General features: G+C 72.3%; 102 protein-coding genes and 1 riboswitch (2 of these 103 cut by a window edge). Of the genes, 49 read left to right on the top strand and 53 right to left on the bottom strand.

Annotated elements, in window-relative coordinates; genetic code table 11:
* Positions 1–1,199, bottom strand: the 5' portion of a protein-coding gene (locus ACIBHY_RS01815) for a PucR family transcriptional regulator (RefSeq protein ID WP_397305638.1). It extends 4 nt beyond the left edge of the window; the window shows 1,199 of its 1,203 coding nt (coding positions 1–1,199); the start codon lies at positions 1,197–1,199; its stop codon lies off the left edge, out of view.
* An 89-nt stretch (positions 1,200–1,288) separates the two neighbouring features.
* Between ACIBHY_RS01815 and ureA the strand changes: the two genes are divergently transcribed.
* From ureA to ACIBHY_RS01795, 4 genes are read left to right on the top strand one after another with little or no spacing between them, the layout of a single operon-like run.
* Complete coding sequence (gene ureA, locus ACIBHY_RS01810) at positions 1,289–1,852, top strand: urease subunit gamma (protein ID WP_397245897.1); 564 nt, start codon at positions 1,289–1,291, stop codon at positions 1,850–1,852.
* Positions 1,849–3,531 (top strand): urease subunit alpha, encoded by a 1,683-nt coding sequence (locus ACIBHY_RS01805; protein ID WP_397305637.1) that lies wholly within the window; start codon positions 1,849–1,851, stop codon positions 3,529–3,531. The genes ureA and ACIBHY_RS01805 overlap by 4 nt, the downstream gene beginning before the upstream one ends.
* 11 nt (positions 3,532–3,542) lie before the next feature.
* The gene (locus ACIBHY_RS01800) at positions 3,543–4,814 is read left to right on the top strand and encodes an MFS transporter (RefSeq protein ID WP_397305636.1); all 1,272 of its coding nucleotides are present in this window, start codon (positions 3,543–3,545) and stop codon (positions 4,812–4,814) included.
* Positions 4,814–6,421: an amidohydrolase gene (locus tag ACIBHY_RS01795; RefSeq protein WP_397305635.1), complete on the top strand. Its 1,608-nt coding sequence runs from the start codon at positions 4,814–4,816 to the stop codon at positions 6,419–6,421. Before ACIBHY_RS01800 ends, ACIBHY_RS01795 begins: the two co-directional genes overlap by 1 nt.
* A 73-nt stretch (positions 6,422–6,494) precedes the next feature.
* Here the strand turns inward: ACIBHY_RS01795 and ACIBHY_RS01790 are convergent, their stop codons facing one another.
* On the bottom strand, positions 6,495–7,826 hold the full coding sequence (locus ACIBHY_RS01790) for an aminotransferase class I/II-fold pyridoxal phosphate-dependent enzyme (RefSeq protein WP_397305634.1): 1,332 nt from the start codon (positions 7,824–7,826) through the stop codon (positions 6,495–6,497).
* Between the two features lie 37 nt (positions 7,827–7,863).
* Between ACIBHY_RS01790 and ACIBHY_RS01785 the strand changes: the two genes are divergently transcribed.
* On the top strand, positions 7,864–8,490 hold the full coding sequence (locus ACIBHY_RS01785; protein ID WP_397245887.1) for an FMN-binding negative transcriptional regulator: 627 nt from the start codon (positions 7,864–7,866) through the stop codon (positions 8,488–8,490).
* A gap of 8 nt (positions 8,491–8,498) precedes the next feature.
* Here the strand turns inward: ACIBHY_RS01785 and ACIBHY_RS01780 are convergent, their stop codons facing one another.
* Positions 8,499–9,014 (bottom strand): hypothetical protein, encoded by a 516-nt coding sequence (locus ACIBHY_RS01780; RefSeq protein WP_397305633.1) that lies wholly within the window; start codon positions 9,012–9,014, stop codon positions 8,499–8,501.
* Positions 9,015–9,150: 136 nt separating this feature from the next.
* Here ACIBHY_RS01780 and ACIBHY_RS01775 point away from each other — a divergent pair, with 136 nt between their 5' ends.
* Positions 9,151–9,816: a sensor domain-containing protein gene (locus ACIBHY_RS01775; RefSeq protein ID WP_397305632.1), complete on the top strand. Its 666-nt coding sequence runs from the start codon at positions 9,151–9,153 to the stop codon at positions 9,814–9,816.
* Positions 9,817–9,949: 133 nt separating this feature from the next.
* Here the strand turns inward: ACIBHY_RS01775 and ACIBHY_RS01770 are convergent, their stop codons facing one another.
* The gene (locus tag ACIBHY_RS01770) at positions 9,950–10,816 is read right to left on the bottom strand and encodes a helix-turn-helix domain-containing protein (RefSeq protein ID WP_397305631.1); all 867 of its coding nucleotides are present in this window, start codon (positions 10,814–10,816) and stop codon (positions 9,950–9,952) included.
* An 84-nt stretch (positions 10,817–10,900) separates the two neighbouring features.
* On the opposite strand from ACIBHY_RS01770, the gene ACIBHY_RS01765 reads away from it, so the two are divergent.
* Positions 10,901–11,791, top strand: coding sequence for a phytanoyl-CoA dioxygenase family protein (locus tag ACIBHY_RS01765; RefSeq protein ID WP_397305630.1), 891 nt, complete (start codon positions 10,901–10,903; stop codon positions 11,789–11,791).
* Positions 11,792–11,960: 169 nt separating this feature from the next.
* Here the strand turns inward: ACIBHY_RS01765 and ACIBHY_RS01760 are convergent, their stop codons facing one another.
* The 3 genes from ACIBHY_RS01760 to ACIBHY_RS01750 all read right to left on the bottom strand — a co-directional run bounded on the left by ACIBHY_RS01760 (position 11,961) and on the right by ACIBHY_RS01750 (position 14,452).
* A complete protein-coding gene (locus tag ACIBHY_RS01760) occupies positions 11,961–12,617 on the bottom strand; it encodes a response regulator (RefSeq protein ID WP_397245877.1) in 657 nt (218 codons plus the stop codon).
* Positions 12,614–13,774, bottom strand: a complete 1,161-nt coding sequence (locus ACIBHY_RS01755) for a sensor histidine kinase (protein ID WP_397305629.1) — start codon at positions 13,772–13,774, stop codon at positions 12,614–12,616. The genes ACIBHY_RS01760 and ACIBHY_RS01755 overlap by 4 nt, the downstream gene beginning before the upstream one ends.
* 114 nt (positions 13,775–13,888) lie before the next feature.
* A complete protein-coding gene (locus tag ACIBHY_RS01750) occupies positions 13,889–14,452 on the bottom strand; it encodes a TetR/AcrR family transcriptional regulator (protein WP_397245873.1) in 564 nt (187 codons plus the stop codon).
* 89 nt (positions 14,453–14,541) lie between these two features.
* Between ACIBHY_RS01750 and ACIBHY_RS01745 the strand changes: the two genes are divergently transcribed.
* Positions 14,542–15,393 (top strand): NAD(P)-dependent oxidoreductase, encoded by an 852-nt coding sequence (locus ACIBHY_RS01745; RefSeq protein ID WP_397305628.1) that lies wholly within the window; start codon positions 14,542–14,544, stop codon positions 15,391–15,393.
* Positions 15,394–15,710: 317 nt separating this feature from the next.
* Here ACIBHY_RS01745 and ACIBHY_RS01740 read toward each other — a convergent pair whose 3' ends face one another.
* The 5 genes from ACIBHY_RS01740 to ACIBHY_RS01720 form a co-directional block, all read right to left on the bottom strand.
* Positions 15,711–17,174: a cation acetate symporter gene (locus tag ACIBHY_RS01740; protein WP_397305627.1), complete on the bottom strand. Its 1,464-nt coding sequence runs from the start codon at positions 17,172–17,174 to the stop codon at positions 15,711–15,713.
* Entirely contained in the window at positions 17,171–17,473 is a 303-nt protein-coding gene (locus ACIBHY_RS01735) for a hypothetical protein (RefSeq protein WP_397245867.1), read from the bottom strand. Before ACIBHY_RS01735 ends, ACIBHY_RS01740 begins: the two co-directional genes overlap by 4 nt.
* A complete protein-coding gene (locus tag ACIBHY_RS01730) occupies positions 17,470–18,207 on the bottom strand; it encodes a LytR/AlgR family response regulator transcription factor (protein ID WP_397245865.1) in 738 nt (245 codons plus the stop codon). The genes ACIBHY_RS01735 and ACIBHY_RS01730 overlap by 4 nt, the downstream gene beginning before the upstream one ends.
* 66 nt (positions 18,208–18,273) lie before the next feature.
* Positions 18,274–19,413, bottom strand: coding sequence for a sensor histidine kinase (locus ACIBHY_RS01725; protein WP_397245863.1), 1,140 nt, complete (start codon positions 19,411–19,413; stop codon positions 18,274–18,276).
* A 44-nt stretch (positions 19,414–19,457) separates the two neighbouring features.
* The gene (locus tag ACIBHY_RS01720; protein ID WP_397245860.1) at positions 19,458–20,060 is read right to left on the bottom strand and encodes a sulfite oxidase-like oxidoreductase; all 603 of its coding nucleotides are present in this window, start codon (positions 20,058–20,060) and stop codon (positions 19,458–19,460) included.
* Positions 20,061–20,271: 211 nt separating this feature from the next.
* Between ACIBHY_RS01720 and aroF the strand changes: the two genes are divergently transcribed.
* Positions 20,272–21,315: a 3-deoxy-7-phosphoheptulonate synthase gene (aroF, locus tag ACIBHY_RS01715; protein WP_397245857.1), complete on the top strand. Its 1,044-nt coding sequence runs from the start codon at positions 20,272–20,274 to the stop codon at positions 21,313–21,315.
* Between the two features lie 280 nt (positions 21,316–21,595).
* Here aroF and thiI read toward each other — a convergent pair whose 3' ends face one another.
* Genes thiI through macS form a run of 4 tightly spaced genes read right to left on the bottom strand, consistent with a single transcriptional unit; the run spans position 21,596 to position 25,248 of the window.
* Positions 21,596–22,813, bottom strand: coding sequence for a tRNA uracil 4-sulfurtransferase ThiI (gene thiI, locus ACIBHY_RS01710; RefSeq protein ID WP_397245854.1), 1,218 nt, complete (start codon positions 22,811–22,813; stop codon positions 21,596–21,598).
* A gap of 41 nt (positions 22,814–22,854) precedes the next feature.
* Positions 22,855–23,499, bottom strand: coding sequence for a response regulator transcription factor (locus ACIBHY_RS01705; protein WP_184975872.1), 645 nt, complete (start codon positions 23,497–23,499; stop codon positions 22,855–22,857).
* Positions 23,500–23,521: 22 nt separating this feature from the next.
* Positions 23,522–24,106, bottom strand: coding sequence for a Uma2 family endonuclease (locus ACIBHY_RS01700; protein WP_397305626.1), 585 nt, complete (start codon positions 24,104–24,106; stop codon positions 23,522–23,524).
* 38 nt (positions 24,107–24,144) lie between these two features.
* Positions 24,145–25,248, bottom strand: coding sequence for a MacS family sensor histidine kinase (gene macS, locus ACIBHY_RS01695; RefSeq protein ID WP_397305625.1), 1,104 nt, complete (start codon positions 25,246–25,248; stop codon positions 24,145–24,147).
* A 115-nt stretch (positions 25,249–25,363) separates the two neighbouring features.
* On the opposite strand from macS, the gene ACIBHY_RS01690 reads away from it, so the two are divergent.
* Both ACIBHY_RS01690 and ACIBHY_RS01685 read left to right on the top strand, forming a co-directional pair.
* Positions 25,364–26,212: an MHYT domain-containing protein gene (locus ACIBHY_RS01690; protein WP_397305623.1), complete on the top strand. Its 849-nt coding sequence runs from the start codon at positions 25,364–25,366 to the stop codon at positions 26,210–26,212.
* 63 nt (positions 26,213–26,275) lie between these two features.
* A complete protein-coding gene (locus ACIBHY_RS01685; protein WP_397245846.1) occupies positions 26,276–27,094 on the top strand; it encodes an MHYT domain-containing protein in 819 nt (272 codons plus the stop codon).
* A gap of 164 nt (positions 27,095–27,258) precedes the next feature.
* Here ACIBHY_RS01685 and ACIBHY_RS01680 read toward each other — a convergent pair whose 3' ends face one another.
* Positions 27,259–28,284 carry a 6-phosphofructokinase gene (locus ACIBHY_RS01680; protein ID WP_379611692.1) on the bottom strand — a complete coding sequence of 342 codons (1,026 nt, stop codon included), beginning with the start codon at positions 28,282–28,284 and terminating at the stop codon, positions 27,259–27,261.
* A gap of 112 nt (positions 28,285–28,396) precedes the next feature.
* On the opposite strand from ACIBHY_RS01680, the gene ACIBHY_RS01675 reads away from it, so the two are divergent.
* Entirely contained in the window at positions 28,397–29,848 is a 1,452-nt protein-coding gene (locus ACIBHY_RS01675) for an FGGY family carbohydrate kinase (RefSeq protein WP_397305622.1), read from the top strand.
* Positions 29,849–29,900: 52 nt separating this feature from the next.
* The gene (locus ACIBHY_RS01670) at positions 29,901–30,626 is read left to right on the top strand and encodes a Clp protease N-terminal domain-containing protein (RefSeq protein ID WP_397305621.1); all 726 of its coding nucleotides are present in this window, start codon (positions 29,901–29,903) and stop codon (positions 30,624–30,626) included.
* Here the strand turns inward: ACIBHY_RS01670 and ACIBHY_RS01665 are convergent.
* Both ACIBHY_RS01665 and ACIBHY_RS01660 read right to left on the bottom strand, forming a co-directional pair.
* On the bottom strand, positions 30,610–31,980 hold the full coding sequence (locus tag ACIBHY_RS01665) for a N,N-dimethylformamidase beta subunit family domain-containing protein (RefSeq protein ID WP_397305620.1): 1,371 nt from the start codon (positions 31,978–31,980) through the stop codon (positions 30,610–30,612). The two genes, ACIBHY_RS01670 and ACIBHY_RS01665, sit on opposite strands and share 17 nt — an antisense overlap.
* Before the next feature lie 47 nt (positions 31,981–32,027).
* The gene (locus tag ACIBHY_RS01660) at positions 32,028–32,939 is read right to left on the bottom strand and encodes a lactonase family protein (protein ID WP_397305618.1); all 912 of its coding nucleotides are present in this window, start codon (positions 32,937–32,939) and stop codon (positions 32,028–32,030) included.
* Positions 32,940–33,033: 94 nt separating this feature from the next.
* Here ACIBHY_RS01660 and ACIBHY_RS01655 point away from each other — a divergent pair, with 94 nt between their 5' ends.
* Entirely contained in the window at positions 33,034–33,891 is an 858-nt protein-coding gene (locus ACIBHY_RS01655; RefSeq protein ID WP_397305617.1) for a GNAT family N-acetyltransferase, read from the top strand.
* 97 nt (positions 33,892–33,988) lie between these two features.
* Here ACIBHY_RS01655 and ACIBHY_RS01650 read toward each other — a convergent pair whose 3' ends face one another.
* Complete coding sequence (locus ACIBHY_RS01650) at positions 33,989–34,696, bottom strand: IclR family transcriptional regulator (RefSeq protein WP_397305616.1); 708 nt, start codon at positions 34,694–34,696, stop codon at positions 33,989–33,991.
* Between the two features lie 83 nt (positions 34,697–34,779).
* On the opposite strand from ACIBHY_RS01650, the gene ACIBHY_RS01645 reads away from it, so the two are divergent.
* The 4 genes from ACIBHY_RS01645 to ACIBHY_RS01630 all read left to right on the top strand — a co-directional run bounded on the left by ACIBHY_RS01645 (position 34,780) and on the right by ACIBHY_RS01630 (position 40,696).
* The gene (locus ACIBHY_RS01645; RefSeq protein ID WP_397305615.1) at positions 34,780–35,913 is read left to right on the top strand and encodes a pyridoxal-phosphate-dependent aminotransferase family protein; all 1,134 of its coding nucleotides are present in this window, start codon (positions 34,780–34,782) and stop codon (positions 35,911–35,913) included.
* Positions 35,910–38,660 (top strand): FAD-binding and (Fe-S)-binding domain-containing protein, encoded by a 2,751-nt coding sequence (locus ACIBHY_RS01640; protein ID WP_397305614.1) that lies wholly within the window; start codon positions 35,910–35,912, stop codon positions 38,658–38,660. Before ACIBHY_RS01645 ends, ACIBHY_RS01640 begins: the two co-directional genes overlap by 4 nt.
* Positions 38,661–38,684: 24 nt before the next feature.
* Positions 38,685–40,037: an SLC13 family permease gene (locus ACIBHY_RS01635; protein ID WP_397305613.1), complete on the top strand. Its 1,353-nt coding sequence runs from the start codon at positions 38,685–38,687 to the stop codon at positions 40,035–40,037.
* A 62-nt stretch (positions 40,038–40,099) separates the two neighbouring features.
* Entirely contained in the window at positions 40,100–40,696 is a 597-nt protein-coding gene (locus ACIBHY_RS01630; RefSeq protein ID WP_397305612.1) for a TIGR03086 family metal-binding protein, read from the top strand.
* A gap of 255 nt (positions 40,697–40,951) precedes the next feature.
* Here the strand turns inward: ACIBHY_RS01630 and ACIBHY_RS01625 are convergent, their stop codons facing one another.
* On the bottom strand, positions 40,952–42,535 hold the full coding sequence (locus ACIBHY_RS01625) for a DUF4082 domain-containing protein (RefSeq protein ID WP_397305611.1): 1,584 nt from the start codon (positions 42,533–42,535) through the stop codon (positions 40,952–40,954).
* An 868-nt stretch (positions 42,536–43,403) separates the two neighbouring features.
* Between ACIBHY_RS01625 and ACIBHY_RS01620 the strand changes: the two genes are divergently transcribed.
* A complete protein-coding gene (locus ACIBHY_RS01620) occupies positions 43,404–44,288 on the top strand; it encodes a helix-turn-helix domain-containing protein (RefSeq protein ID WP_397245823.1) in 885 nt (294 codons plus the stop codon).
* Positions 44,289–44,898: 610 nt separating this feature from the next.
* Here ACIBHY_RS01620 and ACIBHY_RS01615 read toward each other — a convergent pair.
* Complete coding sequence (locus ACIBHY_RS01615; RefSeq protein ID WP_397245821.1) at positions 44,899–45,117, bottom strand: DUF397 domain-containing protein; 219 nt, start codon at positions 45,115–45,117, stop codon at positions 44,899–44,901.
* 165 nt (positions 45,118–45,282) lie between these two features.
* On the opposite strand from ACIBHY_RS01615, the gene ACIBHY_RS01610 reads away from it, so the two are divergent.
* From ACIBHY_RS01610 to ACIBHY_RS01580, 7 genes are all read left to right on the top strand, one after another.
* On the top strand, positions 45,283–46,257 hold the full coding sequence (locus ACIBHY_RS01610) for a BTAD domain-containing putative transcriptional regulator (RefSeq protein ID WP_397305610.1): 975 nt from the start codon (positions 45,283–45,285) through the stop codon (positions 46,255–46,257).
* Entirely contained in the window at positions 46,254–48,491 is a 2,238-nt protein-coding gene (locus tag ACIBHY_RS01605; protein WP_397305609.1) for a hypothetical protein, read from the top strand. The genes ACIBHY_RS01610 and ACIBHY_RS01605 overlap by 4 nt, the downstream gene beginning before the upstream one ends.
* Positions 48,492–48,507: 16 nt before the next feature.
* On the top strand, positions 48,508–49,614 hold the full coding sequence (locus ACIBHY_RS01600; protein ID WP_397305608.1) for a hypothetical protein: 1,107 nt from the start codon (positions 48,508–48,510) through the stop codon (positions 49,612–49,614).
* A gap of 4 nt (positions 49,615–49,618) precedes the next feature.
* Positions 49,619–50,425 (top strand): hypothetical protein, encoded by an 807-nt coding sequence (locus ACIBHY_RS01595; protein WP_397245814.1) that lies wholly within the window; start codon positions 49,619–49,621, stop codon positions 50,423–50,425.
* A gap of 21 nt (positions 50,426–50,446) precedes the next feature.
* On the top strand, positions 50,447–51,820 hold the full coding sequence (locus tag ACIBHY_RS01590; protein ID WP_397305607.1) for a hypothetical protein: 1,374 nt from the start codon (positions 50,447–50,449) through the stop codon (positions 51,818–51,820).
* A complete protein-coding gene (locus tag ACIBHY_RS01585; protein WP_397305606.1) occupies positions 51,817–52,167 on the top strand; it encodes a hypothetical protein in 351 nt (116 codons plus the stop codon). Before ACIBHY_RS01590 ends, ACIBHY_RS01585 begins: the two co-directional genes overlap by 4 nt.
* A gap of 110 nt (positions 52,168–52,277) precedes the next feature.
* On the top strand, positions 52,278–53,204 hold the full coding sequence (locus ACIBHY_RS01580) for a D-alanyl-D-alanine carboxypeptidase family protein (protein WP_397245807.1): 927 nt from the start codon (positions 52,278–52,280) through the stop codon (positions 53,202–53,204).
* On the opposite strand, the gene ACIBHY_RS01575 is transcribed toward ACIBHY_RS01580, so the two are convergent.
* Complete coding sequence (locus ACIBHY_RS01575; RefSeq protein ID WP_397305605.1) at positions 53,128–53,376, bottom strand: hypothetical protein; 249 nt, start codon at positions 53,374–53,376, stop codon at positions 53,128–53,130. The two genes, ACIBHY_RS01580 and ACIBHY_RS01575, sit on opposite strands and share 77 nt — an antisense overlap.
* Before the next feature lie 71 nt (positions 53,377–53,447).
* On the opposite strand from ACIBHY_RS01575, the gene ACIBHY_RS01570 reads away from it, so the two are divergent.
* The 3 genes from ACIBHY_RS01570 (at position 53,448) to ACIBHY_RS01560 (ending at position 55,225) form a co-directional block, all read left to right on the top strand.
* Positions 53,448–54,140: an NAD(P)-dependent oxidoreductase gene (locus tag ACIBHY_RS01570; RefSeq protein ID WP_397305604.1), complete on the top strand. Its 693-nt coding sequence runs from the start codon at positions 53,448–53,450 to the stop codon at positions 54,138–54,140.
* A gap of 44 nt (positions 54,141–54,184) precedes the next feature.
* Positions 54,185–54,664 (top strand): GbsR/MarR family transcriptional regulator, encoded by a 480-nt coding sequence (locus ACIBHY_RS01565; protein WP_397245802.1) that lies wholly within the window; start codon positions 54,185–54,187, stop codon positions 54,662–54,664.
* A gap of 249 nt (positions 54,665–54,913) precedes the next feature.
* A complete protein-coding gene (locus ACIBHY_RS01560) occupies positions 54,914–55,225 on the top strand; it encodes a hypothetical protein (protein WP_397246809.1) in 312 nt (103 codons plus the stop codon).
* A gap of 54 nt (positions 55,226–55,279) precedes the next feature.
* Here the strand turns inward: ACIBHY_RS01560 and ACIBHY_RS01555 are convergent, their stop codons facing one another.
* Positions 55,280–55,591, bottom strand: coding sequence for a hypothetical protein (locus tag ACIBHY_RS01555; protein WP_397245800.1), 312 nt, complete (start codon positions 55,589–55,591; stop codon positions 55,280–55,282).
* A gap of 71 nt (positions 55,592–55,662) precedes the next feature.
* On the opposite strand from ACIBHY_RS01555, the gene ACIBHY_RS01550 reads away from it, so the two are divergent.
* On the top strand, positions 55,663–56,583 hold the full coding sequence (locus ACIBHY_RS01550) for a helix-turn-helix domain-containing protein (protein WP_397305603.1): 921 nt from the start codon (positions 55,663–55,665) through the stop codon (positions 56,581–56,583).
* A gap of 138 nt (positions 56,584–56,721) precedes the next feature.
* On the top strand, positions 56,722–59,790 hold the full coding sequence (locus ACIBHY_RS01545) for a BTAD domain-containing putative transcriptional regulator (RefSeq protein WP_397305602.1): 3,069 nt from the start codon (positions 56,722–56,724) through the stop codon (positions 59,788–59,790).
* Positions 59,791–59,796: 6 nt separating this feature from the next.
* Here the strand turns inward: ACIBHY_RS01545 and ACIBHY_RS01540 are convergent, their stop codons facing one another.
* The 6 genes from ACIBHY_RS01540 to ACIBHY_RS01515 all read right to left on the bottom strand — a co-directional run bounded on the left by ACIBHY_RS01540 (position 59,797) and on the right by ACIBHY_RS01515 (position 70,306).
* Positions 59,797–62,055, bottom strand: a complete 2,259-nt coding sequence (locus ACIBHY_RS01540) for a DPP IV N-terminal domain-containing protein (RefSeq protein WP_397305601.1) — start codon at positions 62,053–62,055, stop codon at positions 59,797–59,799.
* Complete coding sequence (locus tag ACIBHY_RS01535; protein WP_397305600.1) at positions 62,042–63,544, bottom strand: MFS transporter; 1,503 nt, start codon at positions 63,542–63,544, stop codon at positions 62,042–62,044. The genes ACIBHY_RS01540 and ACIBHY_RS01535 overlap by 14 nt, the downstream gene beginning before the upstream one ends.
* A gap of 100 nt (positions 63,545–63,644) precedes the next feature.
* The gene (mmuM, locus tag ACIBHY_RS01530; protein WP_397245791.1) at positions 63,645–64,508 is read right to left on the bottom strand and encodes a homocysteine S-methyltransferase; all 864 of its coding nucleotides are present in this window, start codon (positions 64,506–64,508) and stop codon (positions 63,645–63,647) included.
* An 18-nt stretch (positions 64,509–64,526) separates the two neighbouring features.
* Positions 64,527–66,767 (bottom strand): sulfatase-like hydrolase/transferase, encoded by a 2,241-nt coding sequence (locus tag ACIBHY_RS01525; protein WP_397305599.1) that lies wholly within the window; start codon positions 66,765–66,767, stop codon positions 64,527–64,529.
* Positions 66,768–66,998: 231 nt separating this feature from the next.
* Positions 66,999–69,338: a VIT domain-containing protein gene (locus ACIBHY_RS01520; protein WP_397305597.1), complete on the bottom strand. Its 2,340-nt coding sequence runs from the start codon at positions 69,336–69,338 to the stop codon at positions 66,999–67,001.
* The gene (locus ACIBHY_RS01515) at positions 69,335–70,306 is read right to left on the bottom strand and encodes a helix-turn-helix domain-containing protein (RefSeq protein ID WP_397305596.1); all 972 of its coding nucleotides are present in this window, start codon (positions 70,304–70,306) and stop codon (positions 69,335–69,337) included. The genes ACIBHY_RS01520 and ACIBHY_RS01515 overlap by 4 nt, the downstream gene beginning before the upstream one ends.
* Positions 70,307–70,408: 102 nt before the next feature.
* Here ACIBHY_RS01515 and ACIBHY_RS01510 point away from each other — a divergent pair, with 102 nt between their 5' ends.
* Positions 70,409–70,876, top strand: a complete 468-nt coding sequence (locus tag ACIBHY_RS01510) for a Dps family protein (RefSeq protein ID WP_397245783.1) — start codon at positions 70,409–70,411, stop codon at positions 70,874–70,876.
* Between the two features lie 64 nt (positions 70,877–70,940).
* Here ACIBHY_RS01510 and ACIBHY_RS01505 read toward each other — a convergent pair whose 3' ends face one another.
* A complete protein-coding gene (locus ACIBHY_RS01505) occupies positions 70,941–73,334 on the bottom strand; it encodes a P-loop NTPase fold protein (protein WP_397245781.1) in 2,394 nt (797 codons plus the stop codon).
* A 101-nt stretch (positions 73,335–73,435) separates the two neighbouring features.
* Between ACIBHY_RS01505 and ACIBHY_RS01500 the strand changes: the two genes are divergently transcribed.
* The gene (locus ACIBHY_RS01500; RefSeq protein WP_397305595.1) at positions 73,436–74,470 is read left to right on the top strand and encodes an alkaline phosphatase PhoX; all 1,035 of its coding nucleotides are present in this window, start codon (positions 73,436–73,438) and stop codon (positions 74,468–74,470) included.
* A 44-nt stretch (positions 74,471–74,514) separates the two neighbouring features.
* Positions 74,515–74,970, top strand: coding sequence for a MarR family winged helix-turn-helix transcriptional regulator (locus ACIBHY_RS01495; RefSeq protein ID WP_397105292.1), 456 nt, complete (start codon positions 74,515–74,517; stop codon positions 74,968–74,970).
* Here ACIBHY_RS01495 and ACIBHY_RS01490 read toward each other — a convergent pair.
* Positions 74,967–75,674, bottom strand: a complete 708-nt coding sequence (locus ACIBHY_RS01490) for a lysophospholipid acyltransferase family protein (protein WP_397105290.1) — start codon at positions 75,672–75,674, stop codon at positions 74,967–74,969. The two genes, ACIBHY_RS01495 and ACIBHY_RS01490, sit on opposite strands and share 4 nt — an antisense overlap.
* Before the next feature lie 157 nt (positions 75,675–75,831).
* Between ACIBHY_RS01490 and ACIBHY_RS01485 the strand changes: the two genes are divergently transcribed.
* On the top strand, positions 75,832–76,590 hold the full coding sequence (locus ACIBHY_RS01485; RefSeq protein WP_397246769.1) for an alpha/beta hydrolase: 759 nt from the start codon (positions 75,832–75,834) through the stop codon (positions 76,588–76,590).
* Between the two features lie 25 nt (positions 76,591–76,615).
* Positions 76,616–77,083: a hypothetical protein gene (locus ACIBHY_RS01480; protein WP_379631131.1), complete on the top strand. Its 468-nt coding sequence runs from the start codon at positions 76,616–76,618 to the stop codon at positions 77,081–77,083.
* Positions 77,084–77,092: 9 nt separating this feature from the next.
* On the opposite strand, the gene ACIBHY_RS01475 is transcribed toward ACIBHY_RS01480, so the two are convergent.
* The 7 genes from ACIBHY_RS01475 to ACIBHY_RS01445 all read right to left on the bottom strand — a co-directional run bounded on the left by ACIBHY_RS01475 (position 77,093) and on the right by ACIBHY_RS01445 (position 82,924).
* Positions 77,093–78,208 (bottom strand): hypothetical protein, encoded by a 1,116-nt coding sequence (locus tag ACIBHY_RS01475; protein WP_397305594.1) that lies wholly within the window; start codon positions 78,206–78,208, stop codon positions 77,093–77,095.
* A 155-nt stretch (positions 78,209–78,363) separates the two neighbouring features.
* Complete coding sequence (locus ACIBHY_RS01470; RefSeq protein ID WP_397305593.1) at positions 78,364–79,068, bottom strand: endonuclease/exonuclease/phosphatase family protein; 705 nt, start codon at positions 79,066–79,068, stop codon at positions 78,364–78,366.
* Positions 79,069–79,100: 32 nt separating this feature from the next.
* Positions 79,101–80,033 (bottom strand): ROK family glucokinase, encoded by a 933-nt coding sequence (locus tag ACIBHY_RS01465; protein WP_397246767.1) that lies wholly within the window; start codon positions 80,031–80,033, stop codon positions 79,101–79,103.
* Between the two features lie 2 nt (positions 80,034–80,035).
* Complete coding sequence (locus tag ACIBHY_RS01460) at positions 80,036–80,458, bottom strand: DUF5304 family protein (protein WP_397245775.1); 423 nt, start codon at positions 80,456–80,458, stop codon at positions 80,036–80,038.
* Between the two features lie 34 nt (positions 80,459–80,492).
* On the bottom strand, positions 80,493–81,698 hold the full coding sequence (locus tag ACIBHY_RS01455) for an ArsA family ATPase (protein WP_397245773.1): 1,206 nt from the start codon (positions 81,696–81,698) through the stop codon (positions 80,493–80,495).
* Positions 81,695–82,135 (bottom strand): SRPBCC family protein, encoded by a 441-nt coding sequence (locus tag ACIBHY_RS01450; protein WP_397245771.1) that lies wholly within the window; start codon positions 82,133–82,135, stop codon positions 81,695–81,697. The genes ACIBHY_RS01455 and ACIBHY_RS01450 overlap by 4 nt, the downstream gene beginning before the upstream one ends.
* A gap of 21 nt (positions 82,136–82,156) precedes the next feature.
* The gene (locus ACIBHY_RS01445) at positions 82,157–82,924 is read right to left on the bottom strand and encodes a metallophosphoesterase (protein ID WP_397305592.1); all 768 of its coding nucleotides are present in this window, start codon (positions 82,922–82,924) and stop codon (positions 82,157–82,159) included.
* Between the two features lie 127 nt (positions 82,925–83,051).
* Between ACIBHY_RS01445 and ACIBHY_RS01440 the strand changes: the two genes are divergently transcribed.
* The 8 genes from ACIBHY_RS01440 (at position 83,052) to ACIBHY_RS01405 (ending at position 93,016) form a co-directional block, all read left to right on the top strand.
* Positions 83,052–84,815, top strand: a complete 1,764-nt coding sequence (locus tag ACIBHY_RS01440; RefSeq protein ID WP_397305591.1) for an AMP-dependent synthetase/ligase — start codon at positions 83,052–83,054, stop codon at positions 84,813–84,815.
* A gap of 175 nt (positions 84,816–84,990) precedes the next feature.
* Complete coding sequence (locus ACIBHY_RS01435) at positions 84,991–86,277, top strand: ABC transporter substrate-binding protein (protein ID WP_397305590.1); 1,287 nt, start codon at positions 84,991–84,993, stop codon at positions 86,275–86,277.
* The gene (locus ACIBHY_RS01430; protein ID WP_397305589.1) at positions 86,274–87,155 is read left to right on the top strand and encodes a carbohydrate ABC transporter permease; all 882 of its coding nucleotides are present in this window, start codon (positions 86,274–86,276) and stop codon (positions 87,153–87,155) included. Before ACIBHY_RS01435 ends, ACIBHY_RS01430 begins: the two co-directional genes overlap by 4 nt.
* Positions 87,152–87,964, top strand: coding sequence for a carbohydrate ABC transporter permease (locus tag ACIBHY_RS01425; protein WP_397305588.1), 813 nt, complete (start codon positions 87,152–87,154; stop codon positions 87,962–87,964). Before ACIBHY_RS01430 ends, ACIBHY_RS01425 begins: the two co-directional genes overlap by 4 nt.
* Before the next feature lie 63 nt (positions 87,965–88,027).
* The gene (locus tag ACIBHY_RS01420; RefSeq protein WP_397305587.1) at positions 88,028–89,071 is read left to right on the top strand and encodes a substrate-binding domain-containing protein; all 1,044 of its coding nucleotides are present in this window, start codon (positions 88,028–88,030) and stop codon (positions 89,069–89,071) included.
* Complete coding sequence (locus ACIBHY_RS01415) at positions 89,059–90,195, top strand: NPCBM/NEW2 domain-containing protein (RefSeq protein ID WP_397305586.1); 1,137 nt, start codon at positions 89,059–89,061, stop codon at positions 90,193–90,195. The genes ACIBHY_RS01420 and ACIBHY_RS01415 overlap by 13 nt, the downstream gene beginning before the upstream one ends.
* The gene (locus ACIBHY_RS01410) at positions 90,183–91,682 is read left to right on the top strand and encodes a sugar ABC transporter ATP-binding protein (protein WP_397305585.1); all 1,500 of its coding nucleotides are present in this window, start codon (positions 90,183–90,185) and stop codon (positions 91,680–91,682) included. Before ACIBHY_RS01415 ends, ACIBHY_RS01410 begins: the two co-directional genes overlap by 13 nt.
* 302 nt (positions 91,683–91,984) lie before the next feature.
* Positions 91,985–93,016, top strand: coding sequence for an ABC transporter permease (locus tag ACIBHY_RS01405; RefSeq protein WP_397245753.1), 1,032 nt, complete (start codon positions 91,985–91,987; stop codon positions 93,014–93,016).
* Between the two features lie 539 nt (positions 93,017–93,555).
* Here the strand turns inward: ACIBHY_RS01405 and ACIBHY_RS01400 are convergent.
* The 7 genes from ACIBHY_RS01400 to ACIBHY_RS01370 all read right to left on the bottom strand — a co-directional run bounded on the left by ACIBHY_RS01400 (position 93,556) and on the right by ACIBHY_RS01370 (position 100,209).
* Positions 93,556–94,350, bottom strand: coding sequence for a DUF4097 family beta strand repeat-containing protein (locus ACIBHY_RS01400; protein ID WP_397305584.1), 795 nt, complete (start codon positions 94,348–94,350; stop codon positions 93,556–93,558).
* A 309-nt stretch (positions 94,351–94,659) separates the two neighbouring features.
* Positions 94,660–95,433: a hypothetical protein gene (locus ACIBHY_RS01395; protein WP_397305583.1), complete on the bottom strand. Its 774-nt coding sequence runs from the start codon at positions 95,431–95,433 to the stop codon at positions 94,660–94,662.
* Positions 95,434–95,503: 70 nt separating this feature from the next.
* Positions 95,504–96,589 carry a glycosyltransferase family 4 protein gene (locus ACIBHY_RS01390; RefSeq protein WP_397305582.1) on the bottom strand — a complete coding sequence of 362 codons (1,086 nt, stop codon included), beginning with the start codon at positions 96,587–96,589 and terminating at the stop codon, positions 95,504–95,506.
* Entirely contained in the window at positions 96,586–97,860 is a 1,275-nt protein-coding gene (locus ACIBHY_RS01385) for a M48 family metallopeptidase (protein ID WP_397245744.1), read from the bottom strand. The genes ACIBHY_RS01390 and ACIBHY_RS01385 overlap by 4 nt, the downstream gene beginning before the upstream one ends.
* A complete protein-coding gene (locus tag ACIBHY_RS01380) occupies positions 97,857–98,549 on the bottom strand; it encodes a hypothetical protein (protein ID WP_397245742.1) in 693 nt (230 codons plus the stop codon). Before ACIBHY_RS01380 ends, ACIBHY_RS01385 begins: the two co-directional genes overlap by 4 nt.
* Before the next feature lie 69 nt (positions 98,550–98,618).
* Positions 98,619–99,095 (bottom strand): C40 family peptidase, encoded by a 477-nt coding sequence (locus ACIBHY_RS01375; RefSeq protein ID WP_397245740.1) that lies wholly within the window; start codon positions 99,093–99,095, stop codon positions 98,619–98,621.
* Positions 99,096–99,159: 64 nt separating this feature from the next.
* Positions 99,160–99,323: riboswitch (cyclic di-AMP (ydaO/yuaA leader) on the bottom strand.
* Positions 99,324–99,576: 253 nt separating this feature from the next.
* On the bottom strand, positions 99,577–100,209 hold the full coding sequence (locus ACIBHY_RS01370; protein ID WP_397305581.1) for a class I SAM-dependent methyltransferase: 633 nt from the start codon (positions 100,207–100,209) through the stop codon (positions 99,577–99,579).
* A 71-nt stretch (positions 100,210–100,280) separates the two neighbouring features.
* On the opposite strand from ACIBHY_RS01370, the gene ACIBHY_RS01365 reads away from it, so the two are divergent.
* Complete coding sequence (locus ACIBHY_RS01365) at positions 100,281–101,162, top strand: LysR family transcriptional regulator (RefSeq protein ID WP_397245736.1); 882 nt, start codon at positions 100,281–100,283, stop codon at positions 101,160–101,162.
* Positions 101,163–101,176: 14 nt separating this feature from the next.
* Here ACIBHY_RS01365 and ACIBHY_RS01360 read toward each other — a convergent pair whose 3' ends face one another.
* Complete coding sequence (locus ACIBHY_RS01360; protein WP_397245734.1) at positions 101,177–102,130, bottom strand: NlpC/P60 family protein; 954 nt, start codon at positions 102,128–102,130, stop codon at positions 101,177–101,179.
* Between the two features lie 411 nt (positions 102,131–102,541).
* A complete protein-coding gene (locus ACIBHY_RS01355) occupies positions 102,542–103,864 on the bottom strand; it encodes an NYN domain-containing protein (RefSeq protein WP_397305580.1) in 1,323 nt (440 codons plus the stop codon).
* A 134-nt stretch (positions 103,865–103,998) separates the two neighbouring features.
* Here ACIBHY_RS01355 and ACIBHY_RS01350 point away from each other — a divergent pair, with 134 nt between their 5' ends.
* On the top strand, positions 103,999–105,078 hold the full coding sequence (locus ACIBHY_RS01350; protein WP_397305579.1) for a phosphotransferase family protein: 1,080 nt from the start codon (positions 103,999–104,001) through the stop codon (positions 105,076–105,078).
* Here the strand turns inward: ACIBHY_RS01350 and ACIBHY_RS01345 are convergent.
* Positions 105,060–105,719, bottom strand: a complete 660-nt coding sequence (locus ACIBHY_RS01345; RefSeq protein WP_397245728.1) for a response regulator — start codon at positions 105,717–105,719, stop codon at positions 105,060–105,062. The two genes, ACIBHY_RS01350 and ACIBHY_RS01345, sit on opposite strands and share 19 nt — an antisense overlap.
* Complete coding sequence (locus ACIBHY_RS01340; protein ID WP_397245726.1) at positions 105,716–106,918, bottom strand: sensor histidine kinase; 1,203 nt, start codon at positions 106,916–106,918, stop codon at positions 105,716–105,718. The genes ACIBHY_RS01345 and ACIBHY_RS01340 overlap by 4 nt, the downstream gene beginning before the upstream one ends.
* Positions 106,919–107,029: 111 nt before the next feature.
* On the opposite strand from ACIBHY_RS01340, the gene ACIBHY_RS01335 reads away from it, so the two are divergent.
* From ACIBHY_RS01335 to ACIBHY_RS01325, 3 genes are read left to right on the top strand one after another with little or no spacing between them, the layout of a single operon-like run.
* The gene (locus tag ACIBHY_RS01335) at positions 107,030–107,251 is read left to right on the top strand and encodes a hypothetical protein (protein WP_397245724.1); all 222 of its coding nucleotides are present in this window, start codon (positions 107,030–107,032) and stop codon (positions 107,249–107,251) included.
* 1 nt (position 107,252) lies between these two features.
* Positions 107,253–107,744 carry a PH domain-containing protein gene (locus ACIBHY_RS01330; RefSeq protein WP_397305578.1) on the top strand — a complete coding sequence of 164 codons (492 nt, stop codon included), beginning with the start codon at positions 107,253–107,255 and terminating at the stop codon, positions 107,742–107,744.
* Positions 107,741–109,273: a PH domain-containing protein gene (locus ACIBHY_RS01325; RefSeq protein ID WP_397245720.1), complete on the top strand. Its 1,533-nt coding sequence runs from the start codon at positions 107,741–107,743 to the stop codon at positions 109,271–109,273. Before ACIBHY_RS01330 ends, ACIBHY_RS01325 begins: the two co-directional genes overlap by 4 nt.
* Before the next feature lie 95 nt (positions 109,274–109,368).
* On the opposite strand, the gene ACIBHY_RS01320 is transcribed toward ACIBHY_RS01325, so the two are convergent.
* The 3 genes from ACIBHY_RS01320 to ACIBHY_RS01310 form a co-directional block, all read right to left on the bottom strand.
* Positions 109,369–110,880 carry a hypothetical protein gene (locus tag ACIBHY_RS01320; protein WP_397305577.1) on the bottom strand — a complete coding sequence of 504 codons (1,512 nt, stop codon included), beginning with the start codon at positions 110,878–110,880 and terminating at the stop codon, positions 109,369–109,371.
* Positions 110,881–110,983: 103 nt separating this feature from the next.
* Entirely contained in the window at positions 110,984–112,426 is a 1,443-nt protein-coding gene (locus tag ACIBHY_RS01315; protein WP_397245716.1) for a serine/threonine-protein kinase, read from the bottom strand.
* Positions 112,416–113,087 carry the 3' end of a protein kinase gene (locus ACIBHY_RS01310; protein WP_397305576.1) on the bottom strand. Its footprint extends 828 nt past the window's final position, so only the last 672 of its 1,500 coding nucleotides appear in the window; its start codon lies off the right edge, out of view; its stop codon occupies positions 112,416–112,418. Before ACIBHY_RS01310 ends, ACIBHY_RS01315 begins: the two co-directional genes overlap by 11 nt.

The raw sequence follows: 113,087 nt of genomic DNA, 5'->3' as shown, positions 1-113,087 counted from the left end.
AACGTGGCCGCGCGCAGGGCCAGCGCGATCACCGCGGCGTCCTCGGGTGCGCGGACGTCGCGGCCCGTCAGGTCCTTGAAGCGGGCGAAGCGGTGCTGGACGGTGTTGCGGTGGCAATACAGGGCGGCGGCGGTGGCGGCGATCGCCCCGTCGCCGGCCAGGTGCACGCGGACCGTCTCCAGGAGCCGTTCCCGCTCGGCCGCGCCCACCGTGTAGAGGGGGCCGAGGACCCGGGCGGCCAGTTCGGCCGACAGCTCGGGATTGTGGGCGGTGAAGACCTCCAGCCAGCTGTCCTCCAGGCGGACCGGGCCGCCCTCCGGCGCCGAGGCGCGGGCGGTCGCGGCGGCCAGCCGTACGGCGTGGGGGATTCTCGCCAGGCCCGCCACCTCGGGCGAGACGCCACAGGGGACGCCCGCCAGCGCGTCGAGCACCACGCGTTCCGCCCCGCCCGCGCGGGCCGGGAGCTGGACGACGAGGATGTCGCCGGTCGGCGCGTCGTGGCGGTGCAGGCGCAGGCCGAGCGAGCTCAGCGTGGAGAGCGCCGCACGGAGCGAGGCGCCCGCGGCGGGGTCGGCCAGCGATGAGGACGGCGCGGAACCTGACCGGAGCGGGCCCGTGCTGCCGTCGGTGACGACGGCGACGAAGGCGGCGGCGGTGTCGAAGCCGAGGACCCGTCCGGCGTCGCGCACCACGTCGGGGTTGCGGCCGTCGTTGTCCAGCAGCCGGGCGAACCACGTGCGCCGCTGGTCCTCGCGCTGGCGGCCCATCTCCAGCACCGCCCGCTGGTAGCCGGTCATCAGGCCGGTGTTGTGCTGCTCGACCGCCTCCCACACCAGGTTCGCCGAGCGCAGCAGGCCGGGCAGGTCGTCCGGTCCGGCCTGGGCGATGAGGCCGTGCCACAGCACCTTGGCGTCCAGCCGCGCCGCGGCCAGCAGCGACTCCAGGGGCACGCCCTGCCCGGCCCGGCGTTCGCCCATGCCCTCCGAATGCGGGGCGAGCTCCTCCGGGGTACGCCCGTCGGCCAGCACGCGCAGGATCAGCGCGAACCCCACCCGCGCCCCCGCCCGCACCTCCTCCGGCGGCACGAGCCCGCGCGCGTAGGGCTCGATGGCCATCACCTCGGGCAGCCAGGCGTCGATGAGGTCGTCGTAGCCGCTCAGGCATCGCGTGGCCAGCCGCGAGACGACATCGTTGGTCATATGCACAATCTAACGCGTTGTTTACGCGCCGTATCACCGTTGGCCACCTCCGTGACCTGGGCTTACGGTGGCCGCAAGGGAGGTAGCACGTGCATCTGACGCCTCGTGAGCAGGAGCGGCTCACCATCTTCACGCTCGCGGAGCTCGCCCGCCGCCGCCGCGCCCGCGGCCGCCCGCTCAATGCGCCCGAGTCCATCGCCCTCATCTGTGACGAGATCCTGGAGCTCGCCTGGGACGGCCTGTCCCTGGAGGAGGTCATCGCGGGGGCGAAGGCCGTCCTGGACGAGGGCGAGGTCATGGACGGCGTCGCCGCGCTCGTCACGCACGTCCAGGTCGAGGCGCTCTTCCCGAACGGCACCGCGCTGGTCGCCGTCGACGCCCCCATCGGCCCGGCCCGCGAGGGCGGCCCCGGCGCGGTGCGGACCGCCGCCGAGCCGGTCGAGATCAACCCCGGCCGCCGGCGCGCCAGGCTGCGGGTGACCAACGAGGGCGCGCGCACGGTCTTCGTCTCCTCGCACTTCCCGCTCGGGGAGGTCAACGCGGCGCTGACCTTCGACCGCGACCCATCCGGCCTGCGCCTGGACATCCCAGCCGGTACGGCTACCGCGTTCCGCCCCGGCGAGAGCGTCGACGTGGAGGTGATCGAGTCATGACCACACCCGGAATCGACCGCGAGACCTACAACGCGATCTACGGCCCCACCACCGGCGACCGGATCCGCCTGGGCGACACGAGCCTGTGGGCCGAGGTCGAGCACGACGACGTCCCGCACGGCGACGAACTGCTGGGCGGGTGCGGCAAGACGCTGCGCGACGGCCTGCTGGCCCGCCCGCGCGGCGACCGGGAGTCGGCGCTGGACCTGGTCGTGGCCGGCGTCGTGCTGATCGACCCGGTGCTCGGGGTGCGCAAGACGCACATCGGGGTCAAGGACGGGCGGGTCGTGCCGTTCCAGGGCGCGATCGTCGACTCGCACACCGCGATCGTGCCGGGCGAGGGCCTGATCGCGACGCCGGGCATCGTGGACTCGCACGTGCACCTGTCCTCTCCCCAGATCGCCCCGGCGGCGCTGGCCTCCGGTGTCACGACCGTGGTCGGCATGGGGCTCGGCGGAGTGTGGGACGTCGGCGTGAACCCGGCGCGCAACCTGCACATGCTCATGTCCGCCTGGCGCGGGACCGCGCTGAACGTCGCCTTCCTGGCCCGCGGCTCCTCCAGCTCGCGGCGGCTTCTGGAGGAGGCGGTGCTGGCCGGCGCGGGAGGCTTCAAGATCCACGAGGACTTCGGGGCGACGCCGCGCATCATCGACACCTGTCTCGGGGTGGCCGAGGACGCCGACCTGCCGGTGGCGCTGCACTCCGACTCGATGAACGAGTCGGGCTACCTGGCCGACACGATCTCGGCGACGCGGGGGCGGACCGTGCACGCCTACCACGTGGAGGGGGGCGGCGGGCATCCCGACCTGCTGGAGATCCTCAGCGAGCCGCACGTGCTGCCGTCCTCGACGACGCCGACGATCCCGTACACGACGAACACGGTCGGCGAGCTGTTCCCGATGACGATGACCGTGCACCGGCAGAACCACCACATCGGCAGCGACGTCGAGGTGACCAGGAGCCGGGTGCGCGCGCACGGCATCGCGGCCGAGAACGTCCTGCACGACCTGGGCGCGATCAGCATCGTGAACTCCGACTCCATGGGCATGGGCCGCGTGGCCGAGACGGTGCGCCGTACCTGGCAGCTCGCCCACCTGCACGAACTCCGCGAGCTCGCGGTGACCGGCGCTGCCGGGCCCGGCGGGGGCGCGCGGAACGCCAATGAGCGGATTCTGCGGTATCTGGCCAAGCTCACGGTCAATCCGGCGGTGGCGCACGGGATGGCGCACGAGGTGGGCACGCTGCTACCGGGGCGGCTGGCCGACATCGTGCTGTGGCATCCGGCGTGGTTCGGGGCGAAGCCGGAGCTGGTCATCAAGTCCGGATTTGTCGCCCATGGGGTGTCCGGTAGCGGGTCCGGATCCACGCGGCTGACCCAGCCCCGCGTCTACCGCGACTACTTCGGCGGCCTCGGCGACGCGCCCGCGCAGCTGTCGCGGATCTTCGTCGCCCACGACGCCCTCGACGCCGCCGACAGCAGGGACGCGCTGCCCCGCGGGCTCCGGTACGCGGCGATCAAGAACGCGCGCGGCCTCACCCGCATCGACATGTACCGAAACATCGCGACGCCGTCGGTGGTGGTCCCCCGCGAACCCGGACCCGTCCTCGTGGACGGCGCCGAGGTGAGCATGGACCCCGCCACCCAGGTGCCGCTGGCCCAACTCCACCACTTCGCCTAGGAACCCCCCTCATGAGCAATCCCCGTGGCGCCGGAATCGCGTCCTTCGTCGGAACCTCCATCGAGTGGTACGACTTCTACATCTACGGCACGGCCGCCGCGCTGGTCTTCGGCAGGCTGTTCTTCCCCGAGGCCAGCCCGACCGCGGGGGTGATGGCGTCCTTCGCCACGTTCTGGGTGGGTTTCCTGGCCAGGCCGCTGGGCGGCGTGATCTTCGGCCACCTCGGCGACCGTATCGGCCGCAAGGGCACGCTCGTCGCGACGCTGCTGCTCATGGGCGGCGCCACCACCCTGGTCGGCGTCCTGCCCACCTACGCCTCCATCGGCATCCTGGCCCCGATCCTGCTGGCCACGCTCCGCTTCGTCCAGGGCATCGCCGTCGGCGGCGAGTGGGGCGGCGCCGTCCTCATCGCCGCCGAGCACGCCGGGCCGAAGCGCGTCTTCTACGCCGCCTTCGCCCAGCAGGGCTCCCCCGCCGGATCCATCCTGGCCACCGGCGTGTTCGCCCTGGTCAGCCTCATGCCGGAGGACGCCTTCCTGTCCTACGGCTGGCGCATCCCGTTCCTGATGTCGGCCGTCCTGGTCATCGTCGGCCTGGTCATCCGGCTGCGGGTGGAGGAGTCGCCGGAGTTCGTGCGGATGCGCGAGAAGCGCGAGGTCGTGAAGCTCCCCGTCGCCGAGGTCTTCCGCACGTCGTGGACGCTCGTCCTGCTCGGCATCGGCGCCAGCGGCGTCGGCATCGCCTCCGCCTACTTCACCAACACCTTCATCCTGTCCTGGGCCACCACCGACCTGGGCATCACCAAGAGCACCATGCTCAACGTGCTGCTGATCGTCTCGGTCACCCAGTTCGTCACCCAGCCGATCGGCGCGGTCCTCGGCCAGCGGATGGGCGCGGCCAAGTACATGCTGATCGCGTTCACCGCGCTGATCGTGTGCACGCCGGTCACGTTCCTGATGGTCGGCACCGGCTCGCCGGCGTGGGCCACGATCGGCCTGGCGCTCAGCGTCGTCTTCAGCGGCTCCTCCTACGCCGCGCTGGCCGGCTTCCTGGCCGAGGCCTTCCCCGCCCGGATCCGCTACACCGGCATCTCGCTGGCCTACCAGCTGTGCGGGGCGCTGATCGGCGGCACCACGCCCATGATCGCCCAGGCGCTGCTCAGCTCGACCGGGACGATCTGGGCCGTCGTCGGCCAGTACCTGGTCGTCATCCTGCTCACCATGGCCTGCGTGCTGGCCCTGAGCCGCCGCTCGGCCGCCCGCCCGACTCCTGTGGAGGTGTGATGCGCCTCGACGCGCTCTACGTCAACGGCCGGTTCACCACGCTGGACCCCGACCGGCCATCCGCCTCCCGGCTCGGCGTGTTCGGCGGCCGGATCGCGGGGCTGGACGAGGAGCTCGACGGGCTCACCGCCGAGCGGGTGATCGACCTGGGCGGGCGGCCCGCCGTACCCGGATTCAACGACGCCCACCACCACCTCAGCATGCGCGGCCAGCGGCTGCGCGAGCTGGACCTGCGGGTCGGCACGCTCGGCGAGCTCTACGCGCTCGTGGCCGCGCGCGCGGCCGAGCTGCCGCGAGATGCGTGGGTACGCGGCGCCGGCTACGACCAGAACAAGCTCGGCGCGCACCCGGAGCGCGAGGCGCTCGACCGCGCGGCCGGCGGGCGGCCCGTCTGGCTGCAGCACAACTCGGGCCACATGGGCGTGGCCAGCACCGCCGCGTTCGCGCTGATGGGATTTCCCGGCCTGGACGTGCCGGACGTGCCCGGCGGTTCGGTCGGCCGGGGCCGGGACGGCCGGCCCGACGGGCTGCTGACCGAGCAGGCGCAGGACCTGGCGCACCGGGTGCTGCGGCCGGTGGCGCAGGAGGAGTTCGTGGAGGGCATCGGCCTGGCCTCGCGGGTCGCGGCGGCGGAGGGGCTGACCAGCTTCGCCGAGCCCGGCGTCGGCCGGGGGCTGGCCGGGAACGGCCCGCAGGACGTGGCCGCGTTCCAGGAGGCGGTGCGCCGCGGGCTGCTGCTCCAGCGCGCCGTCCTGATGCCGGGCTCGCCCAACCTGCACGAGGTCGGCGACGGCTTCGGCCTCGATCTCGGCATCGGTCCCGGGCTGGGCGACGAGCGGCTGCGCCTGGGTCCGGTGAAGGTCTTCTCCGACGGCTCGCTGATCGGGCGTACCGCCGCCATGTGCTGCGACTACGCCGGCGAGCCGGGCAACCGGGGCTTCCTGCAGGAAGAGGCCGAGGCGCTGCACGCGTTCATCCTGCGCGCCCACCGGGCCGGCTGGCAGGTGGCCGCGCACGCCATCGGCGACCGCGCCGTCGACGTGGTCCTGGACGCCTACGCCGAGGCCCAGGCGCGCTGGCCGAGGACCGACGCCCGCCACCGCATCGAGCACTGCGCCGTCACCAGCCCCGCGCAGGTGGCCAGGATCGCCGCGCTCGGCGTCATCCCGGTGCCGCAGGGGCGGTTCATCTCGGAGATCGGCGACGGCATGCTCGCCGCCTTGGGACCCGAGCGGTCGGCCGGGTGCTACCGGCAGCGTTCGTTCCTGGAGGCCGGGATCGTGCTGCCGGGCAGCTCCGACTGCCCCGTGGTCGAGGGGGCGCCGCTGCTGGGCATCCACGACCTGGTCAACCAGCGGACCTCGGGCGGGCGGCCGTTCAATCCCGGCGAGGCGCTGACCGCGGAGCAGGCCCTGCGCGCCTACACCTCCGGGTCGGCGTACGCGGTCTTCGACGAGCACCTCAAGGGGACCCTGACGCGGGGCAGGCTGGCCGACTTCGCGGTCCTGTCCGACGACCTGCTGGCGGTCGCGCCGCGGAGCATCAGGGACATCGCCGTGCTGGCCACCGTGATCGGCGGCGAGCTGGTCTACGACCTGCTCGGCTGAGCAGGGGCATCCCTGCGTCGTCGGTTGAACGGCTGAGCCACGGCATCAGCCGTAACGGCCCCGCGCCGGGGCGTCAGCCGTAACGGCCCTGTGTCGCCGGGAGGACGGCGGCGGCGAGGGCGGTCGCCACGGCGGGGATTTCCCGCAGCGTCAGCGCCGCCACCGTGACGCGGATCGCGGGCGGGGTGGCGAGGCGGTTGCGGGCCCCGGGGGCGGCCGCCCAGCCGTGGGCGAGCAGGCCGGTAATGGCGGTGGTCTCGTCGGCGACGGGGATCCAGACGTTGAGTCCGCTGCGGCCGTGCGCGGGGATGCCGTGTCCGGCCAGGGCGTCCATGAGGGCCTGGCGGCGCGCGGTGTAGGAGGCGGCGACGTGCGCGGTGGACACCGCGCCGGTCTGCCAGAGGTGGGCGACGGTGCGCTGCAGGAGGTGGCTGACCCAGCCCGCGGCCAGCCGCTGGCGGCCGCGCAGGCGGTCGACGGTCTGGGCGTCGCCGGTGACGACGGCCAGGCGCAGGTCGGGCCCGTGGGACTTGGCGGTGGAGCGGGTCAGGATCCAGTGGGCCGTGGTGCCGGTCAGCGTGTGGATGGGCAGGTTGGCCAGGCCCGCGGCGTGGTCGTCCTCGATGAGCAGGACCTGCGGGTACGCCGCCAGCAGGGGGCGCAGGGCGGCGGCGCGGCCGGCCGATACGGCCGCTCCGGTGGGGTTCTGGGCGCGGGCGGTGACGATGACCGCCCGTGCGCCCGCGGCCAGGGCGCGCTCCAGCCCGGCGGCGCAGGGGCCGTCGTCGTCGACCGGCACCGGGACCGGGCGCAGCCCCAGGGCGGTGACGAGGTCGAGGGCGGCCGACCAGCCGGGGTCCTCCACGGCCACGCCGTCGCCCGGTCGCAGGCGCATGGTCAGCACGCGCTCCACCGCGTCCAGCGTGCCCGAGGTGACCGCCGGGCGGGCGCCGCCGAGGATGCCGTCGGCCTCGAAGGCCGCGGCGGCGTGGGCCACGAGGTCGGGGAGGTCCGCGGTGCCGTACAGGGCAGGGCCGGCGGCGTGGGCGCGGGCGGCGGCGGCCAGGGCGTCGGTGAGGTCGGGCAGCAGCGCGGGGTCGGGGTTGCCGCGCGACAGGTCGCGGGCGCCGGGCGGGACGTGGATGCGGATGTCCTCGCGGGCGGTGCTGGCCGGGCGGGGCCTGACGCGCGAGCCGCGGCGGCCGGCGGTCTCCACGACGCCGCGCTCGCGCAGCAGGCGGTAGGCGGAGGCGGCGGTGTTGGCGTTGACGCCGGTCCTGGCGGCGAGCTCGCGCACGGTCGGGAGGGCGGAGCCGGGCGCGAGCGCGCCTTCGGCCACGGCCGCCTCGATGCCGGCGGCGATCTCGCTGGCCGTCCCGCCAGCGAACGTGTAGCTTACTAGCACAAAGTCTATTTTGTATTAGTACAAAGGGATTTTCAAGATGCTGATTCATCCTTGGGACGCCGCCCGCAGCGAGGACGAGTGGCACGAATGGCTGCGCGGGCGCGACTTCGGCCTGCTGGCGGCCAACGGGGTGGACGGCGGGCCGCCGGTGGTCGTCCCCTCGCACTTCCTGTTCGACGGCGAGCGGGAGGTGTGCCTGCACCTGGCCAGGCCGAACCCGATCTGGGCGGCGCTGGAGGCCGACCCGCAGGTGACGCTGACCGTCGCCGACGACTACGCCTACATCCCCTCCACCTGGCGCGCCCCCGTGGACGGCGTGCCGACCAGCTACTACGCCGCCGTCCAGCTCATCTGCCGGGCCGAGATCCTGGACGAGCGGGAGGGCAAGGCCGAGATCCTGCGCCGCCAGCTCGCCCACCACCAGCCCGGCGGCGGCCACGGCGCGATGTCGGCCACCGAAGGGCCGTACCACAAGATGCTCTCGGCCATCCGCGGCCTGCGGCTGGAGGTCGTCGAGGCGCGGGCGAAGTTCAAGTACGACAGCCACAAGCCGGCCGAGCTCCGGGAGCGGGTGGCCGGCCGCCTCGCCGCCCGTGACCAGGTCCGCGACGCCGGGGCACGGGCCCAGGTGCTACGCCGCCTCGCCGCCGGGGCGGGCGGCTGAGCCGTACCTCATCCGGCGACGGGACGGCGGCGCGGAACGGGCAGGAGCGCGCGCTCGGCACCCCTGGTCGCCCAGAGGGCGACCGCGATGAACAGCACCTGCTCGGGCGTGCGGAACCACAGCGGCGTGGCCTCGCCGCCGGCGAACGAGACCCCCGCCAGCGCCGCGTGGACGTTGGCCGGGAACATCGCCACGAACAGCGCCGCGAGCGCGAACCCGGCCGCCCAGCGGGTACGGGCGAACACGAGCCCGGCGGCCCCGAGCAGTTCCAGCACCCCGGTCAGATAGACGACGGCACTCGGGAACGGGACGAACGGCGGCACCATCGCCACCATGTCGGCGTGTCCCGGCATCGGCAGCGGCGAGCCCGAGGGCACGAAGTGCGCGCTCGCGGTGACCACCAGCAGCACGGCCATCCCGTGCGCCGCGCTGACCGGCCACGACGCGAACCTGCCCACCCCGAGCGCCCCCAGCAGCCGGAATCCCAGCACGGCGACCACGAGCACGATGACAGTGAGAAACATGACCCCTCCACGTGGATAGCGTTCATTAGATAGTACAGCTATCTAATGAACTTTGCCAAGGGTAGGGACAGCCCTACCCCCACGACGCCGGTACGCAGGGTCGTCGCGCCCGCGCCCGCTCCGTAGCGTCTTCGCCATGAGAACCCTCCAGCACCGCATCACCACCGACACCCGCTATGTCCTGATCGGCTTCCCGGTCACCGTCATCGCCTTCGTGCTGGTCGTCGCGGGCGTGGCGGCAGGTCTGGGCGGCGCCGTGGCCTTCGTCGGCCTCCCGGTGCTCGCCGCGACCGCGGTCCTGGCCAGGAAGTTCGCCGACGCCGAGCGGGCCGCCCTGCCCGACGTCGTCGGCCGGCCGCTGGCCCGGCCCGAGTACCCGGCCGCCCCCGCGGGCGCGGGCTGGTTCCGCCGCACGATGACCCCGATCGCGAACGGCCAGGCCTTCCTCGACCTGCTGCACGCGATCGTGGCGCTGCCGTTCGCGATCGTCTCCTTCGTCCTGACGGCCGTGTGGTGGGCCGGCGCCATCGCCGGGCTGACCTTCCCGATCTACGGCTGGGCGCTGGCCAAGCTCCCCGGGCTCGACGGCGGCCTGCCGGCGCTGCTCGGTCTGGGTGACGGCGACGGCGTCTTCGTCGCCTTCAACACCGCGGCCGGTCTGCTGTTCGCCCTGACGCTCCCGGCGGTCGTGCGGATCGCCGCGACGCTCAAGGCGAACCTGGCCGAGGCCCTGCTCACCCGCCCGGCCCCGCGGCCGCAGGCGGTCCGCCACCCCTACGAGAAGAGCGTGCTCGCCGCGTGAGCGCCCTTCCGGGGCCGTCGCCGCATCCCGCGGCGGCGGCCCTTGCCGCGTGTGGCCGTCCGCGGCGACCAGCCGAGGCGGCCCTCCGAGGCGATCAGCCGAGGCGGTCCACCGCGGCGGTCCACCGCGGCGATCAGCCGGGGCGGTCCTCCGGCGGGGCCTGCTCACGGAAGGCCTGCTCGCGGAAGGCCGTCGGTGACATTCCCGCCCGCTGGGTGAACACGCGGGTGAAGTAGGCGTGGCCGGTGTACCCGACCCTGCGGGCGATGGCGCCCACGGGCAGGTCGGTGTCGGCGAGCATCACCTTCGCACGGTCCAGGCGGTGCCGGGTGAGGTAGTCGATCGGAGTGTCCCCGGTGACGGCGCGGACCGCCGCGATCAGCGTGTCGCGCGAAACGGACAGTTCCCGGGCCACCTCACCGATCCGCACCGGGCGCTCCAGATCGGCGGTGAGCAGCGCGATCGCCTGGTGGCCCAGCGGCGAGGCGGGCGCCCGGTCCGGCGGAAGCCGACGTCCCGGGCCCACGGCGGGGATCACCGCGTGGAGCGCCGCGCCGAGCGCGACGTGGTCGGGCAGGGACGTGGCCCGTCCGGTCAGCTCGACCAGCCGGGTCATCGCCGCCCCCACCCAGGCGGGATCGGCCACCTCCACGGCCGCCACTCCCCCACCGAGGTAGCCGAGGCTCTCGTAGCCGCCGGTGCTCGGTCCTTCGAACAGCACCCAGTGCTCGTCCCAGGTCCCGCCCGAGGGCCCGTACGTGTGCCGGACTCCGGGTGGGAGCCAGAAGAAGGTGCCGGGCCCGATCCTGTGCCGTCCCGGGCGGTCGTGCAGGACGAGATGCCCGGTGCCCGAGGTGACCATGACCCCGGCGTACCCCGTCAGCGCCCGCCTGGGCCGGGGCCGGCCCTGGCCCAGGATGGTGCCGGCTCCGGTGACGGCCAGGCCGAGGGCTCTGACGCCATCGGGCGGGGTCCGATAGTGGGCGATCTGCACCGGCACCCCCACCCAACTCCCGACAAAAGTGCAAACGGCTCCGGAAACACTGCATACCATGACGGCCGCCCATGCCCTGAACATGGGGTCATGTTCCGCACCGAGACCGCACCGGTATCGACAGATGTCCTGACCTCCAACGGCCACCGGCTCGATCCGAGCCCCCGGCGGCTCGGCCGGCTCGAGCCCGTCCGCGCCGCCGAGCGCCACGACCGGGCCGCGTTGCGGCGCCGGCTGGCCCGCGACGGCTACCTGTTCCTGCCCGGCTTCCTCGACCGGGCGGAGATCCTGGAGTTCCGCCGCCACTACTTCGCTGCCCTGGAGGGGACGGGCGTCACCGAGCCGGGCAGCGACCCCCGGCTCGGCAGGGCCGGCGGCGGCGACCTCGACCGGGCGACGATGCGCCGCGTGCTGTTTCGCGACATCGTCCCCGGCGCCGAGTACGAGGCGTTGTGCCGCCACCCCCGGATAGCCGGCTTCTACCGGTGGCTGCTGGACACCGAGGAGGTGCATCTGCACCGCAGGAAGCTGATCCGGCACGTCGGACCCGGCGAGACGGGCGTCGGCACCGCCACCCAGGCCCACTACGACCTGGTCTACCTGCGTGAGGGCACCGACAAGGTGCTGTCGTCGTGGATTCCGCTCGGAGACTGCCCCGTGGAGCGCGGGCCGCTCATCTATCTGGAAGGCAGTCACCGCCGTGTGCTGGCCGAGGAGGCCGCGGGCACGCTCCGGCGTCCCGCCGCCTCGATCACCGCGGACCTGCCCGCGCTGGCCGAGGAGCACGACGCCCGCTGGCTCGTCACCGGCTTCCGGGCCGGCGACATGATGGTGCACGGCGCGCACATCATCCACGCCTCCCTGGACAACGTCGACCCGGAGGGACTGGTCCGCCTGTCCACCGACATCCGCTACCAGTCGGCCACCGAGGTCATCGATCCGCGCTGGCAGAACCACTGGCACGCGGACGACGGGCTCTAGGCTCCGGTCTGCGCGACCGCCCCGAGCACGCAGCAGGTTGTCCCCGCCGCGGACGACCGTCTCGACCGGCGGCCGTCATCCCGCCGAGGGCAAGGTCACACGGGGAAAGCGCGGACGTGGCGAGCAACGACGCCGAACCTGGGCGGACATCACCCCAAGAGGTGTGATCTCAGCGCGGCAGATCGTCGCGGCCCACGAGCCCGTTCTCGTAGGCGTGGATCACCGCGTGCACGCGATCGCGCAGGTCCAGTTTCTGCAGGACGGCCCGGACGTGCGACTTCACGGTGTTCTCGCTCAGCACCAGTTCCGCGCAGATCTCGCCGTTGGACCTGCCGCGGGCCAGCAGGCCGAAGACCTCGACCTCGCGCGGGGTGAGGCCCTCCAGGGCCTTCGCCCTGCGCATCGGCACCTGCCGTACGAGATCAAGGACCGTCGCGGCCACCCCCGGGGCCAGCGCGGACGTCCCGGAGGCGACGTCGCACACGGCCTGGGCCAGGGCGGCGGGCCGGACGTCCTTGGTCAGGTAGCCGCTCGCGCCGGCCCGGATGGCGGCCACGACCAGCTCGTCGTCGTCGAACGTCGTCAGCATGAGCACCCGGGTCGCCGGTGCGATCCTCACGATCTCCGCGGTGGCGGCGACCCCGTCCATGCGGGGCATGCGGATGTCCATCAGCACCACGTCGAGGCGATGGCGCCGGACGACCTCGATCGCCTCGCCGCCGTTCCCGACGTCGTGGGTGACCTCGATGCGCTCGTCGGCCGACAGCACCGTACGGAGCGAGGCCCGCAGCAGTTCCTGGTCGTCGACGAGCATGACGCGGATCATGCGCCCTCCTTCGTGGGGAGCCGCGCCCGCAGCACCCAGCCGTCGTGCCCGTCGTCGATCGACAGGGTGCCGCCCGCGGTACGCACGCGTTCTTCGATTCCCAGGAGACCGGTTCCCGCGCTGCCGGCCTCTCGAGAAGCCTTGCCGCCGTCGTCGCGTACCTCCACCGTCACCTCGTTCGGGCTCCAGCGCAGGTGAACGGCCACCTTGACCGGTGGTTCGAGGTGGCGCAGCGCGTTGGTGATGCCCTCCTGCACGGTACGGACCGCCGCGACCTCGGCGCTCAGGCTCAGCGGCCGCCGCTCACCCGCCTCCGCGAACGTCACCGTGTGGAGCGGGCTCGCCGCCGAGGCCACGAGGTCGGGGAGGGCGTCGAGCGAGATCGGAACCTGTCCGCGCGGCGCCGCGGTGGCCGGGCCCAGCGTGGCCAGCATCGCCCGCAGGCCTTGGTGGGCGTCCCGGCCGGCCTCGGCGATGTCGCCGAGTTCGCGGCGGGTGGCCGGATCCGCCGTCGTCACCGCCGCGGCCTCGATCCGCACGACCATGACGGTGACCGTGTGGGCGATCACGTCGTGCAGGTCGCGGCGGATGCCGGCCCGTTCGTCCGCGATGGCCGCGGCCAGTCGTTCGCTCTCGGCTCGCCGGCGGGCCTCGTGCCTGCGGCGGAGCAGAAGGGCCGCGAGCCACACACCGCCGACCACGAGCATCAGCAGCCCGCCCTCACTCAGGCGGGTCCACCAGGGAACGCCAGGGGGCAGCCGGGCCCACGAGACCAGCTCGTTGAGGACGATCCCGAGCACGGCGACGGCCAGCGCGAGCGCCGAGGACCTGACCGGGACCTGGCCGGTCAGCCGCCACAACGTCAGGGGGAAGAACACGGCGGAGGGCAGCATGACCGGTGACCAGCCCGGGAAGGGCAGCGTCACCAGGACGAGCATGCCCAGCGCGCCGATCGCGTACCCCGCCCACGGCCGCCGGAGGGCCACCTCCGCTCCCGCGTGGAGCAGGGCGGCGGCGCCCGCGGCGGTGAGGACCTGCCACAGGTCCGCGCCGAGGTACCGGGCGGCCGCCAGGATGATCACCGTCAGGAGGGCCAGGACCACGTGCGCCGCCACCGTCGTCGCCGGCCATGGGCTGCGGCGCTGGACGGCTGTCACGGTGGTCGCCTCCCGGTGGGCTCGTGGTGGGGAGCCGTACCTGGCTCGACGTGCCACAGGATAGCCAGCGGCGGGCGGCCCGCCGCCACGAACCCGCCGTTGAGCCCCGTGCTCTCAGCGGTAGGACGCGATGAGCCGGGCGAGGTGGCGGCCCGCGATGCGCAGGGGTTCCTCGCTCTCGGCGACCTGGGCGGCCATCTCGGCCCCCTCCAGCGTGCTGATCACCGTGTGCGCGAGCTCGTGGGCGACGTCCTCGGGGAAGCCGCTACGGCGCAGCTTGCCGCCGACCAGCTCCCGCCAGCCGGCGAACTCCTCCTCCGCGGCCCGCTGGATGTCCGGCGCCGTGCCGGTGCTCTCCAGCGCGGTGATGACGATGGGGCACCCGTCCAGCCATTGGGAGGCGCGCAGCCCCTCCGCCAGCTCGTCGGCGCAGGCGGCGATCGCCGTGGCCGGGTCGTCCTCGCGCTCCAGCGCCTCGCGCAGCATGCCGGCGAACTCCTGGCCGCCGTGCCGCAGGGCCGCGATCGCCAGCTCCGTCTTGCCTCCGGGGAAGAAGTGGTAGACCGAGCCGAGCGTGGCCTCGGCCTCCTGGGAGATCTGCTTGAGGCCCGTGGCCGCGTACCCCTGCCGCTGCATCAGGCGGGCGGTCGAGCGGACGATGCGCTCCTTGGTCTTCATGACTCCACATCCTATTGGATAGAGCGTTCATTTTAGCGCCGTGCTACTGTCCGTCTCACTAGATAGAACGTTCATTTTAGGGAGAACGCATGTCCGTCACCGTCATCGGCCTCGGCCCCATGGGCCACGCCATGGCCGCCGCCTACCTGGACAAGGGCTACGACGTCACCGTCTGGAACCGCACCGCCGGCAAGGCCGACGCCCTGGTCGCCCGAGGGGCGCGCCTGGCCCCGGACGTGGAGGCGGCGCTCAGGGCCAACGAGCTCGTGGTGCTGAGCCTGACCGGCTACGACGCCGTCTACGCCGTCCTGGAGCGGGCGCCCCGGGCGCTGGCCGGCCGTACCGTGGTCAATCTGACCTCCGACACGCCCGCCGAGGCGCGGACGGCGGCGGAGTGGGTGGCCGGGCACGGCGGGACGCAGATCACCGGGGGCGTGCAGACGCCGCCGCCCGGCATCGGCACGCCCGGCACCTCGACGTACTACAGCGGCCCCGCCGAGGCCGTCGAGACCCACCGAGCCGCCCTCGAAGCGCTGACCGGGATCGACTACCTGGGCGAGGACCCAGGCCTGGCCGCCCTGTACTACCAGATCGGCATCGACATGTTCTGGACCGGGCTCGTGGGCTACCTGCACGGGCAGACGGTGGCGCGGGCGTACGGAGTGTCGGCGCGGCAGTTCCAGGAGCATGCGGTCAAGTCCATCGATCTCCGGTATTTCGTGGAGCTCTACGCACCGCGGATCGACGCGGGCGACCACTCCGGGGACATGGAGAACCTGGGGATGGCGGCGGCGAGCCTGGAGCACGTGGTGCGCACGGCCGAGGCGGCGGGGGTGGACGGTTCGATCCCGCGGGCCATGCTGGACACCTTCCGCCGCGGCATCGCCGCCGGTCACGGCCAGGACAGTCTCACCCGCCTCACCGACGTCCTGCGGGGGTGATGTGAGGGGGCGCCCGCTCGCGCGATCCGGCCGCCCCCGTCAGGCCGGATCGCGGTCCGGATTCCGCGGCCCAGCGGGCGCCCCTCCACATTCCGGCCGGCGGGCCCCACCCCCCGGTCGAGGGCCCGACCGCCGTGGTGACCGCGTGGTCACCGGTGAACCCGCCACATCAGGTCTGTGTGAGCCTTCCGGCTCGTCCCCCCCGATGCGGCGGTGCGGCTTCGATGCGGGCAACACTACGGTTGCGATCTTGTGGGCGAAACCCCGTTTACGGACAGCTCGTTGAACGGTCTGTAGTCATCGATATGCGGAGCGTGTCAGGAGGTCGAACGGTCGTCCTCGCGCGACGAACGGTCGGTCAAGAGGCCGACGGCCGGCTCGGGAAGGTGCATCCGCGCCATCATCGCCGCCACCCCGGCAGGGATCCGACCGGGCGTGAGCAGGGAAATCATGACCATCACGACGAAAGCCAGCGGCACGCCGGCGGCCGGCGGGACGAACGGCTTCACGCCCACCCATTCCAGCCCCACGAGCGCCGCGGTCAAGCCTCCACCCGTCGCGAACCCCGCGACGGCGCCCGGCGCGGTCAGGCGCCGCCACCAGATGCCCAGCACCAGCAGCGGGCAGAACGTGGCCGCCGACAGGCTGAAGGCGGCGAGCACCAGCTCCACCGACCCGACCGGGACGGTCGTCGCCGTCAGGACCAGGGCGGCCACGGTCACCCCGGCCAGCGAGGCACGGAACGAGCGCACCCCGGGCCGCGCCACACAGGCCGACACCGCCCCCGACACCGCCCCGAGCACCCCGCACGACGTCGCGAGGAACGCCGCGAAGGCGCCCGCCGACAACACCCCGGTCAGCACGTTCCCGGCGACGCCGGGCAGCATCCGGGACGGCAGCAGCAGGACGATCTCCTCTCCCCCCGTCCCGGGAAAGTGCACATTAGCCAGAATTCCATATAAAGGGGGCACCACGGCGAACACCCCGAGTAACACCTGCGCCGCCACGATCGACCGGCGCGCCCCGCGCCCGTCCGCGGCGGCGTAGACCCGGACCACGACGTGCGGCAGCCCCATGGTCCCGAGCGCGCAGGCCAGCAACACCGTCAGCACGCCGGGCAACGACTGGTCCCCAGAGCCGTACCCGCCGGAAAGCCCTTCCGCGGGCACCTGACCGCAGTGCCACGTGCACCACAGCGCCAGCCCCACGCCGAGGAAGGCGACCAGCTTCACCCAGAACTGCGAGGCCTGCACGCTCGTGACGCTGCCCATGCCACCGGCCAGCGCCACGCAGGCGGCGGTCCCGGCGACGGCCGCCCAACCGGCCCAGGGCGGCAGCCCGGTCAGCAGCCGCGTGACGATCCCGGCCGCCTGGAACTGCGCCACCAGGAACAACAGCCCGATCCCCAGCACCCAGCACGTGGTGAAGCGCCGAAGGCGCGCCGAGCCCAGCCGCCATTCGGCGAAGTCGGGCAGCGTGAACGTCCCGGACCTGCGCAGCGGCGCGACCACCAGCGCCAGCACCACCACGAACCCCGCCGCCGCCCCCACCGGGTACCACAGCATCGGCGCCCCGTGCGTGGCGATGAGCCCGGCCAGCCCCAGGCAGACGGCGGCCCCGGTGAACTCGGCGCCGATGGCCGCGCCGTTGCGCCACGGCCGCACCGCCCGCGCCGCCACGTAGAACTCCGACACGCTGAGGTAGCGGCGCGGCCGCACGGTGCCCACCGTCACGGCGAGGACGAGCACGACGACGATCCCGGCCAGCGCCGCGACGGTCACGGTCCCGCTCGTTCGGCCTGTTCCGCATGCCGCAGATGGCGTACGGCCAGCAGCACCCACACCGGCTGGACCCCCACCGACAGCACCACCCACCAGCGCACGTCGGCGAACCCGGCGGCCAGCACCGGCGCCCCGACCAGCACGGCCAGCCCGGCGCCCGCGGTGACGGCGCCCGCCGAGAGCTGACGGCGCATGGCCGCCCGCGTCTCGGTGTCGCGGGAGACGTCGGCGGGCGGCACGGGATCCAGGCGCCCGACCGCCGCGGGACGCCGCTCGACCGGCACGCGCCGCACGGTCACTGCGCGACCCGATGCTGGTTGACGAGCTGCTCGCGCACCTGCCTGGTGTGACGGCGGCTGACGGGCAGCGTCTCGGTGCCGACGGTGAGCGTCACCTTGCCGCCCTCGAAGCGCAGTTCGCTGACGTGGCGGGCGGAGACGAGCGTGCTGCGGTGCACGCGGATGAAGCCGACGCCGGCCCAGCGGCGTTCGAGCGCGGCCAGGGACATGCGCACGAGGTAGCTGCCGTCGACGGTGTGCAGCCGCACGTAGTCGCCCTTGGCCTCGGCGAACCAGACGGCCTGCTGCGGCACGAACCTGGTGCGCCCGCCCAGCTCCACCGGGATGACGTCGTCGAGACCGCAGTCGTCGGGCGGCGCGGAGACCGCCTCCAGCCTGCGCACGGCTTCGGCCAGCCGGTCGGCGCGCACCGGTTTGAGCAGGTAGTCGACGGCCTGCAGCTCGAAGGCCTGCACCGCGCAGTCGTCGTGCGCGGTGACGAACACCAGGCGCGGCGGGCTGGGGAACCCGCCGATGAGCCGGGCCAGGTCGAGCCCGTCGAGGCCGGGCATGCGGATGTCGAGGAAGACCCCGTCGAGGCGCTCGCCCGCGCCGATCATCTGCACCATGTCCTGCAGCGCCGAGACCCCGTCGGCCGCGGTGAGGACCTGCTCCACCCTGCTGTCGCGGCGCAGCAGGTAGGCCAGCTCTTCCAGGGCCGGCACCTCGTCGTCAACGGCCAGAACGCGTAGCATGCCGTCCACGCTGCCGCAAGAACGCCCTGCTCACAAGCGACACGCCTACGTTGAGTAAAGAATTGACTACAAAGAGCTAGGCCGGGTCTTGGGGACGCGCAGCCGTACGCGGGTGCCGGCGCCCGGCGCGGTCTCGACCGCGAGCCCGTAGTCCTCGCCGTAGATCTGGCGCAGCCGCACGTCGACGTTGGCCAGGCCGATGCCGCCACCCTCGCGGCACGGGCCGTCGTCGAGCACCTGCCTGGCGTGCTCGGGGTCCATTCCGGCGCCGTCGTCCTCGACGGTGATGTGCGCCTCGGGGCCGGCGTCGCGGACCACGACGCGTACCTCGCCCGCGCCGCCGGCGGCGCGCGTGCCGTGCTTGATCGCGTTCTCGACGAGGGGCTGCAGGCACAGGAACGGCACCGGCACCGGCAGCACCTCCGGCGAGACCTGGACGGTGAAGCGCAGCTGGTCGCCGAACCGGGCGCGCTCCAGCAGCAGGTAGCGGTCGACGCAGGTCAGCTCGTCGGCCAGGGTCGTGAAGTCCTGGGCGCGGCGCAGCGCGTACCTGGAGAAGTCGGCGAAGTCGAGCAGCAGCTCGCGCGCGCGGCCGGGATCGGTGCGCACGAAGGAGGCGATGGTGGTGAGGGCGTTGTAGACGAAGTGCGGCGAGATCTGCGCGCGCAGGGCGCGCATCTCGGCTTCGAGCGCGCGGCGGCGGGAGGTGTCGAGCTCGGCGAGCTCGAGCTGGCCCGAGACCCAGCGGGCGACCTCGGTGACGGTGCGCACGAGCGCCGCGCTCAGCTCCTCGTCGTAGGCGGCCAGCGCGCCGACCACCCGGCCGTCGACGGTGAGCGGCACGACGACCGCGCCGTGCGGCTGACCGGCGAAGACCTCCGCCCGGCCGGAGGTCAGCGCCGCGCGGGCGTGGTCGAGGACCTCGTCGGTGCAGGGCCCGTCCCACGCGAGGGCCGCGTCGGTGGAGGTGATCGCGAGCGCGTGGGTGCCGAGCAGTACGCGCAGATGCCTTACGGCCTTGCGTGCGGACTCCTTCGTGAGCCCGCCCCGCAGGGACGGCGCGGCCAGCGCGGCGATGTGCAGCGTCGTGAACGTCGCCTCGTCCTTCCAGCCGCCTTCGGGCAGCTCGGGGCGGCGGCGCGCGACGAGGTAGCCGAGCGCGAATGCCAGGAGGGAGGCGAGCGCCACGGAGGCGGCGATCGACATGCGGGAAACCGTAGCCCGTCACGCGGGGTGTCCGGGCGGAAACGCTACGGCGGCCCCTCCCCCGGTTCCTCTTGGTATGAGTAGCGCTGCTCTCGCCACGGATCCGCCACGTTGTGATAGCCGCGTTCCTCCCAGAAGCCGCGCCGGTCCTCCAGCAGATACTCGATGCTGCGCACCCATTTCACGCTCTTCCAGGCGTAGAGATGGGGGACCACGACACGCAGCGGGAAGCCCCGGTCGGGGCTGATGGGCTTGTCGTCGAGCTCGGTGGCGAACAGCGTCTCCGGGGCGGTGAAGTCGGAGAGACGGACGTTGGCGCTGTAGCCGTACTCCGCCCAGATCATCACGTGCGTCACTCCCTCGGCGGGCGGCGCGGCGGCCAGGATCTCCCGCGGGCTGACGCCGCGCCACTCGTTCCCCATGATCGAGAACTTGGTGACGCAGTGGAAGTCGGCGAGCACGCCGGTGCGCGGCAGCTTCTCGAACTCCGGCCAGCTGAAGCGGTGCATCTCCCCTGAGGCGGTGGCGCCGAAGACGCGGAAGTCCCAGCTGTCGGGCTTGAACTGCGGCACCCGGCCGTAATGGATGACGGGCCGGCCGCGCGGGACGTACTGGCCTGGGGGCAGGCGCGACTCCTCCTCGTTCATTCGGCCATCCTGTCATCGCCCGGCGTACGGCTCGTCGCCGGGTAGGAGTGCGCTACTATTGCGGCCTATGCGCACCGCATTCATCTTTTGGTATGGCGACGGACCCGTGAGGACCGATCGCCATGTGGCGCTGCGCTAGCAGACACAGACGATCGAAAGGCCCCGGGTCCGTAAGGATCCGGGGCCTTTCGCATGTTCAGAGGAGAAAACCATGGTCATCGTGATGGGCCCCGAGGCCACCCAGGACGACGTCGCCGCGATCGTCGCGGTCGTGCAGGCGGCCGGGGTGGAGGCGTTCGTGAGCCGGGGCGTACGGCGCACGATCGTCGGACTGGTCGGCGACGTGGCCCAGCTCGACCAGGGCAACCTGCGCGGCATGGCCGGGGTGCGGGACGTGATGCGCGTGTCCACGCCGTACAAGCTCGTCAGCCGGGAGAACCATCCCGAACGCTCCACCGTGCACGTGGGCGGGGTGCCGATCGGCCCGGACACCGTGACGCTGATCGCCGGGCCCTGTGCGGTGGAGACGCCGCAGCAGACGCTGGACGCGGCGCTGATGGCCAAGAAGGCCGGGGCGACGCTGCTGCGGGGCGGGGCGTACAAGCCGCGCACCTCCCCGTACGCCTTCCAGGGCCTCGGCGAGGCGGGCCTGCGCATCCTGGCCGACGTGCGCGAGGAGACCGGGCTGCCGGTCGTCACGGAGGTCGTGGACGCCCACGACGTCGAACTGGTCGCCTCCTACGCCGACATGCTGCAGGTCGGCACCCGCAACGCGCAGAACTTCGCCCTGCTGCAGGCGGTCGGCGCGGCGGGCAGGCCGGTGATGCTGAAGCGCGGCATGAACGCCACGATCGAGGAGTGGCTGATGGCGGCCGAGTACATCGCCCAGCGCGGCAACCTGGACATCGTGCTGTGCGAGCGCGGCATCCGCACGTTCGAGACGGCCACGCGCAACACGCTGGACGTGTCGGCGGTGCCGGTGGCGCAGCGCCTGTCGCACCTGCCGGTCATCGTCGACCCGTCCCACTCGGGCGGCCGCCGCGACCTGGTGCTCCCGCTGACCCGCGCGGCCATCGCCGTGGGCGCCGACGGCGTGATCATCGACGTCCACCCGGCGCCGGAGACCGCCCTCTGCGACGGCCCCCAGGCGCTGGTGGACTCCGACCTCGACGTTCTCGCCGACGTGCTCGCCACCTTCCCCCCGCTGCTGGGCCGCGCCGCCGCCGTTCCCGCTGCCCCGGCCCAAGGTCGCTGATCCTTTACGGCACAGCCACCCCCACCGCCACCCGCCGACGCGCGCCGGCGGGTCGGCGGGATCGCTTCTCACGCCGGACGAACGCGCCACCGTCACGGCCCTTCGTGAACCACCCGACGGGGCAGGCAAGAACCCGCGACGACCTCGTGGACCCCGCCAGGCGACACACCCGGGAACCGGGCCCGCGGAGACCCCGTGGACCGGCCGGGCGGGGAGCCCGTGGTTGCGAAGGTCTTGGGGGTGGGCCGGGGAAGGTCCCGGGGTTCTTCGTGGGTGGGGTTCAGGCGGTGGGGCTGACGCCTTCCAGGGTGTACTCCTGGATGGAGTCGGCCAGCTGGACGGCCAGTTCTTCGGCGTCGAGGCGCTTCTCGATCTGCTTCAGATCCTCGATCTTGGCCCGGGTCTCGGCCCGCTTCGGCGCCAGCAGGGAGCAGCAGTCCTCGTCCGGCAGCTCGGAGATGGCCAGTGTGTCGATCCGGCGCGCCTCCGCCATGATCTCGGTCTTGTCCCAGCCGACGAGCGGCCGCAGGATCGGCAGCTCGACCGCGTGGTCCTGGGCGGTGATGTTGGCGAGGGTCTGGGAGGAGACCTGGCCGAGCGCGTCGCCGGTGATGAGGGCGGCGGCGCGGATGCGGTGGGCCACCTCCTCGGCGGTCTTCAGCATGAGCCGCCGCTGCGCGATGACCGCCAGCCGGTCCTGGCCGGAGTTGCGGATGGACTGCTGCGCCTTGCCGAACGGCACCACCCACAGCCTCGACCCGCCCTGGAAGCGGTCGAGCTTGCGCACCAGCGCGTACGCCTTGTAGATCGACTCGCTCGTCGTGAACGGGATGCCGGAGAAGTGCAGGAAGTCCACGTGCAGGCCGCGGCGCATCATGCGGTAGGCGGCGACGGGCGAGTCGATGCCGCCGGACATGAGCACGAGCGCCCTGCCGCTGGAGCCGACGGGCAGGCCGCCCTGGCCGGGCAGGCCGTCGGTGAACACGAACACCTCGTCGCGGTCGACCTCGATGTGGAGGGTGAGCGCGGGGTTCTTGAGGTCGACGGGCAGGCCGTACTCGTCGTTGATGGCGCCGCCGACCATGCGGTCGAGCTCGTTGGAGCGCAGTGGGAAGCGCTTGTCGCGGCGGCGCGAGCGGACGGCGAAGGTGGCCTTGCGGGCCGCCTGCTCGGTGTCGCGGACCAGTTCGAGACCGGCCTTGACGACCGTGTCCGGGTCCTTGGCGACCCGCCAAGCGCGGTGGATCCACACCAGCCCCGGCACGTCGGCGACCCGGGCGGCCACCGCGTCGGCCCGCTCGACGGTGGTGCCGGTGGGCAGGAAGATGGCGATCACGCCGTGCCGCTTGCGCACGTCGACCTTGATGTCGAGCTCGCGCAGCGCGTTGCGGATGTTGCCGATCAGGCGGCGTTCGAACAGCTCGCGGTTCTTGCCCTTGAGGACGATCTCGCCCAGCTTGAGCAGTACGCACGGCTCACCCAGGGCGGTGATCGTCATGGGGGTCCTCCGATATGTCCAGTGCTTTCGACCTACCGAGTTTAGTCCTCGTCCAGACCACGCTCGATCGCATATCGGACGAGCTCCACCCGGTTGTGGAGCTGGAGCTTGTTGAGCGTGTTCTGGACATGGTTCTGCACGGTCCGGTGGGAGAGCACGAGCCGGTCGGCGATCTGCCGGTACGACAGCCCCTTGGCCACGAGCCTCAGCACCTCGGTCTCCCGTTCGGTCAGGCGCGGCCCGTCCTCCTCCTGCGCCGGTTGGGCCGCCAGCCTGCGGTACTCCCCCAGCACCAGCCCCGCCAGCCCCGGCGTGAACACCGCGTCGCCCTCGGCCGTCCGCCGTACCGCGTCGAGAAACTCCTCCCGGGAGGCCGACTTCACCAGATACCCCGAGGCCCCGGCTTTGACCGCCGCCAGCACGTCGTCCTGTTCGGCGCTGGCCGACAACACCAGCACCCGGGGCGGGCTCTCCAGCCCGCTGAGTCCCTGCGCCACCTCGGCGCCCGACAGGTCCGGCAACTGCAGATCGAGAACCACGACCTCGGGCCGCACCGCCCCGGCCACCCGGATCGCCTGCCGCCCCTCCCCCACGGCCGCCACGACCTCGTACCCGGCCTCCGCCAGATCCCTGGCCACCCCGTCACGCCACATCGGGTGGTCGTCCACCACCATGACCCGCACCATGCCCGCAGCGTACGGCAGCGCCCTACTCGAACTCGCCCAGCGCCCCGGGATCGAAGGAGAAGACGAACGGGAAGTCGCCGCTGAACATCTGACCCGCTTTCACCTCACGCGCCAGCAGGTAGGCGTCCCCGTCACGGTCAAGGACGGTGATCTTGGGCTCAGGTTCAAGGTCCACAATCCAGTACTGGGGGATCCCGGCCTCCGCGTACTCCCGGACCTTCCGCACCCGGTCCGTCTGCTCACTGCCGCTTCGAGGTGACACCACCTCGACGACGATCAGGATGTCTCCGGCGTAGAAGGTTCTCGCGTGGCTCTCGATCGTGGCACGGGCCGCGTCCTTGCTCATGACGAACACGTCCGGTTTGCGCACGCCCGCCGGAGTGGTCACGTCGTTGGAACCTCCAGCCACGTACATCTCCGCGCCCGCCGCCTTGGCGGCCTCCTTCAACACGTCCTTCAAACGGTCGGCCGTATGGTCGTGCAAAGCGCTGGGGGACGACTCGAACAACCACCCGTCGGCGAGCTCGTAACGCTTGCCTTCTTCCGGCATCGCGTCCAGGTCATAGATGGTGTAGCGACCATAGTCGTGGATGGGAGCGACGCTCACCCGACTCTCCTTCCCGTCTCCATGAGGCCTACCCAACATTACGTGTTCCCTCCTGCCGGGATCCTGATTTCGATCTCGGTGCCCTCGCCGGGGGCGGTGATGATGGTGACGGTGCCGCCGGCGTCGGCGATGCGGCCCTTGATCGACTGGGCCACGCCCATCCGGCCGTCCCGCTCGGCCTCCTCCAGGCGGCCCGGCGGGATGCCGTTCCCCTCGTCCCTGACGCTGACGATGACGCAGTCCTCCTCCTGCTCGGCGAAGACCCAGGCTCGGGCGTCCGGCCCGACGTGGGTGCGGACGTTGTCCAGTGCCGCGCCGACCGCCGCCGCGACCTCGGCGGCCGTGGCCGGGGGCAGGACGATCGGGGTGGCGGGGGTGGAGACGGTGACGGTGGCGGAGCCGTACCTGGTGAGGAGGGAGCGCAGGTCGCCGGAGGGGGCGGGGCGCAGGGAGATCAGCTCGCGCAGGGCGGCTTCCTGCTCGCCGGCCAGGCGTCCGAGTTCGGCCGCCTCGCCGCCGATCTCCTGGCCGCGCCGCTGCACCAGCGCGAGCACCTGGAGCACGGAGTCGTGGATGCCGCGCGAGAGGCGGTCGCGCTCGCGCTGGGCGGCCTCCATCTCGGCGGCCCGCTGCATGCGTTCCTCGGCCTGCTTGGCCAGGCGCGCGACGTGGCCGACCACGACGCCGGACAGGAACAGCAGGACGGCGCCGTTGATGAGGACGGGCGCCTCGGGGGTGCGGACGCGCAGCCACACGTCGGCCGCGGCGACGATGGCCGCGCCCAGCGCGCCCAGGCGGCGTCCGCCGTAGACGGCCCAGGCGAGCACGGGTCCGGCGATCCAGGTGGCGGGCAGCGGCATGACGCCTTCGGCGTATTGGTAGGGCCCTTCCACGTACGGCGAGGCCAGCAGGCAGGCCAGCGTCACCAGCATGTCGATGACCAGCAGCGGCCAGCCGCGCAGCGCCTCCACGGAGTAGGCGAAGATCGACGCCGCGGTCCACAGCGCCATGAGGCTGAGAACGAACCACCCCATGACGGGCCGGGCGTACCCGTCGTGCTGGACCAGGAGCACACCGGCGTAGACCAGCGACGCGACCCTGAAGACGGCGATCGCGCGCCAGAACGGTCCCTCGATACCCATGAATCTTTCTCACGTTTCCGACAGAGACGGTTGACAGATAGTCGAAGTATCCATGCGAATCGGGCCACACCACTGCCAGAATCCGGTGATCCCTAATGCAAGGAAATATCGATACATGTCTTCCGCTGTTAATCATTTCACCCACGGCCCGCTCACCCCGGCCCTCGCCTACGTGATGTCGTGCATCGGGTCAATGCTCGGACTGCGGCTGACCGCTCAGGCCCACGCCTCGCGCGGGGGTTCGCGGGTGCGCTGGTTGCTCGGCGCGGCCGTATCGATCGGCGGCACCGGCATCTGGGTCATGCACTTCATCGCCATGATGGGCTTCGACATCGAGGGCACCCCGATCCGCTACGACGTCCCGCTGACCGTGGCCTCCGCTGTCGTGGCGATCGTGGTCGTGGGCACCGGCCTGTTCCTCGTCTCCTACGGCGGCGGCCGGGTGCTGGCGCTGCTCGGCGGCGGACTGCTCACCGGCCTCGGCGTGGCGAGCATGCACTACCTCGGCATGTACGCCATGAACATGTCCGCCCACGTCTCCTACGACCGCCTGACGGTGGCCCTGTCGGTGGCGATCGCGGTCGTGGCCGCGACGGTGGCGCTCTGGTTCACGCTGCGGGTCAGGCGGCCCATCTGGATCGCCGCCGCCGCCCTGGTCATGGGCGTCGCCGTGGCCGGCATGCACTACACGGGGATGTTCGCGATGACCGTCACCCCGCACCACGCGCCGGCAGCGGTGCCGGGCGCCGACGCGCTCGACTTCCTCGTGCCGCTCATGACCGTGATCAGCCTGATCACGCTGACCATGCTGCTCATGGTCATCCTGTCGCCCTCGGAGGAGGAGCTCCACGAGGACGCCGAACTCCTCGCCAGGCTGGAGCTGCGCAGGCGGACGTCGCAGCAGCTCACCTACCCCGCGCCGGTCCCCAGGCCGCAGCCCGCGGGGAGGTCGCGCCGCCGGTAGTTGCACAGACAGCGACCTGGGCCTCATACTCCCCTTGCTTTTCTCATCAAGGGACGAATGCCCATGTCAGCTGTCGATCACTTCTCCTTCGGGTTCCTGACACCCGCTCTCGCCTACGTGATGTCAAGCGCGGGCTCCATGCTCGGCCTCCTGCTGACCTCCCGCGCCCGCCTCGTCGGCGGTCGCGAGGGCCGGTTCTGGCTGGCCGGCGCGGCGCTCGCGATCGGCGGCACGGGCATCTGGACGATGCACTTCATCGCCATGATGGGCTTCGCCGTCACCGGCACGCCCATCCGCTACGACGTCCCGCTCACGGTGGCCTCCGCGGTCCTCGCGGTGGCGGTCGTGGGCGCCGGGCTCTTCCTGGTCGGCCGGGGCGGGTCGCGCCCGCCGTACCTGCTGGGCGGCGGCGCCCTGACCGGGCTCGGCGTCGCCGGCATGCACTACCTCGGCATGGCCGCCATGAACATGTCCGGGCACGTGCACTACGACCCGCCGGTCGTCGTCCTGTCGATCCTCATCGCGATCGTCGCGGCGACGGTGGCGCTCTGGTTCACGCTGCGGGTGCGGGGCGCCTGGCGCATCGGCGGCGCCGCGCTCATGATGGGCGCGGCGGTGTCCGGGATGCACTACACCGGCATGTTCGCGATGTCCGTGGAGCTGGTGCCGCCCGCCGGTCCGATCCCGGGCTCGCGCGCCCTGGACTTCCTGCTGCCGCTCATCGTGGGCCTGTGCGTGGTCACCGTCGGGCTGCTGCTGCTGGTGATCCTCTCCCCCTCGGAGAAGGAACTGCGCGGCGAGATCGCCTTCCAGGCCAGAAAGGCCGCCAGAGACGACGAAGGCGCGCCGGAGGTGAATCTCTTCGGCACGCCTCGCGGTTGAGCTATGTCCTGGGTACGGCTCGCGCCCCGGTGGGCCGCCGATGCTTCCGCGGCGCGAGCCGTACCCTGAGAGGGGTTGCAGCGGTTCGTCTAACCCCGCTGCGTTGAACGGTACGGCCCGCCACTTGCAAGCCGCTTACGGATGATCACGGTCCGCTTGCACGCTCAGCCGAAGAAGACCTCGGCCTCCGCGTAGCGCTCGTCCGGGACGGTCTTGAGCTCGGCCGTCGCCTCGTCGAGACCGACCCTGACGATGTCGGTGCCCCGCAGCGCGACCATGGAGCCGTAGGCGCCGTCGTGCACGGCGTCGATGGCCTGCAGGCCGAACCTGGTGGCCAGGACCCGGTCGAACGCGGTCGGGGTGCCGCCGCGCTGGATGTGGCCGAGCACGGTGGTGCGGGCCTCCTTGCCGGTGCGCTTCTCGATCTCCTTGGCCAGCATCTCGCCGATGCCGCCGAGGCGGACGTGGCCGAAGGAGTCGAGCTCTCCGGTCTGCAGGGTCATCTGGCCCTCGATCGGGTGGGCGCCCTCGGCGACGACGATGATCGGCGAGTAGCGGGTGCGGAAGCGCGACTCCACGTACTCGCAGACCCGGTCGATGTCGAAGGGCTTCTCCGGGATGAGGATGACGTTGGCGCCGCCGGCCATGCCGGCGTGCAGCGCGATCCAGCCGGCGTGCCGGCCCATGACCTCGCAGATCAGCGCGCGGTGGTGCGATTCGGCCGTGGTGTGGAGGCGGTCGATGGCTTCAGTGGCGATGTTGACCGCGGTGTCGAATCCGAAGGTGTAGTCGGTGCCCGACAGGTCGTTGTCGATCGTCTTGGGCACGCCGACGACCTTGACCTCGCGATCCCACAGCTGCTTGGCCACGCCGAGCGTGTCCTCGCCGCCGATGGCGATCAGCGCGTCGACGCCGCCCGCCGCGAGGTTCTCCTTGATGCGGTCGACGCCGCCCTCGATCTTGATGGGGTTGGTCCTGGACGAGCCAAGTATGGTGCCGCCGCGCGGCAGGATGCCGCGTACGGCCTGGATGTCCAGCGGCATCGTGTCCCCCTCCAGGGGGCCACGCCAGCCGTCACGGAATCCGACGAACTCATGACCGTAAACACTCACGCCCTTGCGGACGACGGCCCTGATCACAGCATTGAGACCGGGGCAGTCGCCGCCGCCGGTGAGCACTCCAATACGCATGGCGGGTTCCTCCCAATGGGGTTCACGACCCAGAATCGCATTGTGCCCGTGGCCTCGGGCAGTGGTCTAGACCAAAATTCACGGCCCAGATTAGTAACAGGAAGGCGGTTCCGTGACTGTTTTGGCCATTGACGCGGGAACGACTGGAGTCACCGCCCTGATCGTGACCGAGGACGGCCGGATCGAGTCCCGGGGATATGAGGAGTTTCCGCAGCACTTCCCCGAACCGGGCTGGGTCGAGCACAACCCCGAGGACATCTGGCAGGCCACGCTCGCCGCGTGCGCGACGGCCCTGCGCGGCGCGGGGACGGCGCCGTCGTGCGCCGGGATCACCAACCAGCGCGAGACCGCCGTCCTGTGGGACCGGCGGACGCTGGCCGCGCCCCGCAGGGCCGTGGTCTGGCAGGACCGCCGCACGGCCGGGGTCTGCGAGCGCCTGCGCGCCACCGGGCACGAGCCGCGCGTGTCGGAGCTGACCGGCCTGCGCCTCGACCCGTACTTCACCGCCACCAAGCTCACCTGGCTGGCCGAGCGCGACCCCGCCGCGTGGGCGGGCGTCACCTCGGGCCGCACCGCGCTCGGCACCGTGGACAGCTACCTCGCCGCCCGCCTGACCGCGGGCGCGCGCCACGTCACCGACCCGTCCAACGCCTCGCGCACTCTCCTGTACGGCCTGGCCTCCGGAACCTGGGAGCCGGAGCTGTGCGAGCTGTTCGGCGTCCCGGAGTCCGCGCTGCCGGAGATCGTCCCGAACTACGGCCCGATCGGCCGCACGGACCCGGACGCCTTCCTCGGCCTCGACCTGCCGATCAGCGGCATGGCCGGGGACCAGCAGGCGGCCCTGTTCGGCCAGACGTGTTTCGCGCCCGGCGAGGTCAAGTGCACCTACGGCACCGGCTCGTTCCTCCTCACCAACACCGGCACGGAGATCGTCCGCTCGGATGCCGGGCTGCTGACGACGGTGGCGTGGCAGAAGCCGTCGGGCGAGCTGACGTACGCGCTGGAGGGCTCGATCTTCGTGACCGGCGCGGCCGTGCAGTGGCTGCGCGACGGCCTGGGCGTGATCGGGACGGCGCCCGAGTCGGAGGCGGTCGCCCGCACGGTCCCCGACAGCGGCGGCGTGGTCTTCGTGCCCGCGCTGACCGGTCTCGGCGCCCCGCACTGGAACCCGGAGGCGCGCGGCCTGATCACCGGCATCACCCGCGGCACCACGCGCGCCCACCTGGTGCGCGCGACGCTGGAGGCGATCGCGTTCGAGGTGCGCGACGTGGTGGAGGTGATGGGCGGTTCGGTCGCCGGGCTGAAGGCCGACGGCGGTGCCAGCGGCAACGACCTGCTGATGCAGGTGCAGGCAGACCAGCTGGGCGTAGCGGTGGAGCGCCCGGTCATTCAGGAGACCACCGCGCTGGGTGCCGCCTTCCTGGCCGGTCTCGGCTCCGGGGTCTGGGACTCGGCCGAGGAGTTGCGCGCGACCTGGCGCCTGGACCGCCGCTTCGAGCCCGGCGCCCGCGACGACGCCGCCTACGACCGCTGGCGCGCCGCCGTCGCCCTGACCAAGCACTGAAATCGTCAACCAAAGGTTGACGTTTCGAGCATCGTCAACCTATCGTTGACGCATGGATGGAACCGTTCGTCTCGACGACATCATCAGCGCGATCAAGCAGCGCCACCCCGACGGCGACCCTCTCGGCGAGTTGTCGGACGCCGTGTACATGGGTGAGCACCTGGGCGAGGTGGCCGATCATCTCATCGGCCACTTCGTCGACCGGGCCCGCCACTCCGGCGCTTCCTGGACCGAGATCGGCCGCAGTATGGGCGTGACCAAGCAGGCCGCCCAGAAGCGGTTCGTCACCAAGGAGGGCTCGCTGAGCGACGATCTCTCCGCCTACACCCGCTACACCGACCGCGCCCGCCGTTGCGTCGTCGGCGCGATGGAGGAGGCCAAGGGCACCGGCCACGACCACATCGAGCCCGCCCACGTCGTCCTGGGACTGCTGCACGAGCCGGAGGCGGTGGCCGGCAGGTGCATGGTCGCGCTCGGCGCCCCCCTGGACACGGTCAAGGAGGCGATGCGCAACTCGCTGCCGCCCGGCACCGGCGCCCCGGGCCCGCAGGTCCCGTTCTCCGCCCAGGGCAGGAAGATCATGGAGCTGACCCTGCGCGAGGCCCTGCGGCTCGGCCACAACTACGTGGGCACCGAGCACATCCTGCTCGGCACGCTGTCCCTGACCGAGTCGGCCGAGGTCCCCGCGCTGGTCGTGCTGGAGGGCCTCGGCGTCACCAAGGAGGGGGCCGAGCGGGAGATCCTGCGCATGCTCGGCGAGATCACCGGCGGGTCATAGCCGGCCGGCCGGCGGGGCCCTTGGCGAACCTGGCCAGGATGTTCGCGGTGGCGCGGCGGGTGAAGGCGGCGGCGTCCTTGGTGACGCCGTGGCCGCAGCGCCGCCCCCGCATTCCGCAGACCCAGCGCATGGTCCCGCTGGCGAACACCCCGGCGCCGCTGGGCGCGACGTAGTAGGTGCTGTGGGACACGGTCTCTCGGCCACCGCAGTCGACCGGAGACTCGGCCAGCACCTCCACCCCGCGCGGCGAACCGCGCGAGACCCGGTCCGTCTCCACTCCGGCCATCCCGGGGAAGCGCCGTCCGCGCGTGCCCTCGAAGATCCAGTGGCCCGGTTCGCGCACCACGTACGCCGCCTCCGCGGGGAAGCAGTCGTACATCTGCCCCACCAGCGAGCTCTCCGGCGCGACGCTGCGCCAGAGCGGGCAGCGCGTCTCCTTGTCGCACTCGACCACCCGCCCGGTCAGCCCGATCTTCCAGTAGACGGCGTTCGCGCCGAGGAAGGCCAGGTTGACGCCGCGGTCGCGGGCGCGGGTGACGGTCTCGCGCATGCCGGCCGTCCAGTACTCGTCGTGGCCGAGCGAGACCACGGCCCGCGCCCCGTCCAGGACGCCGGGGCGCAGGTCCGGCGAGGTCAGATAGGCGAGGCGGACGCCGCTGCGCTCGGCCACCTCGATGGCGTCCTTCTCCAGGTCGAGGAAGAGGCGGGCGCCGTTGGTGTCGTAGGGGCGGTCGAAGGTGACGGCCCGGGAGCGCGCGGCGAAGCCGCCGGGTCCCTCGTACAGGTTGCGGCCGCCCCAGCGGTTGTAGGCCTGCCAGGTCGTGACCGCGTTGACGATCACCACGCGGCCGGAGGTGGCGGCCGACCTGACGGTGATCGGCACGTACCGCTGGCCGCCGGTGGAGGCGTCCAGGCGCAGCAGGTAGGCGCCTTCCGGCCAGCCGGCCGTGTGCACGCGCAGCGACGGCTTCCAGTGGGCGGCGGTGACCATACCGCGCGCGCCGGTCCTGGGGGCGGCCTGCCGTACGCCGGAGACCTGGCCGGAGGCCCACACCTGCGTGACGGGCGCGCCCATGCGGAAGGCCCGCACGGTGAAGCGCGGAGCCGTCGTGGACACGCGCAGCCCGAACCGCTCGCCCGGCAGGACGCTGACGCGGTCGGCGTAGCCCTCGATCTCGTGTTCGGCGCCCTGCTCGGTGATCCGCCACGGAACCGCACGCGACGGCGCGGCGGCCTCCGGCGGCGCCGCGGGCGGGGCGACGGCGGCGGGGGTGACGGCGGTGCAGCCGGCGGCCAGGGTCAGGGCCAATGCCGAGGCCGCGGCCGGGGCGGCGGGCGGGAAGAGCGTGCGCACGAGCGCTCATGATCACCGTCGCCGCCCGGGGACGCGGGCGGCTTTGCCTACACCGGCAGCACGCAGGCGGGACTCTTGACCGCGATCGCCTCGCCCGTGGGGACGGGCAGGGCGCCGTCCAGGGTGAAGGCGTCGAGGGTGCCGGAGTTCTGGTTGGCGATCCAGAGGGTGTCGCCGGCGATGGCGAAGTGGCGCGGCCAGTCGCCGCCGGAGGGGAGTTCGGCGAGCTTGTCCCCGTCGGCGGTGAAGACGGAGAGGGTGTTGGGGCCGCGGTTGAGTACGTAGAGGCGGCCGTCGGCGGCGTCGACGTGGGAGGGGAAGTTGACGCCCGCGGCGGCGCTGGCCGGCGCCTGCCACAGTTCCCGCCAGCCGGCGGCGTCGTAGGCGCGCAGCGTGCCGTCGAGCTCGCCGGCCACGTAGACGCGCCCGTCCGGGGTGAAGACGAGGTGACGGGGGCCCATGCCGGGCGCCAGGCGCACCGGTTCGAGCGGGTCGCCGGTCAGCGTGTAGCGGCGGATCTCGTCGGTGCCGAGGTCGGAGACGTGGAGCACGTCCCCGTGGAAGACGCACTGGTGGGCGTGCGGGCCGCGCTGGCGGTCGGGGTGGGGGCCGGAGCCCTGGTGGGGAAGCAGGATCGGCTCGCCGGTGAAGCGGCCCTCGGCGTCGAGGTGGTGCAGGCTCGCGACGCCGTCGCCGTAGTTGGCCGCGGCCAGCAGCGCGCCGGACGGGTGCACGGCCAGGTGGCACGGGCTGTCGCCGCCGCTCGGCCGCCGTCCGGTCTCGCTCAGGCCGCCGCCGGTCGCGTACGACAGCAGCAGGCCCTCGCCGAGCTCGCCCGCGGCGTACAGGACGGGCAGCGCCGGGTGCGCGGCCAGGAAGGAGGGAGACGGGGCCGGGGTGATGCCTTCACCGGCGGTGAGAATGCCGTCGCCGTAGGAACCGACGTAGAGCTGCGTCACGGGAGAGTCCTCTTCATGGTTGACTAGGGCAATGAGTTCGTTGACGAAAGCAAGGGTTTCTGAGGTCAGGGCCTTCAACCGGTTCTATACGAAGGTGATCGGCGTCCTGCAGGCAGGGCTGCTCGACTCCCCCTACTCCCTGACCGAGGTGCGGGTGCTGTTCGAGATCGCGCACGCCGGTGAGCTGGAGACCGGCGGGTTGCGGGCCCTGCTCGACCTCGACGCGGGCTACCTGAGCCGCATGCTCACGCGCTTCGAGAACGACGGCGTCATCTCCCGCCGCCGCTCCCCCCACGACGCCCGCAAGCAGCTGGTACGGCTCAGCCCCCTCGGCGCCGCCACCTTCGACCGGCTCGACGACCAGGCGGCCGGCGAGGTCGCGAGGCTGCTGGCCGGGCTGACCGAGGAGGACCAGGGGCGGCTGGTGGGCGGTATGACCCTGATCCGCCGCCTGCTCGGCGATCCGGCGGCGGCGGCCGGGCGGGAGCCGTACCTCATCAGAGCGCCCCGCGCCGGAGACCTGGGCTGGGTCGTGCAGCGTCACGGCGCCCTCTACGCCGAGGAGTACGGCTGGGGGCTGGCCTTCGAGCAGACCGTGGCCGGGATCTGCGCCGCCTACTCCCCCGAGCGCGACGCCGGGTGGATCGTCGAGGTCGACGGGCAGCGGGTGGGCTGCGTGTTCTGCGTGCGCAGGGACGAGGAGACGGCGCAGCTGCGGATGCTGCTGGTCGAGCCGTCCGCCCGGGGGCTCGGGATCGGGCAGAGGCTGGTCGGGGAGTGCCTGCGGCACGCGCGGGAGCAGGGGTTCGAGCGGATCATGTTGTGGACGCGCGACGGCCTCGTGAGCGCGCGGCGGATCTACCAGGCGGCCGGGTTCGCGCTGGAGTCGGAGGAGAAGGGCGAGGAGAACGGCGTCGCGGTGACCGAGCAGATCTGGTCGCGCGCGCTCTAACTCTTCCTGGGCCACCGGTTCAGCGGGCCGGCCAGGCGCATGGCCGCCGGGACCAGGACCGCCCTGACCCGCCGCCTCGCCCCCTGAGCGCGGGGGGTCAGAGGGCGGCGGCGATCCGGGCGACGGCTTCGGTGACGAGCTTGCCGTACTCCGGGCGCAGCTCGTCGGTCATGCGCGTGGCGGGGCAGGAGACGCTGAGGGTGGCCACCGGCCCGTCGGCGCCGAGGACGGCGGCGGCCACGGCGGCGATGTCGGAACGCCACTCCCCCCGGTTGGCCGCCCAGCCCTGGGCGCGGATCGCGGCCAGTTCCTCCTTCAGGACGACGGGGTCGGTGATGGTGGCCGAGGTGTAGGACTCCAGCTCAGGCAGTTCCCCGGACAGGTGGGCCAGGACGGCCTTGCCGTTCGCCGAGGCGTGCAGCGGCAGCCGGATGCCGAGCGGAAGGACGATGCGCAGGGGCTTGTCGGTCTCCAGGCGCTCGATGAGCACGACGGCGTCGCCCTCCGGGACCATCAGGTGCACGGTCTCGCCGGTGCGCTGCCGCAGTTCCTCCATGACCGGCAGCGCCACGTCGCGCAGGCCCAGCTCGGCGCGCCGGCCGACCTGCAGCGCCTTGGTGGTCACCAGCCAGCGGGTGACCTCGCCGCCGGCCGGCCGGATCCAGCCGGCCTCGTGCAGTGTGCGCAGCGAGCGCTGCACCGTGCTCTTCGGCAGTCCGAGCGCGCGCGACAGCTCACCCACGCCGATGGGCTGGCGGGCGGCGACCTCTTCGAGCGCGCGCAAAGCGTTGACGACGTTCTGCATCCATTGACTCCTTCGACGACCCGCTTCTAAGGTTAGTGAACCGCACCACGGCACGCTGTGCCGCTACACGGCACGGAGGAATCGTGCACTTCCTGCAGATCCCAGGCCCCACCAACGTCCCCCACCGCGTCCTGCAGGCGATGGCCCGCCCGACCATCGACCATCGCGGACCGGAGTTCGCCGCGCTCACGCTCGACCTGCTGCCCCGCCTCGCCGCGGTCGTCCAGACCGGCGGCGACGTGGTCGTCTACCCGTCCTCCGGCACCGGCGCGTGGGAGGCCGCGCTGGTCAACACGCTGTCGCCGGGCGACCGGGTGCTGGCCTTCGAGACCGGGCACTTCGCCATGCTCTGGTGCCGCATGGCCGCCAACCTCGGGCTGGAGGTCGACCTCGTCCCCGGCGACTGGCGGCACGGAGTGGACCCCGACCTGGTCGCCGAGCACCTGACCGACGAGACCGCCGCCGTCATGGTGGTGCACAACGAGACCTCGACCGGCGTGCGCAGCCGCGTCCCCGAGATCAGGGCGGCGCTCGATCGCGCGGGGCACCGGGCGCTGCTGCTGGTCGACACGATCTCGTCGCTGGGCTCCATCGACTACCGGCACGACGAGTGGGGCGTCGACGTCACCGTCGGCTGCTCCCAGAAGGGCCTGATGCTCCCGCCCGGCCTGGCCTTCAACGCGGTCAGCCCCAAGGCGCTGGACCACCGGGGCCACCTGCCGCGCGCCTACTGGGACTGGCGGCCGATCATCGAGGCCAACCACTCCGGCTACTTCCCCTACACCCCGCCCACCAACCTGCTGTACGGCCTGGCAGAGGCGCTGTCCATGCTGGAGGAAGAAGGACTGGCCCAGGTCTTCGCCCGGCACGACCGGCACGCGGAGGCGACGCGGCGGGCCGTACGGGGATGGGGGCTCGAAGTGTTGTGCGCCGACGAGCGGGAGCATTCAAGCGCGCTGACCGCGGTCATGGTGCCGAACGGCTTCGACGCCGACGAGGTGCGGCGGATCGTGCTGGAGCGCTTCGACATGTCGCTCGGCACCGGCCTCGGCAGGCTCGCCGGCCGGGTCTTCCGCATCGGCCACCTCGGCCACTTCACCGACCTCATGCTCGCCGGCACGCTGAGCGGTGTCGAGATGGGACTGCGGGCGGCCGGGGTGCCGATCAAGGACGGCGGCGTCCAGCGGGCCCTCGCCTACCTGGAGGGCGGGGCGTGAGCCTCGCGCGGACGCTCGGGCCGCTGCTGGCAGGCGAGGTCAGGGACGACGACTACACCCGCCACCTGTACTCGTCCGACGCCAGCATGTACGCCATCGAGCCCCTGGCCGTCGCCTACCCCAAGCACACCGACGACGTACGCGCGCTGGTCACGGCCTGCGGCGGGCTCGGGGTGCCGGTGCTGCCCAGAGGCGCGGGCACCAGCCTGGCCGGGCAGACCGTGGGCGCGGCGGTGATCGTGGACTTCTCCCGGCACATGAACCGCATCCTGGAGCTGGACGGCGACCTGGCCCGGGTCCAGCCCGGCGTGGTCCAGGACCAGCTCAACCGGGCCGCCGCCAAGCACGGGCTGATGTTCGGTCCCGACACCTCGACGAGCAACCGGGCCACGATCGGCGGCATGATCGGCAACAACTCCGCCGGCAGCCACTCGATCCGCTACGGCTCGACGATCGACCACGTGCGGGCCCTGAGCGTGGTCCTGGCCGACGCCTCCACCCCCGACCTGGCCACGGACGGACGGCTGCGCACCGGGGTGGACAGGATCCTCGAGAACCTCGACCTGGCGGGCTACCCGCGCTTCTGGCGCCATTCCGGCGGCTACCGGCTCGACCGGGTCACGCCGGACGACCTCACCCCGCTCGTCGTCGGCTCCGAAGGCACGCTGGCCATCGTCACGGAGGCGACCGTGCGCCTCGTGCCGCGCCCCACGACGCGGGCGATCGCCGTCGGCCACTTCACCGGGACCCTGCCCGCCATCGCCGCCACCCACGACGCCCTCGCCCTGGACGCCGCCTCCGTCGAGCTTATGGACAAGGCCATTCTCGACCTGTCCCGGCAGCGGGTGGACTACGCCCGGCTCGGCGACATCCTGGAGGGTGACCCGGAGGCGCTGCTGTTCGTGGAGTTCTTCGGCGACGACGCGGCCGGCAAGGTGGAGAAGCTGGCCAAGGCCTGGAAGGCGGGCGGGCACGGCTATCACACGCTCCGGGCCGTCGACAAGGAGCAGCGCGAGGCCGTGCTGAAGGTGCGCAAGGCCGGGCTGGGGCTGCTGATGGCCTCCAGCGTCGGCAGCCGGCGCCCGCTGGCCTTCGTCGAGGACACCGCCGTGCCGCCCGAGGCGCTGGTGCCGTACGTGGCGGAGTTCGAGAAGATCCTGGAGCGGCACGGCATGAAGGCCGGCTTCTACGGCCACTGCTCGGTCGGCTGCCTGCACGTACGCCCGTTCGTCGACCTGCGCGCCCCCGGCGAGATCGCGGCCATGCGGGCGGTCGCCGAGGAGATCGCCGACCTGGCCGCCCGGCACGGCGGCGTGAACTCCAGCGAGCACGGCGACGGCCTGGCCCGCTCGGAGTTCAACGAGAAGCTGTTCGGCCCGGCCGTCTACGCGGCGATGCGGGAGGTCAAGCGGTTGTTCGACCCCGGCAACCTGCTGAACCCCGGCAAGATCGTGGACGCCGCCCCGATGACCGAGCACCTGCGCGACCCCTCCCGCCCCGAGCCTCCGCCGCTGCGGACGGCGCTGGCGTTCGCGGACGGCATGCACGCCGCCGCCGACCGCTGCATGAACATCGGCGCCTGCCGCAAAGAGGACACGGGCGTCATGTGCCCCTCGTACATGGCCACCCGCGAGGAGGAACATTCCACCCGCGGCCGGGCCAACGCCCTGGTCAAGGCGCTGTCCTCACCCGACCCCCGGGCGGCGCTCGGCGAGGAGCGGCTGCACGGCATCCTCGACCTCTGCCTGGAGTGCAAGGCGTGCACGTCGGAGTGCCCGCTCGGCGTGGACATGGCCTCGCTGAAGAGCGAGGCTCTGCACCAGTACCACCAGACCCACGGCGTGCCGCTGCGCTCGCGGCTGTTCGGCGCGATCCGCACCCTCAACCGGCTCGGCTCTGCCACCGCGCCGCTGTCCAACCTGCTCGCCGCCCCGCTGCGCGGCGCCCTGGGCCTCGCCCGCCAGCGCCCGCTGCCCCGCTTCCAGCGCGACACGCTGCCGCGCTGGCACGCCCGCCGCACCCCCGCCCCCGGCCGGCTGGGCGAGGTCATCCTCCTGGCCGACTCCTTCACCTCCTTCACCGAGCCCGCCATCGGCCGGGCAGCCGTCGAACTGCTGGAAAAGGCCGGCTACACGGTACGGCTGGCCGCCGAAGGCTGCTGCGGCCGGTCGAGCCTGTCCAAGGGCCTGCTCGACCGGGCGAAGAGCATGGCCGAAGCCATGGTCGAACGCCTGTCGGCCTCGGACGCCCCGATCGTCGGCCTGGAGCCGTCCTGCCTGCTGACGCTCAAGGACGAGTACGCGGCGCTCCTGCCCGGCGACCCCCGCGTCCAGGCGGTGGCCGGGCGCGCCCGCCTCGTACCGGAACTGCTGCTCGAAGCCATCGACGGCGGCGCGCTGCCGCTGGGCGACGCCCTCAGCGGCCGCACGATCCTCTTCCACGGCCACTGCCATGAGAAGGCCGTCACCGGCACCGCGGCCACGCGCGAACTGCTCGCGCGCATCCCCGGCGCGCGGGTGAGCGAACTCGACGCCGGCTGCTGTGGCATGGCCGGATCGTTCGGGTTCGAGGCCGAGCACTACGAGTTGTCCATGAAGATCGGCGGCCTGCGGCTGTTCCCTGCCGTGTCCGCCACCACCGAGGACACCCTGGTCGCGGCCACAGGGGTGTCCTGCCGCCAGCAGATCGCGCACGGCACCGGCCGCACCGCCCGCCATCCCGTCGAACTCATCCGACTGCTGACCTGACTCGGGGGAGAACGGAGTCATGTCATGTCCGCCGAACTTCTGTCCATACTCGCCCTCATCCTGATGTTCGTGGTGGCCACGGCCTTCCCGGTCAATCTGGGAGCCCTGGCCCTCGTCGGGGCCTTCCTCGTCGGCACCCTCGCCGCCGGGATGGGCACCGACGACATCCTCGGCGCCTTCCCCGGCAGCCTGTTCGTGATCCTGGTCGGGGTGACGCTGCTGTTCGCGATCGCCACCAACAACGGGACCGTCGACTGGCTCGTGCGCGCCGCCGTCCATCTCGTGCGCGGGCGCATCGTGGCCATCCCGCTGGTGATCTTCGCGATCGCCGCGCTGCTCACCGCGGTCGGCGCGCCCGCGCCCGCCGTCGCCGCGATCCTCGCCCCCATCGCGTACGGCTTCGCTGCCCAGTACAAGATCCACGCCCTGCTCATCGGCCTCATGGTCGCCCACGGCACGCAGGCCGGGGCGTTCTCCCCGATCTCTGTGCTGGGCGGCATCGTGAACGGGGTCACCAAGGAGGCGGGGCTGCCCAGCTCGAACCTGGTGTTGTTCCTGTCCAGCTTCGCGTTCAACGCTGCGGCGGCGGTCATCGTGTTCCTGCTGTTCGGCGGGCCCGCGCTGGCCCGCCGTACCGCGTCGGACGGGCCTTCGGAGGAGGAGGTCGCGGAGGAGGCGCTCGCGGAGGAGCACGGCGGCGGGACCGGGGTTTCTGGCGGCACGGTTCCCGGCGGCGGCGGGACCGCCACGATCGCCAGGCCGGGGACGGGGCTGCGGCTGACCGTGCACCAGGCGCTCACCCTGGCCGGGATCGTGGGCCTGTGCGCGGGAGTGCTCGCGTTCAAGCTGGACCTCGGCCTGACCGCGGTCACCGTCGCGGTCGTCCTGTCGCTCACCTCGCCCAAGGCCAACAAGGGCGCCGTCGAGCGGGTGGCGTGGCCGACGGTGCTGCTGATCTGCGGCGTGGTCACCTACGTGGGCGTGCTGCAGGAGATCGGGACCATCGACTGGGTCGGCACGCACGTGGCCGCGATCGGCGTCCCGCTCGTGGTCGCGCTGCTCATCTGCTACGTGGGCGGCGTGGTGTCGGCCTTCGCCTCGACCGTCGGCATCCTGGGGGCGCTGGTGCCGCTGGCGGTGCCGTTCCTGTCGCAGGGGACGCTCGGCCCGATCGCGATGATCGCGGCGCTGTCGGTGTCGTCGGCGATCGTGGACGTCAGCCCGTTCTCGACCACGGGCGCGCTGCTCGTGGCCAACGTCCGGGGCATGGACCGCGACGTCTTCTACCGCAAGCTCCTCGGCTACGGCGCCGCCGTCGTGGTCGTCGGCCCGCTGGCGGCGTGGGCGCTGCTGGTGGTGCCGGGCTGGCTCGGCTGACGCCGCTTGACCGACCCCTCGTCAGCCGATAGAAAACCAGTAGGTTATAGAAACGAGGGGTTATGAACGAGATCACCGACGTCTACCGCCGCCGGGCCGACGCCTTCGAGGCGAAGGTCGCCGCCGTCAGGCCGGAGCAGTGGTCGGAACCGTCGCCCTGCGCGCAGTGGACCGCCCGCGACGTGGTCGGGCACATCGTGGACATGCACGCCGTCATGCTGAGCCCGATCGGCCGCGCGCTCAGCCCCGCCCCCTCGGTGAAGGAGGACCCGCTCGCCGCCTTCCGCGCCGCGCGCGCGGACGTCGAGGCCCTGCTCGCCGACCCGGTCGCGGCCGCGACCGAGTGCGACACCCCGGCCGGGCGGTTCACCGCCGCCCGGCACGTCAACGAGGTCATGAGCGCCGACCTGCCCCTGCACGGCTGGGACCTGGCCAAGGCCACCGGACAGGACGCCACGATCGACCCGGAGGACGTGCGGCTGTCGTGGGAGTCGGTCTCCGGACTGCCGGCGGAGCTGATCGAGCAGTACCGGACGCCGGGGGCGTTCGGGCCGGGAGTGGAGGTGTTCGGACCCGAGGTCAAGGTCGGGCCCGACGCCTCCCCGCAGGACCGGCTGCTCGGGATGATCGGCCGCGACCCGAACTGGCGGCGCCCCTGACGATCGTGCGCGTCATCCCCGGGGCCGCGCCCGTCGCGCCGGCGCCGGGCGCCTTGTCCAGGCTTGGGGACTACGACTTGTCCAGGTTCGGGACTACGACTTGTCCAGGTTCGGGACTACGACAGCGCGCCCGCCCGGTGCGGCAGGTGTGGCCGCACCTGCCGCGCCTGCCGCACCGGATCCCCGGGGAGCCGGGTGGGGGCTGCCGGGGAAGGTGGGCGGCGGTGGTGGAGCGCCGCCGCCCGGGTGAGGGAGTCAGCCCGCCCCTACGGCCTGGCCGCCGTCCTCCCAGCGATTGTTGCTCCAGAGGTTGCCCTCGGCCTTGGCGTCGAAGTGGGCCATCGGGCCGTAGAAGCCGCACTTGCTGAAGACCTGGCGGCTGAAGACGTTGTCCTTGATGACCACGTTGTACGGCGAGTACGGGTGCTCGATGTGCTTGGCACCGCCGTAGATGCAGTAGCCGCCGCCGGCGAGCAGGTTGCCGGTGACCTCCACGTCGTGGATCGGGCCGAAGACCGGGCTCAAGATGATGGCCGAGGTCTGGTTCTCCGGGTTGATGATCGTGTTGTGGCGGATCACCAGCTTGTTCTTTTCCTTGTTGCCGTTGGTCTGGATGCCGTCGGTGTGGTCGCCCGGGTTCGCCTGCCACATGTCGTGGATGTAGTTGTCCTCGATGAGTCCGGACTTGGCCATGATGGCGGCGTTCGACGTGGTGTGGATGTTGTTGCGGCGGACGGTCATGTTGCCGGTGCCGTCGTTCCAGATGCCGATGTCGAGCTTGGTCTTCTTGTTCGAGCCGATCTCGCAGTTCTCGACCGTGAGGTTGGTGTGGCCCTCGCGTAGCTGGATGCCCCAGTAGCCGCCGACGATGATCTTGCAGTTGCGGATCGTCACGTTGTCGGCCCAGATGTCGAAGCCCTCACTGACCTCCACCCCGTCGAAGACCGCGCCGTCCTGCTTGACCTCGCCGCCCTTGATCTTCTTGAACGTGGAGACGGTGGGGCCGGTGTTGCCCTCGTTGGGGAAACCGGTCATGGGGGGCGGGTCGGTGGGCTTGGTGGGCGTACTGGTCGGCTTCGTTGGCGTGCTGGTGGGCTTGGTCGGGGTGCTCGTGGGCTTGGTCGGGGTGCTGGTCGGCTTCGTTGGCGTGCTGGTCGGTTGCGTCGGGGTGCTGGTGCTGGTCGGCTTGGTGGGGGTGCCGGTCGGGGTGGTCGTGGGGGTGCCGGTCGGCTTCGTCGGCGTGCTCGTGGGCCTGGTCGGCGTGGTCGTCGGCGTCGCGGTCACCGTGGGGGTGGGCGTGGGGGTGGGCGTGGCGGTCGGGGTGGGACCGGGTGACGGACGGTAGTTGAAGATCACGTCCGTGAAGTAGTTGAACTTCGCCGGGTTGGCGTAGGCGGGGAAGCGGGAGCGCTTGCCGTACGCGAAGACGCCGTTACGGTCGGACGGCGCGGAGAGCGGACCGGAGACGACCGGCTGTGAGAAGCCGCCGCGCTGGGCGACGTAGGTGCCGTGGCGGGTGTGGTACGAGGCGGTGTAGACCGCGCCCGCCCAGACCGGGACGGGGGTGCCGAAGAGCGCCGTCTGCCATCCTTCGCGGGTCTCGCCGGTGAACTGCACCCTGGCCAGCGCGCGGCCCCGGGCGTCCCAGAGGGTGCCGACGTGGCGGCCGCGCTCGCCGCGCGGCTTGTAGAAGCGGATGCCGGCGATCTCGCCGTTTCTGTCGGCGGTGAAGCGTACGCCGAGTTCCAGGGGGATCCGCTCGGCGCGGCGCGGGGCTGTGACCGGGCCCTTGCTCCACAGGCTCGCCTGAAGCGTGCCGGGCACGGCCTGCGCCCGCATCTTTTCGGCTTTCTGCGCTTTCTGCGTTTTCTGGGCCTGGCGGGCTGACTCCCCCGCCACGGCGCTCGTCGTCGGTATGGCGACAAGCGCGATGGCCACGAGCACCCCTAACGCCAGTCGCGATCTTTTACGCTTCGACCTGGCAGCATGAGATCCCACTGTTCGGCGCTCCGTCGTTTGAGGGTATCCGAATTTATGGATTTGAGATAACCGCTTTCGAGCCCTCGTTCTAATCTCGGCGCCAGATCATACCGAGGCGATAAGCGCGCGCAAGGGAAATACGAAATTCCCGTCTATTTACGCATGGCCCCCACAGATCGCCCCCACCCCACCCGACACGGTACGGCCGCCGCGACCATCCAGCCGCCCCGGGCCGCTCCCTCGCCTGCCGCAACCGATGCTCACGACCTGACTCGCGCGATGCGACGGGCGCCCCCCATGACGCGCCACTCCCGCATGGCGCTCCGTCGGCCCGCCTGTCCATGCCCCTTGCCTGGAGCCTTGGGAGCCGGCCAGGCGGAGGGCGGGGAGCCAGGCGGTGCGGACCGGAGGCGAGGGGCGGCAGTGCGGACTGAAGGTGGAGGGGTGGGTGGGTGGGGCTGAAGGGAGGGGTGGGGGGCGCGGGAGCATAGCGAGGTCGTGGGGCCCGGGGTGCGGTTGCCGGTGAATCATGCTAAGTCGCTATGAGACATATATTTCGGTCTTTATACCGCTAACTGGGGACCTGCCGCCTGTACGGTGGTTGACTACTCACCGAATCACCCACAGACTCGCATCATATTGAATCATGACGAATCACTGCGCATCGGATACGCGCGGGGATCTCGGGCGATGCGGGAGGCACGTGCCTGTGGTGACGGACGACGGTATGGATCCGCAGATCAAGCGGCAATGGCTTGGAGCAGAGTTGAGGCGTTTGCGTGACATGGCCGGCGTCTCCGGACGAGATCTCGCCGAGCAGATCGGGATCAGCCAGTCCAAGGTCTCGCGGATCGAAGCCGGTGCGGCGATGCCGTCGTTCTCACAGGTGATGGCGTGGGCGGAGGCGGTGAACGCGCCCGACGACACCCGGCAGGTACTCGCCTCGCTGACTCAGGCGGCCTTCACCGAGGTGCAGACGTGGCGGGCGGCCCTGCGCAACCGGCCGCATCTGCAAGGGGAGATCCAGAAGCTGGAGCGGGGGGCGCAGGTGATTCGTACGTTCCAGCCGGCGCTCGTGCCCGGCCTGCTGCAGACGGCCGAGTACGTGAAGCGGGTGCTGACGTTGTTCCAGCCCGGGTACGCGGAGGACAAGCTCGCCACCGTCCTCGCCGCCCGGCTGGACCGGCAGCTCGCGTTGTACGACGAGGCCAAGCGCTTCGAGTTCCTTGTCACCGAGGCCGCCCTGCGATGGCGGCCGGGACCGCCGCGCCTGCTGCTGGCCCAGCTCGACCGGATCGCGTCGCTCAGCACGCTGGAGAACGTCTCCATCGGCCTCATCCCGCTCGCCACCGAGGCGGTCACCAGCATGGCGCACGCGTTCGTCATGTTCGAGGCGGACGGTGGCGCTTGCGGCCACGACCACGAAGACGAGGAGGAGGACGGCGCGGTGGTGACGGTGGAGACGGTGCACGCCAACCTGGTCGTCAAGGGGGCCGAGAGCGTGAGCCTCTACCACGACCGGTGGACGTCGCTGCGCCGGATGGCGATCTTCGACGACGAGGCCCGGTCCTTCCTGTCCCAGATCAGCACCACCATCCGGGCGGGAGGCTGACATGCCCACACCACCCTTACCACCCGCCCCACCCCAGCAACCCCGCGGCCCACGCCCGCCAGACCCACCACCACCTGCCCAAAAGCCGCCCACTCCCGGGCCGTCAACCCCCGAGTCGGCCAGCCCCATGTTGGCCGGCCCCAAGCCGCGAAACCCCGAGATGGCCAGCCCCGAAACGGCGGGCCGGCGAACATCCGGGCCAACGGTGGCCGGGCAGGAGACGGCCGGACCGAGGACGGTGGTCGGACAGGAGGGGGTCAGGCCACAGACCGTCGGACCACCGGCCGTCAGACCGGAGGCCGTCGGACCACAGGCTGCCAGCTCACCGGCCGTCAGACCTGGGGCCGTCGGACCTGGGGCCGTCAGACCGGGGGTGGGCTGGGGGCGTTGGGGTTCGGGGCGGGTTCGGGTGTGCGGGGGCCTCGGGGTGTGGAGTGCCGGGTCCTCGGGGGGCGGGCTCATCGGGCGCGAGCCCGTCAAGACGCTCGGGCCGCCGCCGGCCGGGCGCCCGTCGTCCGCGCGAGGGCCGCGTGAGACGTGGGCGCCCGGCCAGGTGGGTCCCGAGTCGCGGCCGTCCGGGTGGGGGTCGCCCGGACGGCCGCTCAACGGGTCACGCGATCGCGGCCCACCCACCCGGCGCGTCGAACTCGCCGGCCTTCACGGCCCCGGTGAACTCCTCCCATTCCTTGCCGTCGAACAGCAGCACCGGCCCGTGCGGGTCCTTGGAGTCGCGCACGGCCACGACCTGCACCATGGCCACCTCCACGCAGGTGCCGCCCTCGCACGCGCTGCGGAACTCTGCCTGCGTCTCCAGCTTGATCTTGCTCATGTCGCGCCCTTCCTGGTGTCGAGTGTTTCTTCCTGACTCCAGAGTCCAAGGCTTCACTGGCAATCATCTGGTCCGTGACCTGGGAGTACTCCGAAATTCTCCTGGGCAGCGCCCAGCCGTTTCTCCGGGTGTCCGGAGACCTTTCGAAGGAGGTAGACGAGGGAAATGACAGCGGAAATAGCGGTCCGCGAGGGCCCGTCGCCGGTGCTGAGCCTGCTCGGCCCGGTGGAGGTCCTGCGGGGAGACTCGCGCTTCTCCCTGGGCGGCCCGCAGGTCAAGCGCATGATCGTGGCACTCGTGGAAGCCGGGGGCAAACCCCTCTCCCACGACAGATTGAAGGAGTGGGTCTGGCAGGGCCGGCCCGCCGACGGTTACCCGGCCGACGCCCTGCACGGCCTGGCCAGCGCCGTACGCAAGGCGTTCAAGGACGCGGGGGTCACGGCGTCCCTCGGCAAGGAGGGCCTGTCCTACCGGCTGCGGATCGCCGATGAGCACGTGGACGTCCGTCTGTTCCGCGCGGAGGTACGGCAGGCCGTCCACCTCCTGGCCGCAGGCAGGGACACGCCCGCGGTCCGGCTGCTCAACCAGGCGCTGGCCCGATCGAGGGGCGAGCCGCTCACCGGCCTGGACGGCCGCCTGATGGGCCGGTACCGCGAGGCGCTGAGCGCGGAGGTCACGCAGGCGCGGCTGGTCCTGGCCGCCGCCCGCATCAAGGGCGGGGAGCACGCCGAGCAGATCGCCCCGCTCAAGGCGGTGGTGGAGCAGGACCGGAACAACGTGGCCGCGGCCTGGCTGCTCATGCACGCCTACTTCCGCGACCACCGCTGGGAACTGGCCCATCGGGTGCTGCAGGGCGTCCCGACCGCGCCCGAGTTTCTGCGCGACCTGGAACGCAGGATGCTCAAGTCGGACCCGGACCTGTACCGGCCCGAGGCGATCGACCTCCCCGGCGCGCCCGCGCCGCCCGTCACCGTGACCCGCGCCGACACCCCGGAACCCGACGAGCCACAGCAAGAGGAGAATCCACCGGAGAAGCGAGAAACCCCTGGTCAGCGGGACACCGTCACCAACACCAGTTACGGCGACGGCGCCATCCACTCCTACCATGCCGACACCATCAACCTCGGGAACCGGCCATGACCGAGCTCGTGCCGTACGGCGGGCCGTACCGGAAGGAAGAGCCGCAGCCCGGCCCCGCGCAGGACCAGAACGACCCCACGCCACGCAAGGCACCCGAACCCAGCGCGGAGGAGGAGCAGCGCCAGGCCGACACCGAGCGCGGACGGCGGGCCGACGGGCTGCGCTACCTGTTCGGCCCGGCCTGGTACGCCGGCCCCGGCGGCGCGGGCCGCGACCGGACGACGTCGTGGGCCGCCCGCGACGTGCACAGCTACCACGCCGACACGGTCAACATGCACACCGTCTACCAGGTCGCCCAGGACTTCGTCACGCCTCCCAGGTTCGGCGGGCTGACGCGGGACGACCTGGATCTGCGCCACCGGCTCCACGTCGGCACCGGCTCCGACGAGTGGCTGCGCGCGAGCGTGGCGCGGCATCGGGCGGTCGTGCTGTGCGGGGAGGCCTCGACGGGGCGGCGCGACAGCGCGCTGCGGGTGTTGTCGGCGATCGTCCCGGTGCCGCGGGCGCACGAGTTCCCGGTGGAGATCGCCGAGGTGGGCACGATCGAGGCGTTGTTCCCCGAGCCGCCGGGCGATCCGGCGCCGGGCAGGTTGGCGGGCTGGCGGGTGGAGCCGGAGCGGGCCTATGTGCTCGACGCGTCCGGGCTGAGCGGGCGGGTCAACCGCGCCCATCTGGACGCGCTGAAGCGGGCGGCGGGCGGGTGGTCGTGGGTGATCGTGCTGGCCGCCGAGCCCGCCCTGGCCGAAGATCTCCACGGGGCGGCGGAGGTGGTCGGGCACGAGTGTCCCGACCTGATGAGCGTGCTGGAGAACCACCTGTGGGGGCGGCTGGAGGACGCGGCCGCCGAGGTCGTGGAGAACGCGCGCCGCCTGCTGAGCTCCGACGCCCTCCTGCTGGAGGTGGGCACGCTGCGCTTTCCGGCGGAGGCGGTACGCCTGTCCGGCGACCTGGCCATCCAGCTCCTGGCGGGCACGTCGGCCAGGGACGTGCTGACCCGGCTGCCGGGGCGGCGCAGGGAACGGCTGCGCGAGTGCTTCCACGACGTCGATCCCCGGCATCTGGCGCTGCCGCTGGTGGCCGCCGCCGCGTTCCAGGGGCAGCCGGTCGGGAAGGTCGTGCGCGCGGCGGACCGGCTGCGGGAGAGCATGCCCGGCCAGGAGATCCCGCCGGACCCGTTCCTGCGCTGCCTGCCGGACAACCTGGACGTCTTCGTCAGCGGCTTCAAGGGCATGGACGAGGAGGCCGCCCGGCGTGGCCGCGACCCGCGGGTGATCCTGCTGCCCGAATCGCTCGGCCGGGACGTGCTGACCGTGGCCTGGCGCGACCTGCCGGGCCTGCGGGCCACGGTCCTCGGCTGGCTGCGGGCGCAGGCCGAGCAGGAGGACCCGGCCATTCGCGTCCAGGCCGCGCAGGCCGTCGGGATGTTCGCCGTACTCGACTTCGAGCATGTCGCCGGCTCCACCCTGCTCCCCTGGCGCGACTCGCCCAGCCCGCTGCACCACCGCGCCTTCAGCCTGGCGCTGGAGGCCGCCGCCGGCGCCGACGAGCGCACCGCCGAGCGGGTCCGCCGCCTGCTGAATCCGGGCGGTTCGCGGCCGGCGCGCGGCGCCCTCATCGACGCGTACGGCACGCGGATCGGCGCCCTGTTCCCCGGCGACGCGCTGCGGGCGATCGACGGCTTCCTGCGCGAAGCCGCCACGAACGCCGATCCCGAGGACGGCGCCCAGGTGGCGGCCGAGGTCGGGCTGTCCAGGATCGCCCGCGTGGTCACGGAGATCTTCGCGGGCGGCGCGGCCCACCAGGTCCTGAACCAGCTGCGCGGATGGTCGGGCGGGCCGCGGCACGGCAGGGAGCCGGTGGTGGCGTTCGTCCGGCGCAAGGTGGCGGTGCGCGCGATGGTCCGCGTGGCCAGGTTGCCCGCGCCCGGCACGGCCGTACCCCGTCCGCCCGCGCTGTTGCGCATGCTGGCCGGCGGCGAGGTCTCCGCGGCCAGGCTGCGCCCGCTGTGGCAGCTCAGCCTCGCCGACAGGGACATGGGCGACAGCGCGTGGCAGGTTCTGCGCCGCTGGGTCGAGGCGGCCGACGGCGACGAGGCCCTGATCGAGCCGGTACGCGCCCTCGTGGTCCCGCTCGCCACCCGCAGCCGCCTGGAGCGCAAGCGGTTCTACCACCAGATCGAGCAGTGGAAGCGGCGCCGTGGGGGCGCCGCGTTCCAGGCATTCCCCTATATCTGACACCTGAGGACGTCATATGACGGCAACCACGGCAACACCCCGGCCTTCGCGGCCGGGTCTGGGCCGGCGCATGCTGAGCTGGTTCCGGCGGCTCACCCCCGAGGTCCCGCCGGTGAACGTGATCGGCGGCTTCACCTTCGCCTCCCCCGCCCGCGACGACGCCTTCTCCTTCACCGTGACCGTGCGGTGCTGCTGGTGCGCGCGCGGCGGGCCCGACCGCGGCAAGATGGAGGCCTTCGTCGGCGAGCGGCGGCGCCTGGACGAGCAGGCCATCCGCCGGATGGTACGCGCGGCGGTGCGGGAGTTCCCGCCCTACGCGGCCAAGGACGCCGAGGACGCGGCCAACAAGACACTCACCGACGACGGACCGGTGCTGCTCGGCACCACCACGCGCGAGGACATGAGCGCGACCTGCACCGCCTGGGTCGAGATCGACGTGGCCGAGCCGGTGCGCGCCTACCAGGAGAAGGAGTGGCGGGCGAGCCTGTCCTGGGCGGCGCACGCCCACGACTCCACGCAGGCCATCGGCACCCTGACCAAGCTGCGCGACGAGTGGCTGGTGTTCCTGGGCGCCGATCCGGGCAAGCTCACGCACGATTGGCGGCTGCCGTTCGCGATCCGGCTGGCAGAGCACGGACGGCAGGTGACCGAGACGGTGGCCAGCATGCACTGGCGGCGCAGGCGCGACGTCACGTTCGCCGCGGGCTTCTACCAGGACGTCATCAAGCAGCTGCGCGGCGCGGGGCACTACGACTTCGCGGTGAGCGTGGAGGACCTGCTGCGCAAGATGGTCAAGGCCTACGACCTGCCGAGGTACGACCTGGTGGGCGAGATGCTGCAGAACGAGCTGCTGCCCTACAACGAGAACGACCCGATGCTTCACGTGTTCGGCATGGGCCAGGACACGGAGGGTCCCGAGCCCGAGATGTTCGGCACCTCCCCGGGCGAGGACGCGGAGCCGGACTGGCGGACCTGGCACGGGGAGCGGCTCCAGGAGCCGGTGGCCGTGCCCGATCCGGACGACGAGGAGCCCGAGGAGCCCGCCGCCGAGCTTCCGCAGGAGCCCGACGGGCAGGCCGGCGCCCAGATTCCGCAGCCGCGCACGGCCGACGAGGGCGAGTGAGCCGATGAGGACGCCCAAACGCGTCGCCGGCCTGCTGGCGGTGATCTGTCTCACCGGCTGCGTGCGCACGGAGCTGCAGCCGCGGGCCGGCGCCGGCGATCCGTGCGCGGTGATGTCGCGCCCCGGCGCCAGGCCCGTGTCCACGAACGTCGTCCTGGTCGACCGCTCCGGCTCCACGCTGGCGAAGGGTCAGGGCGCGTTCGTGCCCGTCTGGGCGAAGCGCCTGGGCGGGGTGCTGCCCGTCGGGGACGGCGAGCAGTACCTGATCGCGCCGTTCGCCGGCGGCGACTACCTGTCCTTTCCCGACGAGCCCCTGGTCGCGCCGCCGATCAGGGGGACGGGCAAGAAGCAGGCGCCGCTCAAGGACGCGGTCCGCGAGTGCCTCCGGCTGCGGGTCGGGGGCGCGGCGCTGAAGCCCGGGATACCCAAGGGCACCGACATCCTGGGCGCCCTGAACGCGGCGGGCCGGCAGCTCACCGGGCTGCCGCCGGGCTCGGCCAAGCACATCTTCGTGGCCACCGACGGCTACGCCAGCACCGGCTGCGCCGAGATCAAAATGGGCCGGCGGCTCAGCGACCGCGACATCGCCCGCATCGCCGACGGCTGCGCCGGTGAGCTGCCGACCAGCGTGAGCGGCATCCCGATCACGATGGTCGGCATCGGCACCGCCTCCAGCAAGATGCGCCCGGTGCCACCCGACGCGGTCACCTCCCTGGCCAGGCTCTGGCACACGTTGTGCCGCCGGATGACCACGACGTGCGTCGTGCTGAGCGGCGCACCGACCGACGACGCGTCCGCCACCGCGGGTTAGCGGATCGCGAGAGGAACACGAATGGTCCTGACCGAAGAACATCCCCGCGCCGCGGCCTCCCGCGGCCGGCCCCGCAGGGAGGCGCCCGCCTACTGCGCCGACGGGTGCCGTTGCGCGCTCTGGGAGAGCCTGGGCGAGGCGGAGCCGGGTGCGGAGGAGCCGGCCGTACAGAAGGAGCATCATCCCGATCCCGCGGTGCTCAGCTACGCCGAGACCTGCGCGCTGCTCGGCGGAGCGCAGACGGGCCTGCGGCGGCTGCTGGAGTCGGCGGAGACGATGCGCGCCCGCAGGCAGTCGCTCATCCGCGCGCACCACGACGCCGACGCGGCGGTCAACGCCTACGAGCGGTTCGTGGCCGAGGGGCGGCACGCGCGCCAGGTGGGGCGGGCCTGCCGGGACGAGCGCGCGCTCGCCGACCGCGAGCGGCCCACGCCGCCGACCTGGCTGCGGATCTTCCGCTGGCCGGCGGTCCTGCTGATCGGCGCGTTCGACGTGTGGTTCTTCCAGCAGTACTTTCTCGACGTCGGCTACACCGGCGCCGACGAGGACCCCGGCCTGATCCAGAACCTGATCGCCCTGGTTCCCGGCATCGCGGTGGTCTTCATGGTGCTGCTCAGCGCCACCCTCGTCAGCGGCCTGATCCGGCGGCGGCCGGCCGGCGGCCGGGTGTCGCGGTTCCTGAGCGGGCTGGTGCCGGTGGTCTACCTCGCCCTGGTGCTGGGGCTCGTCGGATACTTCGCGTATCTGCGGGCCTTTGACTCCTTCGCGGCCGAGACCCAGAGGCAGATCGCCGTGGACGACCAGGTGATCCTCATCGCGGCGCTGATCGGGCTGCTCACGCTCACCTCGATCCTGATGAAGATCAAGGGCGACGATCCGGAGGCGGACGCCGTGCTCGTCGCGCGGCTGCGGCGCCGGCGCAGCGAGAAGCGGTGCGCCAAGGTCCAGGCTTCCGCCAAGGCGTCGCTGGCCAGGCACGTCGAGGCGTACTCGGACCTGCGGGCGGCCCGCGACGAGGGCCTCAGCCGCTTCCGCGAGGCGATGCTGGAGGCCTACCGGCGCGGCATCCTGGAGCCGAGGGCGCAGCAGCGGCCCGGCACCGAGGTACCGCCCGCGCTGACCCTGCCGCCCACCCTGCAGGCCCCGGCGGTGAACGGCGCCGGCCCGGCCAGGGGGGCGGCGGCCCGCGAGTACGCCCGTCTGCTGGACGACTCCCTGGTGGACGGCGCCGGCCCGCTGCTGCCGGAGTTCGAGGACATCCGGCAGCCCCGGCCCTCGCTGGGACCGCTGCCGGAGATCTGCCGGGTGCTGGCCCGGCTGGACCCGGTGCCGCTGCAGGAGCGCTGGCAGCGGGTGGAGAGGCGGCTCACCGACGACATCGCCCGGCTGTCGTGACGGCGGACTGGGCCAGGCTGCTCGACTCGGCCGCCGCGCTGGTGAGCGCGCTGGCCTGGCCGCTGGCGCTCGTGCTGTCGGTGCGGCTGGTGATCAGGAGGCACCGGGCGGCGTTCGAGCGGCTGGTCGACCGGGTCAAGGCGGTGTCGTACCCGGGCGGGCAGATCGACCTGGCGGTGATCGAGGCCAGCCAGGAGGCGCAGGTCGAGGAGCTGGCCGAGCGGCTGACCAGGGCCGAGGCCGACGACGCCGAGCGGCTGCGGGCGGCCCGGCTGATCGTCGGGCGGGCGGTGGAGCTCGGCAGGCTGCGCGAGGCCACCTGGTGGGGCGCCAAGTACCGGGGGTGATCACCGGCAGCCGTCCTGGCTGCCGGTGATGCCGGGTCGATACACACCTGAGCGCCGCCCAACACACGCGTACGGCGGGCCGGATGCGTCCACCACCCACTGTGGGCTGTATGCGACTTTTCCTGCTGTTCCTCCTGCTGGCAGGCGCGGTGTCCGGCTGCGCCGCCGTATCGGCGACCCCCAAGTCCGGCGTGCCGCTGCCCTGGCCGGATGAGGGGCAGGCCGCGGTCGAGGTCGAAGGCATGGGCAGCCTGGGCACCAGCGGTGACGGCGAACCCGTCCCGATCGCCAGCGTGGCGAAGGTGATGACCGCCTACGTGGTCCTGCGCGGCCACCGCCTGCGCCCCGGCGAGCGGGGCCCGCTGATCGAGGTGGACCGGACGGCCGCCGACGAGTCGCACTCCCGCGAGGAGTCGACCGCCCCGGTCAGGGAGGGCCAGCAGGTACGGCTGCGCCACCTGCTGGAGCTCATGATGGTCCCCTCCGGCAACAACGTGGCCCGCCTCCTGGCCCGGTGGGACGCCGGATCGCAGGAGCGTTTCACCGCGAAGATGAACGCCGCCGCCCGCCGCCTCGGCATGCGCGACACCACGTACACCGGGGCGAGCGGCAACGAGGACAGCACGGTCAGCACCGCCACCGATCAGCTGAAGCTGGCCAGGGCGGCCATGGCCGACCCGGTCTTCCGCGAGGTGGTGGCGCTGGCCAGGACGTCCGTCCCCGGCGGCGGGCAGAGCCTGCCCAACACCAACACCCTGCTGGACGAGCACGGCGTCATCGGCATCAAGACCGGCTCGGGCACGGCCGCGGGCGGCAACCTGATGTGGGCCTCCCGGGTGCGGGGCCGCCTGGTGCTCGGTGTGATCCTCGCCCAGAAGCCCGGCACCACCCCGGCCGCGGCCAAGGCGGCGGCGCTCCTGGCGGGGGCGAAGATGACCGGCGCGGTCGAGCGGTGGCTGCTCAGGCCAGAAGCTCTCGTGCCGGAGCCCGCCGCCACCACGCCTCGACGCGCTCCGGCGTCCGGCCCCGCTCGCTGACGAGCGTGATGGAGACGTCGACGCTGCACAGCGCCGCGTGGACGTCGACCGCGGTGGCCACGTCCACCCCCGGCCCGAGGGCGCCCTCCGGCCAAGAGGAGAAGACGCGCACCCGGGTCTCGGGCGCCTGCGCGGTACGGCGCAGCGAGTCGTCTCGGCGCTGCCAGGTCATGATCTCTCCATTTGACTTAACGCTACTTCTAATGAATATAGTGCAGGTCATCCACCTGGAGAGGCAAGCACATGAAGCTCGTGATCTTCGGCGCCAACGGCCCCACGGGCCGGCTCACCACGGCCCGGGCGCTCGGCGACGGGCATGTCGTCACCGCGGTGACCCGTCATCCGGAGGAGTTCCCGATCACCCATCCGGGCCTCGACGTCGTCCGGGCCGACGCCCTCGACCCCGCTGCCGTCAGCCGCGTGGTGCAGGGGCACGACGCGGTGATCTCCTCGCTCGGCGTGCCGTACAAGTCGCCGGCCGTCACCACGGGCTCGCAGTCGGCCCGGCACATCACCGCGGCCATGGCCGAGCACGGCGTACGCCGCCTGGTCTGCACGACCTCGACCGGCGTGCCGATGAAGCCCCCGCCCGGCGAGACCCTCGTGTACCGGAAGGTGGTCGTGCCCCTGTTGCTGCGGATGGGCCGCCCGCTCTACGAGGACGCCGCGCTCATGGAGCGGATCGTCTCCGGCACGGACCTCGACTGGACCATCGTGCGCCCGTCCGGGCTGTTCGACGGCGCGGCGGTCACCCGCTACACCGTCGGCGCGCCCCAGATGATCGGCCGGTTCACCGCACGCCGGGACCTGGCCGACGCGCTCGTCAGGGAGGCCGTGGAGCATCGCCACGTCCGCTCCGTCGTGGAGGTCATCACCACCGAGGGCACCCCGAGCATCTACCGCGTCTTCCTCAAGGAGGCACTGCGCATCGGTTAATTTCAGAAGCGACTAAAACAACTGAAACACGATAGAGTGCCCCCATGACCTCTCCGCACGGCCCCGACCGCGAGCAGGCACTCGAGTGGGTCGAGCGCGTGGCCACGTTCGTCTCGGAGGAATGGGGGCTGGCGCCGATCACCGGCCGCGTCCTGGGCTGGCTCATGGCCTGCGACCCGCCCGAGCAGACCGCCGGCGAGATCGCCGAGGCCATCGGCGCCAGCCGCGCCTCGCTCACCACGAACATGCAACTGCTCACCTCGATCCGGCTGGTACGCCGCTTCCGCAAGCCGGGCGAGCGGACCGTCTACTACCAGATCGAGGACGACGCCTGGTCCAAGGTCCTCCAGCAGAAGCTGGCCGCCTTCTCCGCCTTCGGCGACCTGGCCGAGGAGGGGCTGAAGCTCGGCTGGAAGGACGAGGCGGGCAGCGCGCGCATCCGCTCGGCCCGCGCCTCCATCGCCGCGCTGACCGCCATCCTCAGCCAGGCCACCGCCATCGAGGACCCGGACCGCAAGCGATAGCGCCGGCCAGCTTCGCGACTGCACGGCCAGGTAGTAGACGTGTGCCGCCACCAGGTCCTTCAGCGTCGCCGTCGTGAGGAGCGGGTCGCGGTGCCGCCGTGCAGTCATTTGATCACTTGCTGCCAGACCTGTTTGGGAGCGCTCCCGAAATCGCTTCTTCTCGCGGACCGGAAGCGGTCTTGACGGCGACCCGCCGGAGGCTATCTTCGCTTTTAGGAAACTTTCTTAACAGAAAGCGAGGATTCGCCGGTGAGATCCAGGAAGCGGGCAGTCGCCCTCACGTGCTCCACGTTGCTCGCGACCGCCGCGTTCATGAGTTTCTCCCCCAGCGCCCATGCGATCCCCGAGAACTGCACCAGCAGCCACCAGCCCGCCGCCAACACCGTCTCCAGCCACTGCGCCGGTGGCACCGGTGAGCACCAGGTGGCCGTGACGCTCATCCACGTCAACCCCATGGTCGGCTACGTCGCCACCACCGGCCCGTGGGTCGCCGCCGGCCAGACCTCCGTCGCCACCCTTCCGCCCGGCACGATCGTCTCCCTGCGCGTGAACAGGCGCTGACCACCCCCCCACGCGGCGGGCTCCCGCACGAGCCCGCCGCAACCCCGCTCGCCCTCAGCGGCTGCCCTTCCGTTCGACGACCAGGATGCGGGCCTCGGGAACCGGATGGGCCACGTGCTCGTCACCGGGCTCGGCGTAGCAGACGCGGCCCGGGGTGAGCCGCTCGACGAACTCCTGACCGTCGCGCCGGTAGCGCATGTCCACGGCGCCGTCCAGGACGACGAAGACCTCGGGACCGTCGTTGACGTGCCACACGTACGGCGTGTCCGTCCAGTGCAGGCGCACGGTGGCCCGGTCGATCTCGGCGATGTCCAGAGCGCCCCAGGGGCGGCTCGCGGTGTAGGACGGGGCGTCGATGAATCGCATGCCCCGATCCTGTCGGGGCCCGGCGCCGGCTGACGAGTGACAGGAATGCCGACATCCGTAAGAATCCTGCCATGCATCGGGTGGTGGCGCTGGCGCTGCCGTCGGTGGTGGCCTTCGACCTGGCCATCCCGGCGGAGGTCTTCGGCGGCGAGGAGTACTCCTTCGCCGTCTGCGCGCGGGCGCCCGGCCCGGTGCCGGCCACGACGGGGTTCGAGATCGCCGTCGCGCACGGCCTCGACGCGCTGCTTGAGGCCGACACGGTCGTGGTCCCCGGGTACGCGCCGCTGGACGAGCCCGCGGAACCCGTCCTGGAGGCGCTGCGCACGGCGGCCGCACGTGGCGCGCGCATGGTCTCGGTGTGCACCGGAGCGTTCGCCCTCGCCGCCGCCGGGCTCCTCGACGGGCTCCCCGCCACCACCCACTGGATGGACGCGCCCGCGCTCGCCGCACGCCATCCGGCCGTCGAGGTGAACCCGGGCAAGCTGTACGCCGGCGCCGGCAACGTGCTGACCAGTGCCGGGTTCGCCGCCGGCATCGACATGTGCCTGCACCTCGTGCGTACCGACCACGGGGCGGAGGCGGCGGTGCGGGTGGCGCGGCGGCTGGTGGTGGCGCCGCACCGCGAAGGCGGGCAGGCCCAGTATCTGGAGCAGCCGATCCCCGCCGCCGGCGGCGGGATGGCGCAGGTGTGCGCCTGGGCCCTGGAACGGCTGGCCGACCCGCTCACCGTCGCCGACCTGGCCGGGCGGGCCAATCTCGCGCCGCGTACCTTCGCCCGCCACTTCACCGCCCAGACCGGCGTCAGCCCGCACCGCTGGCTGGCCGCCCAGCGCGTACAGCTGGCCCGCCGCCTCCTGGAGCGCACGGACCTGCCCGTGGACGAGGTCGCGCGCCGCTGCGGCCTCGGCACGGCCGCCAACCTCCGCCTCCATCTGTCCCGTGACGCTGCCACGACCCCGACCGCCTACCGCCGCACGTTCCGCGGCCCCTGACCGCTCACCTCGTCCGGCGAAGAGCGCCTGGCCGCCCACGGCGTCCCGCGAAGAGCGCCGCACGGCCCCTGACCGCTCGCGGCGTCCCGCGAAGGACGCCGCCCTCATCGCACTCACGCCTTCTGAGAGGGTGGTGGGGTGCGGATCGAGCTACTGGGACGGGTGCGGGCGGTCGGCGACGACGGGTCGCCGCTGGAGATACGCGGCGCCAGGCTGCGCGTCCTGCTGGCCAGGCTCGCCCTCGACCCGGGCCGGGTCGTCCCGGCGGACGCGCTGGTCGACGACCTCTGGGCCGCGGGCCTGCCGGCGGACGCCGCCAACGCCCTGCAGGCGCTGGTGTCACGGCTGCGCAAGGCGCTGGGCGGCCCCGAGACGGTCGAGTCGGTCGCCGGCGGCTACCGCCTCGCGGCGCGGGCCGAGGACGTGGACGCGCACCGCTTCGAGGACCTGCTCGCCCGCGGCAGGAAGGAACTGGCGGCCGACCGGCCGCAGGCCGCGTCCACCCTGCTCACCGAGGCCCTCGGGCTGTGGCGCGGACCGGCGCTGGAGGATCTGGACGGCGCCGCGTTCGCCGGGGCGTCCGCCGCCCGGCTGGAGGAGCTGCGGGCGGCGGCGGCCGAGGAACGGTTCGAGGCGGAGCTGCGGCTGGGCAGGCACGCCGAGGTCCTGGCCGACCTGGAGGCGGCCGGCGCCCGCCATTCGCTGCGCGAGCGGCTGGCCGTCCTGCGGATGCGGGCGCTGACCTCGGCGGGACGGCAGGCGGAGGCGCTGGCCGTGTACGAGAACGTCAGGGCGGCGCTGGCCGACCAGCTGGGCGTCGATCCCGGCCAGGAGCTGCGCGAGGCGCATCTGGCCGTGCTGCGCGGCTCCTACGACCGGCCCGCCGCCCGTGCGGAACCCCGGCTGCCGGCCCGCCTGACCAGCTTCGTCGGCCGCGACGAGGAACTGCGCACGGTGCTCACGCTCATGGAGGGCTCCCGGCTGGTCACCGTCGTGGGGCCCGGCGGCGCGGGCAAGACGCGGCTGGCGGTGGAGGCGGTGGTCCGGCACCGGGCCTACCGGGACGGGCGGCTGTGGTTCGTGCCGCTGGCGGGAGTGGAGACGGCCGACCGGCTGGCCGACGCGGTGCTCGGCGCGCTCAGGTCGGCCGACCTCCGGCCGCCGGAGGGGCGTCCGCTGCCTGCCGATCCGGCCGGGCAGGTGGCCGAGCTGCTCGCGGGCGGGGAGGCGGTGCTGGTGCTCGACAACTGCGAGCGGCTGGTCGACGGCGTCGCCGAACTGGTCTACGCGTTGCTGGGGCGGCTGCCGTACCTCATCGTGCTGGCCGTGAGCAGGGAGCCGCTGGCGATCACGGGCGAGGCGCTGTGCCCGCTCGGCCCGCTCGGGCGGGAGGCGGCGGCGCGGCTGTTCACCGACCGCGCGCTCAGCGTGCGGCCGGGCCTAGCGCCCGACCCGGAAGCGGTCGCGGACATCTGCCGGCGGCTGGACGGGCTGCCGCTGGCGCTCGAACTGGCGGCGGCCCGGCTGCGCTCGATGAGCGTCGAGCAGGTCGCGCGCCGGCTGGACGACCGGTTCCGGCTGCTCACCTCGGGTGACCGGGTCGCGCTGCCGCACCAGCGGACGCTGTACGCGGTGGTCCAGTGGAGCTGGGACCTGCTGAGCGAGCCGGAGCGGGCGCTGGCCAGGCGCTTCTCGGTGTTCCAGGGCGGCGTGGACGAGGGGGCGGTCTCGGCGGTCTGCGCCGAGCAGGACGGCCCCTACGTCCTGGACGCGCTGGTCGAGAAGTCGATCGTGGAGGCGGCCGGCGGCCGGTACCGGATGCTGGAGACGGTCAGGGCCTTCGCCGCCGACGAACTGGCGCGCAGCGGCGAGCAGGAGGCGGTCCGCGACCGGCTGATCGGCCACTTCACCCGGCTGGCCGAGGCGCACGAGCCGCTTCTGCACACGCGCGACCAGCTCGACGCGTTCGCGGTCTTCGACGCCGAGTACGACAACGTGGTGGTGGCGCTGCGCTCGGCGGTCGCGGCCGGGGACGCCGCCGCCGCGGCCCGGCTGACCGTTTCGCTGTTCTGGTACTGGAACGTCCGCTACGACGCCAGGGCCGAGAGCTTCATGGCCGAGGCGCTCCAGCTCGGCGAGGCGGTCCCCGAGCGGCCGCGGGCGGCCATCGCCGCGATGCACGAGCTGGCCAACGACCGCTCGTGGTTCCCCGGCGCCGAGCGGATCCGCACGCTGATCGGCGACTGCGTGCGGACCGGAGCCATCGAGGAGTATTGGGTGCTCGTGCCGGTCATCCTGGGCACCGCGTTCACCCAGGGCCTGGACGACCTGGCGGATCAGGAGCTGCGGCGCGCGCTGGAGCACCGCGAGCCCTGGGTTCGGGCGTGCGCGCACTGGGTCGAGGCCTTCGTCCTGGTCGAGCGGGGCGATTGGCGGGCCGGCACCCGGGCGCGGGCCAAGGCCCTGCGCGGGTTCGAGGAGCTGGGCGAACGCTACGGCATGGCCTGGACCCTGCTCGCCGCCGCCCAGGCGGCCTCCGTCGACGGCGACCACGGCACGGCGCTGGAGCACTACCGGCGCGGCGTGACCGTGGCCACCGAGCTCGGCGCGGGCGAGGAGATCTGGCACCGCACCTGGCTGGCCGCCGAGCTCGTGCGCGCCGGCGACGCCGCCTCCGCCTGGCGCGAGATCGAGGCGGTACGGCGCCGCGCGGAAGGCGGCGTGCGACGGCACTCCGAGATGGAGCTGCACCGCCGGATCGCCGACCTGCACCGCCGGGCCGGCGAGCTGGACGAGGCGGAACGCGCCCTCGACGCCATGGAGGCGCTCGCCCGCGAGCTGTCGGTCGAGGAGGAGGCGATCGCAGACCTGGCGGCGCCGGACCGGATGGCCATCCTGCTGGCGGCCGGGCAGGCCGGGCGGGCCCGCGCGTTGCTGCCTTCGGCGGTCAGCGGCACCGCCGCGCAGGGCGCCGCCGCGAGCGCCGCGGAACTGCTGGCCCGGCTGCTCCTGCTGGAGGGCGATCCGGCGGGCGCGGCCACCGCGCTGGGCCTGAGCGAGGCGGTCCGCGGGGCTTTCGACCGCGGCGAGCCCGAACTGGCCGCCCTGGCCGGGGACCTGCGGGCACGCCTCGGCGCCCCGGAGTACGAACGCGCGTACCGACGGGGCGCCGGGCTGTCGCGGCAGGAGGCGCTGTCGCGGCTGTGACCGCCGTCAGAACCAGGCGGCCAGCAGCTCCGCGTCGAACACCATCGGCGCGATCCGGTGCTCCGGCGGCTCGGCGCCCATCACGTGCCGCACCAGGAAGTCCCACCTGCGGCGGGTGACGTGGTGCTCGTAGCCGAAGAACAGGTGCTCGGCCCCCGGCACGATCAGCATCTCGACGTCCTTGTCCAGCATGATCAGCCGTTCGGCCAGCCGCATCGTCTGGTCGGGCAGCACGTTGGGGTCCATGGCACCGTGGATCAGCAGCAGCTTGCCCCGCAGCCGCTCGGCGTGGTCGACCGTGGAGACTCCGGCGTAGTCGGCCTCGCCCCTCATGCCGTGGTAGAGCTCGCCGTACCCGGCGTGGGTGTGGCGCAGGTCCTGGTTGCCGCAGCTGGAGACGCCGGCCTTGTACAGGTCGGGGTACTCGAGCATGGCGCGCACGGCCTGGTGGCCGCCGGCCGAGGCGCCGGCGACGCCCACGCGGTCCATGTCCATCCACGGCCTGGTCTCCGCCAGTTGCCGCAGCGCCGCGACGTGGTCGGCGGGGTCGCCCAGGTTGCCGAGCGAGGCGTCGGAGAACGCCTTGTCCCTGCCCGGTGAGCCGCGTCCGTCGAGCGCGACCACGACGAACCCGAGCGCGGCCATGCCCTCGGCCTCGTAGCCGTAGTAGCCCTGGTCGAACGTCGGCTGGACGCGGTTGGTCTGCGGCCCCGGGTACGGGTGGTCGACGACCGGGTAGCGCAGCCCGGGGTCGAAGCCGTGGGGCAGGTGGAGCAGGCCGTACAGGTCGGTGCGGCCGTCGGCGGCCTTGACACGGAACGGCTCCGGCGGGGTCCAGCCCGTCGCGCGCAGGGCCGTGACGTCGGCGCGCTCCAGTTCGGCCAGGATGCGGCCGTCCCAGTGGCGCACGGTCGTCACCGGCGGGATGCCGGTGGTGGAGGCCGAGTCGACGAAACATGATGTGTCCGGCGCGACGACGACCTCGTGGTCCAGGTCGTCGGCGGTGAGCCGGGCGAACCCGTCGCCGTCCAGCCCGATCCGGCAGACCGTGCGGCGGTACGGGTGGCCGGCGACCAGGCCGGAGGCGGTGAAGTAGACGACCCGGCGGGACTCGTCCACGTGCAGGATCTGGCGTACCGCCCAGGCGCCCGAGGTGACCTGGCCCTTGAGCGTGCCTTCCGCGGCGTACAGGTAGAGGTGCCCCCAGCCGTCGCGCTGCGAGTACCACAGCACCTCGCCTCCGCCGGAGATCACCTCGACCATGGGCGCCTGGCCTTCCGCCCACTGGTTCGGCTCGACGCGGGTGCGGCCGGTCTCGGTCAGCAGCGTGTCCACCCGGCCGGTGACCGGGTCGAGGCGGCGCAGCGACAGGCCGTGCCCGTCGCGGGTCTGGTGCAGGTAGTACACGGCGTGGCCGTCGGGCGACCACCACACCCAGCGCGTCATGATCGGCGAGACCACCGACATCGGCAGCGGCTCGGCCTGGGCGCGGACGACGGAGCCGGTCGTGGTGTCGAGGACGACGAGCTCGGCCAGCGGGATCCGCTCGTCGCCGGGGTAGGCGTAGCGCTGGGTGTGCAGGAGCGCGGGCCCCTGGTCGGCGGGCAGCGCCTCGACGAAGGCGTTGCGGCGCACGCCGCGCTGGTCGGTGCGGTGGGTGACCACCCGGGTGCCGTCCGGCGACCAGGCGGCGGCCGGCGGCATGGTGGGGAATCCGAGCCGGCGCACCAGCACGGAGTTCTGCCACCAGTCGGGGCTGGTGCCGTACTCGCGGTCCGGCTCGCCGTCGGAGGTCAGCGCCCGCTCCCGGCCGCCGCCGAGCTCGCGCAGCCACAGGTTGTGCTCGCGGCGGAAGAGCGCGCGCGCCCCGCCGGGCGCGGCGAGCTCGACGAAGGCCGCCGCCGGCCGCGGCTCGGCGCGCTCCACCGCGTAGGTGTCCAGGGGACAGCGCCAGTACTGACCGAACGCGGCGAACTCGACCGCTCCCCCGTCCGTCTCGATGGCGGTGAACGGCAGCGCCGCCGCGTCCACTTCCCGCCCCGAGGCCTTGGCCAGCGCATCGGCCAGGCGGGCGTGGTCGAAGGCCGGCTCGCGGGTCCCCGCGGCCGGATCCACGAGCAGGAACCGGCCACCGGCCCGGTACCAGAAGCGCGGCCCGCCGCCGATCCACATGGGCCGTACCTTGGCGCCGGTGACGAGCTCGTGCCGGTGGTGGGGCAGCAGCTTCTCGGCGCTCCGGTAGGCGGTGACGTCAAGGTGTCGCATAGTCCTCGTCCTTTCTCTGCTCGACGGGAGCAACGGGAGCGGCTGGACGGCGGAGCCCGACGAGGGCGAAGACGGTCCCGGCCACCGACAGCACGGTGGCCACGACGCTCACGAGGGACATGGACGACAGGAACGCCTCACGCGCGGCCTGCGCCAGCCCGTCGGAGCCGGTCGCCGCGGCCACGGCCAGCGCGTCGGTCAGTGAGACCCTGGCCGCCTCCGGCGCGGACTCCGGCAGCGCCGAGGTGTACCCGAGCGAGAGCACGCTGCCGAGCACGGCCACCCCCATGGCCGTGCCGCCCTGCTGGATGGTGTCGTTGACCGCCGAGCCCACCCCCGCGTGCTCGCGCGGGATGGCGCCCATGAGCGTGGCGTAGATGGACGGGCTGGCGATGCCGGTGCCGACGCCCATCAGCGTCAGCGACACGGCCAGCAGCGGGTATCCGTCGCCGGGGCCGATGGAGGCCAGGACGGCCTGCGCGGCGGCGACGACCAGCATGCCCGTCACGATCAGCGTCTTGTTGCTGAGCCGCTTGCCCAGCGTGGCGCCCACGACGTTGAAGACGAGCACCGCGATGGCCATCGGCACGAACGCCAGCGCCGCCGTCATGGCCCCGTAGCCGAGGACGAGCTGGAGGAACTGGGTCAGGGCCAGCTGCATCGCGGCCGTGGAGAACACCAGCAGCACCACCGACAGGGCGGCCACGGTGAAGTCGCGGTTGCGGAAGATCCCCAGCGGCAGCATCGGATGCTCCGTGCGCGCCTCCCACCACGCGAACCCGCCCAGCATGATCACGGCGCCCCCCAGCGCCACGATCACCGGCGCCGACCAGCCCTCGTGCGGTAGCGAGATGATCGCCCAGACCAGCGCCGCCATCCCGACGACCGACAGCAGCACGCCCGGCGGGTCGGCGCGTCGTGCCGGCCCCCGAGACTCCGGCACGACGACGAAGACGCCGATGAGGGCGGCCACCACGAGCGGCACGTTGACCAGGAAGACCGCGCCCCACCAGTAGTGCTGGAGCAGCAGCCCGCCGAGCGTGGGACCGGCCACGAGGCCGACGATGCTGACCATGCCCCACACCGACATCGCCTTGCGCCGCTCCGACTCCTCGAAGACGACGATGACGATGGACATGGTGCTGGGCATCGCCAGCGCCCCGCCGAGGCCCATGACCGCCCGGCAGGCGATCAGCTGCCAGGGCTCGCTCGCGAACGTGGCGAGCAGGGACGCGGCGCCGAGGACGACCAGCCCGAGGATCAGCATCTTGCGGCGGCCGAAGCGGTCGGACAGGCTGCCCGCGGTGATCAGCATCCCGGCGAAGACCAGGATGTAGGCGTCCAGGATCCACTGGACGTCGGCGGGGCCGGCTCCCAGCTCACGCATGAGCGAGGGGATCGCCAGCGTGAGGATCATGTTGTCGACGGTCAGGACCAGCAGCGCCGTACACAGAACGCCGAGAATCCACCATCGGCGTGGATGAGACATCGGGAACTCCCCCGGATCGTTGGGATCGATTGCGTCCCCAACGATGCGGCGGAGAGCTGACGCGGACCTGACGCCCCGGAGCCGCGCCTGTCAGGTCACGTCAGCTGACGCCGGCGGCCACGTGCCTGATGTGCTCGGGGGTGGTACGGCAGCAGCCCCCGATGAGGGAGGCGCCGAGCTCCTGCCATTCCTTGGCCGCCTGGCCGAACTCCATCGGGTCGGACAGGCCCAGCCAGCGGCGGTTCCCGGCGTCCCAGGTCTCGCCCGAGTTCGGGTAGACGACGACCGGCAGCTCGGTCAGCCGGGAGATGAGGCCGGGGATGTGGCGGGGCGCGGTGCAGTTGACGCCGACCGCCACCACCTGCGGGTTTCCGGAGAACAGCGCGGCCGCCTCGGTGATGGGCGTGCCGTCGTTGAGGTGCGCCTCGTCCCGGCAGGAGAAGCTCACCCAGACCTTGACCTGCGGCGTCTCCTCCAGCAGGCGGGCGATCGCGCGCGCCTCCTGGTAGGAGGGGATGGTCTCGACGGCCATCATGTCCGGCTCGGCGGCCGCCAGGATCTCCCAGCGCGGCTCGTGCCAGGCGCGCAGGCCGTCCTCGTCGAGGTCGTAGTCGCCGGTGTACTCGGCGCCGTTGGCCAGATAGGCGCCGTACGGGCCCACGGAGGCGGCGACCAGGCCGCCGCCGGCCTCGTCGCGGGCCTGCGCGGCCAGCTCCACCGACAGCGTGATCAGCCGCGCGGCCTCGGAACCGTCCAGCCCGCGGGCCATGAAGCCGTGCACCGAGGCCTGGTAGCTGGCCGTGGTGGCGACGTCGGCTCCGGCCGCGAAATAGGCGGCGTGCACGGCGCGGATCAGGTCGGGGTTCTCCAGGAGCAGCCGCGCCGACCAGAGCTCGTCGCGCAGGTCGGCGCCGAGCGCTTCGAGGTGGGTGGCCAGGCCACCGTCCAGGACGAGGGTTTTCACCTCAACAGCCTATTCGCCCTATTCAAAGCGTAAGCCGATCTCCCTGACCAGATCCACGAAGTTCGCCCCCGCGTCCGGCGCGACGTCACCCGGTGTGTAGCACACCTCACGCAACCGCCCGCTGAACGGGAAGGGCCCATGGCGTTCGAACACCTCCCACGATACCGGCGAGCGCCGGTCGGCCCCCACGTCGATGCCCTCCATCGGGCAGAACGCCGCCAGCATCGGCAGTCCGGCCAGCTTCCCGCGTTCGCGGCCGTCCACCCGGACCGCCGCCTCCCACACCCAGTCGCCCGGCGCGCGCACCTCCACCTCGATCCGCTCCCCGGGCGGCCCGGCCCGCAGCTCGCGTAACTCTCCGTAGCCGTTGTGGACGAAGACGACCTCGCCGTCCTCCACGTACAGCAGGTAGCCGCCGCCCTGGCCGCCGTGCGCCACCAGCACGCCCTGTCCCGGCTCCGCGATGTCCACCGTGATCGTGAACGAGCGCCACTGGATCAGCTGCAGCGCCCGCCAGCGCTCCAGCGTGGGGACGGGGGGCGTCAGCCGTACCGGGGAGGGGTCCTGCTGCCACGGCGGGCGCAGCAGGTAGCGCAGGCGCGAGCCCTCGTCGAGCGGGTAGACCTGGCCGTCGCGGGCGGCGCGCTCCCACGCCGCGGCGAGTTCGCGCACGATCCCGGGGTGGCGGCCGGCGAGGTCGCGCGTCTGCGTGCGGTCCGACGGGCGGTGGTAGAGCTCCCACTCGTGCTCGCCGAACGGCGTCAGCGGCGCGTGCCTGGTCACGATCTCCCACTCGCCGCGCACGTGTCCGCGGTGTCCCTGCAGCTCCGTGTACTGCTCCACATGATCGTGTACGGCCTGCGGATCGCGCAGCGCCTTCACCAGCGAGGCGCCCGAGCGCGGCAACCCCTCGGCCGCCTCCACCCCGGTCAGCTCGATCAGCGTCGGCAGCACGTCGGTGACGTAGGCCCACTGGTGACGCAGATCGCCGCGCGCGGGCAGCCCGTCCGGCCACGAGACGAGCAGGGGCACGGCGTGGCCGCCCGCGTGGGCGTTGCGCTTGTACAGGCGGAAGGGGGTGTTGGAGGCCATGGCCCAGCCGCGCGGGTAGTGCGACAGCGTGCGGGGGCCGCCGATGAGGTCGATCCTGGCCAGATCGGCCGCCGGGTCCTCGCGGTCGTGGCGGCTGTTGGCCGACAGCAGCGTGCGCAGGTACTGGGTGGTCCCGTGCCGCTCGCCCTCGCGGGAGGCGCCGTTGTCGGAGGTGAACACGAAGATGGTGTTGTCGAGCTTGCCCAGCTCGCGCAGGGTCCGGCGCAGGGCGCCGACGCTGCGGTCGATCCCGGCGATCATGGCGGCGTAGACCTCCATGTAGCGCTGGAACAGGCGGCGGGTGTCCTCGTCGAGTGAGTCCCAGGCCGGGACGTCGTCGCCGTCCTCGGCGTTGCGCTCGGGCAGGACGGCGCCCTCGGGGTGGAGCCCCAGCTTCTGCTGACGCTCGAAGCGCCGCTGCCGGACGGCGTCCCATCCCGCGGCGTAGTGGCCGGCGAAACGCGCGATGTCGGCCTCGGGGGCCTGCAGCGGCGCGTGGGCGGCGCCGTGGGCCAGGTAGAGCAAGAACGGCTGGTCGCCCGCCTGCCTGACCATCGCGACGGCCTCGCGGGTGAGGTCGTCGGTGAGGTGGTAGCCGTCCGGGTAGCGGTCGACCTCGACGGCCGAGTTGTCGCGGATGAGGCGGTGCGGGTGATGGAAGTTGGTGAACGCCTCCAGGAAGCCGTAGAAGCGGTCGAAGCCCCGCTGGAGGGGCCAGGCGTGGCGGGGACCGGCATCCGACATGTCGGAGTCCTTGGTCAGGTGCCACTTGCCGACGGCCAGCGTGAGCCAGCCCGCGTCCCTGAAGATCTCCGCCATGGTGACCGCGTCACGGGAGGGCTCCCCCGCGTACCCGGGGAACCCCGGGTCGGAATTGGCCACGTGCCCGACGCCCACGCGGTGCGGGTCGACCCCGGTGAGCAGGGCCGCCCTGGTCGGGGAGCACATGGGGGTGACGTGGAAGTCGGTCCACTGGGTTCCGTGGGCGGCCAGCTCGTCCAGGTGGGGGGTGGGGATCTCCGACCCGTAGCAGCCCAGGTCGGCGAAGCCGACGTCGTCCACCAGGACCAGCACGATGTTGGGCGCCCCGGAACCCGGCGACGGCCGCGGCGGCCACCAGGACTCGGAACCTGCGAACGTCCGCCCTACGCGTCCCTGGAACTCCATGGTTCGGGTTATAACCCGAAAAGATCACCCCAGCCAACCGCAGACCGCCCCACCCTTCCCCGCGCCCCCACCGGAGCCGCTGACCCCACGGGCCCCAAGCCCACAAGCCCGACAGATCCGGCGAGTCGGGAGATCTCCAGCCGCGCTTCGGAAGGCCCGTCGCTTCGGGGTGGCCCCCCGCTGTGGTGGATGCCGTGCGCGCCGGGCTGGCCGACGCCCACGGCGAGGTGGTCAGGGGCGCTTCCAGAAGGCGGCTCTGGGGGTGCCGTCCGAGGTACCTCCGTCCGAGGTCAGGGAGGTGAGGACCTCGATGGCGCGGGCCCACAGGGCGGCCAGGTCGGCGCCCGGCCGGTCGGCGGACTCCAGTTCGCGGGCCAATGCCGCCAGCTCCGCGTGTCCGCCCAGGAAGGCGGCGAGCACGGACAGCCGGGAGGCCAGGTCGGCCAGGTACAGCGGGTCGGGCACGCCTCGGGTCGCCTTCAGGCGGTCCAGTTCGGCCACCAGCTGCGGGCGTACCGCGTCGAGGGAGTGACGCACCGCGCCCGGGGCCATGGGCCGGGCGGCGGGCATGGCCCTCGCGAAACCCCGTCCGCGCTTCATCGCCTGGCCGCCGCCCGTGGGAGGAGGCGGGGTGAAGCCGCGCGGACCGGCGGCGCCGCCCGCGCTGCCGTAGCTCGCGATGCCGTCGGCCGCCTCGTGGATCTCGGCGGCCGGCCCGGCCAGGGGTGAGCCGGGCGCCGGCATGTGGAAGGCGGCGGCGGCCATCGGGGCGGCGGCGGGCATGTCCCAGCCGCGTGGCATCTCGACCGGCTGTATCACCCGGTGCTCCGGCCCGCCCTCGGCGACCTGCCGGGTGTCGGCGGCCACGTAGGCGGTGAAGCGGCACAGCACGCCGTACTCCAGAGAGGTCCGCACGATCTGGCCCTCCAGCTCGTGCTCGCCCATCGCGTAGCGGTCCTCCAGCTCGCGCAGGTGGGCGCGGGCCCAGACGGCCCTGAGCGCGGGGTTGTCCACGACGGTCGCGGGCACCTGCTCCTCCCACGGTGCGCCCGCGGCCAGCCCGCGCACGGTCACGGCGGCCGCCTCGCGGTAGCGGCCGTACACGCGCAGCGGCACCCCGGGGAAGATCGAGCCCAGGTGCGTGACGGTGCCCGGCTCGGTCTCCAGGCCCTTCAGCGACAGGTCGGTCACCAGCGGCGCGCCGATCCTGCGGTGGATCTGCTCCATGGCGGCGTCGAGCCGGTCCTCCGACTCGACCAGTTCGCAGCGGCCGGCGCCGAGACCGGCCAGACGGCTCAGGAACCCGGCGTTGACCGCCTGGTCGATGCCGACCGTGTGCACCCGTATGGCCGACAGCGCGCCGCCGGTCTGCTCGAGGATCTGGTCCTCGTTGCCGACCTGGCCGTCGGTGACCAGGACGATCACGCGTTCGCGGGTGGTCTCGCCGAGCAGGGTGATCGCCTGGCGCAGGGGTTCGAGGAGCTCGGTGCCACCGCGGGCGTCCATGCGCGACAGGTGCTCGACGGCCTGGTAGCGGTTGCGGTCGCTCGCCTCGCGCAGGCCGTCGAAGGCCGCCTCGACGTAGGAGTCGAAGGCGAGTACGGCGAAGCGGTCCTGGTCGGTGAGCGTGTCGACGATGCGGGAGGCGGCACGGCGGGCGGCGACCATCTTCCAGCCGCCCATGCTGCCCGAGCGGTCGAGCAGCAGCACCAGGTCCCGCGGCGTACGCGTCCCGGCCGGCGGCGGTGGCACCACGGTGAGCGCGAACGTCCCGGCGCCGTCGAGCTGCAGCGCCGTCGAGGCGTCGAACCCGAGGCGCAGGATGAAGTCCCGGTCCAGCCGTTCGCCCGGCTCCAGGCTGAGCCGGTTCCCCTCCCGCCGGACCAGGTGCAGGCTGGAGGCCAGCTCGCGCAGTTCCAGGCCGGCGGCGTCCACGTCGACCGTGAGCGACAGCCGTACCGGATTCGGGAAGCCCGGCAGCAGCACCGGCGGCGAGACGCGGGAGGCGTCCGGCACCGCGTCGGTGTCGGGCGCCACGCCGTCACCGGCCGGCGCCCCGTCCAGCGGCGTGCCGGGAACGTAGCGCGGCGCGACCACCAGCGGGAAGCGGAAGGTGGCGGCGCCGTCCTCGTAGGGAAGCGGCTGGCTCAGCGTGAGCCGGACGGTGACCCGCTCGCCCGGCACGATGTTGCCCACCCGGATCGTGAACACATCCGGCCGATCCTCCTCCGCGATCGCCGCCCGCCGCCCCTCGCGCAGCGCCTGGTCGTAGTCGGCCCTGGCCTCACCGCGTTCCTTGAGCACACCCTCGATCACCCGGTCGCCGGCCTCCATGCGGAAGGCGGTGACGGCGGCGCGGTCGGGCAACGGGAAGACGTAGGTGGCCTCCAGCGGCACCTCGAACGGGTTCCTGAACCCCTGCGCGACCTCCACCCCCGCGACCAGCCCCGAGATCGAGGCGGCCACGTCGACGCTCTCCAGCGGGAGGTTGCCGCGCCCGGTCTCCAGCGCCCCCAGCCCGGCGTCGGGCAGCGGCAGGCAGCGGGCCGGATCGAGAGAAGTGATCTTCATGTGAGCTTCCTCTCCTGTAGCACCTGAAGAAGCGGTCCGGCCGCGGCGAGGACTGCCTCGATGTCATCGTCTGTGGGGGTACGGCCGGCGCCGTCCAGCACCAGCGCCACCCCGGGCGCCAGCCACACCCCAGAAACCCGCCCGCCCCGCCCGCCCCGCCCGTCCCGGCCGGAACCCCGATCGGGTTGCCCGGCGGCTTCCCGGACGGCAGCCGGCGCCGCTTCACGAGCAGCCGCCGGCGCGGACTTCGGGGCCGCCTCCGGCGCGGTTCCCTGGGCCGCCTCCCGCGCGGCTTCCCGGGCGGCATCCGGCGCGCTTTCCTGGGCGGCATCCCGCGCGCCTTCCTGAGCGGCGTCCCTCGCAAGCCCATGGACAACCTCCGAGGCGGAACCCTGGGTGGCCGCGCCCGGGGCGGCCTGCGGCGCGCCGACGGCGGAAGCCGGGAAAGGCTCCGCCGGGGCCCGGGACGAGCCTTCCGGCCCGGCCGCGGTGGGTGCCGCCGGGGCCGGTGTGGCGGGTGCCGATGGGGTGTGTGGGGTGGGTTCTGTTGTGGGGTGGGAGGCCCAGAAGCGGGGGCGCGAGCCCTGGTCCCGGGTCCCGTCGGGAAGGTCACCGCCCGAGTGGCCGCCCAGGTCGCCGCCTGGGTCGCCGCCTGGTGGCTCCAGGTGGGCGGTGGCTTCCAGCATGGAGTCGGTGGCGCCGGTCAGGCGGGTTTGGATCTCGGCTATCGAGTGGCCCTCGGCCTGCAGACGTTTGACCGCCACGACCTGGAGCAGGTGCCGCCTGCCGTACTGGGCGAGGCGGCCGCGTCTGGTCAGGGGCGGGTCGACGAGGCCGATGGTCGTGTACCAGCGGATGAGACGCTCGCCGGGCACCTCGCGGATCCGGCCGTTGGCGCGCTGGAGGCCGGGCCGCAGCGCGTCCGCCGCCCGCTCCGCCAGCTCGCCGATGGTCCAGGTATCCCTCATACCCTCACAATTACACTGTCACTATTGCAGTGTCAATGCGGAAGAATCGGGCAGCAAGATCTGTTGAACCAGACGAAGCGGATTTACAAGGAGGATTCAGATATGGCACCGATCACCGGACCTCTCTCCGGAGACGCCAAGAAGGTCGTGGCCGACGCGCTCCAGGGCGCGCTGGTGGACCTCATCGACCTCTCCCTGGTCGCCAAGCAGGCGCACTGGAACGTCATCGGCGCGCACTTCCGCCCCCTGCACCTGCAGCTCGACGAACTCGTCGCGATCACGCGCGAGCACGCCGACACGCTCGCCGAGCGGGCCGTGGCGCTGGGGCTGAACCCGGACGGCCGGGCCGCCACCGTCGCCGGCGCCACGAAGCTGGCCCAGCCCGAGCGGGCGTGGATCGAGGACGGCAAGGTCGTCGCCCTGTTCACCGACATCCTCGAGGGCGTCGGCCGGCGTCTGCGCGAGCGCATCGCGGCCACCGACGAGCCGGACCCGGTCACCCAGGACCTGCTCATCGCGGTCGCGCAGGACATCGAGAAGCAGCACTGGATGTTCCAGGCCCAGCGCTAGAGACAGACCCGGCGCCAGAGACAGACCCGGTGCCAGAGACGGACCGGCGCCCAGCGCCAAGGCGCTAAAGCAGGGTGCGGGCCAATGCGGCGATCGGCGGCCGGGTGGCCAGGAGCTGACGCAACGCCTCCTCCTCAGCCAGCCCGGCCTCCGCCATCGTGCGGGCCCACCCGTCGCCGTCGCACGCCAGCGCCGCCTCCTCCAGCCGTTCGAGCACCGTGGCCCCCGGGTGCGCCTCCTGCGCCAGCGCCCACAACAGGTGCGGCCACCTGATGGTCAGCGCCGCCACCTTGGCCACGCACTCGTCACCGTGATGCGGCTGCCCGGCCAGATGGCGGCGGTAGGTGATGAAGGAGTAGAAGCGGAACACGTTCAGGTACCGCTTCACCTCGCGCGGATTGGTGAGGTTGAGCGCGGGCAGCGCCGTCTCCACGGCCCTGCAGGCCCGCTCGTCGCTGTAGAGCTCGTCGAACACCCGGTCGGCGGCCCTGGCCGCGGCGAGGGAGGCCGCCTCGGACGGCCCAGCCGCCGCCTGCGCACTGCGGGCCGCCTGGTCCAGCGTCTCGATCGTCGGTGACAGGCTGCGGATCGCGGTCTCCAGCCGGTCGACGAGCTCCGCCCTCGGCTCCGGCACCGGCTGGGCGAGGGGCGCGGACGAGCGCAGCCCCAGTACCTCCTTGATGTAGTCGGGCGCGCCCTCGTCCAGCGACGGGACGCTCAACGGCAACTGCACGATCTTCTCCAGGAAGCGCCAGCCGAGCCGGTAGGTGCGCTCGTCGGGCAGCGTCCCCATCAGCTCCCGGTAGGCCAGCCCGACGTGCGCCGCGACCACCTCGGGCTCCATGCCCAGCACGAACACGCAGTTGCCGAAGTCGCCGGCCACGAACAGGTTGATCGCCTCGATCACCTGCGACACCGTTCCCGGCGAGCAGCGGTCGAGGTCGTCGACGAAGACCACCAGCGGGCGTTCCTCGGTGGCGACCAGGTCCAGGACCCGGCGCATGTCGCCCTGGACCAGGTGCAGCAGCCCGGCCTGGTTGCGGTAGCCCTGGTCGGCCACGCCGAAGCGGGCCAGCGGATCGGGCTGGCGCACCAGCGGGCCGAAGGCGCCGTCGGCCGACTCGGCCAGGAACCTCGCCATCCGCATCACCCCCGCGCCCACCGAGGCCAGGCAGCCGGCCGAGGCGACGGCGGCAGCCGTACCCTGCAAGGAGGGGAACAGGGCGCTGGCCGCCGTGCAGGCGGCGGTGACCAGCCCCGTGGCCAGCAGCCCGAGCGCCACGGGCGCGAGGCGGGTCAGCGCCAGCCAGTACATGCGCCGGCGCACCTCCTCGGTGTCGATGCGCGACAGGTTCAGCTCCAGCCAGAAGCGCTCGCGCTCGGCGGCCGGCAGCCGGCCGGTGATCTGGCTGATGATCTCGTGCGCGAGCCCGGCCCAGACCTGCTCGCCGTTCTGGTACATCCAGGGGTTGAACCACACCGTCGGCCGCCAGCCCGCGTCCGCGGGCGCCTGCGCGCACGCGTCGGCGGGCCGCCGCACGCGCAGCCGGCCGAGCACGTCGAGGTTGGTCAGCCTCCCCGTACGGCGCCGCAGCCGCAGCCCGCCCGACCCGGGCGGATCCAGCAAGTCCTGCACCATCCGCATGAGCGAGGTCTTGCCCGCCCCCCACGGCCCCTTGATGCCGATCGTCAGCGGCGGCGAGGTGTCCCGGTGCCGCAGGAACGCCGCGATCGCCTCGGCGTAGACGCGGTGGCCCAGCCGGTCGTCGAGCGTCCAGCGGTCGGAGGCCAGCAGCGTGCGCGGCCGTACGGCCCGCCCCTGGGCGTCCCTGCGCCGCCTGGCCGGATCGGCGGTGAACCGCTGCCCGGTGCCGACCGGCACGTGCGCGATGTCGCCGTGGCTGAAGAGCATCGCGGTCAGCCCCGAGCCCGCGTACCTGGCGGTGGCCAGTTCGTGCAGGTCGGCGATGGTGAGCGGCCCGTCGGCTGCGAGCAGCGCGTCGGCCAGCACCCCGGTGAGGCTGGGCGCGCTACCGGGCCTGTCGCTCGTGGAGGCCATGGAGGCGGTCAGCGCGGCGGCGACGACGGGCGGGTCGCCTGGCACGTTCAGCCGGGCCTCGCCGTCGCCGTTGACGACCCAGCCGAAGTCCACGACCAGTACGAGCGCGGCGGCGGGCGAGTCGCCGAGGCGGCGGCCGAAGTCCACGATGAGCCGCGTGAACGAGCTCGGCGCCCACCCGGCGCCCGACGGCCAGCGCACCAGCAGGAGTTCGTCCGGCTGGGCAGAGGTCAGGAACGCCGCCAGTTCCCGCGGAGCCGCGTCGGCCGCCTCCACGGTGCGCACGTCGTATCCGGTCATGCGCAGCGCTCGGGCCAGGCGGGGCGCCGACGGCGTCCCGTCGAGATAGACCAGGGCCCTGCGTGCTTTGATCGCGGGCGCCAGCCGTAGAGCTGTCATGATCGAAATGTGCCGACTCCGCGGTACCGGTGGCCCCAGGTTTGCGGAGAGTTTGGCCTTGCGAGTACCTCCCATTCACGTCGGTGCGATCGACTGACGGCATGTTGCCCAGCACGCCCCTCCGCGCGAGCGCCGCCGTGGCGGTGGGCACGCTCGGGCAGGGTACGGCCGGGGCCGGCGCCGGCCCGTACGGGCCGCTGCTGCCGCCCAACGGCGACGGGCTCGCGCTCCCCGAGGGGTTCACCAGCCGGATCGTGGCGAGAAGCGGGCGGAAGGTGGCGGGCCTGAAGTGGCACGCGGCGCCCGCCGGCGGCGCCTGTTTCCCCGACGGCGACGGCTGGATCTATGTCTCCAACTCGAAGGTTCCCCTGCTGGGCGGGGCGTCCGCGCTGTGCTTCGGCGCCAACGGCACCGTGATCGAGGCCTACCGCGTCCTGCCGGGCACCACGCTCAACTCCGCCGGGGGCGCGACGCCGTGGAACACCTGGCTGTCGTGCGAGGAGACGGAGAGCGGCCGCGTGTTCGAGTGCGACCCGTACGGCGAGCGCGCCGCCCGCCCGCGCCTGGCGATGGGCAGGTTCCGGCACGGGGCGGTGGCCTGCGACCCGGAGCGCCAGGTGGTGTACCTGACCGAGGACGAGCCCGACGGCTGCTTCTACCGCTTCCGCCCCCGCGACTGGGCCGACCTCACCGAGGGCACGCTGGAGGTGCTCGCCACCGGCGGCGCGTGGCGCCCGGTGCCCCATCCGGCGGCGCCGGTCGAACCGACCCGCTTCCAGGTGCCCGACGCCCTGCGCTTCGACGGCGCGGGAGGCTGCCGCTACGCGGACGGGATCTGCTCCTTCACCAGCGAGGGCGACGGCCGGGTGTGGAGCTACGCGGCCGGCACCGGCCGGCTGGAGACGCTCCGTGACGTGAACCGGGACGGCGGCACCATGGAGATCAGCGTGATCACCCGTGCCGGGGAGGCGGCGCCTTTCGCCCGGCTGGAGGGGCACGGACGCTCCGAGCCGGCCGGTCCCGCCTTCAGCCCGGATGGCACCCGCCTCTACTTCTCCTCCCAGCGCGGCCGCACGGGGGCCAGGGCCGGCACCGACGGGCACACGTTCGAGGTGACCGGCCCGTTCCGCGCGTGAGAGGTGATCGCGCGGGCGCCCGCCCGGGGTGGTGCAATGGTGGGGTGACACAGACACGGTGGCTCGACGAGACGGAGGCGGCCGCCTGGCGGGCCTTCCTGTTCACCGCGCATCTGCTCGAACGGCGCATCGAGGAGCAGCTGAAGACGGAGGCCGGCCTGACGCATCCGCAGTACGAGATCCTCGTACGGCTGTCCGACGAGCCTGACCGGCGGCTGCGGATGACGCAGCTGGCCAGGGAGGTCGTGGTCACCAAGAGCGCGCTGACCTACCAGATCACCCAGCTGGAGAAGGCGGGGCTGGTGGAGCGCACCACCTGCCCCTCCGACGACCGGGGCGTGCTGGCGGTGCTGACCGACGACGGCCTGCGCTGCCTGGAGCGCACCGCGCCGGGGCACGTGGACGTGGTGCGCGAGTACCTCATCGACCATCTCACGCCCGACGAGCTGCGCACGATGACACAGGCGCTGCTCAAGGCGCAGGCGGTGCTGCGGGACTAGGACTGCTGGCGCGCCGCGCGGGCGGCGCGCTCGATCTCGACCCTGGCGCTGGCGGCGTACTTGTCGACGTACTCCTGGCCGGACAGCTCCATGAGCGCGTACATGATCTCGTCGGTGACCGCCCGCAGCACGAGCCGGTCCTCCTCCATGCCGTAGTAGCGGGAGAAGTCGAGCGGCTTGCCGAAGCGCACGCCCGGCCGGATGCCGAGCTTGGGCAGGACGCGGCCGGGCGGCATCATCTCGTAGGTGTTGACCATCGCCCACGGGATCACCGGGACGCGCGACTCCAGGGCCATGCGGGCCACGCCGGTCTTGCCCTTGTAGAGGCGGCCGTCGGGCGAGCGGGTGCCCTCGGGGTAGATGCCGAGGACGTTGCCCTCGCGCAGGATGCGCTTGCCGGTGCGCAGGGCGGCTTCGCTGGCCTTGCCGCCGGAGCGGTCGATGGGCACGGTGCCGACCCCGCTGAAGAACATCCGGGTGAAGAAGCCCTTGAGTCCCCGGCCGGTGAAGTAGTCGGACTTGCCGAGCGAGATGACCTTACGGCGGAGCTGGAGCGGACCGAAGAAGTGGTCGGCGAACGACAGGTGGTTGCCGGCGAGGATCGCCGGGCCGTGCTTGGGCACGTTCTCGACGCCCTCTGCCCAGGGGCGGAATACCACGTGGAGGATCGGCGCCAAGATGGCCTTGACCACCCAATAGAACACCCGGCCACCCCTTCGCGAATCTGGTTCTGCGAGCAGAGTCATCTTCGCATCCCAGGGCCGATGCTCCTACACATGCTCTCGCACAACGGCGATAACCGTGCGACGATCGGGCAATTCCGGGATGAATTACAACCACGCCGATGTTGTGGGAGCTGTCATGCCGCTCATGTCTGGCGCTGAGCCATACCACCACGAGGCCGGTCCGGTCGGCGTGTTGTTATGCCACGGATTCACCGGCACGCCGCAGTCGCTGCGGCCGTGGGGTGAGTTCCTCGCCGGGCACGGGCTGAGCGTGTCGCTGCCACGCCAGCCGGGACACGGCACGACGTGGCAGGAGATGAACCGCACCCGCTGGGAGGATTGGTACGCCGAGGTGGAGAAGGCGTTCCAGGATCTTCTCGGCCGGTGCTCGGAGGTGTTCGTGGCCGGGTTGTCGCTGGGCGGCTGCCTCGCGCTGCGGCTGGCGGAGGTCCACGGACCGGCGGTGAAGGGGGTGGTGGTGGTCAACCCGTCGATCGCGCTCGACGTGCCGCTGCTCAGGCTGGCGCCGGTGCTCAAGTGGTTCCTGCCGTCGGTGCCCGGAGTGGCCAACGACGTCAAGAAGGCCGGGGTACAGGAGCTGGCGTACACGCGGACCCCGGTGAAGGCGGCGGCGTCGCTGCCGAAGTTGTGGTCCTTGGTCCAGGCGGACCTGACCAAGGTCACGCAGCCGCTGCTGGTGTACCACAGCACCGATGACCATGTAGTCAAGCCGACATCTGTCGGGATACTACGACAAGTCCTCAAACACGCGACGATCGAGGAACTCTCCGATAGCTACCATGTTGCGACGCTGGATAATGATGCCGACAGGATCTTTGCCGGGAGCCTCGACTTCATCCGGACACATGCCTCGGTACCCTTGCAGAGGGACTGAACGCACCCAGGGGGAAGGCGCGTAGGTGACGCCCCAGAGTGACGAGGACGAGGTCTGGCGTCAGATCGTCGCGTCCTTCAACGAGACAGCCGAGCGCGACTCGGCCGACCAACCATGGCCCGACAGCGAGAACGTGCCGGAGGAGCCGACCCGGCGGGTGGTGCGTCCGCCTGAGTTCCGCGAGGTCGACACCGACCTCGCCGAGCCCGAAGGCGAGACCGAGCCTGTGCGCGAGGAGGAGGAAGAGGGGCATTACGTGCCGCCTCCCCCGCCCCCGCTGCCCAAGCTCGACCTGCCCACCAAACTGGCCTGGGTGGCGCTGTTCGGCGGCCCCGCCTATCTGCTGCTGGCCGCGATGGCCGAGTGGGAGATGGAGGGCTGGGCGCTGTTCACCGCCGTGGCCGCCTTCATCGGCGGCTTCGTGGCGCTGGTGGTGCGGATGGGCGACGGCCCGCCCAACGACTCGGGCTGGGACGACGGCGCGGTCCTGTAGCGCCCGCCCTCAGGACTGGGTGGGCGTCTTCAGGCCGAACGTCTCCACGACGTCGGTGTAGCGGTCGGTGGCGTCCACGACGTGCCCGACCGCCCACACCGTGCCCTTGCCCGGCAGATAGGTCACGGCCTGCAGGCGTACGGCGTCGCGGCCCTTGAGCGTGCCGCCGCCCCTGATCACCTGGAAGCCGTCCTTGCCCTGGCGCATGAGGAAGCCCTCGGTCGGTCGCGCCGCGTCGTACCCGGCGATCCAGTAGCGGCCCTTGCCGTCGCCCGTGACGCCGTAGAGGCGGGCCTCGACGGCGGGCAGCTTCTCGCGGGTCCACTTCTTGCCGTTCCACGACAGCACGAGCGGCTCGACGCTGCCGGGCCCGTGGTAGACGCCGCCGACGGCCAGCGCCCGCTTGGCGTTGTCGACCTGGATGTCGCGCAGGTAGCCGCCGGGCACCGACGGGACCGGCATCGCCTTCCACGAACCGCCCGACTGCCGCACGATCAGCGGCTGCTCTCCCGTGTCGCCGACCGCGAACCCCGAGGAGACCGCGTAGAGCGCGCCCTTCTCCTTGGTCTTCTGCACCGTCCAGGAGTTGCCCTGGCCCGTGACGATCAGCCCGGTCTTGTCGCGCCGCCCGACCGCGACGACCTTCCCGCCGCGCGCGTCGAGCCCGCCGAGCCAGTCACCGCTCCAGAGCCCCGGCACCTGCACGCGGTCGAAGCCCGCGAGGTCGCCCTTCGCCAGGTACGGCAGGCCGTCGTGCCCGTCGCCCAGCGCCCAGACCTCACCCGGCGCAGCGGCGGCCACGCTGCGCAGGTTCCCCGCGCCCGTGGAGTCGCGGATGGCGACCTCGCCCCAGGCCTTGCCGTTCCAGTGGCGGATGGTGCCGCGGTTCTTCCAGACGTCCCAGATCGCCTGCTGGCCCACGGCCCAGATGTCGCCCGCCGACAACGCCAGCACGTCGGAGAGCGAGCCGTCGGCGTCCAGCCGCGCGCTCGTCGACTGCTGCCACGCCTCGATCGTGGCAGGGCGAGGGTCAGCATGCGCCGCTCCGGCCGGGGCGACCAGCGAGGACGCCAGACACACCGCCGCGGTCAGGGAGAGCGCACGCCGCCGAGAGCGACGGGTCATGAGCAAATGGTACGGGCTGCGCGAGCACGCCCGCCCGGGGACCCCGCCATCAGGCCTCGGGCGGCGCCCACGCCCGTGGCCCGCGGGGATCCCGTATCACCCGGTCTGACCTGGGCAAGATCACCCAGCGTGCGCGGAACGACACGGGAAGATGTTCAGCTGACCGTTGCCTGGGCGTGACCGGCCAGCTCGGCGACGACGGGCAGGTGATCGGTGGCGGAGATCAGGTCGTCGCGGGCGGCCCCGACGCCCCCGCAGGCCACCACCCGGACACCGGCGCCCGTGAACACCCCGTCGATCCGCTTGCGCGGCTCCCGGGCCGTGAACGTCATCCCGTCCCCCCGCGGCGCCCACGCGTACGCGTCCGACAGCCGCCCGGCCAGGTACCGCCAGGTGGGCGCGTCACTCTGCTCGTTGACGTCCCCGCACACCACCGGGACGGCCCCGAACCGCGCCGCGGCCTTCTCCAGCCGCCCCAGCGCCTCCACCGCGTGGTGGAAGCGGGCCGCGGCGCTCAGGTCGAGGTGGATGGAGGCGACCGCCAGCCGTACCCCGTCGAGCTCCACCACGGCGATCGCCACGCCCCGGATCTCCAGCCCCAGGAAGATCTTCAGCACGTGGTGCTCGGCGTGCAGGACCCGTGCCCGCGGACCCACGTAGACCGACACCCCGCCGAGCCGCCCGCCGGCCGCCACCCGCATACCCGCCGCCTCGGCCAGCGCCTGGCGCCGTCCGCGCCAGTAGAGGAAGCGCGGCGCCTCCTGCACGCACAGCACGTCCGCGCGCATCGCCGTGATCACGCGGACCAGCGCGGGCACGCTGTCCTTCAGCCCGCGCACGTTGTACGTGCCGACCCTCACGCTGGGGAATCTAACCCCGTCCGGCGCCCCTGTCAGCGCTGCCGCGCCAGGTCGGCCGCGCCGACGACCCCGGCGGAGGCGCCGAGCTCGGCCAGCCGGATGTCGGCGACGGGACGGTGCCCGCGGCCGGTGAGCTGACGGGCGAAGGTCTCCTTCGCCTGGTCGAAGAACAGGTCGGCGGCGCGCGAGACGCCGCCGCCGATGATGAAGCAGCCGGGGTCGAGGACGGCGGCCAGGTCGGCCATGCCCTGCCCCAGCCAGTCGGCCAGCGAGGCGAAGGCGGACAGCGAGGCGTCGTCGCCCTTGCGGGCGGCCTCGGTCACCTCCTCGCCCTCGATCTTCTCCCCGGCCAGCTCGAACAGGATCCGCGCCCGCTCGGGCTGCTGCCTGGCGATCTCCCGGGCGTCGGCGACGAGGGCGTTGCCGCTGGCGTACTGCTCCCAGCAGCCGAGGTTGCCGCACCCGCACAGCCGTCCCTCGGGAACGACCTGCATGTGCCCGAGTTCGGCGCCCATCCCCCACCGGCCGCGAAACAGCTTGCCGTCGAAGACGAGCCCGCCGCCGATGCCGGTGCCGACGGTGATGCAGACGACGTGGGTCTGCCCGCGTCCGGCGCCGAAGTTGGTCTCGCCCCACGCCATCGCGTTGGCGTCGTTCTCGACGACGACCGGCAGGCCCACCAGGCCGGTGATCTTCTTCTGCAGAGGTTCCTCGCGCCAGGCGAGGTTCGGGGCGAAGCGCACGACCGAGCGGGTCTCGTCGACGAACCCGGCCGCGCCGACGCCGATCGCCTCGATCTCGCGGCCCTCGGCGAGCTCCTTGACCACGTCGGCCACGGTCTCGGCGACGAGGTCCGGCTGGTCGGCCGGCGTCGGGCGCAGCGCGTGCGCGACGATCTCGCCGTCCTCGTCGACCACGCCGGCGGCGACCTTCGTGCCGCCGATGTCCACCCCGATAGTCAGCATGCTCACCCCAGGTCGATGTGTTCCACGTCGTCGCCGCCGCGCTCGTCGCGCGTGCGGTCGCGAGTCCTGTCGGCGGCCCCGGGGGTGGGCCTGTTCAGCGCGTCGAACGCGCCACGGACCGCGGCGAACAACTCTCCGCCCGCGGCCACCAGGTGCCCGGCCACGTCCGAGCCGGATTCCCGCCGCGCCGCGATCGCCCGGCAGACCGGGCAGGCGCGGCAGATGTACTCGTCGTGGGGCTCGGACACGGCCTCGCCCCACACGTCCTTCTCCTTGCGCCCGCCGCCGGTGACGGTGCTGGCGACGGAGTTGAAGACGGTCTTGCCGACCTGCCTGGTCGCGCGGTCCTGGATCACGCCGAACAGCTTGCGCGCCTCGTCCGCCACGGATCCGATCGGGTCCCTGTCGTTGCTCGTCTCAGTCATCTGGCCCTCCCTGCCGAAGAGTCGCTCATCCTCCTCACTCACTACGCGGCCGACCTCCTCCGCCGGTCGTCCGCTCCGTTCGCTGCGTCGGATTCGCTTCTGAGACGAACCGTACCTTCAGGAACCCGTCCTGGAGCGCCGCGGCACCGATCTTCCTGCGGGCGAGCGCCGCGGGCAGCGCGATGATCCTGCGGTACGGCCCCGCCGTCACGATCAGCTCGTCCCGCTTGCGGGCCAGGTCGACCTCGCCCTTGCTGGCCCCGGGCAGCGCCAGGCTGAGCTCGTCGGCGGTCAGGACCAGCGGCGCTTCGACGGCCGGCGGGGCGAACGGGTCGGTCTCGCCGTAAAGGCTCTCGCCGAGGGCGGTCAGGGCGTCGGCGCCGACGGGTTCGGCGGGCAGGTAGGGCACCACGTGGATGGGCAGGGGCGCGAACGACTCCTCCGCCTCGGCCAGCAGCCGGGCCTGGGCGCGTACCCACTGGGCGCGCCACTCGTCGGCGTCGCCGGCGGGGAAGACCCGGTTGGCGATGACGGCGTCGACGCGGTAGCCGTACAGATTGAGCGAGGTGAGGGTGCGGCGCGCCTCGGCGAGCACCACCGACTCGGGCGTGAGCACGAGGCGCACGGACGCGCCGGGGCCGGTGAGCAGTTCGCGGATCTCCATGAGCCCGCGGTGCAGGCGCTCGCCGGCGCTGACCACGTCGTCGCCGGGCGCGCTGACGTGGGCGACGCTGCGCATGAACGGCGAGACGACCTTCATGATCCGGCGGCCGACCGGCAGCAGGCGGCTGACGTGCCAGTCGAGCGCCTCCGGCAGGGCGAGCAGGCGCAGCGTCTCGGCGGTGGGCGCGCAGTCGACCACGATGACGTCCCAGCCGCCGGAGCGGGCGTGCTCGCGCAGCTCCAGCAGCGCGATGACCTCTTCGGCGCCGGGCAGGACGGTGATCTCCTCGGCGGTGATCTGGTCGAGGCCGAGTTCGCCGAGCAGGCCGCGGGCATAGTCCTGCAGTTCGCCCCAGTGCTCCTCCAGGGACTTCTGGGTATCGACCTGGTGCAGGCGCAGGCCGGGGGCGATCTCGCCGGGCTGCACGGCCAGGGCGTCGGCCAGCGAGTGGGCGGTGTCGGTGGAGATCACCAGCGTCTTGAGCCCGCGGCTGGCGGCGAGCGTGGCGGTGGCCGCGGCGACGGTGGTCTTGCCGACGCCGCCCTTGCCGGTGAACAGCAGGACGCGAGGACTCACCGGCGTCCCTCGACCCGCTTCTTCAGGCCCTTCAGCGCCGTGTCGACGATCACCTTCTCGGCCTTGCGCTTGATCATGCCGATCATCGGGACCTTGAGGTCGACGGCGAGTTCGTAGGTCACCTCGGTGCCACTGCCCGTCTCGGCGAGCCGGTAACTCCCGCTGAGCTCGGAGATCATCTTGCCCTGCTCGACGACCCGCCAGCTGACGCCGGTGTCGTCGTCCCAGGTGTAGCCGAGAGTGTAGGAATCGCTGATCACGCCGGCGTCGAGCACGAAGCGCACGTCGGCCGGCCGCCCGTCGGCGCCGGTGGTGCGGACCTCGGCGCTCTTGACCGCGCCGGCCCATTCCGGGTACGCGGGCAGGTCCGCGATGACCGCCATGACCGCGGCCCTGTCAGCGGAGATGGTGATGCTCGAAGTGGTGCGATCAGCCATGCGACCACAGTATCGGTCCGCTCACCACTCCAGCACGAACGGCCGTCCCTTTCCCCGGAAATGGCCGACGTTCACACATTCGGTGCGGCCGATCCTGGTGCGCTGGTAGAGCGGCTGGTGGACGTGCCCGAACAGGGCGTAGCGCGGCTGGACGCGCCGGATGTAGTCGAGCGTCGCCTCGCTGCCGCGCTCGAAGCGCCTGGCGACCGTGTCGTACAGCAACTGCGGCACCGCGGGCGGGATGTGCGCGCACAGCACGTCCACCTCGCCGAGCGCGGCGACCTTCGCCGCGTACTCCTCGTCCTCGATCTCGTACGGCGTGCGGTACGCCGTCTTCAGCCCGCCCCCGACGAACCCGAAGCGCCATCCCCCGATCTCCGCCTCCCGCCCGTCGAGCACCCGGTGCCCCGGCTTGAGGTAGTCGGCCCACAGGCGCGGCACGTCCACGTTGCCGTAGGTGAGGTAGGCGGGCTCGGGCATGGCGGCGAACAGCGCGGCGTACTGCCTGCGCACGTTGGCCTCGATGTGCTCGCGCGGGTCGCCGCCGAGCCCCTTCCACAGCTCCGCCGACATGGCCCTGGCCTCGTCGAAGCGCTGGGCGGTGCGCAGCGCGATGAACGCGGCCGCGTTCTCGGCGCCGAACAGGTCGGCGAAGATCCCCTGCGCGTGGTCGTCGTAGTCGATGTAGAGGATGAGGTCGCCGAGACAGATCAGGGCGTCGGCCCCGTCGCCCGATCGGGCCAGCGCTTCGGCGCTTCCGTGGACATCGCTCACGACATGGACCCGCATGCGGGAAATCCTATGAGTGGCGGCGGCTAGCATGAGGTTTGCCCTTCATAACGCCTGTATGACGAAGCTACCGGTGCGTAACTTAACGCGGTAACGTCTCGCCGGTCCCCGAAGAGGAGTTTGATCCGTGCGCGAGTACAGCGTCCCCGTCCTGGTGGATGTGCCGGCTTCGGCCAGCCTGACCGACACCGTGTTCAGGCGAGGCGAGCAGGAGCCGGGCGCGGTGGTGCTTCGGCGCAAATCGGGTGACGACTGGCCGGCCGTGACCGCGGCCGCGTTCAGGGACCAGGTCGTGGCGCTGGCCAAGGGCCTGGTCGCGGCGGGCATCGAGCCGGGCGACCGGATCGCGATCATCTCCCGCACCCGCTACGAGTGGACGCTCGTCGACTACGCGATCTGGGCCGCGGGCGCGGTCTCGGTGCCGGTCTACGAGACCTCCTCGGTCGAGCAGGTGCGCTGGATCCTGTCCGACAGCGGCGCCAAGGCGGTCTTCGCCGAACTGGACAACCACGTGGAGACCGTACGCGAGGCCGCGCCCGAGCTGAAGCCGATCTGGCGGATGGACGAGGCGCTCGACGGCTCCGCTGTGAGCGGCGAGGAGATCGAGCGCCGCCGTACCGCCCTGACCGGCGCGGACCTGGCCACGATCATCTACACCTCGGGCACCACCGGGCGGCCCAAGGGCTGCCGCCTGACCCACGACAACATGCTCTTCACCGCGCGCAACGTGGCCGGCGGGCCGCTGGAGACGGTGTTCATGACCGACGAGCCGGGGGTGCTGCTGTTCCTGCCGCTGGCCCACGTCTTCGCTCGGCTGATCCAGGTGGTCGCGATCGAGACCGGAACGGTCCTCTCGCACACGCCGAACATGAAGAACGTGGCCCCGGACCTGGTCTCGGCCAAGCCGACGCTGCTGCTGGGCGTGCCGCGGGTCTTCGAGAAGGTCTACAACGGCGCCGAGCAGAAGGCGATCCAGGGCGGCAAGGGCAAGATCTTCGCCCGCGCGGTGGACGTGGCGGTCGCCTACAGCAAGGCGTCCGGCAAGGCGGGGTTCGGGCTGCGGCTCAGGCACGCGGTGTTCGACAAGCTCGTCTACTCCAAGCTGCGCGCGGCCACCGGCGGCCGGCTGTCCACGGCGATCTGCGGCGGCTCGGCGCTGGGCGAGCGCCTGGGCCACTTCTTCCGCGGCGTGGGCATCGAGGTGCTCGAAGGCTACGGCCTGACCGAGACCTCGGCCCCCTCGACGGTCAACCTGCCCGGCGGCAACAAGATCGGCACGGTCGGCAAGCCGCTGCCCGGCGTCAAGGTGCGCATCGGCGAGGACGGCGAGATCCTGGTCAGGGGCCGCCACGTCTTCGCCGGCTACTGGAACAACGACCAGGCCACGGCCGAGGCGGTCGACGCCGAAGGCTGGTACCGCACGGGCGACGTGGGCGAGCTGGACGACGACGGCTACCTGCGCATCACCGGCCGCAAGAAGGAGATCCTGGTGACCGCGGCGGGCAAGAACGTCGCCCCCGGGCCGCTGGAGGACGCGCTGCGCGCGTACCCGCTCATCTCCCAGGCCATGATCGTGGGCGACGACCGGCCGTTCGTCGGCGCGCTGGTCACGCTCGAACCCGAGGCGCTGGAGCACTGGAAGAAGGAGAACGGCGCGCAGAGCGCGACGGCGGCCGAGCTGACCCGCGACCCGCGGATCCTGGCCGAGGTGCAGAAGGCGGTCGACACCGCCAACCTGATGGTCTCGCGGGCCGAGCAGATCAAGAAGTTCGTGGTGCTCGACATCGACATCACCGAGGAGAGCGGCCACCTGACGCCCACGCTGAAGATCAAGCGCAACATCGTCATGCGCGACTTCGCGGACACGGTCGAGGACCTCTACACCCCGTAACCCCTCCGATCACTTTTCTGTTTGAGAACGGTTGCAGGGCCGATATTGACAACTTGAGACGGATCACAGCTACTAGAGGTCGTATCATTTAGCGGCCCTGACTAGCAGTGCTCCGATGAATGGGCCGCACAGTCAACCCGCCGGTTCGTCACGCCCGGCGAGGAAGGCGGCAAGGGTGTACAGGACCCTCGCAGCAGGCTTAGCGGCCCTGCTCGCGCTCACCGCGTGTTCGGTGAACGAGGCGGCCGCGCCGTCGTCGCCGGCCCCGGCAGGCGCCAAAGAAGTCACGTTTCTGCTGTTCGAGTCGCCCAACCTGAACGCGGCCTACTGGGACGCGCAGATCAAGCGGGCGACCGACGCGGTTCCCGGCATCACCGTGAAGAAGGTCGTGGCACCCGCGGCGGGCAGCCGCGACGAGTTCGCCAAGCAGCTCATCGCCTCGGGCCAGTTCCCCGACGTGCACATCGGCCTGCAGGACATCCTCGGCTTCGCGCCGAACCTCTACGCCTGGACGCCCGAGGACCTCAAGGACTTCGAGTGCGCCACCTGCGGCGCGACCGGCGGCAAGGTCGTGCAGCTGCCCACCAACACGCAGACGCACTCCAACGTCTACTACAACAAGGGCCTGTTCGCGAAGGCCGGCATCACCGCCCCGCCCACGACCTACGCCGGACTGCTCGACGCCGCGGCCAAGCTCAAGGCCAAGGACATCACGCCGTTCGTGACCGGCGGCGGCCCCGACGCCTTCGCCTCCACCCTGGCCTGGACCGGCGTCCTGACCACCGACGTGTACGCCAAGAACCCCGGCTGGATGCGCCAGCGGCGCGAGGGCAAGGTCAAGTTCTCCGACCCCGGCTTCAAGGCCGCCACCCAGAAGTTCGCCGACCTCGCGGCCAAGGGCTACATCGACAAGAAGGACCTCTCCCGCGACTACGGCGCCACGCAGACCGCCTTCCTCGAAGGCAAGGGCGCCATGTACCCGATGGGCAGCTGGTTCGCCTCGCCCGGCGCCGGCGACAACCCCGAGAACAAGATCGAGATCGGCCGCTTCAACTGGCCCGGCGAGACCGGCTCCGCCCAGCTGGCCGGGTTCACCGGCGGCGGGCTCACGGTCAGCGCCGCCGCCAAGGACCTGGAGTCGGCCAAGAGTTTCGCCCTGGCCTTCCAGCTCGACAAGGCCAACCTGGACGCCTCGGTCAAGGCCGACGCGCTCTTCCCGGCGATCAAGGGCTACGCGCCGCCGTCGATGGGGCCCGTGTTCACGGAGTCGTACAAGGCCTGGTCGGACGCCAAGACGGCGGGCGCGATCGTGCCGTCGTTCGGCTGGGAGGCCGGCGACGACGCCATGCTGCCCGGCATGAAGGAGAAGTGGTGGTCCTCGGCCCAGGACCTCGTCAGCGGCAAGAAGAACGTGGACGACGTGCTGAGCTACCTCGACGACGAGTGGGACAAGTCCTCTTGAGAGTCGCGTACAGGAGGGCCTGGTACTTTCTCAGCTTCGGCGCGCCCGGACTGCTCGTCTACGTGTGCTTCGTGCTCGTGCCGATCCTGCTCAGCGTGGGCTACAGCATGACGAACTACAGCCTGCTGCGCCCCGGCTGGACCTGGGTGGGGTGGCGCAACTACGAACTGCTCCTCACCGACCAGGCGTTCCTGACCTCCCTGCGGGTCACCACGATCCTGACCGTCATGGTCCTGGTCGCGCCCAACCTCCTCGGGCTGGCGATCGCGGTGCTGCTGGATCGCCGCGGATGGTTCTACAACGCCATGCGCAGCGTCTACTTCACCCCGATGGTGCTCAGCTCCGTCGTGGTCAGCGTGATCTGGACCCGCGTACTCGACGACGAGGGCCCGCTCAACCAGGCGCTGCGCCTCCTCGGCGTCGCCGACCCGCCGGGGTGGCTGTCCGACCCCGGCTACGCCCTGTTCTCCCTGGGCGGCATCGTCTCGTGGCAGATGCTCGGCTTCTGCGTCGTGGTCTACCTGGCCGGGCTGCAGGGCGTGCCGAACGAGCTGGCCGAGGCCGCCTCCATCGACGGCGCGGGACCGTGGACGCGCTTTCGCCGCATCACCTGGCCGCTGCTGGCCCCCGCCCTGACCGTCAACACCGTGGTCCTGCTGATCACCACCTTCAAGATCTTCGACCACGTCAAGGTCATCACCAACGGCGGGCCCGGCACCGGCACCACCGCCACCGTGGCCTTCACGATCATGCAGGAGGGCTTCGTCGAGAACCACCAGGGCTACGCCTCGGCCATGGCCGTGGTCATGCTGGTGATCATCGCCGTGGCCTCCGTCGTCGCGCTGCGCGTACTCCAGAGAAGAGAGGTGCAGCTGTGAGACGCCCGCTCGTCACGCTCGCGGTCACCAGCGTCTTCTTCGTGCCGCTCTACGTCGCGCTGGTCAACGTCGTCAAGCCCAGCGCGCTCATCCCCGGCGCGGGCGCGATCGCGCTGCCGATCCCGCCGACGCTGGACAACCTGAGCGCGGTCCTCACCGACCCGGCCAACCTGTTCTGGGCGAGCCTGGCCAACAGCGTCATCGTCACGACGCTGTCGGTGATCGCGCTGACGCTGCTGTCGGCGATGCTCGCCCACTACCTCGCCCGTACGGCGGGCCGCTGGGGCCGGCTCATCACGGTGCTCCTGCTGTGCGGCCTGATGGTCCCGCCCCAGGTCATCCTGGTCCCGATCACCCAGGTGCTGCGGGCCTTCGGCCTCATGACGACGGTCCAGGGGCTGGTGCTGTTCAACGTGGGCTACTACATCCCGTTCGGGGTGTTCGTGTTCACCGGGTTCCTCAAGGGCATCCCCGCCGACCTGGAGGAGGCGGCGGCGATCGACGGCGCGGGGCGCGGGCAGGCGTTCTGGCGCATCGTCTTCCCGCTGCTGCGCCCGGCCACCGCCAGCGTCCTGATCTTCCTGTCGGTGTGGATCTGGAACGACTTCCTCAGCCCGCTCATCATCCTCGGCCCCGGGCAGGGCACCACGGTCACCACCGGCATCTACCGCTCGCTCGGGCAGTACTCCTTCGACTACGGCGGCGTGTTCGCGCTCATGTTCCTCTCGACGCTGCCCGTCCTGATCTTCTATCTCGCCCTGCAGAAGCAGTTCGTCAAGGGACTCACCGGCGGCGCCACGAAGGGGTGAGTTTAGCCGGCCTGACAAACGGAAAAAGATCTCAGTCAACGCAAGGAAGCAGGTGCACCCCCCATGATCCTGCCGTCCACCAGAACCGCCGCCGCGTTGCTCGTCGCCGCGCTGGTGCTGGCCGCGTGTTCGTCCGGCAAGGAGGAGACCACCGCGGGCGCGGGCAAGGCGCCGGCGGGCGGCAAGGTCTCGATCGCCTACCTCCAGAAGCAGGGCGACCAGGAGTACTTCATCGGCGAGGCCCAGGGCGCCAGGGACAAGGCCGCGGAGCTCGGCGTCGACCTGCAGGTCGTCGACCTCGGCGAGGACACCAACAAGGCGGTCACCGAGACGCAGGCGGCCATCGGCAAGAAGGTCGGCGGCATCATCATCGTGGTGCCCGCCCCCGCCGTCGGCCCCCAGATCGTCCAGCTCGCCAAGGACGGCGGCATACCGCTGCTCACCTCCGACGACCAGGTCTGCGTCGATGGCCCCGACCCGGCCGCCTGCGACAAGTCCAAGCTGGTGCCGCGGGTCGGCTTCTCCGGCGCCCAGATGGGCGAGTCCGTCGGCACCCGGGCCGGCGAGGAGTTCAAGAAGGCCGGGTGGAAGAAGGAGGACTCCGCGATCATCACGGCCTGGCAGCAGGACGTGACCGTCTGCACCGACCGTGTCAAGGCCGCGGTGCCCACGTTCGAGGCGGCGGCGGGCGTCACCGGCGTGAAGGTCATCGAGGTCGGCACCGACAACACCCCGACCGGCGCCCAGGACAAGGTCGCGGCCACGATCAGCGGCAACCGGGCGGTCAAGAACTGGGTGATGCTCGGCTGCAACGACGAGAACGTCAGCGGCGGCGTCACCGCCATGCAGAACTCCGGAATCAAACCGGAGAACATCATCGGAGTGGGTTTGGGCGCCTATCTCGCGTGCAAGGACTGGAACAGCGGCAAACCTTCAGGTATGAAGGCAGCGTTGTTCATCAACGGATACGAGGTCGGCAAGCTCGCCGTGCAGACGATGTTCGACAACATCAAGAACGGCACCGCCATGCCGGCCGAGGCCTTCGCACCGACGAAGATGGTGGATGCGACCAACTGGCAGGCCGAGGGAGTCAAGTGCAGCGCCTGACACGGTTATCGGTGGCCGCCGCGGCGGCGGCCACCGCTCTGGCAACGCTCGCGAACCCGGCGGCGGCCGACGAGGTGCCGGAAGGCGCCCTGCTCGGCGACGGCAGCCGGGTCGTTCGCGTCGAGGACGGCCGCTGGGTGGTGGCCAAACACCTGCCCAACGGCGACATGGCGGTAGCGCTCTACAACGACAGCGGGCACCCGCAGCGCATCGCCACCACGGTCACCGACATCGGGCTCCCGGCGGCGGCGCCCGCCTACCGCGTACGCGAGCTGTTAACCGGCGCCGACGCCCACACCGCGGGCGTCCTGGCCGCCAACGTGCCCGCCAGGCAGGCGATGCTCTACCAGATCTCCCGGGACGCGGCCTGGTCCTCCTACCCGCCGCTTCTCGAGTTCGACCTCCAGGTTCCCACCCCCTACCAGGGGGCCGCCGCGCTCATCGAGCCCGGCGCCACCGCCCAGGTGACCACCGTCGTCACCAACCACGGGCTCACCAACGCCGCCGACGTCACCTCGGCCCTGCGTGTGCCCGACCGCTGGCTGTCGGCCGCCGCGACCCCGGCCGGCGCCAAGATCCTCGGTCCCGGCCAGCGCCTGGCCACCGCCTGGAACCTCACCACCCCGGCCGACCTGCCCCGCAACGCGTACTGGCTGGAGGCCAGCGCCGCCAAGCTCCGCGCCGCCTCGGTCTTCGTCGTGCCCCCGCCCGCCCCCTCCGGCACCGCCTACGTCAGCGACCTGCGCTGGCTCAGCATGGCCAACGGCAAGGGCGCGGTCGAGCGGCGCAAGATCGTGGTGAACGGCGCCACCTACGCCAAGGGCCTGACCGCCCACGCCCCCGGCACCCTCGACTACTACCTCGGCGGGCGCTGCACCAAGCTCACCGCGCACGTGGGCGTCGACGACACCGCCGGCACGGGCGGCACCGTCACCTTCGAGATCTGGGCAGACGGCCGCAAAGCCGCCGGCTCCGGGGTGCGGACCGGCGCGATGGCCGCGCTGCCTCTCGCCGCCGACGTCACCGGCGCCCGTCTCGTCAGGCTCGTCGTCACCGACGCGGGCGACGGCCCCACCGGTGACGCGGCAGCCTGGGGAGACCCGGTGATCGCGTGCTCAGGGTAGAGGAACTGGCCAAACACTTCTCCGGCGTCCAGGCGCTGCGCGGCGTCACCTGCGACTTCCCCGCCGGCCAGGTCACCGCCCTCATGGGCGAGAACGGCGCCGGCAAGTCCACGCTCATCAAGATCGTCAACGGCGACCACCGTCCCGACGGCGGCCGCGTCCTGCTCGACGGCCACCCCCTCGACCTCCGCTCCCCCGCCGACGCCCGCCGCCACGGCATCCGCGTCATCCCCCAGGAGCCGGAGATCATCCCGCACGTCTCCGTCGCCGAGAACGTCCACGCCGGCGCCCTGCCCCGCCGCCGCGGCCGCCTGCTCGACCGCGCCGCCCTGCGCGAGCGCGTCCAGTCCCAGCTGGTACGGCTCGGCTTCGAGCACGCCCTCGACGCCGGCGCCCTAGGCTCCGCCCTGACCCCCGCGCAACGCCAGCTCGTCGAGATCCTGCGCGCCCTGACCGGCGAAGCCCGCGTCATCGCCTTCGACGAACCCACCTCCTCCCTCGGCGAACACGAGACCGAAGCCCTCTTCACCCTCATCACCCGGCTGCGCGAACAGGGCCTGGCCATCGTCTACGTCTCCCACCGCCTCAAGGAGATCTTCCGCCTGGCCGACCGCATCGCCGTCCTGCGCGACGGCGCCCTGGCCGGCGTCCGGCAGGCCGCCGAGGCGAGCGAGGGCGAGATCGTGCGCATGATGGTCGGGCGGGACCTGTCGTCCCTGTTCGAACGCCCCGGCACCGAGCCCGGCGACGTCGTCCTCGACGTACACGAGGTCACCACCGACGACGTGCGCGGCATCACCTTCCAGGTGCGGGCCGGCGAAGTCGTCGCCCTGGCCGGACTGGTCGGCGCCGGCCGCTCAGAACTCTCCCGCGCCCTGGCCGGCGACCTGCCCATCCGCTCCGGGACCGTCAGCGTGGGCGGCCGGATGCTGCGGCTGCGCCACCCGGACGACGCCGTACGGGCCGGGCTGGGCTACGCCCCAGAGGAACGCAAGGCCCAGGCCCTCTTCCTCGACCGGAGCGTACGCGACAACACCTCCCTGGTCATCCTCGACCGCCTGCGCACGTTCCGCTTCGTCCGCCGCGCCGCCGAGAACCGGGCCGTCGCCGAGTTCGTCGACCGCCTCCGCGTCCGCACCCCGTCCCTGGAACACGAGGTACGCAAGCTGTCCGGCGGCAACCAGCAGAAGGTGGTCCTGGCCCGCTGGCTGGCCCGCCGCCCCAAGGTGCTCATCCTCGACGAGCCGACCCGGGGGATCGACGTGGGGGCGAAGGCGGAGATCTACCACATCGTCGCCGACCTGGCCCGCTCCGGCGTGGCCGTCCTCGTCGTCTCCTCGGAACTGCCCGAGGTCCTGGGCCTGGCCGACCGCATCCTGGTCATGCAGAACGGCCGCATCACCGGCGAACTCCCCCGCGCCCGCGCCACCGAGGAAGCCATCCTCTCCCTCGCCATGGCCGACGACCTAACCCCCACCCCCTCCTAACCCCAGCCGGTGCATCCCCACACCACCGCCTCCGGCCCCGCCGCCTCCGGAGAACCTTCCGAACCTCCGGCACCCACGCTCCGCGCACCCCACAACCCGCCGCCGTCCGCACCACGCCCGCGCCACGGGTCGCAGCGACCCCGCTCAGCCCGTGACACCACCACGACCACGCACCACGACGGCCGACCTGCCCACGGCTTGGCCGGCGCACCGCCGTACACCTGACCGCCACTCCCCGCCGAGGCCCGCACACCCATGACGACCGCAGCAGAACACGCCGACCCCATGCCAGGAGGCGCGCGATGACCTCCCAGACCAGCGCCCACCAGGCCCCCACCGACCCGCGCGAGAACCGCGGCCGGTGGGCGGGAGCCGTCGCCGCCATCGGCGCCCAGAACCTGATCCTCGTGCTGGCCATCGTGGCCGTGGGCGCGCTGTTCGGCGTCCTGGACCCCGGCTATCTGGCGTGGAGCAACGTCCGGGTGATCGGCGACGCCGTGACGATCGCCGGGCTGCTGGCCGTCGTCCAGACGGTAGTGATCATCTGCGGCGCCCTCGACATCTCCGTCGGCTCGGCCACCGGCGTGGCGTCCGTGGTCAGCGCGATGGCCTTCATGTCCACCGGCCGTGACCCGATGCTCGGCATGGCCGCCGCCCTGGCCGTGGGACTGCTGCTGGGTCTGATCAACGGCATCATCATCGTGTACGGCCGCGTCAACGCCGTCATCGCCACCCTGGCCACGCTGGCCGCGTACAAGGGCCTGGCCCAATTGCTGTCCGGCGGCGCCGCGCAGGGCTACGTGCTGGGCGACGACCTGTTCATCTTCATCTCCCGGGGCAGCCTGGCCGGTCTGCCCACGATGGTGTGGATCCTCATCCTGGTCGCCCTGGCCATCCACATCCTCCTGAAATACACCGACATTGGCCGCAACCTCTACGCCATAGGCGGCAACGACACCGCCGCCCGCCTCGCAGGCATAAACATCAACAAATACCTCATAGCCGTGTACGCCCTGGCGGGCCTGGTAGCCGCGATAGCCGGCATCATCCTCACCGCCCGAATCGGCTCCGGCCACCCCACCTCGGGCAGCGCCGGCCTGGAACTGAAGGCCATCACCGCCGCGGCTCTGGGCGGCTGCGCCCTGAAGGGCGGAAAGGGCGGAGTGGGCGGCACGCTCCTGGCGGTGGTGTTGCTGGGCGCCCTGGAAAACGGCCTCACCTTCCACGGCATCAGCACCTTCTGGCAGAACGTCGCCCAGGGCGCCCTCCTCGTCGTGGCCGTGGTGATCCAGCAACGCCGCAGCGGCGAACGCGCCGTGGGCCTCCCCACCTGACCACCGGCCCTCGGAAGGCCAGGTCAAGGGGTGAGAGAGCGAACTCCAGGGCGAGGAGCACGCCGGGGGCCCAGTACTTGGGCGGTCGATGAGCGAGGGTCGAGGGCGGCGCGGGGGTTGGGACCAGAAGCGTGAGGTTCAGACCAAAGCGTGGTGGCGACGTTCGAGGGCGCGTCGATGCTCGGACACGGTGTTCAGGTCCAGGCGGTGTTGAGGTTGGGGCGATGTTGAGGTCCGGGCGGGGGTGGTGGGCTAGCGGGGTGTCGGCTGGGGGTCGATGGCGTTGGCGAGGGTGTGGAGGGCTCGGGCCGCTCGATGGCGGAGGCCGTGCGTGGCACCGGAGAGGGCGGGGCCGGAGAGAGTGGGTCTTGAGGCGGTGGCTCCTGAGGGGGCGGCTCCGGAAGTGGCGGCTCTGGCTCGTTGGTCGGGTGGTGGGGAAGGGGCCCGGCGACTGTGGTGGGTGATGGTGCGTTCGTTGGCGGCCTCGGATATCAGGTCGGCGTGGCGGGTGCGGACGTACTCGGTGATCATGTATTCGTTCATCGGGTGGACTCCGCTCGGGTGATGGCGATGCCGCCGCTCAGGCTGCGGGCGGTGATCTCGACGGTCCGCTCCGCGGGGGACGGCTCGGTGGCGTCCTGGGTGAGGGCGGAGGTTACGCGGCCGGTCAGGGAGTTGATGTCGAGCCAGGCGGCGGTGCCCTCGTGCACGGCCACCGTGGCGTCGCCCGAGGTGGTCCGGATGCCGATCTTGCCGCTGGTCACGCAGCGGAGGGACACTTCGCCGGAGGTCGACGTGATGGAGGCGTCGGAGGCGGCCTTTCCGATCACCAGGTCGCCGGAGATGACGGTGGCGGTGACGGGGCCTCTGGCTTCGGTGATGCGGACGTCGCCCGAGGCGGTGTTGATGCTGGCGACGCCATCGATGACATCAATGTTGACGTCACCTGACGCCGTCTTGGCGATCGCGCTGGCGGCGTGGGTGGCGTCCAGGTCGCCGGAGGCGCTGGAGAACTCGATTCCGGCCAGTTCGCCGCGGATTCTGACGTCGGCGGAGGCGGTCTCGACCACCACACGCGAGCCGGTGGGAACCTCTACGACGATGTCCAGGCTGGGAGTGCGGCGCAGGCGCGAGCTGTCGGGGGCCTTCACCCGGACAACGCCGTCACGGTGGGTGATCTTGACCGATTCGGCGTAGTCGGCCATGCCGTGTTCCAGGTGTTCGGGGGTGACCTCGACGGTGGTGTCGGCACGGTCGGACGCGGTGACGACCAGGTCACCGGCCGGGAAGTTCACGTGAAGGGCGATGGGGTCCGGGGTGCTGAACGTGGGCATGACGAGATCTCCGATCGGCGTGGTCAGAACACCCCCGAGGTCGAGCACGGCGAGGGTGCGATGGGTACCGCCCTGGACAGGCCGAGGACGGGAGTGCTGCCCGCGGATGACTTCCGCGGGCGGGCCGGGCTGAGGTGTAGTTCTGCCTGAAGAGCGTCCACCTTGGGGCGCGTCTCCAACGGGGGCACAACGGCCCCTGCCTGAGATCCGCCCCCGACGGGTCCGTCTCTGGCGAGGCCCGTCCCTGGCGGGACGCCGACCCCGGCGCAGGCCCAACCCTGGCGGGGCCGTCCCTCGCGGGGGTGGGGGTTAGCGGGCCCAGCCGGTGATGCGCTGGCCGGGGAAGCCGGAGGGTGGGGGTGGGGCCGGTTGGCCGGAGACGGCCTGGCTCAGGGCGCGGACCATCCAGGCGTTCACCGACATGCCCGCCTGGCCCGCGACCTGTTCGATGCGGGACTTCAGCGGCTCGGGCAGGCGGAGGGTCATCCTGGCGGTTCCGGCGTCGCCCTCTCCAGGACCGGGCGGCTCGGGGGGCGAAGGCGGGACCGGGGGCGTGGGAGGCATGGGCGGGGTCGGTCCCGGCCACGCGGTGTCGGGCCAGCCGGGCGGACCGGGCGGGCCATAGCCGCCAGGGCCGCCAGGGCCACCAGGGCCGTGGCCACCACCGGGCCCGTAACCAGCACCAGGGCCGTAGCCACCGGGACCGAAGCCACCTGGGCCGTAGCCACCTGGGCCGTAGGCGCCGGGACCAGGGCCACCGGGACCGGGATCACCCGGACCGCCTGGACCGTAACCGCCGGCGCCCTGGCCGGTGGCGGCGCCCCAGCTCGGGTCGTGGCCGGGCGGGGCGGTGACCACCAGCTCCGGCTCCCTGCCGCGGATCCGCAACTCGACGAGGCCGGGCTCGATCTGGCTGGTCACCGACTCCGCCGCGTCCGACAGCACCTCCAGCAGCGTCAGCCGCACGGAGGACTCCAGCGCCGAGGTCAGCGACTCGGCCGCGGCACGCATCTCCGCGCCGCCCACGTCCGCGGCGGCGGTGAGCTCCCTGCGGAGGGTGTCGATGTGGGGCGTCAAGTCCATGACGTCATCATGACATCAGAGTGCTGTCATGGCAAGCGGCGACCTGACACAACTACGCACCACTCCGACGTCACCCGTCGAGAATGTCGTGGAAACGCCTCGCCACCAGCTCCCACGACCACGCGGAAGTGATCCACTCCCGCCCCAGCGCCCCCATCTTCCCCGCCCGCTCCCGGTCCACCAGCAGCTCGACCAGCGCCTGAGCCACCGCCCCGGCCGACCCGCCGTCCACGACCAGCCCGGTCTCCCCCTGACGTACGGCGTCCGGCGCCCCGCCAGAGGCACCGGCCACCACGGGCAGCCCGCTGGCCGAAGCCTCCAGGAAGACGATCCCGAGCCCCTCCACATCCGCCCCCCGCAACCGCGTACGGCAGGGCATGGCGAAGACGTCGCCGGCCGCGTAGTACCCCGGCAGGCTCTCCCCCGGCACCGCCCCGGCGAACACCACCGACCGGGTCCCGGCCGCCAGCCGTTCCAGGCGCCGCCGGTCCGGCCCGTCCCCCACCAGCAGCAGCACCGCGTCCGGCACCGCCCGCAACACCCTCGGCCAGGCCCTGATCAGCTGGTCCTGCCCCTTGCGCCGCACCAGCCGGGACACGCACACGACCACCGGTCCCCCGAAGGAGCCGGCGGGCGCCACACCGGGGTGGAAGGCCGCCGTGTCGACGCCGGGCGCCAGCCGTATCAGCTTGGCGGCGGGAACGACCCCGGCGAGCCGCGCGCGCGTGTACTCCCCCAGGTAGGTCACCACGTCGGCGTGCGCGCCGATGCGGCGCAGCACGCCGCGCAGGAGCGGCGTGCTCGCCCAGGACGCCTCGTGGCCGTGCGTCAGCATCACCACGCGCCGCGCCCCCGCCGCGCGCAACCGGGGCGCGAGCAGCCCCAGGGGAGCCGCGGCGCCGAAGACCACCGTGTCGGCGCCGAGGCGGGTCACGAGCCGCGCGGCCCGCCGCGCGACGCCGGGCGTGGGCAGCATGAGCGAGGTGGGGTGCCGGACGATGGGGTACGCCTGCCGCCGGTCGAACTCGGCGCTGCCCGCCCAGGCGGGCGCGTAGACGACGACTCCGGGGGTGCGCACCGCAAGCCCGTGCACGAACGACTGGATGCCACCCTGACGCGGCGGGAAGTCGTTCGTGACGATGAGGACGCGCCTCACGGCTCCGGGACGCCGTTCAGCAGCGCCCAGGAGCGGGCCATGGCGATGCGCTGCGGCGCGGTGGGGTGGGAGGAGTACAGGACGTACTCGACGGCGTCCGGCGCGAGGTCGGAGATGTTGGTCGTGGCCAGCCGCTTCTGCATGGCCGTGAACGTCGCCGGGTCGCGGGTGAGGTCGAGCGCGTGGGCGTCGGCGCGCGCCTCGACGTGGCGGCTGACGACGTTCTGGGCGGGTCCCGACAGGACGGTGGCCAGGCTCATCAGGCCCATGACGGCGCCCACGGCCAGGGGTTCGGTGATGGCGGTGACGCGGGCGCGCCGCCGTACCAGCGGGAAGAGCGCGAACAGCAGGGCGGCGCCGAACGCGGCGCCCAGCGCGCCGATGAGCGTGCCGTTGAGCACGTCGTTGTACTTGGCGTGGCCGAGTTCGTGGGCGACGACGAGCTCGACCTCCCGCTCCGGCGCCTTGAGCAGCGTGTCGTAGACGACGATGCGGCGGGTGGCGCCGAAGCCGGAGACGTAGGCGTTGAGCGCGGTCGTGCGGCGGGAGGCGTCGGCGACGAGCACGTCCTCGACCGGTACGCCGTCGCGCTCGGCCATGGCCAGCAGGCCGGTACGCAGCTGGGACGGCGGCATGGGCCGGAAGTCGTTGAACAGCGGCTCGAAGACGACCGGATACACGAACGAGGCGGCGACGGTCAGCGCGGCGGCGCCCACGGCGGCGGGCACCCACCAGCGCCGGAACCTGCGCGCCAGGCCCACCAGCGCCACGATCATGATGGACAGCAGCACGACCCTGACCGCGATGTTCTTCAGCCGGTCGCCGCTCCAGCCCGCCCAGTCCTGCGTGGACAGGCCGAACTCGCGCAGCCGTACCTCGAACCACATGCCGAGCGGCCAGCGCACGACCTCGACCAGCACGGTGAGCAGCAGCACGCCCAGCACGACCCGCACCCACCACGGGCCCTTGAGCCGCCCGAGGACCTTCGCGCCGAGCGGCGTGGCGACCAGCAGCCCGGCGAACAGGATCGTGAGACCGAACGACAGGTACGACGGCACGCTGGTGGCCGCGTCGAACGCCTGCGACCTGGCGATCTCGGCGGCGGAGAAGTCGCGGGCCGGATCGGGGGCGACCCGGGGCGCTCCCGGCGGCAGCGCCCGCCAGGGCGTGGTGAACGCGGCGACCGCGACCACGACGGCGCCGAGCGCGACGGCGGCGATCCCGGCCTGCCGGTGTACCCGCGCGGGGGCCTTGTCCCGCTGATCGGTCACTCGAGTTCCTCCCGTAGATAGGCGCGCCATCCGGCGACGAGCTCGCCGGACGGCAGGGGCAGGGCCCGCTCCACGCCCAGCCGCCGCGCGTCGCGGTAGAGCCTCACCAGCCTGTCCTCGCCGAAGCGCGCGGCCAGGAAGCGACACGCCAGCCAGGCCTCCTGGTAGGACTGTGCCAGCCGCGCGGCCCCGGGCGCGAACGCGTCCGCCCCGGGCAGTTTCCCTGGCACCCGTCCGGCCCGTACCTCGGTGGCGAGTTCGGCCGCCGCCACGGGCACGGCCAGGCCCGCGTCCTTGTAGGCCACGTAGTCGGCGAACCCCTCGTACAGCCAGGCGGGCAGTCCGGCGGTGCCGGCGGCGACGTGGGTGAGCTCGTGGGCGAGGACGACGTCGCGTCCGGTGGGGGTGAGTTTGGCGTAGTTCTCCGGGATCACGATGACCCTGCCGTCGTGGGCGATCGCGGCCAGCCCCTCGACCGAGCCCACGCCGGCCGTCCGCGCCGCGTGTGCGGCGTCCTCGGCGAGTTCGACGCTGGGCCGTACCCGCTGGCCGAGGATCGCCGCGACGCGCACCGCCGCCCGCTCGGCGCGCCGCTGAAGGTCCGCTTCCGCATCGGGCGCCCGTTCGGGGGCGCAGCCCAGCGTGAGGACCAGGAGGGCCGCGAGCGCGGCGCGACGGCTCACGACCACGGCCCCGATGGTAGCCGGACGCGCGAAGGCCCCGTCCCGGGAGGGGACGGGGCCTTTCGGACCGGGCGACTACAGACCGGGCCGGACGGCTCCCGCGAAGGACGACTTGCGCCATCCGCTGAGCCGCTCGATGCGCACCCGCTTGCCGGAACTCGGCGAGTGGACCATCTTGCCGTTGCCGACGTACATGCCGACGTGGCCTCGACCGCGGAAGAACAGCAGGTCACCCGGCTGTAGAGACTTCCACGAGATCTTCTTCTTGATGCGCGCGTACTGGCTGTGCGTCACGCGGGGGATCTTGACTCCGGCCTTCTTCCAGGCGAACTGGACGAGACCGGAGCAGTCGAAGGCGCCGGGTCCCGTTCCGCCGTAGCGGTACGGGTCGCCGATCTGCGCCCTTGCCGCGGAGACGGCCTTGCGGGCCTTGCTCTTCTGCCGGGCAGTCGTCGACTGCGTCGCCGTCTTGGCCGAGGTGGTGGTCTTGGCCGTGGTACGCGCCTGGGCCGCCGGGGCATGGAGGGCGAACCCTCCGGCCGTCACGGTCATGGCGAGCGCCGCGCCACCGAGAACAAGACGGGGGTTGTGCGGGGAGGTAGACAGGATTTCTCCTTGGTTCTTCCACGAACGCCTACCGGGTTAGCTGACGGATTCGGGCCTGGAAGTCGCCCTACGGCACGCTGAACGCGCCGATTCACCCCTTGATCCCGGGGGAATGGGATCGGTGGTTCCCCGGCTCCGTGCCTCCTGGCTGCACGGACTCGGCAGGTCGCGGCCCCTGGTCGTACGGGGGCGACCGGCGGATCTCTATGGGTCCTCATCGAGCCCGGACGGGGCCGATGCCGGTTCGCGGCGCCATGGCTTGTTCGCCGCGACGCCAGAACGTACTCCCGGGTTCATGGCCCGGCAAAGTCCCGGCAAAGTTGTAAAGATCAGATAAAGGACCCTGTCAGGACGGGAACTCCTGCTGGACAGCGGGGTCCCGTTACTCAAATGTGACCCTCCTCACACTTGGAGCTCCAGGGGTGAGTCAGGTCCCATTCGCCCCTCCTGTCACACGCGTCACAGCGGTCAGCCGGAAGCCCGTCGGCGTGTGCCGTACCTCTTCGATCTCCTTCAGCCGCGCGGCGTGCTCGCCGCCGAGATAGCGGAACAGGTACGGCACGCGCCGCCTCCGCCGGATCTCGAACCGGGCGGCGATGGCGTCGAGCATGTCCTCCGCGGGCGAGTGATCGACGTGCGCCTCGCGCCAGCGGGTCATCGGGTCGCGCTCGGGCCCGTCGAAGCGGCCGAGCAGGGTTCCGGCGTCGTAGAACCAGGTGGCGGCGGCCTCGTCGGCCCAGTCCCAGGCGAACTCGTCCACCACGAGCAGCCCGCCCGGCCTCAGCAGCGCGGCCGCCCGGTCGAGTGCGGCCTCCAGCGGATGCATGTGGTGCAGCGACAGTGACAGCACGATGACGTCGAACGGGTCGTCCTCGTAGACGGTCAGGTCGGCGCGCTTGGCGGGCACGCCCGCCGCGAGCGCCGCGGCCGGGTCGAGGTCGATGGCGGTGACGTCGTGGCCGCTCGCGATCAGCGCACCGGCCAGCGCGCCGTCGCCGCAACCGGCGTCGAGAACGCGGGCGGGAGCCTCGGGCAGCGCGGAGAGAATCCAGGTATCCATGGGTCCGATCGTGCAGCGAGCGATCCATGCGCACCACTGCGGGTTCGGCATGAAAGACATAAGCTCCATGCATGCTTGACGTCTGGTCGCTGAAGGTGCTGTCAGAGGTGGGACGGCTCGGGTCGTTCTCGGCGGCCGCCGAGGCGCTGTCCATGACCCAGCCGGCCGTCTCCCGGCAGATCGCCGCGCTGGAGCGCCGGTCGGGGGTGCTGCTGTTCCACCGCCTGCCACGCGGCGTACGGCCCACCGGCGCCGGGCAGGCCGCCCTGGAGCAGGCCGCGCACGTGCTCGACGGGATCGCGCTGCTGGAGACCCGGCTGGCCGCGCACGCGTCGGGCGAGCACGGGCGGGTGCGCGTACAGGCGTTCCCGAGCGCCGTCACCGCGTTCGTGCCCGAGTGCTTTCGCGTCTTCGCCGCCCGTCACCCGGCGGTCGAGCTGTCCCTGACCGTCGGCGGCGGCGGCGCGTCCGCCGTCCTCGCGGGAGAGGCCGACCTCGCGCTGCTCACCTCGTGGGACCCCGAGCCCGCCGGCCTGGAACTGGTGCCGCTGCTCGACGACGAACTGCTGGTCGCGCTGCCGGAAGGCCACCCGCTGGCGGCCGGGGAGAGCGTGCGGCTGCGTGCGCTGGCCGGTCAGGCCTGGATCGACGGCAGCCACCCCGACTGCCTCGGGCCGCTGTCGGAGCTCGCCGCGGCGCTGGGGGCGCCGCCGCGCGTCAGCCACCTGTGCGACGACTGGAACGGCCGCCAGGGCCTCGTGGCGGCCGGCGTCGGGGTGATGGTGTTCCCGTCGATCGCGGGCGGCGCGGCCCTGCGCCCGGACATCAGGCTCCTGCGGCCGGATCCGGCCCTGCCCGCGCGCCGCGTCCTCGCCGCCGTCCTGCCCGCGCCCGGCCGCTCACCGGCCGTGGAGGAGCTGCTGCGGACCATGCTCGGGTACGGCAGGCCGTAACGCCGGCCGGGGCTTCAGGGCCGGATCGCGCCCACGACGCGCCTGCCGTACGAGGTGAACTTGACGACCTTGATGACGTCACCCGTCTGGGGCGCGTGCACGATGTTGCCGTTGCCCGCGTAGATGGTGACGTGGCCGAGGCCCTCGCTGAAGATCAGGTCACCGGGGCGCAGCGCGTCGAGCGAGACCCGGCGCTTGGCCCCCCACGCCCACTGCTGCCAGGTCGTACGCGGCAGCGAGACGCCGGCCGCCCGCCAGGAGGCCTGGGTGAAGCCCGAGCAGTCGTACCCGCGCGGACCGGTGCCGCCGTAGATGTACGGCTTGCCGACCTGCCCGAACGCGAACTTCAGCACCGCCGCCGCGTTCCCCGTGGCCGGGCCCGTGTACTTGATGCCGGTGCTGTTGGGATCGCCCGACTTGTACGCGCCGAGCTCACGCAGGAGCTTCTTCTGCTCCTGGATCAGCTTGAGGATCTCGGCTCGTTCCTTCTCGACCTTGTCGCGCTCCTCGTCGGCCGCGACCAGCGCGTCCTGGGCCAGGTCGCGCTCGGTCTTGAGACCCTTGTTCTCCCGGTCGAACGCGGCCAGCTTCTCCGCCCGCTCCGCCTGGAGCTGGCCGGTGAGTGCCATGCCGTTGAGCATGCTCATCGGGTCGCCCTGGCCCAGCATCGCCGGCCACGAGGTCACGTCGGCGCCCAGCTGGTAGTCGTTGACCGCCATGGTGATGACCTGGGCCCTCAGGCGGGCGACGGTGGCCAGCTTGTCCTTGTAGGAGGAGTTGAGCCGGCCGTACTTCTTCTTCGCGGTCTTGTGCCGCTCGGTGGCGGTGTTGAAGCGCTCGACGACGTGGTCGGCCTTGTTGTTGAGGCGGGAGAGCTTCGCCTTGGCCTGTTTGATCGTGGGCTTGGGATCAGCCACGGCCACGCCGACCGGCGACGCCAGCAGCCCGATCGCCAGACCAGTCGCCAACGAAACCCGGCCAAACCTCACAGCGTCGCCTCCCAGTGATCACACCTGGGGGCAAATAGTACAGAAGTGATGGGTGTGTTCTCAGCCTTTAGCCTGATTTGTAACCCACACCCCACCATCCCCACCTCCCCCACCCATCACCAGGCACAACGACGGGCGACCCGTCGGCGGGCACAGCGGACGCCCCACCGCGCGACCGGCCGCCGTCCGGATGCCCGGGACCGCTGAGGGAGCCCGTCGAGCGGCCGGCCGCGCCGATGGGCGCAGATCGGAACGTACGCCCAGCCGGGGCGCCCGCGCACCCAGGCAGACCAATCCGGTCTGAACACCCCTCACCCCAGAGGCGTCACGTGGCAGCCGGCAAGGAGCACGACAACTTTTCCGTGCGAGACCGAGGAGCCGTGGGAGGGATCAGACGCGGCCGAGGCGGCGCAGGATCAGGGCGGAGGGGACGGGCCGGGCGCCCATGCGGCGGACCGACTCGGCCACCTCGCGGTCGGACGACACCACGGCTATCGCGCGGCCCGGCGGCTCGGCGCGGACCAGCTGGCGGATCACGTCGTCGGCGATCTCCCCCGGAGCGCTGAACAGGACGCGGACCCCCCGGGGAGCCACCACCTGGACGGGTGAGTTGAGTTCGGCGCCGTCGAAGACCACCGTGACCTCCACCCGGGTCTGGGCGACCAGACCGCCGAGGCCGGTCATCAGGCGGGCGCGCTGGTCGGCGAGGGTGAAGTTGCCGTAGCCGGTCTTGGTCACGTTGTAGCCGTCGATGATCAGATGCACCTGCGGCAACGCCAGCAACTGGTCCAGCAGCTGCGGGTCGTCGTCGGCCAGGGCACGCGCCGGCACGCCCCGGACCCCGGGGGCGCCGGGAGACACCGCGGCCACCGAGTCGGCGGGGCGGCTGATGGTGGTGGGCAGGGCCAGTTCCCTGCGCAGACCGGCCGACGCGTCCTGGAGCGCGTCGAGCAGGACCCTGATGCGGGCGTCCTCGATGCTCCTGCCCTCGCGCGCGGCCCGGCGGGAGGCCTCCAGCTGTTTCTCCACGTCGCTCAGCCGCTCACGTACCCGGCGCAGCTCGGCCTCGCCCGCGCTTCCGGCGGCCGTGGCGGCGGTCTTCACCTCGACGGCGGCCTGCTCCACCGCGCTCACGCGCTGCTCGGCCGCCTTGGCGCGCTCGCGGGCCTCGTGGAGTTTGCGGCGCAGGTCCGAGTTCTCGGCGCGGGCGGTCTTGAGCTGCTCGCGCAGCCGGTCGGATTCCTCCTTGGCGGCGGTCTTCGCCCCGGCCAGCTGTTCGCGCAGCCGTACGACCTGCTGCTCCTGCGCCGAGCCCTCGGCTGCGACGGCGGACTGCTCCAGGTCGGCCCGCGCCATCTCCACCATCTCCGCCCAGCCGGGCGGGCGGGCGAGGTAGGCGGCGGCGGCCACCAGCACGGGGTCGGCGGCGGGCGGCACGTTGCCCTCGGCCAGCGCGGCGACGAGCTCGGGCCAGCCGGCCGCGACCGACTCGGCGACGGCCTCGCGGAACTCCTTGTCGCTCTCCAGCTGAGCGGCGATGGGCGCGCTGCCGAGCTTCGCGCGCTTGCGCGGATCGAACCTGGCGATCCCGCGCAGCGGCGGAGGCACGATGGCGGCCGGCATCGACCCCAGGACCTGCGCCGCGAGGTCGACGACGTTCAGTCTTACCTGCTCAGGGAGCGGGCGAGACAGGCCTTCACCGGCTGAACTCATCCCGTAGTGTCCCTTCGCGCCTTGCTCTTTCAGTCAAGGGTACGGCTGCCGCGTACCTAACCGTAACTGTGCGTTGCATCTGGACAAGCGCTTGGTTGGCGGTATACGACTGTGCCAGGCCAGGGAGGTCCAGGGTGACGGAGCAGATGCGCACCTCCACGCGTGACCTGGAGGAACTGCACGATCGGGTGTCCGCGTGGCTCGGGGCCAAGCTCGGCCGGGCCGTACCGGTGTCGGGGCTGGAGCGTCCTTCGGGCAACGGAATGTCCAGCGAAACGTTATTTTTCACAGCAGAATGGGCTGAAAAGCCCACACGGTGCGTCGCTCGCATGGCGCCGACCGCCGAGGCGGTGCCCGTTTTCCCCGCCTATGATCTCGGTGCCCAGTTCGAGGTCATGCGGCTGGTCCGTGAGCGCGCGGGCGTGCCGGCGCCCCGGGCGCTGTGGTTCGAGCCGGACCCGGCGCCGCTCGGCATGCCGTTCTTCGTGATGGAGCGCGAGGAGGGGCTGGTCCCGCCCGACGTCATGCCGTACACCTGCGAGGGCTGGCTGCTGGAGGCCGGGCCAGAGGGGGCGCGGACGCTTCAGGACGAGACCGTGGCCATCCTGGCGGCGGTGCACGAGACGCCCGTCCGCCCCGCCGAACTGGCCTTCCTCGGCGCCGCCGGGCTGCGGGCGCATGTGGAGGACCAGCGCGCCTACTACGCCTGGGCGCACGGCAGGCGCCGCATCCCCGTGCTGGAGCGGGCCTTCGACTGGCTGGAGGCGCACTGGCCGAAGGACCCCGGACCCGACGTGCTGACCTGGGGCGACGCCCGGCCGGGCAACGTGATGTACCGGGACTTCCGCCCGGTGGCCGTGCTGGACTGGGAGATGGCCGCCGCGGCCCCGCGAGAGCTCGACCTCGGCTGGATGATCTTCCTGCACCGCTTCTTCCAGGACATCGCGGAAATGCTGGAACTGCCCGGCATGCCAGACTTCATGCGCCGCGACGACGTCTGTCGGAAATATCAGGAACTAACCGGCTACGAGCCCCGCAACATGGACTTCTACGAGATGTACGCCGCCCTCCGGCACGGCATCATCATGGCCCGCGTCTGGCAGCGGCGCATCCACTTCGGCGAGCAGGCCGACCCCGAGGACCCGGACGACCTGGTCATGCACCGCGCCGCCATCGAGCGGATACTCGCCGGGGATCAGGGGCCCGCGTCGTAGACGGTCAGCGCGATCTGGACCCGGTTGTTCAGCTCCAGCTTGGTGAGGATGCGCGACACGTGCGCCTTCACCGTGGCCACGCTCATGTAGAGCTCGGCCCCGATCTCCGCGTTGGACCTGCCCTGCCCCACCGCGACGGCCACCTCCCGCTCGCGCTCGCTCAGCCGCGCCAGCAGGACCCGCGCCCGGTCGGTACGCTGCCCCACGCCCCCGTCGGACACATGCGAGATGAGCTGCCGGGTGACCACCGGCGACAGGATCGGCTCCCCCGCCGCCACCTTGCGGATCGCCGCCACCAGGTCGCCGGGCGGAATGTCCTTCAGCAGGAACCCGGCGGCCCCGGCCCGCAGCGCCCGCAACACCTGGGCGTCGGCGTGGAACGTGGTCAGCACCACCACCTCCGGCGGCGACGCGGTGGCCCGCAGGGCCTCGGTGGCGGCCAGGCCGTCGACGCCGGGCATGCGGATGTCCATGAGCACCACGTCGGGCCGGTGCTCGGCCACGCTCGGCGGCACCTGCGCGCCGTCGGCAGCCTCGCCGACGATCTCGATGTCGCCCGCCCCCGAAAGGATCATCGAGAGCCCGGCTCTGACCAGGGCGTCGTCGTCGACGATCAGTACGCGGATCGGAGCGGTGGTCATGTCGTCCACGGTAGCCATGCCTTCACCAGAAAATCCCCATCGGGTCGCGGGCCGTGCTCCAGACGGCCGCCGGACAGTTCCGCGCGCTCGGTCAGGCCGATCAGCCCGGCCCCCGCGCCGGGGATGCGCGGGCCGAGCCGTACCCCGACCGGATTGCGCACCTCCACCGTGAGGCCGTCGCCGGGACCGCCCGAGACCCGCACCGTCACCGGCGCGCCGGCGGCGTGCTTGCGGGCGTTGGTGAGCGCCTCCTGGACGATGCGGTAGGCGTTGCGGCCCAGCGCGTCGGGGACGCCCTCCCGGTCGGGCAGGATCAGCGCGACGTCCATGCCCGCCCGGCGGCACTCGGCGACCAGGGCGTTGAGGTCGGCGAGCGTGGGCTGCGGGCGGTCGGGGACGGGGTCGTCGCCCGCGGCGTGGCGCAGCACGCCGATCACGCCGCGCAGGTCCTGCAGGGCCTGGTGGGCGCTCTCGCGGATGGCGCCGGCCGCCTTGGCGATCTCGGCGGGCTTGGCGTCGGGGCGGAACTCCAGCGCGCCCGCGTGCAGGCTCAGGATCGACAGGCGGTGGGCGAGCACGTCGTGCATCTCCCTGGCGATGCGCTCGCGTTCGAGATGCTTGGCCTGCTCGGCCGCGGTGTCGGCCTGGACGCGCAGCGACCAGACGAGCTGCCGCCTGGCGCGCACCACCAGCCCCCACGCGAACAGCACGGTCACGATCGAGGCCCCGAGCGTGAAGTTGCCCCAGAAGCCCAGGTCGGGGCTGGGCCGGAAGTAGGCGAAGGGGAAGAGCGTGACGAGGTTCGCCAGCGCCACCGGGCCGGAGATCTTGAACGGCCGGTGCACGGCCACGGTGAACAACGCCACCGCGGAGGCCCCGCCCACCAGCACGAGCCCGGTCGACAGCAGGGTGAGCGCCAGCGCCAGCGTGACCGGCCAGCGACGCCGCAGCCACAGCGACGCGCACGCCAGCGCGCCGACCACCTGCTCGGTGGCCTGGAGCGGCTCGGGAACCCGGCTGATCTCGGGCAGGGTGAGCAGCGTGAGGCCGCAGGCCAGCACGAACATGAGCGTGTCGACGATCCAGTCGCGCGTCGAGCGCTTGACCGGCCGCCCCTCCTCGCCGTCACCGAGCAGGACCGAGGGCAGCGCCCATCGATATTCCTGCCCGGGTGACCGGGCGCCGTCCGACTCCTTCATCGTTTCCCGAGGTTAGAGCCTTCCTACGACAGAAGGACAGCGACCAAAGTCGATGTCTCGCTCAACCTACGGCCGAGGCGGCGTCAAGGGCCGCGGGGCCAGGCTGGAGCCATGAGAGTGGTCCTCGAGATAGCCGGCTGGCTCCTCCTGCTGCAGGGAGCGGGCGGCGTGATCAATACCTTGTTCGGCTGGTGGAGCTGGGCGCACGACCTGCTGCTGGTCAACAGGCTGTCGTTCCTGAGCGGATACGAGGTGTTCGCCAGCATCGTCCTCGGCGTGCTCGGCGCGGCGCTCCTGGCCGCCACGAGCGCGGCCAAGAACAGGGAGGCCTGAGATGAGCACGCTCGCCCTGCGCCCGCCGCGCCACCAGGCTGACCCGAGGGCCGTCTCCTGGTGGACGGTTCAGTCGCTGCTGCTGGCGGTGCCGCTCGCCGCGGCCGCCGGGGCCGCCTATTGGTTCTTCTCCGACCGGCCGTTGTGGCTGGGGCTGGTGGTGGCCGCGTTCGTCCTGATCTGCCTGGTGCTGGCCCTGGTGGCGCCGCGTGCGTACTACCGGGTGCAGCGCTGGGAGGTCACCGACGACGCGGTCTACACCCGCCAGGGGTGGGTGACCCACACCTGGCGGGTGGCGCCGATGTCGCGCATCCAGACGGTCGACACCGCGCGGGGGCCGGTGCAACGGCTGTTCGGGCTGGCCGACGTCACCGTGACCACCGCCTCGGCCGCCGGCCACATCAAGATCGAGGCGCTCGACCAGGAGCTCGCGGCGCGCCTCGCCGAGCGCCTGACCGCGATCACCCAGGCCACTCCCGGAGACGCCACATGACCGCCGTGCCGGACGAACAGGAGGTCCTGCCCGAGCAGGACGGCTGGCGGAAACTGGCGAGCAGGAGCGTGGCCGCCTCGACGGTGATGTCGGTGGCCATCATCGTGCCCGTGGTCGTGGTGCTCGGCCGGATCCTGCTCGGCCAGGACTGGTCGTTCGCCGCCGTGGTCGGCGTCGGCGCGCTCGCCGCCGTCGTCATCATGGCCGCCGTGGCCGTCTACGACGTGCTGCGCCTGCGCACCACCCGCTGGCGGCTGACGGGCGAGCGCCTGGAACTGCGCTCGGGCATCGCCGAGCGCCGCCACCGGTCCGTGCCGCTCGATCGGGTGCGCAGCGTGGACATCACCGCCGATCCGGTACGGCGGGCGTTCGGGCTGGCCGTGGTCAAGATCGGCACCGGCGAGCACACCGGCGAGACCAAGGAGCTGACCCTCGACCCGCTGGTCAGGCCGGAGGCGGAGGCGCTGCGCCGTACGCTGCTGGAGGGAGAGCGCCCGCGGGCGGAGACGGCGGAATCCGCCGACGCGGCGGTGGCGCGGCTGGACTGGGCCTGGATCAGGTACGCCCCGCTGAGCATCTGGACGTTCGTGGGCGGCGCGATCGTGGCCGGAGCGCTCTACAAGCTGCTCGACGCGCTCGGCTTCAACCTGGTGAGCGACGGCACGCTGAAGGAGGCGTGGTCGTGGGTGCGGACGCACCCGTGGCTGGCCGTGCTCGCCTTCGTCGGCGCCAACGCGTTCGTGGGCCTCGTGGGGGCGCTGGGGCTCTTCGCCGAAACGTGGGGACGCTACCGGCTGGAGCGCGAGCCGGGACGGCTGCGCCTGCACCGCGGCCTGCTGACCACCCGCTCGCTGACGCTGGAGGAGCGGCGGCTGCGCGGCGTGGAGGTGGCGGAGCCGCTGCTGCTGAGGCTGGGCGGCGGCGCCAAGGTGAAGGCCGTGGCGACAGGCCTGCGCAAGGCCGAGGACAACGAGACCGAGGACGTGGCGGCGCTCACCCCGCCCATGCCGCGCGAGCTGGCCTGGAAGGTGGCCGCGGCCGTCTACGGCGCGCTCCCCGGCGAGCGGCACCCGGTGCTGCTGCGCCACCCGCGCGCGGCCAGGCTCAGGCGGCTGCGCTGGGCCGTGGCGTACGTGGTGGTGCTGGCCGCCGCTGTGGGCGTCCTGGACGCGGTGTTCGCGTGGGTGCCGGTCTGGGCCTGGGCGGCGCCGGTCGTGGCCCTGCCGGTGGCGCTGGGGCTCGCGGTGGACGCGTACCGGGGGCTGGGGCACGGGCTGGGGCCCAGGCACCTGCTCACCCGGTCGGGTTCGGCGCTGCGCAGCACCGTGGCGCTGGACCGCTCGGGCATCGTCGGGTGGACGGTGCGCCAGTCGTTCTTCCAGCGCCGGGCCGGGCTGCTGACGGTCTCGGCGACCACGGCGGCGGGCAAGGGCCACTACGACGTCCTGGACGTCGCCCAGGACGAGGGCCTGCGCACGGCGTCCGTCGCGGTGCCGGGGCTGCTGGAGCCCTTCGTCGTCAGGCGATGAGGCAAGCCGCGCTTTGCCCAGGCCCCTGTGCTGGGCAAAGCGTGACTTTGGCTGACAACCCTAGTCATCGCACTTGCAACCCAGTTGCAGGAACCTCAACTGCCGATCGGCTGTTCCTTCATCGCCGCGGCGAAGGCGCGGGCCAGCTTGAGCGCGCCCTCGCGGGCCTCCCGCTCGGCCAGCAGCCGCGCCTTGGCGGTGTTGGGCGCGGCGCCCTCCGGGACGTCCACGCCGGCGTAGTCCACGAGCACCACCTTGGCGCCGACGCGCAGGACGATCGTGCCGCTGCCGTTGTGAAGCAGCCCCTTCTGGTACTTGACGTACTGGCTGAAGGCGCCGTCGCCCAGGTCCTTGATGTCCGTCATCTTGCTCCAGGTGATGCCGCCGAAGCCCATCTCCTGGTTGGCGCCGCGCTTCTGCGCGTACATGCCCCTGGCCGCGCCCTGGTCCTCGGCGCCCGCCCGGTTGGTGAACTCGTGGACCGTGACCATGGCGCTGCGCAGCTTGTAGCCCGCGCCCTCCATGGGGATCTTCTTGTTCAGCCAGCGGCACTCGCTCTGGCGCTCCTGGCCGGCCTCGGCGGCGCGGGCGCGGGTCTCGCCCTCCGGCACGAGCTCCAGCGCCACCCGCGCGACCTTCTGGCACACCGGCGGGAAGACCGCCACCGGCGTGGGTGACAGCGTGGGCCGGGCGGTCGGCGACGCGGAGACCTTGGGCTTGGGCTGGGCGAGCACGTCCGGGTTGGCCGCCTGCCAGGCCGCCATGCCCTTCACCACGTGGCCGACCAGGGCGCTCGCCTCGCGCAGGGCGTTCTCCTCGTTGATGGACTTGGTGCCCTCGTTCGTGAGCATCTTGGCGTCCTTGGGCTGCTGGCTGGCCTGGAACTTGACCTTGACGGTCATGTCGCCGTTCCTGGCCTGGGCCTCGCCGAAGGAGTACCACAGCAGGTCACCGGAGCGCCGCCAGGTGTACTGGACGAAGGCGCCCTCGCCCACGCCCGGGACCTCCCGCATCGGGGAGATGTACTCCTTCTCGTCCTTGCGCAGTTCGGGCTTGGCGGTCTCGCGGTACTTGGCGCTGCTGAGGTTGAGCTCGTAGGAGCTCTGGGCCATGGAACGGCCGGTCTTGGCGCCGTCTCCCTTGTGCTGCTCGACGCGGATGTCGATCTCGCGGCTGCGCCAGAACTCGTTGTAGGAGATGCGGCGGTTGGCCCAGTTGCAGGTGAAGGAGATCGTGTAGGAGTCGGGGGTGTCGCGCGAGTCGCCGCTGACGGTGGCGCCCGGCACCAGCCGCTCGGTCTCCTTGCCCGGCACCATCGCGCAGACGTCGAGCGCGGACGGCGCCGCCGGCTTGCCCGAGCCCGAGCCGGAAGGCGCGCCCGTCGGCTTGGCCGCGGGCGGCCGGGTGCCGGGCAGCGCGACCTTGCCCGTGAGCACGAGCGCGGCCACGGCGCCGGCGCCCAGGACCACCACGACCGCGGCGGCGACCAGGGCGACGATCCAGCTCCTTCGCCGGGGCGGGGGCAGTTGGGCCGGCGGCATGGTCGGCTGCTCGAACGGTCCGCGGTACGGGTTGGTCGGCGGCTCGAACTGGCTACCGGGGTTCACTGCGTCACTCCTGACTTGCCCGGGAACGGTGGGGAAACATGCTAGTCATGGGGCTTGCAAGGCACTTGCAGGTATCAGCCCCTTACGCTCCGTCCCATACGCATCAGCCCCTCAGGGCGCCCGCCACGGCCTTCGCGGCCCGCGCGGCCAGGTCCTTGTCATCCGCGCCGACCTCGCGGGCGTCCTGCTCGTACACCAGGACCTCCCCGATGAGGTTGCTGTCGCGGAACAGCACCCGCGCGGTGGCCTGCCCGTTGCTTCCCGTCAGGTGCCTCTTGAACGTCGACTGCGCGAACGCCGCCTCGCCCACCCCGGGCACGTCGGCGACCTCGCCGGTGGTCAGCCGGAACGTGGTCCCCTTCGAGGCGTTGCTGTTGACCCGGTCGGCGTCGAACAGCGTGCGTGCAGCGCCCGGCCCGTCCAGGCCCCCTCGGGGCTGCTCGGCACGGGTGCGCACGGTCAGCTCGCGGGCCGGCCGCGAACCCCGCCAGACCCGCCAGCGGCACTCGCCCTCGCGGGTGCGCTCGGCCTTGGCCGCCGTCTTCAGCAGTTCGGCCGCCTGGGCCGCGGGGAGCAGGGTGCACGGGTCGGGGGCGGTGGCGTACCTTCCGGCGTCCGGAGCGGTCAGTACGGCCACGCCGTACCAGACCCCGGCCCCCAGCACGAGAACGGCGGCGAGCACGGCCGGCAGCAGCCATCGGCGCCGGCGCGGCCCGGAAGCCTGGACCCGGGGCGGCGGGCCGCCCGACAGCGCGGTGCGGACCTGCGCGGCCGTGGGCCGGGCGGCGGGCTCCTTGGCCAGCATCGCCATGAGCAACCCGCCCAGTTCCGGGCCCGCGCGCGTGGGGAAGGGCGGCTCGTGCAGCAGGACGGCTGCGGCCACCGCGGCGGGCATGGCCCGTTCGAACGGCGGGCGCCCCTCCACGACGGTGTACAGGCTCGCGCCGAGCGACCACAGGTCGGAGGCCGGCCCGGAGGCGTGGCCGTTGAGCCGCTCCGGCGCCATGTAGCCGGGCGAGCCCGCGCTGCCGTAGCGGTCGCCGCGCCCGCCGACGGGGGCGGCGATGCCGAAGTCGGTGAGCATCGCGGTGCCGTCGGCGTCGAGCAGGATGTTGGCCGGCTTCACGTCCTGGTGGACGATCCCGGCGGCGTGCGCCGTCTCCAGCGCCGACAGCACGCGCAGCCCGATCCCCGCCACCAGGCCGGGCGGCAGCGGGCCGTGCTCCTTGACGACCTTGTCGAGCGAGCGGCCCGTGGACAGGTCCATGATGATCCACGGCTGGTCGCCGTCGAGCACCACGTCGTGGATGAGCACGATGGCCGGGTCGCGCAGGCGTCCCGCCGCCCTGGCCTCGTGGATGGCGTTGTGGGCGAACTCGGCGCGCTCGTGCGGGCTCAGCCCGCCCGGCACCCTGACCTGCTTGACCGCGACGGAACGGTGCAGGGTCTCGTCGAGCGCCCGCCAGACCGTGCCCGCGCCGCCTTCGCCGAGCCGCTCGAGGAGGCGGTAGCGGCCGGCGAGGAGATAGGAGCCGTCAGCCCGCACGGCGCAGCCCCTGCTCGACCAGTTGGGCGGCCTTCTGGGCGGTGTTCCTGATCTCCACGTCCGTGGGCTTGTTGTTGATCGTGGTGTACTCGACCTGCACGACCAGGTTCGCCGTCCTGAACAACACGAACGAGCTGTGGATCCGCCCGGTCTTGCCGGACAGCTCGAAGGCGAAGCCGCCCTCTCCCGGGGCGGTGACCTTCCTGATGGCGCCGCGGCTGGCGGGCAGACTCTGCTTGACCCCGATCTCCGGCCAGGTCCACTGGAGCTTGCCGGAGCGGTTCCAGTAGCGCTCCTGGTTGGTCAGGAGGCGTCCGGCCGTGGCGGAGGTCATCCGCCAGGGGTCGGGGGTGTCGGAGTCCTTCTGCACCTGCAGTCCGAGACCGGTGCCCTGCAGCGTCCAGCCGCACTTGGGCCCGACCTCGTCGGCCGACGGCTTGACCGCCGGCGCCTGGCGGGTGTCGAGCAGCGTGCCCACCTCCTCCGGGGTGAGCAGCTTGCACAGGTCGAGCGGCACGTTGTACGCGCTCGGCGGCGCGTTCTCCCCCGGCCGCAGCAGGAAGAAGCCGCCCACGCCCGCCACCAGCAGCACGGCGGCCGCGGCGGCGATCCAGATCCAGGCCCGGCTCCGGCCCTTGCGCCGCGTGGGCACGGTGGCGTC

Origin of the sequence: Nonomuraea sp. NPDC050547 (assembly GCF_044457345.1) — a bacterium.
Taxonomy (GTDB): Bacteria; Actinomycetota; Actinomycetes; order Streptosporangiales; family Streptosporangiaceae; genus Nonomuraea.
Note: the sequence above shows the minus strand (reverse complement) of the source record. Positions and strands in the feature narration are given on the sequence as shown.

Coding starts and splice junctions, on each gene's coding strand:
- ACIBHY_RS01330 (WP_397305578.1), top strand. CDS start 107,253: ATGAGCACGCTCGCCCTGCGCCCGCCGCGCCACCAGGCTGACCCGAGG.
- ACIBHY_RS01510 (WP_397245783.1), top strand. CDS start 70,409: ATGGCACCGATCACCGGACCTCTCTCCGGAGACGCCAAGAAGGTCGTG.
- ACIBHY_RS01550 (WP_397305603.1), top strand. CDS start 55,663: ATGCATCGGGTGGTGGCGCTGGCGCTGCCGTCGGTGGTGGCCTTCGAC.
- ACIBHY_RS01445 (WP_397305592.1), bottom strand. CDS start 82,924: ATGCGGGTCCATGTCGTGAGCGATGTCCACGGAAGCGCCGAAGCGCTG.
- ACIBHY_RS01405 (WP_397245753.1), top strand. CDS start 91,985: ATGACCTCCCAGACCAGCGCCCACCAGGCCCCCACCGACCCGCGCGAG.
- ACIBHY_RS01345 (WP_397245728.1), bottom strand. CDS start 105,719: ATGACCACCGCTCCGATCCGCGTACTGATCGTCGACGACGACGCCCTG.
- ACIBHY_RS01395 (WP_397305583.1), bottom strand. CDS start 95,433: ATGGACTTGACGCCCCACATCGACACCCTCCGCAGGGAGCTCACCGCC.
- ACIBHY_RS01355 (WP_397305580.1), bottom strand. CDS start 103,864: ATGAGTTCAGCCGGTGAAGGCCTGTCTCGCCCGCTCCCTGAGCAGGTA.
- ACIBHY_RS01635 (WP_397305613.1), top strand. CDS start 38,685: ATGTCCGCCGAACTTCTGTCCATACTCGCCCTCATCCTGATGTTCGTG.
- ACIBHY_RS01605 (WP_397305609.1), top strand. CDS start 46,254: ATGACCGAGCTCGTGCCGTACGGCGGGCCGTACCGGAAGGAAGAGCCG.
- ACIBHY_RS01615 (WP_397245821.1), bottom strand. CDS start 45,117: ATGAGCAAGATCAAGCTGGAGACGCAGGCAGAGTTCCGCAGCGCGTGC.
- ACIBHY_RS01590 (WP_397305607.1), top strand. CDS start 50,447: ATGGTCCTGACCGAAGAACATCCCCGCGCCGCGGCCTCCCGCGGCCGG.
- ACIBHY_RS01805 (WP_397305637.1), top strand. CDS start 1,849: ATGACCACACCCGGAATCGACCGCGAGACCTACAACGCGATCTACGGC.
- ACIBHY_RS01630 (WP_397305612.1), top strand. CDS start 40,100: ATGAACGAGATCACCGACGTCTACCGCCGCCGGGCCGACGCCTTCGAG.
- ACIBHY_RS01450 (WP_397245771.1), bottom strand. CDS start 82,135: ATGGCTGATCGCACCACTTCGAGCATCACCATCTCCGCTGACAGGGCC.
- ACIBHY_RS01575 (WP_397305605.1), bottom strand. CDS start 53,376: ATGACCTGGCAGCGCCGAGACGACTCGCTGCGCCGTACCGCGCAGGCG.
- ACIBHY_RS01690 (WP_397305623.1), top strand. CDS start 25,364: ATGTCTTCCGCTGTTAATCATTTCACCCACGGCCCGCTCACCCCGGCC.
- ACIBHY_RS01650 (WP_397305616.1), bottom strand. CDS start 34,696: ATGCAGAACGTCGTCAACGCTTTGCGCGCGCTCGAAGAGGTCGCCGCC.
- thiI (WP_397245854.1), bottom strand. CDS start 22,813: ATGACGATCACCGCCCTGGGTGAGCCGTGCGTACTGCTCAAGCTGGGC.
- ACIBHY_RS01775 (WP_397305632.1), top strand. CDS start 9,151: ATGAGAACCCTCCAGCACCGCATCACCACCGACACCCGCTATGTCCTG.
- ACIBHY_RS01720 (WP_397245860.1), bottom strand. CDS start 20,060: ATGAACGAGGAGGAGTCGCGCCTGCCCCCAGGCCAGTACGTCCCGCGC.
- ACIBHY_RS01485 (WP_397246769.1), top strand. CDS start 75,832: ATGCCGCTCATGTCTGGCGCTGAGCCATACCACCACGAGGCCGGTCCG.
- macS (WP_397305625.1), bottom strand. CDS start 25,248: ATGGGTATCGAGGGACCGTTCTGGCGCGCGATCGCCGTCTTCAGGGTC.
- ACIBHY_RS01705 (WP_184975872.1), bottom strand. CDS start 23,499: ATGGTGCGGGTCATGGTGGTGGACGACCACCCGATGTGGCGTGACGGG.
- ACIBHY_RS01565 (WP_397245802.1), top strand. CDS start 54,185: ATGACCTCTCCGCACGGCCCCGACCGCGAGCAGGCACTCGAGTGGGTC.
- ACIBHY_RS01580 (WP_397245807.1), top strand. CDS start 52,278: ATGCGACTTTTCCTGCTGTTCCTCCTGCTGGCAGGCGCGGTGTCCGGC.
- ACIBHY_RS01365 (WP_397245736.1), top strand. CDS start 100,281: ATGCTTGACGTCTGGTCGCTGAAGGTGCTGTCAGAGGTGGGACGGCTC.
- ACIBHY_RS01795 (WP_397305635.1), top strand. CDS start 4,814: ATGCGCCTCGACGCGCTCTACGTCAACGGCCGGTTCACCACGCTGGAC.
- ACIBHY_RS01335 (WP_397245724.1), top strand. CDS start 107,030: ATGAGAGTGGTCCTCGAGATAGCCGGCTGGCTCCTCCTGCTGCAGGGA.
- ACIBHY_RS01625 (WP_397305611.1), bottom strand. CDS start 42,535: ATGCGGGCGCAGGCCGTGCCCGGCACGCTTCAGGCGAGCCTGTGGAGC.
- ACIBHY_RS01680 (WP_379611692.1), bottom strand. CDS start 28,284: ATGCGTATTGGAGTGCTCACCGGCGGCGGCGACTGCCCCGGTCTCAAT.
- ACIBHY_RS01465 (WP_397246767.1), bottom strand. CDS start 80,033: ATGCTGACTATCGGGGTGGACATCGGCGGCACGAAGGTCGCCGCCGGC.
- ACIBHY_RS01685 (WP_397245846.1), top strand. CDS start 26,276: ATGTCAGCTGTCGATCACTTCTCCTTCGGGTTCCTGACACCCGCTCTC.
- ACIBHY_RS01800 (WP_397305636.1), top strand. CDS start 3,543: ATGAGCAATCCCCGTGGCGCCGGAATCGCGTCCTTCGTCGGAACCTCC.
- ACIBHY_RS01785 (WP_397245887.1), top strand. CDS start 7,864: ATGCTGATTCATCCTTGGGACGCCGCCCGCAGCGAGGACGAGTGGCAC.
- ACIBHY_RS01500 (WP_397305595.1), top strand. CDS start 73,436: ATGTTGCCCAGCACGCCCCTCCGCGCGAGCGCCGCCGTGGCGGTGGGC.
- ACIBHY_RS01595 (WP_397245814.1), top strand. CDS start 49,619: ATGAGGACGCCCAAACGCGTCGCCGGCCTGCTGGCGGTGATCTGTCTC.
- ACIBHY_RS01620 (WP_397245823.1), top strand. CDS start 43,404: ATGGATCCGCAGATCAAGCGGCAATGGCTTGGAGCAGAGTTGAGGCGT.
- ACIBHY_RS01460 (WP_397245775.1), bottom strand. CDS start 80,458: ATGACTGAGACGAGCAACGACAGGGACCCGATCGGATCCGTGGCGGAC.
- ACIBHY_RS01540 (WP_397305601.1), bottom strand. CDS start 62,055: ATGCGACACCTTGACGTCACCGCCTACCGGAGCGCCGAGAAGCTGCTG.
- ACIBHY_RS01670 (WP_397305621.1), top strand. CDS start 29,901: ATGGATGGAACCGTTCGTCTCGACGACATCATCAGCGCGATCAAGCAG.
- ACIBHY_RS01375 (WP_397245740.1), bottom strand. CDS start 99,095: ATGACCGTGACGGCCGGAGGGTTCGCCCTCCATGCCCCGGCGGCCCAG.
- ACIBHY_RS01520 (WP_397305597.1), bottom strand. CDS start 69,338: ATGAAGATCACTTCTCTCGATCCGGCCCGCTGCCTGCCGCTGCCCGAC.
- ACIBHY_RS01505 (WP_397245781.1), bottom strand. CDS start 73,334: ATGACAGCTCTACGGCTGGCGCCCGCGATCAAAGCACGCAGGGCCCTG.
- ACIBHY_RS01745 (WP_397305628.1), top strand. CDS start 14,542: ATGTCCGTCACCGTCATCGGCCTCGGCCCCATGGGCCACGCCATGGCC.
- ACIBHY_RS01535 (WP_397305600.1), bottom strand. CDS start 63,544: ATGTCTCATCCACGCCGATGGTGGATTCTCGGCGTTCTGTGTACGGCG.
- ACIBHY_RS01760 (WP_397245877.1), bottom strand. CDS start 12,617: ATGATCCGCGTCATGCTCGTCGACGACCAGGAACTGCTGCGGGCCTCG.
- ACIBHY_RS01600 (WP_397305608.1), top strand. CDS start 48,508: ATGACGGCAACCACGGCAACACCCCGGCCTTCGCGGCCGGGTCTGGGC.
- ACIBHY_RS01730 (WP_397245865.1), bottom strand. CDS start 18,207: ATGCTACGCGTTCTGGCCGTTGACGACGAGGTGCCGGCCCTGGAAGAG.
- ACIBHY_RS01750 (WP_397245873.1), bottom strand. CDS start 14,452: ATGAAGACCAAGGAGCGCATCGTCCGCTCGACCGCCCGCCTGATGCAG.
- ACIBHY_RS01725 (WP_397245863.1), bottom strand. CDS start 19,413: ATGTCGATCGCCGCCTCCGTGGCGCTCGCCTCCCTCCTGGCATTCGCG.
- ACIBHY_RS01610 (WP_397305610.1), top strand. CDS start 45,283: ATGACAGCGGAAATAGCGGTCCGCGAGGGCCCGTCGCCGGTGCTGAGC.
- aroF (WP_397245857.1), top strand. CDS start 20,272: ATGGTCATCGTGATGGGCCCCGAGGCCACCCAGGACGACGTCGCCGCG.
- ACIBHY_RS01525 (WP_397305599.1), bottom strand. CDS start 66,767: ATGGAGTTCCAGGGACGCGTAGGGCGGACGTTCGCAGGTTCCGAGTCC.
- ACIBHY_RS01340 (WP_397245726.1), bottom strand. CDS start 106,918: ATGAAGGAGTCGGACGGCGCCCGGTCACCCGGGCAGGAATATCGATGG.
- ACIBHY_RS01765 (WP_397305630.1), top strand. CDS start 10,901: ATGTTCCGCACCGAGACCGCACCGGTATCGACAGATGTCCTGACCTCC.
- ACIBHY_RS01475 (WP_397305594.1), bottom strand. CDS start 78,208: ATGACCCGTCGCTCTCGGCGGCGTGCGCTCTCCCTGACCGCGGCGGTG.
- ACIBHY_RS01420 (WP_397305587.1), top strand. CDS start 88,028: ATGATCCTGCCGTCCACCAGAACCGCCGCCGCGTTGCTCGTCGCCGCG.
- ACIBHY_RS01780 (WP_397305633.1), bottom strand. CDS start 9,014: ATGTTTCTCACTGTCATCGTGCTCGTGGTCGCCGTGCTGGGATTCCGG.
- ACIBHY_RS01555 (WP_397245800.1), bottom strand. CDS start 55,591: ATGCGATTCATCGACGCCCCGTCCTACACCGCGAGCCGCCCCTGGGGC.
- ACIBHY_RS01370 (WP_397305581.1), bottom strand. CDS start 100,209: ATGGATACCTGGATTCTCTCCGCGCTGCCCGAGGCTCCCGCCCGCGTT.
- ACIBHY_RS01325 (WP_397245720.1), top strand. CDS start 107,741: ATGACCGCCGTGCCGGACGAACAGGAGGTCCTGCCCGAGCAGGACGGC.
- ACIBHY_RS01570 (WP_397305604.1), top strand. CDS start 53,448: ATGAAGCTCGTGATCTTCGGCGCCAACGGCCCCACGGGCCGGCTCACC.
- ACIBHY_RS01400 (WP_397305584.1), bottom strand. CDS start 94,350: ATGCCCACGTTCAGCACCCCGGACCCCATCGCCCTTCACGTGAACTTC.
- ACIBHY_RS01515 (WP_397305596.1), bottom strand. CDS start 70,306: ATGAGGGATACCTGGACCATCGGCGAGCTGGCGGAGCGGGCGGCGGAC.